Origin of the sequence: Candidatus Syntrophocurvum alkaliphilum (genome assembly GCF_009734445.1) — a bacterium.
Lineage (GTDB): Bacteria > Bacillota > Syntrophomonadia > Syntrophomonadales > Syntrophomonadaceae > Syntrophocurvum > Syntrophocurvum alkaliphilum.
In genome coordinates, this window is sequence record NZ_CP046457.1 from 346,029 (window position 1) to 461,371 (window position 115,343).

At 31.8% G+C, this 115,343-nt stretch carries 118 protein-coding genes, 1 other RNA gene, 1 riboswitch and 1 other annotated feature (1 of these 121 only partly in view); of the genes, 111 read left to right on the top strand and 8 right to left on the bottom strand.

Features of this window, described 5'->3' with window-relative positions; translation table 11 throughout:
- Positions 1-13 precede the first annotated feature (13 nt).
- The 40 genes from SYNTR_RS01675 to SYNTR_RS01870 all read left to right on the top strand — a co-directional run bounded on the left by SYNTR_RS01675 (position 14) and on the right by SYNTR_RS01870 (position 35,932).
- A complete protein-coding gene (locus SYNTR_RS01675) occupies positions 14-1,414 on the top strand; it encodes a TldD/PmbA family protein (RefSeq protein ID WP_156202887.1) in 1,401 nt (466 codons plus the stop codon).
- Positions 1,415-1,438: 24 nt separating this feature from the next.
- Positions 1,439-2,779 carry a TldD/PmbA family protein gene (locus SYNTR_RS01680; RefSeq protein ID WP_156202888.1) on the top strand — a complete coding sequence of 447 codons (1,341 nt, stop codon included), beginning with the start codon at positions 1,439-1,441 and terminating at the stop codon, positions 2,777-2,779.
- 12 nt (positions 2,780-2,791) lie between these two features.
- Complete coding sequence (locus tag SYNTR_RS01685) at positions 2,792-2,989, top strand: hypothetical protein (protein ID WP_156202889.1); 198 nt, start codon at positions 2,792-2,794, stop codon at positions 2,987-2,989.
- A 142-nt stretch (positions 2,990-3,131) separates the two neighbouring features.
- On the top strand, positions 3,132-3,530 hold the full coding sequence (gene aroQ / locus SYNTR_RS01690) for a type II 3-dehydroquinate dehydratase (RefSeq protein ID WP_243140249.1): 399 nt from the start codon (positions 3,132-3,134) through the stop codon (positions 3,528-3,530).
- Positions 3,531-3,584: 54 nt separating this feature from the next.
- Positions 3,585-4,613, top strand: a complete 1,029-nt coding sequence (locus tag SYNTR_RS01695) for a M24 family metallopeptidase (RefSeq protein ID WP_243140216.1) — start codon at positions 3,585-3,587, stop codon at positions 4,611-4,613.
- A gap of 13 nt (positions 4,614-4,626) precedes the next feature.
- On the top strand, positions 4,627-5,184 hold the full coding sequence (efp, locus tag SYNTR_RS01700; RefSeq protein ID WP_156202891.1) for an elongation factor P: 558 nt from the start codon (positions 4,627-4,629) through the stop codon (positions 5,182-5,184).
- 91 nt (positions 5,185-5,275) lie between these two features.
- Positions 5,276-5,734: a CD1247 N-terminal domain-containing protein gene (locus SYNTR_RS01705; RefSeq protein ID WP_156202892.1), complete on the top strand. Its 459-nt coding sequence runs from the start codon at positions 5,276-5,278 to the stop codon at positions 5,732-5,734.
- 173 nt (positions 5,735-5,907) lie between these two features.
- On the top strand, positions 5,908-6,861 hold the full coding sequence (gene spoIIIAA, locus SYNTR_RS01710; RefSeq protein WP_156202893.1) for a stage III sporulation protein AA: 954 nt from the start codon (positions 5,908-5,910) through the stop codon (positions 6,859-6,861).
- Between the two features lies 1 nt (position 6,862).
- Positions 6,863-7,387 carry a hypothetical protein gene (locus tag SYNTR_RS01715; RefSeq protein ID WP_156202894.1) on the top strand — a complete coding sequence of 175 codons (525 nt, stop codon included), beginning with the start codon at positions 6,863-6,865 and terminating at the stop codon, positions 7,385-7,387.
- A 65-nt stretch (positions 7,388-7,452) separates the two neighbouring features.
- A complete protein-coding gene (gene spoIIIAC / locus SYNTR_RS01720) occupies positions 7,453-7,647 on the top strand; it encodes a stage III sporulation protein AC (RefSeq protein WP_156202895.1) in 195 nt (64 codons plus the stop codon).
- 61 nt (positions 7,648-7,708) lie between these two features.
- The gene (gene spoIIIAD, locus SYNTR_RS01725; protein ID WP_156202896.1) at positions 7,709-8,098 is read left to right on the top strand and encodes a stage III sporulation protein AD; all 390 of its coding nucleotides are present in this window, start codon (positions 7,709-7,711) and stop codon (positions 8,096-8,098) included.
- A gap of 23 nt (positions 8,099-8,121) precedes the next feature.
- Positions 8,122-9,303 (top strand): stage III sporulation protein AE, encoded by a 1,182-nt coding sequence (gene spoIIIAE, locus SYNTR_RS01730; RefSeq protein WP_156202897.1) that lies wholly within the window; start codon positions 8,122-8,124, stop codon positions 9,301-9,303.
- 12 nt (positions 9,304-9,315) lie between these two features.
- Positions 9,316-9,900: a stage III sporulation protein AF gene (locus tag SYNTR_RS01735; protein WP_156202898.1), complete on the top strand. Its 585-nt coding sequence runs from the start codon at positions 9,316-9,318 to the stop codon at positions 9,898-9,900.
- 4 nt (positions 9,901-9,904) lie between these two features.
- On the top strand, positions 9,905-10,498 hold the full coding sequence (locus tag SYNTR_RS01740) for a hypothetical protein (RefSeq protein WP_156202899.1): 594 nt from the start codon (positions 9,905-9,907) through the stop codon (positions 10,496-10,498).
- A 2-nt stretch (positions 10,499-10,500) separates the two neighbouring features.
- Positions 10,501-11,034: a SpoIIIAH-like family protein gene (locus SYNTR_RS01745; RefSeq protein ID WP_156202900.1), complete on the top strand. Its 534-nt coding sequence runs from the start codon at positions 10,501-10,503 to the stop codon at positions 11,032-11,034.
- 418 nt (positions 11,035-11,452) lie between these two features.
- Positions 11,453-13,363, top strand: coding sequence for an acetyl-CoA carboxylase biotin carboxyl carrier protein (gene accB, locus SYNTR_RS01750; RefSeq protein ID WP_156202901.1), 1,911 nt, complete (start codon positions 11,453-11,455; stop codon positions 13,361-13,363).
- A gap of 11 nt (positions 13,364-13,374) precedes the next feature.
- Positions 13,375-14,721, top strand: coding sequence for an acetyl-CoA carboxylase biotin carboxylase subunit (accC, locus tag SYNTR_RS01755; protein ID WP_156202902.1), 1,347 nt, complete (start codon positions 13,375-13,377; stop codon positions 14,719-14,721).
- A gap of 60 nt (positions 14,722-14,781) precedes the next feature.
- On the top strand, positions 14,782-15,186 hold the full coding sequence (locus SYNTR_RS01760; protein ID WP_156202903.1) for an Asp23/Gls24 family envelope stress response protein: 405 nt from the start codon (positions 14,782-14,784) through the stop codon (positions 15,184-15,186).
- 84 nt (positions 15,187-15,270) lie between these two features.
- Positions 15,271-15,810, top strand: coding sequence for an alkaline shock response membrane anchor protein AmaP (amaP, locus tag SYNTR_RS01765; RefSeq protein ID WP_156202904.1), 540 nt, complete (start codon positions 15,271-15,273; stop codon positions 15,808-15,810).
- A 16-nt stretch (positions 15,811-15,826) separates the two neighbouring features.
- The gene (locus SYNTR_RS01770) at positions 15,827-16,045 is read left to right on the top strand and encodes a DUF2273 domain-containing protein (RefSeq protein ID WP_156202905.1); all 219 of its coding nucleotides are present in this window, start codon (positions 15,827-15,829) and stop codon (positions 16,043-16,045) included.
- A gap of 21 nt (positions 16,046-16,066) precedes the next feature.
- A complete protein-coding gene (gene nusB, locus SYNTR_RS01775) occupies positions 16,067-16,468 on the top strand; it encodes a transcription antitermination factor NusB (protein WP_156202906.1) in 402 nt (133 codons plus the stop codon).
- On the top strand, positions 16,465-17,442 hold the full coding sequence (locus tag SYNTR_RS01780; RefSeq protein WP_156202907.1) for a Kae1-like domain-containing protein: 978 nt from the start codon (positions 16,465-16,467) through the stop codon (positions 17,440-17,442). The genes nusB and SYNTR_RS01780 overlap by 4 nt, the downstream gene beginning before the upstream one ends.
- Position 17,443: 1 nt before the next feature.
- On the top strand, positions 17,444-18,667 hold the full coding sequence (xseA, locus tag SYNTR_RS01785) for an exodeoxyribonuclease VII large subunit (protein WP_197079153.1): 1,224 nt from the start codon (positions 17,444-17,446) through the stop codon (positions 18,665-18,667).
- The gene (gene xseB / locus SYNTR_RS01790; RefSeq protein ID WP_156202909.1) at positions 18,648-18,869 is read left to right on the top strand and encodes an exodeoxyribonuclease VII small subunit; all 222 of its coding nucleotides are present in this window, start codon (positions 18,648-18,650) and stop codon (positions 18,867-18,869) included. The genes xseA and xseB overlap by 20 nt, the downstream gene beginning before the upstream one ends.
- Positions 18,870-18,892: 23 nt before the next feature.
- A complete protein-coding gene (locus tag SYNTR_RS01795) occupies positions 18,893-19,798 on the top strand; it encodes a polyprenyl synthetase family protein (RefSeq protein ID WP_156202910.1) in 906 nt (301 codons plus the stop codon).
- 735 nt (positions 19,799-20,533) lie between these two features.
- Positions 20,534-21,094, top strand: coding sequence for a CNNM metal transporter family protein (locus SYNTR_RS01800; RefSeq protein WP_156202911.1), 561 nt, complete (start codon positions 20,534-20,536; stop codon positions 21,092-21,094).
- A gap of 10 nt (positions 21,095-21,104) precedes the next feature.
- Positions 21,105-23,021 carry a 1-deoxy-D-xylulose-5-phosphate synthase gene (dxs, locus tag SYNTR_RS01805; protein WP_156202912.1) on the top strand — a complete coding sequence of 639 codons (1,917 nt, stop codon included), beginning with the start codon at positions 21,105-21,107 and terminating at the stop codon, positions 23,019-23,021.
- On the top strand, positions 23,008-23,820 hold the full coding sequence (locus SYNTR_RS01810) for a TlyA family RNA methyltransferase (protein ID WP_156202913.1): 813 nt from the start codon (positions 23,008-23,010) through the stop codon (positions 23,818-23,820). Before dxs ends, SYNTR_RS01810 begins: the two co-directional genes overlap by 14 nt.
- Positions 23,817-24,650: an NAD(+)/NADH kinase gene (locus tag SYNTR_RS01815; protein WP_156202914.1), complete on the top strand. Its 834-nt coding sequence runs from the start codon at positions 23,817-23,819 to the stop codon at positions 24,648-24,650. Before SYNTR_RS01810 ends, SYNTR_RS01815 begins: the two co-directional genes overlap by 4 nt.
- Positions 24,631-25,203 carry a tRNA 5-(aminomethyl)-2-thiouridylate-methyltransferase MnmM gene (gene mnmM / locus SYNTR_RS01820; protein WP_197079154.1) on the top strand — a complete coding sequence of 191 codons (573 nt, stop codon included), beginning with the start codon at positions 24,631-24,633 and terminating at the stop codon, positions 25,201-25,203. Before SYNTR_RS01815 ends, mnmM begins: the two co-directional genes overlap by 20 nt.
- A gap of 10 nt (positions 25,204-25,213) precedes the next feature.
- On the top strand, positions 25,214-25,666 hold the full coding sequence (argR, locus tag SYNTR_RS01825) for an arginine repressor (RefSeq protein ID WP_156202915.1): 453 nt from the start codon (positions 25,214-25,216) through the stop codon (positions 25,664-25,666).
- 135 nt (positions 25,667-25,801) lie between these two features.
- Entirely contained in the window at positions 25,802-27,487 is a 1,686-nt protein-coding gene (recN, locus tag SYNTR_RS01830) for a DNA repair protein RecN (RefSeq protein WP_156202916.1), read from the top strand.
- A gap of 107 nt (positions 27,488-27,594) precedes the next feature.
- Positions 27,595-28,929, top strand: a complete 1,335-nt coding sequence (gene spoIVB / locus SYNTR_RS01835) for a SpoIVB peptidase (RefSeq protein WP_243140217.1) — start codon at positions 27,595-27,597, stop codon at positions 28,927-28,929.
- 229 nt (positions 28,930-29,158) lie between these two features.
- Positions 29,159-29,974 carry a sporulation transcription factor Spo0A gene (gene spo0A, locus SYNTR_RS01840; protein WP_156202917.1) on the top strand — a complete coding sequence of 272 codons (816 nt, stop codon included), beginning with the start codon at positions 29,159-29,161 and terminating at the stop codon, positions 29,972-29,974.
- A gap of 196 nt (positions 29,975-30,170) precedes the next feature.
- Positions 30,171-31,292 carry a putative cytokinetic ring protein SteA gene (gene steA / locus SYNTR_RS01845; protein WP_156202918.1) on the top strand — a complete coding sequence of 374 codons (1,122 nt, stop codon included), beginning with the start codon at positions 30,171-30,173 and terminating at the stop codon, positions 31,290-31,292.
- Positions 31,293-31,321: 29 nt separating this feature from the next.
- Positions 31,322-32,212 carry a copper transporter gene (locus SYNTR_RS01850; protein ID WP_156202919.1) on the top strand — a complete coding sequence of 297 codons (891 nt, stop codon included), beginning with the start codon at positions 31,322-31,324 and terminating at the stop codon, positions 32,210-32,212.
- A 2-nt stretch (positions 32,213-32,214) separates the two neighbouring features.
- Entirely contained in the window at positions 32,215-32,892 is a 678-nt protein-coding gene (locus SYNTR_RS01855; RefSeq protein WP_156202920.1) for a glycosyltransferase family 2 protein, read from the top strand.
- Entirely contained in the window at positions 32,889-33,710 is an 822-nt protein-coding gene (locus SYNTR_RS01860; protein WP_243140218.1) for a hypothetical protein, read from the top strand. The genes SYNTR_RS01855 and SYNTR_RS01860 overlap by 4 nt, the downstream gene beginning before the upstream one ends.
- Position 33,711: 1 nt before the next feature.
- Positions 33,712-34,833, top strand: a complete 1,122-nt coding sequence (locus tag SYNTR_RS01865) for a M20/M25/M40 family metallo-hydrolase (protein WP_156202921.1) — start codon at positions 33,712-33,714, stop codon at positions 34,831-34,833.
- A gap of 19 nt (positions 34,834-34,852) precedes the next feature.
- Positions 34,853-35,932 carry a DUF3866 family protein gene (locus SYNTR_RS01870; protein ID WP_156202922.1) on the top strand — a complete coding sequence of 360 codons (1,080 nt, stop codon included), beginning with the start codon at positions 34,853-34,855 and terminating at the stop codon, positions 35,930-35,932.
- A gap of 222 nt (positions 35,933-36,154) precedes the next feature.
- Here the strand turns inward: SYNTR_RS01870 and SYNTR_RS11690 are convergent, their stop codons facing one another.
- Positions 36,155-36,280 carry a hypothetical protein gene (locus SYNTR_RS11690; protein ID WP_279285956.1) on the bottom strand — a complete coding sequence of 42 codons (126 nt, stop codon included), beginning with the start codon at positions 36,278-36,280 and terminating at the stop codon, positions 36,155-36,157.
- 61 nt (positions 36,281-36,341) lie between these two features.
- On the opposite strand from SYNTR_RS11690, the gene SYNTR_RS01875 reads away from it, so the two are divergent.
- From SYNTR_RS01875 to SYNTR_RS02000, 26 genes are all read left to right on the top strand, one after another.
- Positions 36,342-36,881 carry an NUDIX domain-containing protein gene (locus SYNTR_RS01875; RefSeq protein WP_156202923.1) on the top strand — a complete coding sequence of 180 codons (540 nt, stop codon included), beginning with the start codon at positions 36,342-36,344 and terminating at the stop codon, positions 36,879-36,881.
- Positions 36,882-36,883: 2 nt separating this feature from the next.
- Positions 36,884-38,056 carry an endonuclease Q family protein gene (locus SYNTR_RS01880; protein ID WP_156202924.1) on the top strand — a complete coding sequence of 391 codons (1,173 nt, stop codon included), beginning with the start codon at positions 36,884-36,886 and terminating at the stop codon, positions 38,054-38,056.
- Positions 38,028-38,690 carry a hypothetical protein gene (locus tag SYNTR_RS01885; protein WP_156202925.1) on the top strand — a complete coding sequence of 221 codons (663 nt, stop codon included), beginning with the start codon at positions 38,028-38,030 and terminating at the stop codon, positions 38,688-38,690. The genes SYNTR_RS01880 and SYNTR_RS01885 overlap by 29 nt, the downstream gene beginning before the upstream one ends.
- A gap of 79 nt (positions 38,691-38,769) precedes the next feature.
- The gene (locus SYNTR_RS01890) at positions 38,770-40,062 is read left to right on the top strand and encodes a putative manganese-dependent inorganic diphosphatase (RefSeq protein WP_243140250.1); all 1,293 of its coding nucleotides are present in this window, start codon (positions 38,770-38,772) and stop codon (positions 40,060-40,062) included.
- 144 nt (positions 40,063-40,206) lie between these two features.
- Positions 40,207-40,827: a stage II sporulation protein M gene (gene spoIIM / locus SYNTR_RS01895; protein WP_156202927.1), complete on the top strand. Its 621-nt coding sequence runs from the start codon at positions 40,207-40,209 to the stop codon at positions 40,825-40,827.
- A 13-nt stretch (positions 40,828-40,840) separates the two neighbouring features.
- Positions 40,841-41,098, top strand: a complete 258-nt coding sequence (locus tag SYNTR_RS01900) for a hypothetical protein (protein ID WP_156202928.1) — start codon at positions 40,841-40,843, stop codon at positions 41,096-41,098.
- 66 nt (positions 41,099-41,164) lie between these two features.
- Complete coding sequence (gene xerD, locus SYNTR_RS01905) at positions 41,165-42,061, top strand: site-specific tyrosine recombinase XerD (protein WP_156202929.1); 897 nt, start codon at positions 41,165-41,167, stop codon at positions 42,059-42,061.
- 16 nt (positions 42,062-42,077) lie between these two features.
- Entirely contained in the window at positions 42,078-43,250 is a 1,173-nt protein-coding gene (locus SYNTR_RS01910; protein ID WP_156202930.1) for a phosphopentomutase, read from the top strand.
- Between the two features lie 151 nt (positions 43,251-43,401).
- Entirely contained in the window at positions 43,402-44,703 is a 1,302-nt protein-coding gene (locus SYNTR_RS01915) for a pyrimidine-nucleoside phosphorylase (protein ID WP_156202931.1), read from the top strand.
- Positions 44,704-44,989: 286 nt separating this feature from the next.
- Positions 44,990-46,138, top strand: a complete 1,149-nt coding sequence (locus SYNTR_RS01920) for a D-alanyl-D-alanine carboxypeptidase family protein (protein ID WP_156202932.1) — start codon at positions 44,990-44,992, stop codon at positions 46,136-46,138.
- A gap of 78 nt (positions 46,139-46,216) precedes the next feature.
- On the top strand, positions 46,217-46,552 hold the full coding sequence (gene spoIIAA / locus SYNTR_RS01925; RefSeq protein WP_156202933.1) for an anti-sigma F factor antagonist: 336 nt from the start codon (positions 46,217-46,219) through the stop codon (positions 46,550-46,552).
- Between the two features lie 34 nt (positions 46,553-46,586).
- A complete protein-coding gene (gene spoIIAB, locus SYNTR_RS01930; protein WP_156202934.1) occupies positions 46,587-47,033 on the top strand; it encodes an anti-sigma F factor in 447 nt (148 codons plus the stop codon).
- A gap of 13 nt (positions 47,034-47,046) precedes the next feature.
- A complete protein-coding gene (locus SYNTR_RS01935) occupies positions 47,047-47,778 on the top strand; it encodes a SigB/SigF/SigG family RNA polymerase sigma factor (protein ID WP_156202935.1) in 732 nt (243 codons plus the stop codon).
- 54 nt (positions 47,779-47,832) lie between these two features.
- Positions 47,833-48,027, top strand: a complete 195-nt coding sequence (locus SYNTR_RS01940) for a dodecin family protein (RefSeq protein WP_156202936.1) — start codon at positions 47,833-47,835, stop codon at positions 48,025-48,027.
- A gap of 107 nt (positions 48,028-48,134) precedes the next feature.
- The gene (locus SYNTR_RS01945; protein WP_156202937.1) at positions 48,135-48,596 is read left to right on the top strand and encodes a SpoVA/SpoVAEb family sporulation membrane protein; all 462 of its coding nucleotides are present in this window, start codon (positions 48,135-48,137) and stop codon (positions 48,594-48,596) included.
- A 90-nt stretch (positions 48,597-48,686) separates the two neighbouring features.
- Entirely contained in the window at positions 48,687-49,715 is a 1,029-nt protein-coding gene (locus SYNTR_RS01950) for a stage V sporulation protein AD (protein ID WP_156202938.1), read from the top strand.
- A gap of 257 nt (positions 49,716-49,972) precedes the next feature.
- On the top strand, positions 49,973-50,335 hold the full coding sequence (locus SYNTR_RS01955) for a SpoVA/SpoVAEb family sporulation membrane protein (RefSeq protein ID WP_243140219.1): 363 nt from the start codon (positions 49,973-49,975) through the stop codon (positions 50,333-50,335).
- A 2-nt stretch (positions 50,336-50,337) separates the two neighbouring features.
- Positions 50,338-50,910, top strand: a complete 573-nt coding sequence (locus tag SYNTR_RS01960) for a stage V sporulation protein AE (protein WP_156202939.1) — start codon at positions 50,338-50,340, stop codon at positions 50,908-50,910.
- On the top strand, positions 50,903-52,378 hold the full coding sequence (locus tag SYNTR_RS01965; RefSeq protein WP_156202940.1) for a spore germination protein: 1,476 nt from the start codon (positions 50,903-50,905) through the stop codon (positions 52,376-52,378). The genes SYNTR_RS01960 and SYNTR_RS01965 overlap by 8 nt, the downstream gene beginning before the upstream one ends.
- Before the next feature lie 10 nt (positions 52,379-52,388).
- Positions 52,389-53,378, top strand: a complete 990-nt coding sequence (locus SYNTR_RS01970; RefSeq protein WP_156202941.1) for an acyl-CoA dehydratase activase-related protein — start codon at positions 52,389-52,391, stop codon at positions 53,376-53,378.
- Entirely contained in the window at positions 53,350-54,468 is a 1,119-nt protein-coding gene (locus SYNTR_RS01975; RefSeq protein ID WP_156202942.1) for an acyl-CoA dehydratase activase-related protein, read from the top strand. Before SYNTR_RS01970 ends, SYNTR_RS01975 begins: the two co-directional genes overlap by 29 nt.
- Positions 54,446-55,438: an acyl-CoA dehydratase activase gene (locus SYNTR_RS01980; RefSeq protein WP_156202943.1), complete on the top strand. Its 993-nt coding sequence runs from the start codon at positions 54,446-54,448 to the stop codon at positions 55,436-55,438. The genes SYNTR_RS01975 and SYNTR_RS01980 overlap by 23 nt, the downstream gene beginning before the upstream one ends.
- 434 nt (positions 55,439-55,872) lie before the next feature.
- Positions 55,873-57,234, top strand: coding sequence for a TrpB-like pyridoxal phosphate-dependent enzyme (locus tag SYNTR_RS01985; RefSeq protein WP_156202944.1), 1,362 nt, complete (start codon positions 55,873-55,875; stop codon positions 57,232-57,234).
- A 133-nt stretch (positions 57,235-57,367) separates the two neighbouring features.
- The gene (locus SYNTR_RS01990; RefSeq protein WP_156202945.1) at positions 57,368-58,060 is read left to right on the top strand and encodes a tRNA (adenine(22)-N(1))-methyltransferase; all 693 of its coding nucleotides are present in this window, start codon (positions 57,368-57,370) and stop codon (positions 58,058-58,060) included.
- Positions 58,044-59,159, top strand: a complete 1,116-nt coding sequence (locus tag SYNTR_RS01995; RefSeq protein WP_156202946.1) for a Nif3-like dinuclear metal center hexameric protein — start codon at positions 58,044-58,046, stop codon at positions 59,157-59,159. Before SYNTR_RS01990 ends, SYNTR_RS01995 begins: the two co-directional genes overlap by 17 nt.
- Before the next feature lie 266 nt (positions 59,160-59,425).
- Positions 59,426-59,746: an HU family DNA-binding protein gene (locus SYNTR_RS02000; RefSeq protein WP_156202947.1), complete on the top strand. Its 321-nt coding sequence runs from the start codon at positions 59,426-59,428 to the stop codon at positions 59,744-59,746.
- A 200-nt stretch (positions 59,747-59,946) separates the two neighbouring features.
- On the opposite strand, the gene rnpB is transcribed toward SYNTR_RS02000, so the two are convergent.
- Positions 59,947-60,286: RNase P RNA component class A (gene rnpB, locus SYNTR_RS02005), an RNA gene on the bottom strand.
- Positions 60,287-60,539: 253 nt separating this feature from the next.
- Here rnpB and SYNTR_RS02010 point away from each other — a divergent pair.
- From SYNTR_RS02010 to SYNTR_RS02030, 5 genes are all read left to right on the top strand, one after another.
- On the top strand, positions 60,540-60,860 hold the full coding sequence (locus SYNTR_RS02010) for a hypothetical protein (protein WP_156202948.1): 321 nt from the start codon (positions 60,540-60,542) through the stop codon (positions 60,858-60,860).
- Positions 60,861-60,973: 113 nt separating this feature from the next.
- Positions 60,974-62,800 (top strand): ASKHA domain-containing protein, encoded by a 1,827-nt coding sequence (locus tag SYNTR_RS02015; protein WP_156202949.1) that lies wholly within the window; start codon positions 60,974-60,976, stop codon positions 62,798-62,800.
- 150 nt (positions 62,801-62,950) lie between these two features.
- Complete coding sequence (locus tag SYNTR_RS02020) at positions 62,951-63,715, top strand: histidinol-phosphatase HisJ family protein (protein ID WP_156202950.1); 765 nt, start codon at positions 62,951-62,953, stop codon at positions 63,713-63,715.
- Positions 63,716-63,736: 21 nt separating this feature from the next.
- Entirely contained in the window at positions 63,737-64,750 is a 1,014-nt protein-coding gene (locus SYNTR_RS02025) for a sodium:calcium antiporter (RefSeq protein ID WP_156202951.1), read from the top strand.
- A gap of 4 nt (positions 64,751-64,754) precedes the next feature.
- The gene (locus SYNTR_RS02030; protein ID WP_156202952.1) at positions 64,755-65,210 is read left to right on the top strand and encodes a RidA family protein; all 456 of its coding nucleotides are present in this window, start codon (positions 64,755-64,757) and stop codon (positions 65,208-65,210) included.
- A gap of 40 nt (positions 65,211-65,250) precedes the next feature.
- Here SYNTR_RS02030 and SYNTR_RS02035 read toward each other — a convergent pair whose 3' ends face one another.
- Positions 65,251-65,478, bottom strand: a complete 228-nt coding sequence (locus tag SYNTR_RS02035; protein WP_156202953.1) for a hypothetical protein — start codon at positions 65,476-65,478, stop codon at positions 65,251-65,253.
- A 417-nt stretch (positions 65,479-65,895) separates the two neighbouring features.
- On the bottom strand, positions 65,896-66,084 hold the full coding sequence (locus tag SYNTR_RS02040) for a ribbon-helix-helix domain-containing protein (RefSeq protein WP_156202954.1): 189 nt from the start codon (positions 66,082-66,084) through the stop codon (positions 65,896-65,898).
- 642 nt (positions 66,085-66,726) lie between these two features.
- Here SYNTR_RS02040 and nuoE point away from each other — a divergent pair.
- From nuoE to speB, 13 genes are all read left to right on the top strand, one after another.
- Positions 66,727-67,266 carry an NADH-quinone oxidoreductase subunit NuoE gene (gene nuoE, locus SYNTR_RS02045; RefSeq protein WP_156202955.1) on the top strand — a complete coding sequence of 180 codons (540 nt, stop codon included), beginning with the start codon at positions 66,727-66,729 and terminating at the stop codon, positions 67,264-67,266.
- The gene (locus SYNTR_RS02050) at positions 67,263-69,023 is read left to right on the top strand and encodes an NADH-quinone oxidoreductase subunit NuoF (protein ID WP_156202956.1); all 1,761 of its coding nucleotides are present in this window, start codon (positions 67,263-67,265) and stop codon (positions 69,021-69,023) included. Before nuoE ends, SYNTR_RS02050 begins: the two co-directional genes overlap by 4 nt.
- Before the next feature lie 13 nt (positions 69,024-69,036).
- Positions 69,037-72,267 (top strand): FAD-dependent oxidoreductase, encoded by a 3,231-nt coding sequence (locus SYNTR_RS02055; protein ID WP_156202957.1) that lies wholly within the window; start codon positions 69,037-69,039, stop codon positions 72,265-72,267.
- Positions 72,268-72,449: 182 nt separating this feature from the next.
- A complete protein-coding gene (locus SYNTR_RS02060) occupies positions 72,450-73,352 on the top strand; it encodes a SurA N-terminal domain-containing protein (protein ID WP_156202958.1) in 903 nt (300 codons plus the stop codon).
- Between the two features lie 255 nt (positions 73,353-73,607).
- Positions 73,608-74,753 carry a YibE/F family protein gene (locus SYNTR_RS02065; protein WP_156202959.1) on the top strand — a complete coding sequence of 382 codons (1,146 nt, stop codon included), beginning with the start codon at positions 73,608-73,610 and terminating at the stop codon, positions 74,751-74,753.
- 503 nt (positions 74,754-75,256) lie between these two features.
- Positions 75,257-76,561 (top strand): Na+/H+ antiporter NhaA, encoded by a 1,305-nt coding sequence (gene nhaA / locus SYNTR_RS02070; protein WP_156202960.1) that lies wholly within the window; start codon positions 75,257-75,259, stop codon positions 76,559-76,561.
- Positions 76,562-76,751: 190 nt separating this feature from the next.
- Positions 76,752-77,180 (top strand): Fur family transcriptional regulator, encoded by a 429-nt coding sequence (locus tag SYNTR_RS02075; protein ID WP_156202961.1) that lies wholly within the window; start codon positions 76,752-76,754, stop codon positions 77,178-77,180.
- 262 nt (positions 77,181-77,442) lie between these two features.
- Positions 77,443-78,192, top strand: coding sequence for an ABC transporter ATP-binding protein (locus tag SYNTR_RS02080; protein ID WP_156202962.1), 750 nt, complete (start codon positions 77,443-77,445; stop codon positions 78,190-78,192).
- A complete protein-coding gene (locus tag SYNTR_RS02085) occupies positions 78,179-79,102 on the top strand; it encodes a SufB/SufD family protein (protein WP_156202963.1) in 924 nt (307 codons plus the stop codon). The genes SYNTR_RS02080 and SYNTR_RS02085 overlap by 14 nt, the downstream gene beginning before the upstream one ends.
- A gap of 21 nt (positions 79,103-79,123) precedes the next feature.
- Complete coding sequence (locus SYNTR_RS02090; RefSeq protein ID WP_156202964.1) at positions 79,124-80,026, top strand: selenium metabolism-associated LysR family transcriptional regulator; 903 nt, start codon at positions 79,124-79,126, stop codon at positions 80,024-80,026.
- A 129-nt stretch (positions 80,027-80,155) separates the two neighbouring features.
- Positions 80,156-80,614: a pyruvoyl-dependent arginine decarboxylase gene (locus SYNTR_RS02095; protein WP_156202965.1), complete on the top strand. Its 459-nt coding sequence runs from the start codon at positions 80,156-80,158 to the stop codon at positions 80,612-80,614.
- A gap of 19 nt (positions 80,615-80,633) precedes the next feature.
- A complete protein-coding gene (speE, locus tag SYNTR_RS02100) occupies positions 80,634-81,455 on the top strand; it encodes a polyamine aminopropyltransferase (RefSeq protein WP_156202966.1) in 822 nt (273 codons plus the stop codon).
- Positions 81,456-81,465: 10 nt separating this feature from the next.
- Entirely contained in the window at positions 81,466-82,326 is an 861-nt protein-coding gene (gene speB, locus SYNTR_RS02105) for an agmatinase (RefSeq protein ID WP_197079155.1), read from the top strand.
- 118 nt (positions 82,327-82,444) lie between these two features.
- Here the strand turns inward: speB and SYNTR_RS02110 are convergent, their stop codons facing one another.
- Positions 82,445-82,873, bottom strand: coding sequence for a hypothetical protein (locus tag SYNTR_RS02110; protein WP_156202967.1), 429 nt, complete (start codon positions 82,871-82,873; stop codon positions 82,445-82,447).
- A 430-nt stretch (positions 82,874-83,303) separates the two neighbouring features.
- A riboswitch (cyclic di-AMP (ydaO/yuaA leader) is annotated at positions 83,304-83,430 on the top strand.
- A 186-nt stretch (positions 83,431-83,616) separates the two neighbouring features.
- On the opposite strand from SYNTR_RS02110, the gene SYNTR_RS02115 reads away from it, so the two are divergent.
- The 4 genes from SYNTR_RS02115 to SYNTR_RS02130 all read left to right on the top strand — a co-directional run bounded on the left by SYNTR_RS02115 (position 83,617) and on the right by SYNTR_RS02130 (position 87,818).
- Complete coding sequence (locus SYNTR_RS02115) at positions 83,617-84,813, top strand: quaternary amine ABC transporter ATP-binding protein (RefSeq protein ID WP_197079156.1); 1,197 nt, start codon at positions 83,617-83,619, stop codon at positions 84,811-84,813.
- A complete protein-coding gene (locus SYNTR_RS02120) occupies positions 84,806-85,672 on the top strand; it encodes an ABC transporter permease (RefSeq protein WP_156202968.1) in 867 nt (288 codons plus the stop codon). Before SYNTR_RS02115 ends, SYNTR_RS02120 begins: the two co-directional genes overlap by 8 nt.
- Before the next feature lie 17 nt (positions 85,673-85,689).
- Positions 85,690-86,580 (top strand): glycine betaine ABC transporter substrate-binding protein, encoded by an 891-nt coding sequence (locus SYNTR_RS02125; protein ID WP_197079157.1) that lies wholly within the window; start codon positions 85,690-85,692, stop codon positions 86,578-86,580.
- A 314-nt stretch (positions 86,581-86,894) separates the two neighbouring features.
- Positions 86,895-87,818, top strand: a complete 924-nt coding sequence (locus SYNTR_RS02130) for a glycine betaine ABC transporter substrate-binding protein (protein ID WP_156202969.1) — start codon at positions 86,895-86,897, stop codon at positions 87,816-87,818.
- Between the two features lie 48 nt (positions 87,819-87,866).
- Here SYNTR_RS02130 and trpS read toward each other — a convergent pair whose 3' ends face one another.
- Positions 87,867-88,868 carry a tryptophan--tRNA ligase gene (trpS, locus tag SYNTR_RS02135; RefSeq protein ID WP_156202970.1) on the bottom strand — a complete coding sequence of 334 codons (1,002 nt, stop codon included), beginning with the start codon at positions 88,866-88,868 and terminating at the stop codon, positions 87,867-87,869.
- Positions 88,869-88,918: 50 nt separating this feature from the next.
- Positions 88,919-89,143 (bottom strand) — a binding site (T-box leader).
- Between the two features lie 169 nt (positions 89,144-89,312).
- Here trpS and SYNTR_RS02140 point away from each other — a divergent pair.
- Positions 89,313-89,735 (top strand): MarR family winged helix-turn-helix transcriptional regulator, encoded by a 423-nt coding sequence (locus tag SYNTR_RS02140; RefSeq protein WP_156202971.1) that lies wholly within the window; start codon positions 89,313-89,315, stop codon positions 89,733-89,735.
- 79 nt (positions 89,736-89,814) lie between these two features.
- Here the strand turns inward: SYNTR_RS02140 and SYNTR_RS02145 are convergent, their stop codons facing one another.
- Together SYNTR_RS02145 and SYNTR_RS02150 are read right to left on the bottom strand one after the other, a co-directional pair.
- Positions 89,815-91,971, bottom strand: coding sequence for a hypothetical protein (locus SYNTR_RS02145; RefSeq protein ID WP_156202972.1), 2,157 nt, complete (start codon positions 91,969-91,971; stop codon positions 89,815-89,817).
- Positions 91,972-91,976: 5 nt separating this feature from the next.
- Entirely contained in the window at positions 91,977-94,202 is a 2,226-nt protein-coding gene (locus tag SYNTR_RS02150; RefSeq protein ID WP_156202973.1) for an alkaline phosphatase family protein, read from the bottom strand.
- A 646-nt stretch (positions 94,203-94,848) separates the two neighbouring features.
- Between SYNTR_RS02150 and speD the strand changes: the two genes are divergently transcribed.
- The 22 genes from speD to SYNTR_RS02260 all read left to right on the top strand — a co-directional run.
- Positions 94,849-95,229: an adenosylmethionine decarboxylase gene (speD, locus tag SYNTR_RS02155; protein ID WP_156202974.1), complete on the top strand. Its 381-nt coding sequence runs from the start codon at positions 94,849-94,851 to the stop codon at positions 95,227-95,229.
- Positions 95,230-95,596: 367 nt separating this feature from the next.
- Positions 95,597-96,343, top strand: coding sequence for a hypothetical protein (locus SYNTR_RS02160; RefSeq protein ID WP_156202975.1), 747 nt, complete (start codon positions 95,597-95,599; stop codon positions 96,341-96,343).
- 28 nt (positions 96,344-96,371) lie between these two features.
- Positions 96,372-97,820 (top strand): menaquinone biosynthesis decarboxylase, encoded by a 1,449-nt coding sequence (locus SYNTR_RS02165; protein WP_156202976.1) that lies wholly within the window; start codon positions 96,372-96,374, stop codon positions 97,818-97,820.
- Entirely contained in the window at positions 97,807-98,658 is an 852-nt protein-coding gene (locus SYNTR_RS02170) for a 4-hydroxybenzoate octaprenyltransferase (RefSeq protein ID WP_156202977.1), read from the top strand. The genes SYNTR_RS02165 and SYNTR_RS02170 overlap by 14 nt, the downstream gene beginning before the upstream one ends.
- A 139-nt stretch (positions 98,659-98,797) precedes the next feature.
- Positions 98,798-99,385 carry a UbiX family flavin prenyltransferase gene (locus SYNTR_RS02175; RefSeq protein WP_156202978.1) on the top strand — a complete coding sequence of 196 codons (588 nt, stop codon included), beginning with the start codon at positions 98,798-98,800 and terminating at the stop codon, positions 99,383-99,385.
- Positions 99,386-99,403: 18 nt separating this feature from the next.
- On the top strand, positions 99,404-100,372 hold the full coding sequence (locus tag SYNTR_RS02180) for a polyprenyl synthetase family protein (RefSeq protein ID WP_156202979.1): 969 nt from the start codon (positions 99,404-99,406) through the stop codon (positions 100,370-100,372).
- A 27-nt stretch (positions 100,373-100,399) separates the two neighbouring features.
- Entirely contained in the window at positions 100,400-101,191 is a 792-nt protein-coding gene (gene tatC, locus SYNTR_RS02185) for a twin-arginine translocase subunit TatC (RefSeq protein ID WP_156204667.1), read from the top strand.
- Between the two features lie 185 nt (positions 101,192-101,376).
- A complete protein-coding gene (locus SYNTR_RS02190) occupies positions 101,377-101,562 on the top strand; it encodes a Sec-independent protein translocase subunit TatA/TatB (RefSeq protein ID WP_156202980.1) in 186 nt (61 codons plus the stop codon).
- 142 nt (positions 101,563-101,704) lie between these two features.
- Complete coding sequence (locus SYNTR_RS02195) at positions 101,705-102,346, top strand: precorrin-2 dehydrogenase/sirohydrochlorin ferrochelatase family protein (RefSeq protein WP_156202981.1); 642 nt, start codon at positions 101,705-101,707, stop codon at positions 102,344-102,346.
- Positions 102,322-103,635, top strand: a complete 1,314-nt coding sequence (hemA, locus tag SYNTR_RS02200) for a glutamyl-tRNA reductase (protein ID WP_156202982.1) — start codon at positions 102,322-102,324, stop codon at positions 103,633-103,635. Before SYNTR_RS02195 ends, hemA begins: the two co-directional genes overlap by 25 nt.
- A complete protein-coding gene (gene hemC, locus SYNTR_RS02205) occupies positions 103,604-104,536 on the top strand; it encodes a hydroxymethylbilane synthase (RefSeq protein WP_156202983.1) in 933 nt (310 codons plus the stop codon). Before hemA ends, hemC begins: the two co-directional genes overlap by 32 nt.
- Before the next feature lie 4 nt (positions 104,537-104,540).
- Positions 104,541-106,061, top strand: coding sequence for a uroporphyrinogen-III C-methyltransferase (cobA, locus tag SYNTR_RS02210; protein ID WP_156202984.1), 1,521 nt, complete (start codon positions 104,541-104,543; stop codon positions 106,059-106,061).
- A 16-nt stretch (positions 106,062-106,077) separates the two neighbouring features.
- Positions 106,078-107,253 carry a radical SAM/SPASM domain-containing protein gene (locus SYNTR_RS02215; RefSeq protein WP_156202985.1) on the top strand — a complete coding sequence of 392 codons (1,176 nt, stop codon included), beginning with the start codon at positions 106,078-106,080 and terminating at the stop codon, positions 107,251-107,253.
- An 8-nt stretch (positions 107,254-107,261) separates the two neighbouring features.
- Positions 107,262-108,233 (top strand): porphobilinogen synthase, encoded by a 972-nt coding sequence (gene hemB / locus SYNTR_RS02220; RefSeq protein ID WP_156202986.1) that lies wholly within the window; start codon positions 107,262-107,264, stop codon positions 108,231-108,233.
- A 22-nt stretch (positions 108,234-108,255) separates the two neighbouring features.
- Complete coding sequence (nirJ2, locus tag SYNTR_RS02225) at positions 108,256-109,263, top strand: putative heme d1 biosynthesis radical SAM protein NirJ2 (protein ID WP_156202987.1); 1,008 nt, start codon at positions 108,256-108,258, stop codon at positions 109,261-109,263.
- On the top strand, positions 109,253-109,720 hold the full coding sequence (gene ahbA, locus SYNTR_RS02230) for a siroheme decarboxylase subunit alpha (RefSeq protein ID WP_156202988.1): 468 nt from the start codon (positions 109,253-109,255) through the stop codon (positions 109,718-109,720). Before nirJ2 ends, ahbA begins: the two co-directional genes overlap by 11 nt.
- Positions 109,707-110,186: a siroheme decarboxylase subunit beta gene (ahbB, locus tag SYNTR_RS02235; RefSeq protein ID WP_156202989.1), complete on the top strand. Its 480-nt coding sequence runs from the start codon at positions 109,707-109,709 to the stop codon at positions 110,184-110,186. The genes ahbA and ahbB overlap by 14 nt, the downstream gene beginning before the upstream one ends.
- A 49-nt stretch (positions 110,187-110,235) precedes the next feature.
- Complete coding sequence (gene hemL, locus SYNTR_RS02240; protein WP_156202990.1) at positions 110,236-111,525, top strand: glutamate-1-semialdehyde 2,1-aminomutase; 1,290 nt, start codon at positions 110,236-110,238, stop codon at positions 111,523-111,525.
- Between the two features lie 23 nt (positions 111,526-111,548).
- Positions 111,549-112,328 (top strand): CheR family methyltransferase, encoded by a 780-nt coding sequence (locus SYNTR_RS02245; protein WP_156202991.1) that lies wholly within the window; start codon positions 111,549-111,551, stop codon positions 112,326-112,328.
- A 257-nt stretch (positions 112,329-112,585) separates the two neighbouring features.
- Positions 112,586-113,347 (top strand): electron transfer flavoprotein subunit beta/FixA family protein, encoded by a 762-nt coding sequence (locus tag SYNTR_RS02250; protein WP_156202992.1) that lies wholly within the window; start codon positions 112,586-112,588, stop codon positions 113,345-113,347.
- Between the two features lie 31 nt (positions 113,348-113,378).
- Positions 113,379-114,332, top strand: a complete 954-nt coding sequence (locus tag SYNTR_RS02255; RefSeq protein ID WP_156202993.1) for an electron transfer flavoprotein subunit alpha/FixB family protein — start codon at positions 113,379-113,381, stop codon at positions 114,330-114,332.
- An 89-nt stretch (positions 114,333-114,421) separates the two neighbouring features.
- Positions 114,422-115,343, top strand: partial view of a (Fe-S)-binding protein gene (locus SYNTR_RS02260; RefSeq protein ID WP_156202994.1) — the beginning only. Its footprint extends 1,220 nt past the window's final position; 922 of the gene's 2,142 nt are visible here — the first part of the coding sequence; its start codon is at positions 114,422-114,424; the stop codon falls past the right edge of the window.

The window sequence follows — 115,343 nt, forward strand, 5'->3', positions numbered from 1 at the left end:
AGGAGGTTTTTTTATGATTTTAGACAAAATAGTGCTATCAAAGGTTTTAACTGAAGCTATGTCAAAAGGTGGCGATTTTGCAGAAATTTATATAGAAGAAAAAAAAGTAAATAGTATATTTTGTGAAGATGATAAAATCGAAAAAATTAATAATGGTAGAGAAAAAGGCGCAGGAATAAGGGTAATTAAAGATGGTCATACAGCGTATGCTTACACCAATGATTTGTCTGAAGAGGGACTACTAAAGACTGCAACAGTGGCTGCAAAGGCAACTGAATTTAAAGAAAAAGTTGATACTGCTATCAACTTAGAAACTAGGCAACCTTCTTTTGAAATAGACTATAAAGTTATGCCGGAATCAGTAGATTTTAAGGACAAAATAGATTTAGTTTTAAGAGCTAATAATAAAGCACGAAGTCTAGGTGAAGAGGTGAAACAGGTTACAGTTTCTGTGGGAGATGTTCACAAAAAAAAACAAATAGCCAATTCTAATGGGGTATTAGTAGAAGATGAGCTTGCAAGAGTAAGATTTATGATTAATGTTGTTGCTGCAAGGGATGGCATTATTCAGACAGGTTATGAATCAGTAGCTGGAGTACGAGGCTGGGAGATTTTTGGTGAGTTTTCTGTAGAAGATTTAGCAGAAAAAGCAGGTTTAAGAGCAATAAAAATGCTTTCTGCTAAACAGGCTCCTGCTGGTAGAATGCCTGTTGTAATGTCGGCAGAAGCAGGAGGGACTATGGTGCATGAAGCATGTGGGCATGGTTTAGAATTAGATTTAGTTCAAAAGGGGTTATCAGTATATAAAGGTAAATTAGGACAAAAAGTTGCTGCAGAATGTGTAACAGTTATAGATGATGGAACTATGCTGGGTGAATATGGCACATTAAGGTTTGATGATGAAGGAAACCCAACTCAAAAAAACGTTTTGATTGAAAATGGTGTATTAAAAAATTATATGAATGATTATATTACAGCAGAGAAAGAAGGGGTTTCTTTTACTGGGAATGGTAGACGAGAGTCTTATCAACATAAACCTATACCTAGGATGACTAATACCTATATAGCATCAGGGAAAGATGATCCCGAGGAAATAATAAAAAGTACAGCTAAAGGCTTATTGGTTAAGAAGATGGGCGGTGGACAGGTTAATACCACCAATGGTGATTTTGTATTTGACGTACAAGAGGGATATATAATAGAAAACGGAGAAATCAAATACCCAGTGCGAGGGGCTACCTTAAGTGGAAATGGACCAAAAGCATTAGCTGATATTGATAAAGTAGGCAATGATTTAGGTTTTGCTATAGGTGTATGTGGGAAAGATGGCCAAGGAGTGCCAGTCTCAGATGCACAACCTACTATAAGAATAAAGGAAATGACAGTAGGTGGAACAGCAATGGGTGATGAGTAGAAAAATTTGAAAGTAGGTGACATTATGGAAAAATATTTACTTAATACAGGAGAAAAAGCCTTAGATTTATCTAAAAAAAAGGGAGTAGATGCAGAAGTATTTCTGCTTTATGATAAAGAGTTAAGTATTGAGGTATCAGGAGGAAAAGTAGAAACTTTAAAAGAAGCTGAAGAAATTGGCATGGGTCTTAGAGTTATAAATAATGGGAGAGTAGGTTTTTCCTTTACAAGTGATTTAACAGATTATGCAATTAAGGAAGCCGTCGAGAATGCTATAACCATATCTGCTTTTTCGGCTGCTGATGAAAATAATATCTTACCTAAAGGATCTTTTTCTTATGAGGCAATGGATACATTTGATTCAAATATAGCAAAAGTTTCTTTAGAAGATAAGGTAAGCATGTCTAAAGAAATTGAGGAGGTTGCACGCTCACAAGATAAAAGGATAAGTTTGGTGGAGCGTTCAGGTTATGAAGATACTGAGTTTATATCAGTTGTAATGAATACTAATGGGTTAGTTGCTGCTGGAAATGGTAACTTTAGTGGTTTATATATTTTTTTAGTGGCTGAAGAAAATGATAGTGCTGAAAATGGATTTTCAGTGATGGTGAAGAGCAAAATAAACGATTTAGAGCCAAAGAAAGTGGGGGAAGAAGCTGCTAAAAATGCATTAAGAAGCTTAAATGCTAAAAGCATGAAATCTGCAAAACTTCCTTGCATTTTAGATCCATATGTTGCTACAAAGTTTATGGGAGTATTAGCTCATTCTGTTTTAGCAGATTCTGTGCAAAAAGGCAAATCAATGTTTATTGGCAAAGAAGGGGAGCAGATAGGTTCAAAAGTGTTAAACATTGTAGATGATGCTACCTTTAAGGATGGTATTGCTACATTTCCTTTTGACAGTGAGGGAGTCCCATCACAAAATAATGTATTAATTGAAAATGGGATTTTAAAAGGATTTTTATATGATACTTATACTGCAAATAAAGCAGGAGTAACTTCGACAGGAAATGGACAAAGGGGTTCTTTTAGAACACTTCCGTCTGTTGGGACGAGTAATTTTATGATATCTCCCGGTGAAGCTAGTCCTGAGAATTTAATTGGAGATATAGAAAAAGGGTTGTATATAACAGAGGTTTTAGGTATGCATACAGCAAATCCCATATCAGGAGATTACTCAGTGGGAGCAGCTGGTATTTTAATAGAAAATGGGAAATTGACAATTCCCGTTAGGGGCATAACTATTGCGGGAAATTTAATTGATTTTTTACAAGACATAGATTCTGTTGGGAATGATTTGCGATTTTTTGGAAGTAAAGCAGCTTCAACAATAAGATTAAAAAGTATTAGTGTTGGTGGAGAATAAATCAGAAAAAATGTGTACGCGAAGGTCGCCTTCCTTTATCTTTATGGTTATGATCCGCTAAATACATATATACGAATGTTTAATGGGGCTTTTGGTAGTACCTATGCTTTATCAGAAACTTTGGTAAAAGCCATCCCTTTAATGTTAGCTGGTTTAGCTCAGCCGATTCCATACTCTAAGTTTAGCTTTTGGCAGTGGAATCAGAATTAAGAATAGATTCCACTGCCAAAATATATTTGCAAAGCAAATGATGAATAATTATAAATTATTTTGTATTAATAGCATTGGAGTGATTATATTGAATTCTGACAGTGAAAAAAATGTTTTAGTTATAAATGGTCCTAATCTAAATATGTTAGGTAAGAGGGAAAAAGAAGTATATGGAGATATCAGCTTAGAGATAATAAATGAACAACTAAAAAAACAAGCTTATGAACTAGGGCTTAATATAGAATTTTTCCAGTCAAATCATGAGGGTAATTTAATAGATAAAATACATAAATCTAATAATGTTATAGATTTTATTATAATAAATCCAGGGGCACTAACTCACTATAGTATTGCTTTATTAGATGCACTAAAAAGTGTTGAAATACCATATATAGAAGTACACATATCTAACATATATTCTCGTGAATCATTTAGACATAACTCAATAACTGCTACTGCTGCATTAGGAGGAATATATGGCCTCGGTGTTGATAGCTATTTTTTAGCTTTAAAAGCAGCATATTCTTATTTAATCAATTAATAATGATTGAGGTGGATGGTAATTATTAATCGTATTGAAAAATTTAGGACTTTAATGAATAATGAAAACATAGAGGGTTTTTTAATAACTAAGCCAGAAAATATAAGGTATATATCTAATTTTAGTGCAGGAGCAGATGCTAAGCTATTAGTTACTAATGATGAGCTTTATATTATTACAGATTCTAGATATTATGAACAAGTTGAAAAAGAGTGCTCAAATGATTGGGAACTAGTTAAAAACACACAACCTGGCTTTAATTTTTTAACAAACCTAGATTTGAAAATAAATAAAATAGGATTTGAAGCTGAGGCAATGTCTTATGCAGATTATACTAACTTAAAAAAATATTATAACTCGATAGAAGGATATACTAATATTATAGAACAGCTTAGAGTGAAAAAAGAAGAATCAGAACTAGAACTGTTGCGGTTTGCTGCTAGTATAGGAGATAAAGTTTTTAGTGAAATAAAAAAATATATAAAACCAGGAGTAAAAGAAAAGGTAATTGCTAATAGAATAGAGTTACTTTTAAAAGAATACGGAGCTGAAAAACACGCATTTGATACTATTGTAGTTTCAGGAAAGAAAGCTTCATTGCCTCATGGGAAGCCGGATGACAAATTGCTTGAAGAAAAAGATATGGTTACAATGGATTTTGGCGGTTTTTACAAAGGTTATGCTTCTGATATGACTAGAACAGTTATAGTAAAGGAAAGTTATTCTAAGTTTTATGATTTATATAAAAGACTATTAGAAGCTCAAAAAATAGGTTTATCTTCAGTAAGAGCTGGAGTGGTTTGTTCTGAAGTTGATGATAAAGTACGAACATATTTAAAAAAGTATGATTTAGATTCTTATTTTGCACATAGTACAGGACATGGGGTAGGATTAGAGGTGCATGAAAACCCGAGATTATCATCAACTAGCAAAATGTTATTAGAAGAAAATATGGTAGTGACTGTTGAGCCAGGTATTTATATCCCCGGATGGGGAGGAATAAGGATAGAAGATACCGTAATAGTTAAAAATGGGGACTGCGAGGTTATAACCCAATCTGATAAAAAATTACTAATTATATAGTGGAGGGATAGTAATGATTTCTGTAAATGATTTTAAAACGGGATTAACAATTGAATTAGATGATCAAGCTTATCAAGTTGTTGATTTTCAGCATGTAAAGCCAGGTAAAGGAGCAGCATTTGTTCGTTCAAAATTGAAAAACATTAAAACTGGTGGAATAATCGAAAAAACATTTCGTGGTGGAGAGAAGGTAAATAAAGCACATTTAGAAAGAAAAGAAATGCAATATTTATACAATGATGGCGATGGTTTTGTATTCATGGACAATCAAGATTTTGAACAAATATCTATTTCTGATGAAATACTAGGTGAAGGTTCTAAATGGTTACTTGAAAATATGAACATACATGTACTGTTTTTCCAGAACAATATTATAGGTGTTGAACTACCTAATTTTGTTGAATTAGAGGTTGTTGAAACAGAACCAGGTATTAAAGGTGATACTGCAACAGGTGCAACAAAAGGTGCTACAGTTGAAACAGGAGTTACAGTCCAAGTACCTTTATTTATAGAAACAGGTGATAAATTACGTATTGATACCCGCACAGGGCAATATATGGAAAGAGCATAAAGAAAAAATAAAATTCTAGTGTAAATCTCCTTTTTTGGACAAATACTATTATTAAATTAATGATGGTTCATAAAAAGAAGGAGGTTTAAACGTGAGAGATATTTGTGAAAAAGTCAGTTATTTGCAAGGCTTAAGTGAAGGGCTTAATATAGCAGATAATTCTCCTCAAGGCAAAATTTTATCTGGTATGCTAGAGGTTTTAAATGAAATAGCCGATAGGATAACAGATATAGAAGAAGATTTTGAGGATATGAAAGAATATGTTGAAAGTATTGATGAGGATCTTTGTGTATTAGAAGAAGATATATATGATGAAATGGATTTTGATAATGACTACTTATATTCAGAAGATACTGATTATGTAGAATTAAGTTGTGATGATTGTGGAGAACCGATATATTTTGAAAGTGATGTCTTAGATGTTGATGATGTAGTGGAAATAATTTGTCCAAAATGCAATGAAGTTGTTTTCATTAATGATGGTTCATTTGATTATGTTTATGAAGAAGGAGATGGTACATTAGATTTTTCTAATCCTTCACCATCTTAAAAAATATTAAAAAGAACGCGTTTGCGTTCTTTTTTTTTTGGTTAATTAGTGGTCATGCTTTTTAAAAAGCATGACTTTTTAAGTTTATTGAGCTATTTATTAACTAATTTACAATAAGATGGCATATTTTTTTGGACAGTCCAATATCTATTTAAAGCAAGGGTGGTGGTAAGATGTTCTGTCGAGATGAAAATAACATAAAAAAGGATATTATCCCTTACCTATCGCCTAAAATAAAAGATTTAATTCTTAATTTAAGAAGCCAAGATTATACTTTATTAGAAGAAATAAGACTTCGTTGTGGTAAACCTTTGATAATAAAACTAGGCGATAAGGATTATACAGTTAATAATAAAGGGATATTTACTGATGAACTAGATGAAGGTTATATAGCCGACGAAGTAGACTTGTATCGCACAATAGCTTCAATAAGTGATAATTCACTTTATGCATTTGAAGAAGAAATAAAAAGAGGTTTTATTACTATACCAGGTGGTCATAGAGTAGGGCTTGCCGGTCAGGTGGTTTTAAACGGAGGAGATATTAAAACAATAAAAGATTTTTCCGGTATAGCTATTAGGGTAGCTCGGGAAATAAACAACTGCAGTGTACATATTTTACCATTAATTTACCCACAACGATCTCTTCCTAAAAATACCTTGATTATATCACCTCCTAGGTGTGGTAAAACAACAATTTTACGGGATATTGCTCGTGCTATTTCTAAAGGTTATAGAAATAATAAAGGTCTTAATGTAGCCCTTATTGATGAACGTTCGGAATTAGCTGGATCTTTTAAAGGAATACCACAGCTTGATGTTGGACCTAGGACTGATGTACTTGATTCTTGTCCTAAAGCAATGGGGATGATAATGGCGACCAGGTCGTTATCTCCTCAAGTCGTAGTAACTGATGAAATTGGCAGAAAAAAAGATGTTGAAGCTATTGAAGAATGTATAAATGCTGGTGTGACTGTAATTACTACAGTTCATGCTAAAAATATTGAAGAAGTAAAAAAGCGACCTATTTTAAAAGGTTTAATTTCAAGTGGAGCTTTTAAAATTGGGATTATACTGTCTAGGCGTAATGGACCCGGTTCCATCGAAGAAGTAGTAAGGTGGGATTAATATGTTTTTAATTAAAACTATTGGAATAGCATTAGTCATAGGAGGTTGTGGTGTTTTTGGTCTTCTAGGTGCTAAAAAAATTCAAAATAGAGTAGAAGAAATAAAATCTCTGCGTTTAGCTATTGGTTTTTTGGAAAAGGAAATAAGTTATATGCATACCCCTTTATCGCGAGCATTAGAAAGAACAGCAAATTTTTCCCCATTTCCAGTAAATGGTTTATTCAAAGAGAGCTCAAAGGCACTAAGCAATAAAGAAGGGGTTACAGCTGCAGAAGCGTGGGAAAAAGGTCTAGAAAAATTGTACAAAAATTCTGATTTAAAACCCGAGGATATCGAGTTACTACGTTCTATAGCACTTCAAATTGGCATGTCTGATGCTTTTGAGCAAAGAAAATTTTTTAATTTAATTCAAGAAGAGTTAGTTATTCAAGAAGAAAAAGCCAGAGCAGAAGTAAATTCAGGTCAAAAACTATGGACTTATGGCGGATTTATTTTAGGAGCCATGATTGTTCTTTTACTTATTTAGATAAATGTTAAAACACTTATGAAAACATTTTATTACTTTTTATTTTGAGAAATGGGGGTAAATTTATGGATATTGATATTCTGTTTCGAATTGCTGGTATAGGAATACTTATTTCCGTTTTAACCATAGTTTTAAAACAAGCTAAGAAAGAAGAACAGGCCGAACTACTAACGCTAGCAGGAGTAGTAGTTGTATTTATTATCGTAGTTCAATTAATGAGCCAATTATTCACGGTTGTACGCTCAGTATTTAAATTATAGTTCATAATTAATACTGTTATTTATACCCCAAATACATATAGTTTGAAAAGGAGCGAGTTTAGTGGAAATTGCTCAAATTGTGGGGATGGCATTAATCACTACGATGCTTTTAATGATACTACGACAGCAAAAACCAGTCATGGCAATAATGCTAAGCTTGGTGTTTGGTGTAATGATTTTTATGTTTCTAATGGACAAAATGGCAGCTATTGTTAATGTAATGCAGGAATTAGCTAGGCGTGCTGAGATGAATTACTTTTTCTTAACTACAATACTAAAAATCCTGGGTGTAGCTTACTTAGGAGAATTTGCTGCAGCGATTTGTCAGGATGCTGGAGAACATGCAGTAGCAAAAAAAGTAGAGTTTGCTGCAAAAATTATAATTGCTGTTCTTGCTCTACCAATAATGATAGCTATATTAGATTCTCTAATGGAATTAATGCCAAGATAATTTAATTAAAGTGAGTGTTGATTATGAAAAAGATATTAGCAATATCTATTCTAATAACAATTTTTATACTGGTACCATCAGCTATTGCATATAGTTTTGATGATCACGAGAGTGCACAATCAGTTGTTTCTATACACGAGGCTTTACATAGTTTAGACATGAGCACATTAGAAGAGTATAAAAACCAAATTGATGATGAAATAAGTCCATTTTTTGAAAATAAAACGGTCAAGGATTGGATAATTGGCTTTGTTAGAGGTGAATGGTCATTTGATTTTGCTGAAGTATGTGAAAATATACTCCAAGGTTTATTTAAAGAGATTTTAGCTAACTCAAGTTTATTGGGAAAAATATTATTATTATCTGTTTTGTCAGCTTTATTAGTTAATTTGCAAAATTCATTTTCATCTAGTATTGCTAAAGTTTCATATTTAGCTTGTTTTCTTGCTCTTAGTGCTATTGCACTAAATTCATTCCAAATTGTATTAAATATAGGTCATCAAACTATTGATAATATGGTCGCTTTTATGATGGCAATGCTTCCTCAGATGGTAATACTTATAGCTGGATTAGGGAATATAAATACTTCATTAATGGTTTTTCCTGTACTAATGTCAGCAGCTACAGTCTTTGCTAATTTAATTAAATCAGTAGTTTTTCCTCTAATTATTATGTCAGCTTTATTACACATAATAAATCAAATGTCAGATACGGTTAAAGTTGCTCGTATGGCTAAGTTTGTTAGTCAGCTTGCACAATTATCATTAGGTTTCTTTTTAACTATATTTGTTGGGATTGTTACTTTAAGAGCTGTTTATGCTTCTGTTTTAGATAAGGTTACTCTCCGTACTACTAAATTTGTTACTGATAATGCAATACCCGTTGTAGGTAAAATGTTTTCCGATACTATAGAGGTAGCTGCGGGATATGTAATATTACTTAAGCAAGCTGTTAGTATATACGGAGTTTTAATAATATTTGGTATTATTCTTTTTCCTTTATTAAAAATTGCAGCTATAGCTTTAATTTATAAAATAGCAGCCGCAATAGTTGAGCCGATTGGTGATTCTAGAACAGCTTCTGTATTAGAAATAATGAGTACTCATCTCTTTCTAATGTTATCTGCTGTAGCTTCTGTGGGTTTAATGTTTTTAATAATGCTAGCAATGTTAGCTGGAATGACTAATCATATGATGACTCGTTAATGGGGGGTTGATATGGAAGTACTAATAACTATAGTCCAAAGCCTCTTAGTAATAATTATTATTGCAAGTTTTTTAGAATTATTGTTACCTGATGGCAGTATAAAACCATTTGTTCGATTCGCAGTAGGATTATTTGTATTAATAGCAATATTAAATCCTGCCTTAAGCTTTATTTTTAGCAATCATGATTTAAAATTAGATTTTTGGGATTATACAGTTGATGAGTCTATTGAGGAAAAAATAATGGTTGATGCTCAAGAGCTTAATGAAAGAATAGTGAATGTTAGTAGTAATACTGTACTTGAAAAAATGCAGGGTCAAATAAGCTCAATGGCATTACTTGTTCCTGGTGTTGAAGAAGTCCAAACAGAGTTGAAAACAGATCAAGATGGGATTATTGAAAAAATATATTTAGAAGTTACACCTGAAAACAATAGCGACATTGAAGAAATTGAATCAGTAGATATATTAAATACTGAAAGCTCAACTGATGAATATGTCGATTATACTAATCTAGAAAATAGAATTATAACGGTAATTAACAATGTCTTTGGATTAAAAGATGTTGATATACAAATAGAATTTCAAGGGGGTTAAAATTATGATAGAGGAATGGATTAGGGGGTCAGATGACAAAGAAAAAACGGAGAAACTACCCAATATGGGAAAAAAGAGCAAATATTTGTTGGTTTTAATAATTAGTTTAGGGATATTAGCACTAATTTGGCCTATGGGCAAAACACCTGAGGAAGAGACTACCAAAATTATAGATTCAACAAATATTAAACAGTCAAGCGTTGAAACGGGCAATGTTAAAAATGAACTTTCTAGAGAATTAGAGGCAATTCTTAGTCAAATAAACGGAGCTGGTATAGTAAATGTTAGTCTAAATCTTTCGTCAGAGGGTGTAAAAACATATGCCACGAACAAGAGAGATGAAAGAAGAGAAACTTATGAAACAGATAACACTGGCGGAGATAGAAAGATTATAGAGGAAAATCAAACTAGAGATTTAGCAGTTTCTACTGGAGAGGCCTTATTACTAGAAAAAAAATCACCAGAGGTAGTTGGAGTATTAGTAGTTGCAGAAGGAGCAAGAAGCTCAGTTATAAAAGAAAAACTAACTGATGTTACATCAACCCTTTTGAACATATCTCCCCACCAAGTAAGGGTAGTGCCTAGGAAGGGGGATTGAAAATGGTGTTAAATCGTAAAAAAACAATTATAGGTATAGTTAGTATACTAATACTTATAGTAGGGATAAGTTTAGTAAATCTAACCTTACAAGAACCAGTCAGTGAAAACGAGGAACAAAATGAATCAGTTATTACTGGGGAGATTGAAAAACAAATAAAAGAAAATAAAGACGAAAAAAAGACTACATTTTTTGCTCAGTATAGAATAGAGCGTGAAAGGGTAAGGGGAAAACAGATAGAATTATTACGTGATATTATTAATGATCAGTCACAAGAGCCACGTGCAAAAGAAGTAGCTTCAGAAAGATTAGTTGCAATAACTGAAGATATTGAAAAAGAACTAAAAGCAGAAAGTTTTATCAAATCTAAAGGCTTTAAAGAATGTGTTGTTATAATTATGCCAGAAACTACTACTGTAGTAGTAGAATCAACAGCATTAAGGGTTGATAAGGAAGAAGAAATAAAAAAATTAGTTAGTAGTGCAACTGGTTGTAGTGAAGATAAAGTAAGTATAATAATACATGAACCTGAATAAATTTTCTTTACTTTTTTAGTATAAATATAGTAACCTTAAGGCAAAGATTAATTTTTTAGATGTTTTGTTTTTAGTATACATGACTTATTTCATTGAAATATAATCTATTTATAATTATAATGTTTACAGTTTATAATACTCAGACCTATGGTCTGAGTATATTTGTATACATATAAAACTTCATATATAAAAATTGGTTCTGCTACAAAAAGCAATTAAAAAAACTTAACGCTTAGCTAACTTGTTTGTTAAAACCCCGAATAGTAAGGGTTGTATAGATTAAGGTGAAAAACCTAGATGATAAGTGTTAAGCTAAAACCGAAATAAAGGACAATGAGTGGCTTTTTACAGTGGAATTAAAATTACGAACTAATAAATATAATAATGATAATTGGCTTTAACAGGGAGGTAAACAAAAATGGGTAAGATAAAAATTACAGATACTAGCTTACGGGATGGTCACCAAAGTTTATGGGCAACAAGAATGACAACTGATGACATGCTTCCCGTTCTTGAAACCTTAGATAATATTGGATATCATTCGCTTGAGGTTTGGGGTGGAGCTACATATGATGTGTGTTTGCGTTATCTGAATGAAGATCCTTGGGAAAGATTGCGTACAATTAGAAAATATGTGAAAAATACTGAACTTCAAATGTTGTTAAGAGGTCAGTCATTAGTAGGGTATATGCATTATTCAGATGATATAGTAGAAAGATTTGTTCAAAAATCAGCAGAAAATGGCATAGATATCTTTCGTGTTTTTGATGCATTGAATGATATTAGAAATTTAGAAACTAGTATAAAAGCAACTAAGAAAACAGGTAAACATGTTCAAGCATGTGTTGTTTATACTATTAGTCCAGTTCATTCAATGGATCATTTTGTTGATACTGCTTTAAAGCTTCAGGATATGGGCGCCGATTCGATATGTATTAAGGATATGGCTGGTCTTTTAGCACCATATGTATCCTATGATTTAGTATCAGCTTTAAAGGAAAAACTAAATATACCAGTACAATTACATACACATTACATTGGAGGGTTAGCTATTGCAGCATGTTTAAAAGCCGCAGAAGCAGGTGTTGATGTTATTGATACTGCAAGTGTACCAATGGCATTTGGCTCATCCCAACCTCCTGTTGAAACAATTGTTAGAGCACTACAATATACTGATTGGGATACAGGTCTTGATTTGAGCAAACTATTTAATGTAGCTACTCATTTTGAGCAGATACGCAAACATAAAGGTTTTGAGCGCGGGGTTACAAGGATTACAGACATGAAGGTGTTCGAACATCAGGTTCCTGGTGGTATGATTACCAATTTAGTATCACAATTAGAAGAACAAAATGCTTCTGATAAAATGGAAGATGTATTGGAAGAAATACCTAGAGTAAGAGAAGATTTAGGATATCCACCTTTAGTTACCCCTACAAGCCAAATAATTGGAATACAGGCTGTTTTAAATGTACTGACGGGCGAAAGATATAAGCTTTGTCCAGGTGAAGTGAAAGATTATGTTCGTGGCTTGTATGGTAAGCCACCTGAAACTATTAATAATGAAATAAAAGAAAAGATAATTGGTGATGAAGTGGTTGTAACTGAACGCCCTGCAAACTTATTAGAACCTGCTTGGGACAAAGGTAAACAAGAAATACAGCATTTAGCTGAAACTGAAGAAGATATACTATCTTATCTTTTATTTCCTCAAGTAGCACTTAAATATCTGGAATTCCGTCAAAACAGAGGCGATGAAGATAAACCCCAAATATTATCAGCAGATGAAGTGAGTGAGGAATTAGAACAGGAAAGTAACATTTCTAAGAAGCAAAAGCTTACTAAATCCAAAAAAAGACCATTGAACAGGGGAGATGAAGACATGAATATAGATGATATTAGAGAACTTATTTTGCTAATTGACCAAACTTCTGTTGCAGAGCTTGACGTACAGAAGGATGATTATCGCTTAAGTTTAAGAAAATCAGTAAGTGATAAAAATGAGATATCTTCCAATGAAGTGACTAATAAACCAGTAAAGGAAAAAATAGAGGAAGAAGAAGTAGAGGTAGAGGTTTCTAGTGATGATTTAGAGGAAGTTAGTTCGCCAATGGTAGGCACTTTCTATGCTGCACCATCACCAGACTCTGATCCTTATGTTCAGGTGGGAGATATAGTAGAAAAGGGGCAAACACTTTGTATTGTTGAAGCCATGAAATTAATGAATGAAATAAAAGCAGAGTTTGATGGTACTATTGCACAAATATGTGTAGAAAATGCTGAACCGGTAGAATATGGACAAACACTATTTTTAATAGATAAAAAATAGGAGTTGATCAATTGTTTTCTAAAATACTAATTGCAAATCGTGGTGAAATAGCTGTAAGAATAATACGTGCATGTAATGAATTAAATATACCAACAATAGCAGTTTATTCTAAAGCAGATAAAGATGCACTTCATGTGCAAATGGCTGATGAAGCTATTTGTATCGGGAATGCTCCTGCAAATCAAAGCTATTTGAATATTTCTAATATAATAGCAGCAGCTAAAAACATGAAAGTAGATGCCATTCATCCGGGATATGGTTTTTTGGCTGAAAATGCTTACTTCGCAGAAATGTGTCAAACATATAATATAAAGTTTATCGGACCTAATCCTAATGTTATTAATGCAATGGGAGATAAGGTGAAAGCAAGAGAAGTAGTTCAAGCAGCAAATGTACCGCTAGTTCCTGGTAGTGATGGAGCTATAACAGAATATGAAGAAGCAAAAAAATTAGCAGAACAAATAGGTTACCCAGTAATGATAAAAGCCTCAGCTGGTGGTGGAGGTCGGGGTATGCGACTTGCACATAATAGTGAATCTTTAAAGGAAGCCATTAATATGGCAAAAATGGAAGCAGAATCAGCTTTCGGTAATGGTGAGGTTTATATAGAAAAATATATTGAAGAACCTAGACATATTGAAATTCAAATACTTGGAGATGAGCATGGTAATATAGTACATTTAGGTGAAAGAGACTGTTCAATTCAAAGAAGAAATCAAAAGCTTTTGGAAGAAGCACCTTCTCCGTTTGCAGATGAAGAATTACGTAACAAAATGGGAAATGCAGCAGTAAAGGCGGCAAAAGCGGCAAATTATTTTAGTGCAGGTACAGTTGAGTTTTTAGTAGATAAAAATAAAAACTTTTATTTTATAGAGATGAATACAAGGATTCAAGTTGAACATCCTGTGACTGAAATGATAACAGGTATAGATATTATAAAAGAACAAATAAGAATAGCAGCCGGAGAGTCATTAGGTTATTCTCAAAATGATATTAAACTTACAGGTTGGGCTATTGAGTGTAGAGTAAATGCTGAAGATCCCAATGATGATTTTATTCCTTCACCTGGTAATGTGCATAAATACTTACTACCAGGAGGGCCTGGTGTAAGGATAGATTCTTCGGTTTATACAGGTTATACTATACCTCCATATTATGATTCCATGGTAGCTAAGTTGATTGTATGGGGGCATGATAGAACTGAAGCGATTGCAAGGATGAAAAGAGCATTAAATGAATTTAAAGTAGATGGAGTAAAAACAACTATTCCATTTCATTTACAAGTACTAAATAATGCATTTTTTCAAAAAGGTGAAGTTTATACCAACTTTATTCAGCGAAGAATGACTGAGTACTAAGGAATTTGCTTATTAAAACAAATACTGGTAAAATGTCATCTAATAAACGGAGGTGAAATAATGGAAAATGAAAAATCCAAAATGGATAATGAATTAGGGGCTATTCGTATAGCAGATGAAGTCGTAGCGACTGTAGCCGGACTTGCAGCAGCTGAGATTGAAGGTGTTGCTTCAATGAGTGGAGGCTGGAGTACTGACTTAGTTGAAAGGTTAGGAAAAAAGAACTTTGGTAAAGGTATAAAAGTTGAGGTTAATGAAAATGAAACCTCTATAGATATTTACATTGTTGTTGAATATGGTTACGCTATTCGTGAAGTAGCTGAAAATGTACAAAAAGAAGTCAGTGTAGCAGTAGAAACTATGACTGGACTTAATGTGGCATCAGTTAATGTACATATAGTTTCTGTTATTATGAAAAGAGATAATCAAGAAGAAGAAGAAGAAATAACACCTGAGGCATTCTAGCGATATTTTAATTAACGAATAATAGAACCCCCTGTTTAGCAGGGGGTTATCTGTGTCATTCCTAATTGGAAAGGAGAGGTAGTTATGCCAATGATATGGAGAACAGTATTGATTTTATATAGCTTATTGCTAATTTTTATTTCAGGTGTAGCTCTAAGCACAGCTTTAGGTGGGTTACAACTGTCATACTATATAGAATTAGCATTAGCTACTACTCAAAATCAGATCATATTAATTGCTGTTGCTGTATTGTTGATTGGTTTTGCTCTATGGGTTATTGTTGTATCCCTAAAGAAGAAACCAAAGCCCCAATCAGTTACTGTAACAGACGGTGTTTTGGGACAAGTCTTAATAACTATTCCAGCAATAAAAGTTATTATTATGAAAGCAGTTAAACAGGTTGAAGGATTAAAAGAAATAAAAACAGATGTGAAAAATACTACAAATGGATTAACAGTGCAAATGCGGGTTTTAATTAATCCAGATTATAATGTTCCTGAACTTAGCCAAAATATTCAAAAAACTGTTAAAGAACATTTGCATGACATAGGCGGCCTTAGTGCTACTGATATAAATGTGTTAATAGATGACTTTTATGCACATTCCAAGCCTGCTAATGATTAAGGGGGCATGTTGATTTATGTGGGAAAAAATTTTATTATCAATGTTCCAAGAACACCGAGGAAAAGTAGTTGGTGTTCTTCTTGGACTAGTTGCAAGTATTTTATTTATAACATATGGTTTTTTAAAGGCTATATTTATAATCTTTTGCATAGTTTTGGGGTACCTTATTGGAAAGAGATTAGATGAAAACAAGGGGTTTGAACAGTGGTTACACAAGATGTTTAAAGAAAAGTGATTTTTGGAAGGAAGATAAACATTGAGTAGAAGAAAAGCTCGAGAAATAGCATTTAAAGTGTTATTTCAAGTTGACCAAGTAGAAGCAGATCCCAAACAAGCTTTTGAATACTTACTTAGAGAAAAAAAATTAAAAGACAATGATTATTCTTTTTCTTGGGAGTTAGTTGATGGATGTTTAAAAAATTTGGATGTAATTGATAAAAAAATTATGGTCTATGCAAGAGACTGGAGTATAGAAAGAATGCTAAGTGTTGATCGCAATATTATGCGATTAGCAAGCTATGAGATTTTATATATAGATAGTACTGAGGACGTAATAGCAATTGATGAAGCTATAGAAATATCGAAAAAATATGGTGATGAGAATTCGGGGAAATTTGTAAATGCAATATTAGATAAAATTAGTGGTGAGAAAAAATGAGTTTATATTTAGGTATTGATACTAGTGCTTATACAACTTCTATTGCATTACTCGATTCTAATAATAATATTATAGCTGATAAACGAATTACATTGGAAGTTAGTAAGGGGAAAAGAGGGTTAAGACAGTCAGAAGCCCTCTTTCTACATATAAAAAACCTCCCTGTTTTATTTCAAGAAATAAAATCTATAATAAGAGATAAATACATTAAAGCAATAGCAGTTAGCTCCCAACCTAGAGATACCCAAGAAAGCTATATGCCAGTTTTTCTAGCCGGACTATCTCATGCTCAGGTTGCAAGTATTTCTGCTAATGTGCCTTTATATGAAATTAGTCATCAACAAGGGCACATTGCCGCTGGAATTTTAGACAACATGAGCTTAATTGATAAAAATTTTATTACAGCCCATTTATCAGGAGGTACTTCTGAAATAATAACTGTTAAACCTAGTGATAGTACAGTATTTGAAGTTCAAATTGTACAAGAGACTAGTGATATTCATGCAGGTCAATTTATTGATAGAATAGGAGTTGCAATGGGCTTATTTTTTCCTTCTGGGAAACCTATGGAACAGTTAGCACTATTTAAAAACGAGGACATAACAATACCTTCAAGTGTAGCAGATAAGACTTTTTCATTTTCTGGGGCAGAGACTAGGGCATTAAAACTTCTAAAAGAAGGTTACTCACATGAAGATGTTTCATATGCTGTGTTTAGGTGTATAGCAAACACATTAGAAAAAAGTCTAATAAAACAAGCGGAAAATACAGGATATAATTATATGCTTTTAGTCGGTGGAGTAATGGCCAATTCAATTATAAAAAATCGTTTAAAAGAGCGATTAGAGCATCCTGCAGTTGGTTTAAAACTTTTTTTTGCTAAACCTAATCTTAGCACAGATAATGCAGTGGGAGTAGCTTTATTAGCAAAAATCTTGCATGAATGTAAAGTGCAGGGTGGGAGTGTTTATTAAAGTGAACGATTATTTTTCTGTTAGTGATTTAAATAAACATATTAATAAACTTTTAGAAAATGACTTAATCCTATCTGATTTTTGGATAAAAGGAGAACTTTCAGGAGTTAAGCTATATCAACAATCTGGCCATCTTTACTTTACCTTAAAAGATAAATATTCTTCAGTAAGTTCAGTGATGTTTAAAAGTAGAGTTAGAAATTTAAAATTTGAACCAGAAAATGGAATGGAAGTTTTAATTCGTGGTTATGTATCAGTTTATAATAAACAAGGTAGGTACCAGATTTATGTAGAGGAAATGCAACCTTATGGTAAAGGTGGCTTATTTTTATATCTAGAGCAATTAAAAGAAGATTTAAGACAAAAAGGATATTTTAATGAAAAAGCAAAAAAACAAATACCGAAATTTGCCAAAACAATAGGTGTAGTAACATCCCAAGATTCTGCTGCTTTAAGAGATATTTTAAAAGTTTTAAAGGAGAGAAACTATTTAGTACATATTATAATTGCACATAGTTCAGTACAAGGTGAGGAAGCACCTTACGAATTAGCATGTGCAATTAAAAATCTTAATAAATATCAGAATTTAGATGTGATAATTATAGGTCGCGGAGGAGGGTCTTTAGAAGATTTAATGGCTTTTAATAGTGAAAAAGTTGTAAAAGCTATATATTATTCAAAGATTCCAGTAATATCAGCGGTTGGACACGAAACCGATTTTAGCTTGTGTGATTTTGCTGCTGATTTAAGAGCTGCAACTCCTACGCAAGCAGCACAGCTTGCAGTGCCAGATTTAAATATAATTAAATCAGAACTAGAAAATATTAATAAAAGAATAGTAAGGTCTATAGAAAGAAAAATTTCAAACAATATTGAATTTTTTGATAGAATAATGTTAAAAAGAGTATGGACGACACCAGAAGTAATGATAAATCAATACAATAAAAATTTAATTGACTTACAAAGAAGATTAATCAAAAGTTTTTCAGATTTAACAAAGGATAAGCATCATAAACTCGTTAATTTAAGTACTAGTTTAGATAATTTAAGTCCTCTTAAAATTTTGAATAGAGGTTATTCGATTACTGTTAAGGATGAAGAAATTGTCAAAAGTATAGAATTTATAAATGAAAAAGATAATCTTAATATAAAGGTCCAAGATGGTATTATCGAAGCTATAGTAACAGGTAAGGAGTATGGATTAAATGGAAAAAATAAGCTTTGAAGAAGCTTTACAAAAACTAGAAGCTATTGTTGACAAACTTGAATCAGGTGAATTAGAGCTTCAAGAAGCACTAAAGCTGTTTGAAGAGGGTGTTAGACTTTCAGTTTACTGCCAAAGTGAATTAAAGGCTACTGATTACAAGATAAGTAAATTAATAGAGACTTTACAAGGTGAAGTAGAACTTATTTCATTTGAGGATTAATATATCTAAAGGAATGACAGATTATGAATTTAAACATTAAAGATTTTGAAGATCAAATCAATACGAGAAGAAACTATGTTAACGAATGTCTCGAACAAAATTTACCTCCTTTGAATTCTTATCCTCCCATAATTCATGAGGCAATGCATTATGCTGTATTTAATGGTGGCAAAAGATTAAGACCAATTATGGTGTTTGAGGGAGCTCTAATAGCTGGAATAGAAAAAGAAAAAGTAATACCTACTGCTTGTGCCTTGGAACTTATACACTCGTATTCTTTAGTACATGATGACTTACCTTCAATGGATAATGATGATTTTAGGCGAGGAAAGCCCACTTGTCACAAAGTTTATGGTGAGGCTAATGCGATACTTACAGGAGATGCTTTACTAACTTATGCTTTTCAACTAATAGCTAATAATATAGCTATTAATGGTATTCAACCATTAAATGTTGTTAGAGTAATTAAAGAAATTTCTAGTGCTGCTGGTAGTGAAGGTATGATAGGAGGTCAAGTAATTGATCTTGATTCTGAAGGAAAAAATATAAACTATGATACACTTAAGACTTTACATAGCTTAAAAACAGGAGAACTTTTCAGAGCTTCATTACGAGCCGGTGCTATACTTGGTGGATTAGATAATGAAAAATTAGATTATTTAACTACTTATGCCAACTATTTTGGATTAGCTTTTCAAATTACTGATGATTTATTAGATGTTACGGGAGATCAAAAAACCTTAGGAAAGCCAGTAGGCAGTGATGATAAAAATAATAAAACTACTTATGTAAGCTTATTTGGAATAGACAAAGCTAAAATGCTTGCTGAGGAAAGTGTAAATACTAGTATCGATAATTTGAAAGAATTTGGAAAAGAAGCTGATTTTTTACGTAATTTGGCGTACTTTACTCTTGATAGAACAAAATAAAGTTTTATATTTTTATAAACATATTTGAAAAATTACCTTATATTATGATAAAAATAAAATATAAAGAGAATGTAAATAAATACAAGTAGAATATGTGAATTTTAGTGTGATATACTATTTGTCTGATAGTTTGGCGAAAGGTTGCAGTATTCTAGTCAATCCTATCAATTTTGAAGACGGGCCTAAAAATCCGTCAAGGGCACATCGATGAAGCTTTTGGTGATGGCTTCTGACGCCCCGTTGGGGGTCATTGCTGGGAGTTAAGGGTGTTGGGGCACTCCGCAAGGGCATGCGGAAGATGACCCCTCCATCTGTGGAGGCTCAATATCTTTTTGATATTGAGAAAACCTACATTCTGGTGAAAGCTGGGTGTAGTGTAGCCTGCCTTGAGTGGTGCCGGCGGATAAGCGTTAATGAATTATAATTACTTTGGCCGGGACATTATAATTCTGCTTTGAAACCGTTTGCTGCAAAAGAGGCTAGAAATTGATTTGGGTTGTTGAGGAAAACTCCTAGACTGAATGTAATCACACATGGTTTATCGGGGATTAAAGTGCGTACTTAGTGGTAATCCAGCTCCATATTCGGTGACGATATGGAGTAGGCATAAAGGGAAACCGCCCATTTGGCAACAATTGGGTGTCCTACTGGGAAAACCTGCTGGACCTATGTCGCAGCGTTTACTCGATAAACAACCTTTCGCCACCACCCTTTTTTATGGGGGAATAGCAAAGTATGAATTACATAACTAAAGGCAATATAATATCGGCCATAATAGTAACGTTTCTAACTTTTTTTATAGCACTATTGTTAAGCATAGGGTCAGAAACCTTTATGCAGTCAATTGATAATCTTGGGGTAGCTTTTGCTTTCCTATTACTTATTATTTTTCTAGGCGTGTTTTTTGATACCATAGGTACAGCTGCAACTGCGTCTGACTTGCCGCCTTTTAATGCGAAGGCGGCTAAAAAAGTATTTGGAGCAAAACAAGCCGTAAAAATTGCAAGAAATGCGGACAAGGTTGCTAATTACTTTAATGATGTTATGGGCGATATTGCTGGAACTTTAAGTGGAGCTATTGGTGCTGGAATAGTATTTAGCTTAATAAACACCTTTACCTTATTGGACAGTGTGTTAATGGGTGCTGTAATGACAAGTTTTATAGCTTCTTTAACAGTTGGTGGTAAGGCAATAGGAAAGACGATTGCAGTAAACTATTCTAATGCTATTATTTTTAAAGTGGCTATTGTAATGGGATGGTTTGAAAAATTAACGGGGATAGAATTACTTAATTAGAAGGTGGATTATGTATAAAATTTTAGACAAAGTAAACACACCCTCAGATATTAAAAAACTAAATATAACTCAAATGAATTTGTTAGCTGATGATATTAGACAATTATTAGTGAAATCGGTATCTGAATGTGGTGGTCATTTGGCTCCAAATTTAGGTGTAGTTGAATTAACTATAGCACTTCATTATGTGTTTAATACTCCAGAGGATAAAATTATTTGGGATGTCGGACATCAAAGTTATGTTCATAAAATCTTAACAGGAAGAAAAGAAAAAATGTCATCCCTAAGGCAATATGGAGGTTTAAGTGGTTTTCCAAAGTTTGAAGAATCTATACATGATTGTTTTAATACTGGTCACAGTAGTACATCGGTATCTGCAGCTGTTGGTATGGCTTTAGCAAGGGATATTCAAAGAAAAAAGCATTCCATAATTGCAGTATTAGGTGATGGGGCATTTACTGGTGGTATGGTTTATGAAGCCTTAAATCATGCAGGTCACGAAGCCAAAGATCTGATAGTAATTCTAAATGATAATGAAATGTCTATATCAAAAAATGTTGGGGCAATGTCAGGTTATCTAAATCGATTAAGAACTGATCCTTCCTATGCAAGAACAAAAGAAGAAATTGAATCTGTTTTAAACCGGATACCGGCAATAGGGCAAAATATTGCTAAAGCAGCTGGAAGATTTAAAGATACTGTCAAGTATCTTATGGTTCCAGGAGTTTTATTTGAAGAATTAGGTTTTTCTTATATAGGTCCTATAAATGGGCATAATCTTGATGAATTATGTAATGTATTTTTAAATGCAAAAAAAATGAAGGGACCAATATTAATACATGCAATGACTCAAAAAGGAAAAGGTTATGGTCCGGCATTAAAAAATCCTGATATTTTCCACGGTGTAGGTCCTTTTGATATACAGACTGGAAGTCAAGTTAATAAATCTATAAAAACTTATACCGAAGTATTTGGGGAATATATTGCAAACAAGGCAGATCATAACAAGGATATAGTAGCAATAACAGCAGCTATGACATCGGGGACAGGTTTAAAGGAATTTGCACAAAAACATCCTGAAAGATTTTTTGACGTAGGAATCTGTGAGCAGCATGCAGTAACGATGGCAGCAGGCTTAGCGAGATCAGGACTAAAACCTGTAGTAAGTATTTATTCTACATTTTTACAAAGATCTTATGATCAAATAATGCATGATGTTGCTTTACAGAACTTGCCTGTAATTTTTGCTATTGATCGAGCAGGATTGGTAGGAGAAGATGGTGCAACTCATCATGGTGTATTTGACTTATCTTATTTAACTCATATACCAAACATGACAATTATGGCACCTTCAAATGAAAACGAACTAGTTAAGATGTTTAACAGTGCATTTGAATTAGATGGTCCTGTAGCTATTAGATATCCAAGGGGAGCAGGAGAAGGTGTTGATTTTGAACCAACAACTAATGAAGCTGTAGAGTTTGGTAAATCTAAAACTATATCTCAAGGGAAAGATTTAGCAATAATTGCTGTAGGTAGAGGGGTTAACTTAGGTAAAGAGGTATGTAGATTATTAAAAGAAAAAAATATTAAAGCTGAATTAGTTGATGCTCGATTTGTCAAACCTCTTGATGAGGAGAAAATCTTACAATTAGCCATAGAGTATCCGCATATAGTGACTATAGAAGAAAATAGCATAATTGGTGGTTTTGGAAGTAGGGTATTAGATTTATTAGCGAGAGAGAAAATTAATAGTGATGTATTAACAATAGGTGTGCCAGATGATTTTACTGAACATGGAAATTTAAAAGTACTATTACAATATTTAAATATGGATCCGGAATCAATAACTGAAAAAATATTATATAGGTGGAATAAGCTTTTGAAAAATGATGCTTGGGAGTTGCTAAAATTTGGCAAAAATTAGGTTAGATATATTAGTACAAAAACATCAATCTATAAGCAGGGAAAAAGCCCAGGCATTAATTTTGGCTGGATTAGTAGAAATAGATGGTAAGCTCATAGATAAACCCGGAACTAAAATTGATGAAACTTCTGATATTAAACTAAAAGACAAAGGTTTAAAATATGTAAGTCGAGGTGGTCTTAAGTTAGAGAAAGCAATTAATGACTTTAATATAGATTTTACAAACAAAATAGTACTTGATGTGGGAGCTTCTACAGGTGGTTATACTGATTGTGCATTACAAAATGGAGCGGCTAAAGTAATTGCTGTTGATGTAGGTTATGGACAGTTAGATTGGAAATTAAGACAAAACCCCAAAGTAGTTAATCTAGAGCGTACCAATATACGATATCTTACAATTAAGGATATAAGAGAAAAAGTAGACATAGCAACTATGGATGTTTCGTTTATATCAACAATTAAAGTTTATCCTGTCTTAAAAGAACTTTTATTAGAAAATGGTGAAATAGTTTCCCTTATAAAACCACAATTTGAAGCAGGCAAAGATAAAGTGGGGAAAAATGGGGTAGTAAGAAACTCAAATGTACATATAGAGGTTTTAGAAAACTGCATCAAGGCAGCCGAAGATGAGGGTTTATACTGTAATGGAGTTTCTTATTCTCCTATAACAGGTCCAAAAGGTAATATAGAATATTTTATATATTTAAAAAAAAGTAGCGTATTTCACCAAGATATTAAAAATGCAATAAAAGAAGCTGTTGATAAAGCACATGAAACTGTGGAGGGTAAGCATAATTGAGAATTTTAATTGTAAATAATCCAGCAATCGAGAGTACATTGCCAGTTACAGTTAAAATCATGCAGAAGTTGCAACAACTTAATGTTGAAGCAGAGGTTGATAGTAATGCGCAAAACTACAAGGCAAAAAAGTTTGATATAATAATCGTTTTAGGTGGCGATGGTACTATATTAAGAACTGCTAGAAGGTTTTTGCCAATGGAACCTCATATTTTAGGTGTTAATATGGGTACAGTAGGATTTTTAACAAATATAGTAGAAAGTGAATTAGAAAAAGAGATATCAAGGTTAATTACAGGTGATTATAAGGTAGAAGAAAGAATGATGCTAGAAATTCTTATATATAGTGGGCAAAAGTTAATAAACCAATATTTTTGCTTGAATGAAATGGCATTAAAATCTATAACTTCTAGAATGTTAAGTTTGGAAATAAGTGTTGGTGATCAAAAACTAAAACCTTATAGAGGAGATGGGTTAATTTTAGCTACACCAACAGGATCAACTGCTTATTCCCTATCTTCAGGTGGTCCTGTTACTGATCCTGATATGGAAGCCATAATAATGACACCTATAGCTCCTTATGTTTTAAGTAAAAGACCTATAGTAATAGCACCATATAAAGAAATTGAAATATCGCCACTAATATGTGATGATTCTGTTATATCGATTGATGGACAGATCAATTTTAATTTTGATCCTAATTATACAATATACATAAGGAAAGCTGATAAAAAACTTAAGTTTATTGATTTAAAAGATGTTGCGTTTTTATCTAAGATAGAGAGTAGGCTAAGAAAAGCTGAGGTTACTTATGATGATATTAGGACGTAATGCTGTACAGCTATCACATGAAATAATTAAACAAACTGTAAAAGTTGGAGACATAGTAGTAGATGCTACATGTGGTAATGGTAATGACACTTTGTTATTAGCCAAATTAGTTGGCAATGAAGGCAAGGTCTTTGCATTTGATATTCAAAACGCAGCTATAGAAAATACAAACTTATTATTGCAAAAAAATAATATAGCAAATAGAGTGGAATTAATTAATGACAGTCATTGCTCCATAACTAAGTATTTGTTGGGTGATATAGATATAAAGGTATGTATGTTTAATTTAGGTTATTTACCTGGTTCTGATAAAAATATTATTACTAAACCTGATACTACTATTAAAGCAATCAATAATATACTCCCATTAATGAAAAAAACCAGCGTAATTCCAGTTGTTGCCTATTTAGGTCATGAAGGTGGATATGCTGAATATATAGAATTAAAAAATTACTTTACTAATCTTGAACAAACTAATTACAGAGTTGTAGAAACAGCTTTTATTAATCAAAAAAACAACCCCCCAAGATTAATAATAGTAGAGAAACTTTAATGGAGGTACTATGAAAGCACGTAGACAATTTGCTATTATTAATGCTATTTCTAATAAAAGGATAGGCACTCAGGAAGAATTACTAGAAGAATTAAAGCAAGCTGGGTTTAACGTTACACAAGCAACTATATCAAGAGATATAAAGGAATTGCAGTTAATTAAAATAGCGGATAACTATGGCTATAGATATGCACCACCAGAAACACAAGTGCAAACAAATCGTAATGAACGCATGCACAGGAGGTTTAAGGATTCGGTTGTAAATATTGATTATAGTGAAAATATTATTGTAGTTAAAACTTTACCGGGAGCAGCACAATCGATTGCTCTTTTAATAGATTCTTCTGAAATCAAAAATATAATGGGTACAGTTGCTGGAGATGATACCATATTTATTGCAGTTAAACCCAAACAAACAGTTAAAGAAGTAGCAAATTATTTTAATAATCTAACTATTGATTAAATTGTATCTTTAAAAACTTGCAATATCCTTTATGTTTTATAAGGTACGACATAAATTATTTTCAAAACCTTGTTGACATCTTACATTAAATAAGTTATTCATAATTTATTTATAAAAAATGGGGAAGGTAGAAGTATGCTACAGGAAATATATATTAAGAATTTTGTGCTTATAGATGAGCTTAAAATTTCATTTACAAAAGGTCTTAATATTTTAACCGGTGAAACAGGTGCTGGTAAATCTATAATAATAGATGCATTAGGATTAATATTAGGTGAGAGAATAAAAAGTGATCTAATAAAAGATGAGAGCCAAAAAGCCTTAATTGATGCAGTAATAGATATTAATAATAACAAAGAGGCTCACACATATCTTATAGACCTAGGACTTATTGATAGAGAAGATGATATAATAGTTCTTACTAGGGAAATACATAATAATGGGAAAAGCACAGCTAGGATAAACCGAAGAAGTGTTAATATTAAAACTTTAAAGGATTTATCATTTTATTTAATCGATATGCACTTACAACACGATAACTTAAGAATCTTAAAACCTGAAAAATATCTTGAATTTGTTGATTCCTTTGCAGATAATAGTAATTTATTAAAAGAAATTAAACAAATATATCAAGAATTAAATACAAAGAAAAAAGAGTTAGCAAACCTAGTAGAAAGTGAAAAAGATAGATTACAAAAAATAGACTTTTTAACATATCAAATAAATGAAATAGAAAATTTAAACTTAGAACCAAAAGAAGAAGAAGAACTAATCAAATTAAGAGATAGAATACAAAATAGTCAGCTTCTATTAGAAAGTTCAGAAAAAATATTAAGTTTAATATATAGTGGAAACAATAACAATTCAGCCTATGATTTAATATCAGAAGGTGTTAATATATGTATGAATCTTGAAAAAGAGCCTTTTTTCAAGGAATTAGCAAATGAAATGGAAGAAATCACCTACATTATACAGGATATGTCTACACGTATTGCTTCATTTAGAGATTCCCTAGATTTTGAACCTGATTCAATAGATCACATTGAAAATAGATTATATGAAATAAATAAGGTTAAAAGAAAATATGGGGAAGATATAAAAGGAGTTTTATTACATTTGCAACAAGCAAAAGAAGAAAGGGAACAACTTTATAAAAGTAAGGAAACACAAGTTAATTTACAAGAAATAATAGAAAATTTAGAGGATAAATATAAAGAAATAGCACATAGTTTAACTCATAAAAGAAAAGAAGCGGCAGAAAATTTTGAAAAACAAGTATATAAAGAGCTCTATCAATTAAACATGCCTCATACTCAATTTAAGGTGGAAGTGATGCAAAAAGAATTTAGCTATACTGGTTGGGATGAAATTGAATTCCTTTTTTCAGCTAATCCTGGTGAAGCTTTGCAGCCAATATCTAGAGTAGCTTCGGGTGGAGAAATATCTAGATTCATTTTAGGATTGAAAAAAGCGGTAGCTGAATTTTATAATGTACCAACCTTAATTTTTGATGAGATTGATGTTGGCTTAGGTGGTGAAACGCTTAATATAATTGCGCAAAAATTAGCTGAATTTTCATCCACACATCAAGTCATATTAGTTACTCATTCACCACAAATAGCAAGCTATTCAGATAATCATTATTTAATTCAAAAAGAAATTGTAAATAATACAACTAATACTACAGTTAAATTATTAAATGAAAAAGCAAAAGAATTAGAAATAAGCCGAATGTTAGGCGGAACAAAATCAAATACTACTTTAAAACACGCTCAAGAATTATTAAAAAAAGCAACAACTTTTAAAGAATCTCTCTTATAATTAGGGAGATTCTTTAATTTATGTAAAAATCAACTCCCATAATTACGGTATATTCTCTTAATTTGAAGGGGAAAATAAAGCTAGTAATTATTTGGGAGTGACTAATATTGAATAATAATAATAATAATATTCGTTCTGCTATAGGAATCTTACTAGCTTTTTTATTTTTATCTTTATGTTTTACACCTCAAATGCAAACTCTTTTTACAATCCCTGGACATCAAAAATTGGTAGTGGGCGAAACTAGTTCAATTGACATTAGCCTGCCAAATACATTAGATGATAAATTGGAATTAGTAGTTGCTGGTTTACCATCAACTAGTGTTTTTGCAGCCCCCGAAGATCCTCCAGTAAAGGTTAACCGAAATGAATTTGGATATGAAATAGTTGCATTAAGACCTGGTACTGTTGATGTTAAATTAAAATTATTAGGACATATTCCAATAAGATCAATAAAAGTAGAATCCGTACCAACTAGAAGAGTTGTTCCTGGTGGCCACTCTATAGGCGTAGCATTACAATCAAAAGGTATTATGGTTGTTGGTTATGCTCCTATTGATGAAAGAGATAAATTCTATCCAGCTAAGGATCAGGGAGTACAAATTGGAGATTTAATAATGGAAGTAAATGGTCAAAGCGTTTATACAGAAACTGATTTGGCTAAAATCATTGATAAAAGTTCAAATAAAAAATTAACATTAAGTGTAAAGCGGAAAGATAAAATTATAGAAGTACCAATAGAACCAATATTCTGTTCCGAAACTCAAAGAAATAGAATAGGGTTATTTGTAAGAGATGGTGTTGTAGGCGTGGGTACGCTTTCTTTTTGGGATCCACAAACTCACGGCTTTGCAGCTTTAGGCCATGTGATTATTGATGCAGATACTAGGCAGGGTATTGATGTATTACAAGGTAAAATTATGAGTGCGTCAGTTCAAACAATTAAACCTGCTAGGCCTGGTAGACCTGGAGAAAAAATAGGTGTATTTAATGAAGACGGACCAATAGAAGGTAATATTATAAAAAATTCTTATTTTGGTTTATATGGTACAACTGATAACGATGTTAAAAACTCTATTAGTGAATATACTATGGAAGTTGGATATGCCCATCAAATAGAAGAAGGTAAAGCTGAAATATTAACAGTAGTTAATGGAGATGATATAGAGCGGTTTGAAATAGAGATAGAAAGAGTTTATCCACAAAGACAAAATGGAAAGGGTATGATTATAAAGGTTACTGATCCAAGGCTTTTAAGTTTAACAGGTGGTATAGTTCAAGGTATGAGTGGTAGTCCTATAATACAAAATTCAAGAATTGTAGGTGCTGTTACTCATGTATTTTTAAATGACCCTGAAAGAGGGTATGGTGTTTTTATGGACAATATGTTGTCAGAGATAGAAGATATTGGTCAAGCTGAACAAAAGATTTCGACAAATTGATAAATTCTATTAAAACTGCTTAATACTATGTTATCCTTTAATTAGTAAGTAAAAATGGTATAATAAAATAAAAGAAAAACGACATTATAGTGTATCATCCTGACATAGTCTGCAATATATTGGGGTAATTTCAGTAAAAAAAAAGGAGGAAATAATTAGGCTACCGTCGAATCCGGTTAATTAATAACAGAAATAGTATTAAGAGAGGGAAGAGGGGGTCTAACCAAATATGTTTGATGAAAACAATCAAATTAAAGTTCTAATAGCCGATGATAATAAGGAATTTTGCGGCATATTAAAAGATTATTTTACGAATGACTCAAGTTTCGATTTAGTAGAAGTTTGCAGTAATGGAATGGAGGTTTTAGATACATTAAGCAAGAGAGATGTTGAAGTTTTAATACTTGACCTTATAATGCCATATATGGATGGAATAGGAGTACTAGAACAAATAAATGAGCTTGATATTGAAAAACCACCAAAAATTATTATATTAACTGCATTTGGTCAAGAAAATATTACACAAAAAGCTGTTCAATTAGGTGCAGATTATTATATACTAAAACCTTTTAATTTGCAGGTTTTAGGTGATAGAGTTAAACAGGTAGCTAGAGACATAAAACCAAAAACTTCTAAATCTTCTTCAACATCATCAGCAGATAATACAGTTCAACAAAACACACCAACACCAAAGAATTTAGAAGTTGAGGTTACAAAGGTTATTCACGAGATAGGTGTACCTGCTCATGTAAAAGGTTACCAATATTTAAGAGATGCGATAATGTTAGTAATAGAGGAAATAAACTATTTAGGTGCAGTAACAAAAGAACTTTATCCTACAATAGCACAAAAATATGATACAACTCCTAGCAGAGTTGAAAGAGCAATTAGACATGCTATAGAGCTTGCTTGGGACAGGGGTGACCTTGAAAAGATAAATAAATTTTTTGGTTATACTATAAGTGGTGAAAAAGGAAAACCTACAAATTCTGAATTTATAGCTATAATAGCTGATAAGCTAAGATTAGAAAATAAAGTTAGCTAAAAATTAATAAACAATGAAGAAAATACCTCTTATTGGAATTTTTAATAAGGGGTATTTTTTAATGTAGTATATTGTATCTATCCTATAGTATTAGGGTTATTATAGAGTTTTAAATTCATACTACTATGTGTTATTATAAATTGAATTATAGAAATCATTAAATATGTTGTTTTAGTTAATTAATCGGGGTGTTCTAATGTATGTTAAAGGTAAAGCTAGGTTAGATAAAAGAACCAAAAATATAGTTACAAGATTACGAAAAAACGAAATAGCTATTATCAGTCATGATGATATTGATGAAGTAGCGGCTAATTCTTTAATAGATATAAGACCTTCAGCAATAGTAAACACAGAACCTTCTATTACTGGACGATATCCAGCTAAGGGTGTATATAAAATTTTGAAAGCAGGAATCCCTGTTTTAGATGAGGTAGGGGAAGAAATTTTTGAGAATGTTAAAGAAGGCAATCACATTGAGATTAGGATGGATAAGGTATTTCTTGGATCTAATTGCATTGCCAAAGGGCAAGAATTAATATTAGATGATGTAGAAAAAAAATTAAAAATAGCAAGCGAAAATATAAAAGAAGAGTTAGATAACTTTGTGGATAATACATTAGAGTATGCAAAAAAAGAAAAAGAAATATTGCTTGGTAATATTAATGTTCCATATTTGGAAACAAATATGTTAAATAGGCATGTTTTAGTAATCGTTAGAGGAAGTAGTTATAAAGAAGATTTAAAAGCAATTAATTCTTATATAAAGGAAGAAGATCCTGCAATTATTGCTGTTGATGGTGGAGCAGATGCGGCTTTAGAATTTGGGATAAAGCCTGATGTAATAGTGGGGGATATGGATAGTGTTTCTGATGAAGCATTAAAAAGTGGAGCTGAACTAATTGTACATGCTTACTCTGATGGTAATGCTCCTGGATTAGAACGTTTACAAGAATTGGGTGTAGATTCTAAAGTGTTTTCAATGCCTGGTACAAGTGAAGATATGGCTATGATATTAGCTTGGGAACATGGAGCTAGTCTTATTGTTGCTGTAGGAACTCATTCTAATATGATAGATTTTTTAGAAAAAGGCAGAAAAGGTATGGCAAGCACTTTTCTTGTCAGATTAAAGGTTGGATCTATATTAGTTGATGCTCGTGGTGTTAGCCAATTATACAAACAGAGTTTACATACCAAGTACCTTATACAGCTTTTAGTTGCTGCATTAATACCTATTGCAATAATTTTATGGATTTCACCTTCTACCCAACCTTTTTTCAGATTAATTGCTTTACAGATAAAACTTTTGTTTAATATATAAATATTTTTAATATGGTGGTGTAGCAAATTATGATTGATCTAAGATACCATATTGCTTCATTAATAGGCATATTTTTAGCTTTAGGTTTAGGTATTTTAATAGGTAGTACAATCGTAAGTGATGATTTAATGGTAGATCAACAGTCTAAAATAATAGATAGACTAGAAGAACAGTTTTATTTACTAAGAGAGCGTGAAAAAGAATTGATTGCAGAAAATGAAATAAATAATAATATGATAAATCATTATGAAGGATTCAGTAAAACAATATTACCTGCAATAGTAAAAGAGCGATTAAGTGGAAAAGAGGTAGCAATAGTTGTTACTGGAGGAAAAGAAATACCAGCTGATATGCTTAATACTTTGAATACTGCTGGTGTAGAAATTGTTTCTGAAACAATAATTTTACCTAACATAAATATGAATGATACTAATATACGTAAGAATATTACTGAATACTATGAATTAAGTGGAATTAAAACAGCAGATGAACTACAAACAATTATAGCAGATAATATAGCTAGGATAATTGCTAGTGATGAATCTTGTACCAAAGTTATGCAAACGAATAAATTAGCAAAATTTACTGAAACAAATAATAGGCCGATAAATAATGTGATTGTTTTAGGTGGTGCGGATGAAAATAGTAATTTTTTCCCACAGTCTATTGATCAAACTATAATAAATATCCTTATATCAAAAGGGGTTAATGTATATGGTGTAGAGAGTTCTTGTGCAGAATATAGTTATATTAACGAATATCAAAAGTTAAATATCAGTACAATTGATAATATAGATTTAAGTATAGGACAAATATCACTTATATTAGCAATGGAAGGTAAACCAGGTCACTATGGTATTAAGTCTACTGCTGATAAATTCATGCCTACTCTACCAATAGATAATATTGGGGGTCAGTAAGGATGAAAACTATAACTGTTGTAATACCAGCATATAATGAACAAGATAAAATAATAGATACAATAAGAACAATTAAACAGATAAATTATATAAACAAAATAATTGTGGTTAATGATGGATCTACTGATAAGACATCAGAACTAGCTAAAAATGAAAATGTAGAAGTTATTGACTTATATCCCAATAGAGGCAAAGGAGGAGCATTAAATGCTGTAATGCCACTAATAGATTCTGATATTGTAGTATTTTTAGATGCGGATTTAGGGAAAACAGCTTACGAAGCACATAAAATAATAGAACCAGTTAATAAGGGTATTGCTGATTTATGTATAGCAGCATTTCCACCTCCTACTAAAAAAGGTGGCTTTGGTCTTGTTAAAGGAACTGCTGCGTGGATTATAAAAAAGGTTGGAGATATTGAAGTAAAAGCACCATTAAGCGGGCAACGTGCTATGACTATAGATGTATTTAATAGTGTAGTGCCATTTAATGAAGGATATGGTGTTGAGTTAGGTATGAGTATAAGAGCTCTTTTAAATGGATATAAATTAATAGAAGTCCCCACATTAATGAAACATAATGAGACTGGAAGAGATTTAAACGGTTTTAGGCATCGAGGAAGGCAATTTATTGATGTAATTAAAGTTATAAACCATGAAATAAGGAGGAAAAGGCTGTGAATTTTCCGCTTATAGTCATTTTGGCTATAGTGTTTGGAATAGTACTAGAAGCAGTTTTGCTTTATTTTTTTATAAATATGCTTAAAGATACAGGCTGTGTGCGTAAAAATTATAAGGGTAAAGATATACCTGTAAGCTTAGGTATAACCTTTCCGATAATTTTTGTGTTAGCCTTTTTTATTTACGCTCTTTTAAATTGGTACAATGATTTGTACCATTTATTTATCTTTGCAGTAATGTCTATTTGTTTTTTAGGCTTTATAGACGATATGTTAGGTCAAAGGGATACATTAGGATTTAAAGGTCATTTTGGCTCGTTGTTTAGAGGCAAGCTTACTACAGGTGGTTTGAAAGCTTTAGGTGGTGGTATGATTGCTTTATTTACAGCTTGGTTTATATCACCCACATTTATTGATCTTATAATAAATACTATAATAATTGCTTTATTTACTAACTTACTGAATTTATTTGACTTACGACCTGGTAGAGCAGTTAAGGCTTTTATTTTTTTCTTTATTATTATAGCATTGACAACGGCTGGAAACATTGAATGGCTAATTATAGCTCCATTAATTGGAGCAGTACTTATGTATTTTAATACTGATTTAAAAGCACATGCAATGATGGGTGATTCTGGTTCAAATGTATTAGGTTTTTCTTTAGGCTTTATTGTAGCAACTGGTGCTATATTACAAGTAAAAATAATTTTTTTAGTCTTTTTAATTGCTATACATATATATACGGAAAAATATTCACTAACTAAAACAATAGAAAAATATTCTATACTAAGATCTATAGATAATATGGGGAGGGGATAGTTTGCTAAACAAAGATAGGTTAATAAAAACTTTTTTAGACTTAGTACAAATAGACTCAGTTTCTGGTAATGAAGCACAAGTAAAAGAATATATAAAAAACATTTTTGAAAAATTAGATGCACAAGTAATTGAAGATAATGCTGGTGAATTAACAGGTGGTAATTGTGGTAACTTACTAATTCGAATACCAGGCAATTTAGATTTATCACCACTATTATTCTGTGCTCATATGGATACAGTAGAGCCAGGCAATGGTATTAAAGCAGTAATAGAAAATGAAGTAATAAAAAGTAAAGGTGAAACTATTCTTGGTTCTGATGATAAAGCTGCAATAGCTGCTTTAATTGAAGCTGTATATACATTAAAAGAAAACAATGTAAAACATCCTCCTTTGGAATACTTGTTAACTGTTAGTGAAGAACAAGGATTATTAGGGGTTAAGGTTTTCGACTTTAGTAATATCAAGGCAAAAATTGGATATACTTTAGATGCTGCTGGTAGACCAGGAACAATAATAGTGCAATCACCTTGTCAAAATGAAATAGAATACACTGTTTATGGAAAGACAGCCCATGCAGGAATAGCTCCAGAGGAAGGGATTAATGCTATTAAACTGGCTTCTATGGCTCTAGCTAAGATGCCCTCAGGTCGCATAGACGATGAAACAACTACTAACTTAGGAATAATAGAAGGTGGAAGAGCACGAAATATTGTTGCAGACCATTGTAAAATAAAAGGTGAAGCTAGAAGTTTAAACAAGAAAAAGTTAGATGAAATAACTAATACCTTAGAAAAGACCTTTAAAGATGAGGTTACTAAATATGGTGGAAAAGCTGAAGTAGATGTAAAATATCTTTACTCACCTGTATCACTAGATAAAGATGAAACTGTTGTTAAATTAGCAATAAAAGCTTTTCAACAAATCGGAATAGATTATAAGCTAGAAAGCACAGGTGGAGGAAGTGATGCAAGTATTATTAATGGCAATAATATTCGTTGTGCTAACCTAGGAATAGGCATGAATGCTGTTCATACTACAGATGAATATATAACAATTGAAGATCTTATTAAAGATGCCCAAATGACAATCTCAATAATTAAAGAATCAGTGAACTATTTATAAAACTAAAGGGGTAACACTTATGATAGAAATAAAAAGGGGTGTTTTGTTAAAAAAGCTCTTTGAAAGAGAAAACATAAAGGGTTTTCTTGTTAACATTAATGAAAAAACCGAAAAATGCATTGTTTATGAAAGCTTAGTAGGAAATTTAAATGAAGGTGATGAGGTGCTTTTAAATACAACAGCGGTATCTCTTAGGTTAGGTACCGGTGGATATCATTATGTAATAGCTAGTATAAATATTAAAAACAAAGATTTCAGTCTAGGTGGACATCTTATGAAGTTGAGATATACTCCAATGCAGATAAAAGTCTTAAGCGTAGAAGAAGAAGAGAGTATACATAGAGAAACTATGTTAAATGCAGATAGCCTTGAAAAAACCCCTGTTTTAGTAGGAACCCTTCATTCAATGTTAGCTCCTTTAGCAATTTACCTACATTCTTTAAATATTAAAACAGCTTTTGTAATGACAGACGGTGCTGCATTGCCTATTGATTTTAGTCAAACAGTGGATAGATTAAAAGAAGAAGGTATTATAACAGGATCTGTTACAACGGGTCACTCTTTTGGTGGTGACTTAGAAGCTGTTAATATATACTCAGGTATGCTAGCAGCTAAAAAAGTTTTAAATGCAGATGTAATTATAGTTGCCATGGGACCTGGGATAGTAGGAACAGGAACAAAATGGGGATTTACTGGTGTAGAGCAGGGAGAAATACTTAATGCTGTTGAAACTCTTGAAGGTATACCTATAGCAGTACCGCGAATTAGCTTTGCAGATAAAAGAGAAAGACATCAAGGTATAAGTCATCATACATTAACAGTACTTGCTAGAGTATGTAAAGTTGAAACACTAGTTCCATTACCTGAGCTCGAAAAAGAAAAAAAAGATCATATACAACAACAAATAAAAAATCATAATTTAGAACATAAACATCAATTTTTTGAATACAACGGTAACAAAATAATTAATTTACTAAATGATTATGGATATAATGTAACTACTATGGGTAGAGGGATTAATGAAGACTTAGAGTTTTTCCTAACCTTAGGTGCAGCAGCACAAATTGCTGTAGATACTTTGAACAATTTTGAATTTTAAATTTTTAATTCTTAATTAATGATGAAAAGCAAAGCTTTTCTATATATTTATCTAATATCAATAATTAAGGGAAACTTTGTTTCCCAACCTCAATTAAAAATTAAGAATTAAGAATTAAGAATTAAGAATTGATTCTACTGTGGAAAGTAATATTTATGTAAACCTATTTATGTTTATTCATTATTTGCTTAGCAAAGAGGGTTTTTGAAGTAGAATCAAGGTTTAATTTAGTTTATTATTAATGAACTCACGCAAAGTCATATTACTTGGGTAACTAGATAAAATATCTTTTAAATCCTTTATATTACCGGTAAAAACAAACCCATTATTTACTACCAATAATTTCATATTAACACCTCCATCCCAAGTTTATGCAGTGAAATAAAATAATATGCAGGAGGTTTATTAAGTGAGTCTAGAGGAAAAAACAATAAGTACTAAAGAAATATTTAATGGCAGAATTGTAAGTTTGCGAATTGATGAAGTATCTCTACCTGATGGCAATAAATCATATAGAGAAATAGTTGAACATCCTGGAGCCGTTGGAGTTGTTGCAATAGATGATGAAAATTGTATTTGGATGGTTAAACAATTTCGCAAGCCTGTAGAAAAAGAAATGCTAGAAATACCTGCAGGTAAACTTGATGCAGGAGAGGACACTGTAGAATGTGCTAAACGAGAATTAGAAGAAGAAACGGGTCTAACTGCAAACAATTGGGATGAAATATTATATTATTATACTACTCCTGGATTTAGCAGTGAAATATTATACTTATATATGGCTACCGAGTTAACCCAAGGTGAATATAATCCAGATAAAGATGAATTCCTTGAGGTATTAAAAATACCTTTGGAAGAAGCTTATAGTGCCATATTCGAAGGTAAAATTACAGATGGGAAAAGTATTATAGGTATTCAGTATGCTTACAAAAAGCTAGAGAGGGGATAATTTTGCGCAATGTTTACGCTGATCTTCACATTCATATTGGAAGATCAAAGGGGAGACCAGTAAAAATTACTGCTTCAAGAAACTTAGAAGTAAAACCACTTATTTATAATGATGCTCCTAGAAAAGGCTTAGATATGATTGGGGTTGTAGATGCGGGGAGCCCTCTTGTTTCACAAGAAATACAAGAAATGATTAATAGTGGTGAATTAAATGAACACCCTCAAGGGGGTTTAAGAGCAAAGAATGGTGTATTATTAATTTTAGGCTGTGAAATAGAAACCAAAGAAGGGGTTCACTTAATTAGTTATTTACCATTTTTTAAAAATCTAATTGAATGGCAAAAATATATGCAAACTCGGGTTCGCAATTTAACTCTTTCTACTCAAAAAGCAAATATTACTTTTAAAGAATTAATAAATCTAGCCTTTATATGTGATGGGTTTGTATGTCCTGCACATGCTTTTACTCCTCACAAAGGAGTATATGGATTTTACACTGAAAATCTAACTAAAGAATTAGGCAAGGATATTAGTCAGATAAAAGCTCTTGAATTAGGCTTAAGTGCAGATACTAACATGGCTGATTTAATAACAGAAACTAGAAATTTTACCTTTTTATCTAATTCAGATGCCCACTCTTCTATTAACGTAGGAAGAGAATACAATTTGCTTAGAATTCGTGATATGAATTTTAATGAACTAAGGCTTTGTTTAGAAAATATAGATGGAAGAAAAATCATAGCGAATTATGGTATTGACCCGCAAATGGGTAAATACAATAGGTCTTATTGCTCTTCATGTGAGAAGATTACAGAAGATGATGCTCCAGTTATTGTTTGTTCTTCATGTGGAAGTAGAGATATTATTATGGGAGTTTATGATAGAATTGTTCAAATTAAAGATAGAGACGAGTTGGTTCACCCTATAGGTAGACCTCCTTATTTATATAGAGTTCCATTAAAGGATATACCAGGTGTGGGGGCTAAAATGTATGATAAGTTAATAAAATTCTTTTTTAATGAAATAGAAGTACTAGAAAAAGCTACTATAGAAGATATTGAAAAAATAGCAGGGGATAACATAGCCCAAATAATAAGCAAGATGCGCATTAACCGCCTTGATATTACTCCTGGAGGTGGAGGTAAATATGGCAAAGTTAAAAAGAATAACTATTAGCAATGATGCAAGTGGAGCTTATTATGCTGCACGGGAAAATATGTTAGTAATGATTGTAGATGTTATAGATATGTCTACTACTTTAGAAAGCGCACTAGATGGTCAAGCCTATGCTGTACTAGGGTCTAGTCCTGACTATACCAGAGCTCCAGTACAGGTTTCCCCTGAAAATATAGGCAAAGAAGCTGTTAGACTTTCCAAAGAAATAGGTGAAGATATAATAATAATTGCTGAACCTAGGGTAGGTGATAAAAGCGATAGGCTTAAAAGATGTAAAAAGCTAATAACAGCAATAGAAAAAGAAAAAGGCAATATAAGTGATGTGTTGCCCAATATAGGTGCAGAGGTTGCCAAAATGACAGATTTTAAAGATAAAGTTGTAGTTGCAGTAACTGATACAGGTGGTGTAGCTTTCGATGCTGCTTATTTGCAAAGAAAAAGAGTGATAACAGGTACAGTGGCACGTACTTTTAAGCAAAAAGGAGTACAACCTGCAGTGACTGCTGTAAATAGAGCTTTGTCTACAATAAATGAAGAGGATAATGGTGTAGCCATAATAGCTGCTAGTCGTAACTCCATGGAAGATGTATTAGCGGCCCAATTTATATATAACTTACTACTAAAGGAGAATTAAGAGTATTGGAGGGTTCTATCTGAAGCCAATATACGTAATAGGTCATAAAAATCCAGATACAGATTCAATAGCTGCAGCGATTAGCTATAAGGTCTATAAGCAAAGTATAGATGAAGGTTTTTATTTTGCGGCAGCAGCAGGTAAACCAAATGAAGAAACAAAATACATACTAGAATATCTAGGAATAGATGCACCAACATTAATTACTAATGTTGGCACAACAGTAGACGACCTAGTTGATACTAATGAATTAATTTATGTTACTACTGATATGACTTTAATTGAGTTAGGTAACCTAATGAAGCGACATAATCTAAAAACTGTACCTGTTTTAGATGAGCACAAACGTTTTTTAGGATTAATTACCATTGGTGATGTTGCTATGATTTATATGGATTCAGTAGGTAGTGGTAAAAGCATAGAAAAAGCTCCTGAAATATTAAAAAATACTTTAAACCAAAAAGTAGCTAATATAATGAAAACTAGAGACTTAATTTTATTTGAGAAGCATGAAACGGTAGAAGAGGCTAAAAAACAAATGCTATCTACTCGTTTTAGAAATTATCCAGTTGTAAATGAAGATAATCGTTTTATGGGAATGATTTCACGATATGATTTATTAAAAATGAATCGAAAAAAAGTTATTTTAGTTGATCATAATGAGAAAAAACAAGCAGTAGATGGTATAGAAGAAGCAGAAATTATTGAAATTATAGATCACCACAGAGTAGGTGACTTGCAAACCATGTCACCAATACTTTTTAAAAACGAGCCAGTTGGATCATGTTGTACACTAATTGCAGAAATGTTTTTGAAAGAGGATATATATATAAACTCAAGTATAGCTGGACTTATGCTATCAGGCATTATATCTGATACCATGTTATTCAAATCACCAACAACTACTAATCGTGACACAGAGATAGCTAAAGTACTTGAAAAAGCCTCAGGATTAAATGCTACTGAATGGGGAAAACAAATCTTAGAAAAAACAAATAGAATTGATAAGCAATTAGATTTTGAAATAATAACTGAAGATTCCAAGGAATATAGTAGTAACAATATTTTATTTGCAATTTCACAAGTAGAGACAATTGATAGAAGTAATTTAGATGAGCGAAAAGAGTCTTTAATAAAAACAATGGAAGATACATGTTATAAAAATAATTATGCCTTTATGATTTTAATGGTTACAGATATATTCGAGGAAGGGACAGAGCTATTACTTGCTGGAGAAGAGAGTTCAATAGCAGAAGAAGCCTTTGGTCCAAAAACTAGTGAAGGCAAACTTTTTTTAAAGGGAGTTATGTCGAGAAAAAAACAAGTTGTACCAGTAATTTATGAGCTATTAAGAAAGCAAAGTATAATGTAAAAAGTAAAACATAAAAATAATACACTAATTTTATTAATCGATCTAGATAAAAATCTAGGTCGATTTCTTTTTTGCATAATTATTTAATTGCTAAAATATTATTTTATACAGGTGATATTTATTAAGTAGTTTTAGGAGTATAATATGAGATTTAAATTAATGCTTAAAGATTATGTAAAAACTCATCTAAAAGATAATAAATGGCAGTATTTATTAATTGGATCTGTCCTTTTATTAGGAATAATTATTGGAAATTTTAAAGTAGAAAGTTTAGAAGGTGGAGTAAAAGAATATTTAGTTAACTTAATAGATAATTACCTTAAAGTGGGTTTAGCAGAACATTCAGGTTTTAATATATTACCTTCCGCTTTTATGAATCAAGCAAAAACCATTTTATTAATATGGTTTCTTGGTTTAACTGTTATTGGATTTCCATTAATACTTGCTGTAGTTTTTTTAAAAGGTTTTTCATTAGGATTTACTATCAGTTTTTTAATCCAAGAGAAAGCGGCAGCAGGTATCATAATAGCATTAGTTTCAATAGCTCCACAAAATATTATTTATATACCCATATTATTGGTTTGGGCAGTCATGGCTATAAATTTTTCTATAAATATTGTTAAAGGTAAAGAGAACAATAAAGTTTCTTTTGGTGCAAGATTGATAACATATAGCATTTTGTTATTCATATTTTTAATACTAATATTTATTGGTGCTTTTATAGAATCATATCTTTCTCCTTGGCTTTTAAGTCTTTTAATTTAGGGGGTGAGAAATAATGATAATAATAATCAAAAACATGAAAAAAAAAGTTTTATGGGTTTTAAGTGTTTTATTATTAATATTTGCGTTAACACTAACAATTCCAATTGTAGCTAATAAAAATTTTGAAAGATTACCTGTATTTACTGATTGGTTTGAGGATGAACAACCAACAGGAAACCCAATGAGGGTTGAAGAAACTGAATCTGAATCAAAATTTGAACATGCAATGGAACTTTTTGTTATTAAGCTTCAAGATTTTTATTATGAATAAATTAATTATGCAGGAAATCACCTTTTTATTGTCAAAACAAAAAGAAAAGCTATTGGAGAACAAATTATGGAAAAAACAATTTTATCATCTTTTATAGACTATTTAAATTATGAAAAAGGACTTTCGGTTAACACACAACAATCATACCAAAGAGATTTAGAAAAGTTTATCAATTATTTAAAAAATAAATATGGTAAATATTTATTGTTTCAGGATGTTAACAGTAATCATGTTATGGAATTTTTAACCTATCAATTAAATGAGGGAGTAGCTCACACTACTATAGCTAGAAACCTATCTACTATTAAAACGTTTTATAAGTTTTTATTATTGGAAAATTATATTACTGAAAATCCAGTAATAGATTTAAATGCTCCCAAAATACAACGAAAACTCCCGCAAATTTTATCAATAGAAGATGTGGACAAGCTATTAAATCAACCAAATGTTATGAAACCTTTAGGATTAAGGGATAAGGCAATGCTCGAATTAATGTATGGAACAGGGGTAAGAGTCTCGGAGCTATTATCTATAAAAATAGATGATATAAACATGACTGCAGGATTTTTGCGTTGTTTAGGTAAAGGGAAAAAAGAGAGAATTGTTCCGGTTAATAGTACCTCTATAGAATGGATTAATAGGTATTTATCTAGATCAAGATCAACATTGGTAAAATCACATTTAGAAAGAACACTTTTTGTAAATGCTAATGGTAGACCTTTAAGCAGACAAGGTTTTTTTAAAATATTAAATAATTATGCTTTAAAGTCAGAAATTAATATAAACATAACTCCCCACACACTTAGACATTCATTTGCAACTCACTTACTAGAAAATGGTGCTGATTTAAGGGTGGTGCAAGAAATGCTAGGACATGCAGATATTTCAACAACACAAATATATACTCATCTTACTAAAACCAGGCTTAGAGAAGTATATCAACAATATCATCCGCGTGCATAAAGGAGGAGGAAGCAATTTGGCTACAAGAATAGTATTAATTATATTAGATAGTGTTGGCATAGGGGAAGTAGAGGATAGTCATCTGTATGGGGATGAAGGCAGTAATACATTAAAAAACACTGCCCAAGCAGTAGGTGGACTTTCATTACCTAATTTAGAGAATTTAGGTTTGGGAAATATTGAAGATGTTATGGGAGTAAATCCAAACTATAATGCAATAGGGTCATATGGAAAAATGAAACCTAAATCTAGTGGTAAGGATACGACAACAGGTCATTGGGAACTGATGGATATTGTATTAGAAAAACCTTTCCCAACCTATCCGAATGGTTTTCCTAGTGAAATTATTGATAAATTTGAAAAAAGGATAAAAAGAAAAACATTAGGAAACGTAGTAGCATCAGGTACAGTAATAATAGAAGAACTAGGTGAAGAACATATCAAAACTGGATTTCCCATAGTATATACTTCTGCAGATAGTGTTTTTCAAATAGCTGCCCATGAAGAAATAATACCCATTGAGCAACTATATTCAATGTGCCAAACAGCACGGGAAATTTTACAAGGAGAACATGGGGTAGGTAGGGTAATTGCTAGACCGTTTTTAGGAAGTCCTGGTAGTTTTTTTCGAACAGATAACAGACAAGATTATTCATTAAAACCTACTGAAAGTGTTTTAAATAAACTCAAAGAAGCAAATATAAAAGTTATTGGGGTTGGAAAAATAGAAGATATTTTTGTAGGTAGGGGTATAGATCAATCATATCCTATAAAAAATAATGCTGATGGTATAGAAAAAATAATTGATTTAGTTAAAGCAAATACCAACAATGAACTTATATTTGCTAACTTAATTGATTTCGATCAATTATACGGTCATAGAAATGATCCTAAGGGATATGCCCAAGCGTTAGAGGAGTTTGATAAAAGTTTAGAAGATATACTAAACCGATTAAAGTCTGATGACATCCTAATAATAACAGCTGATCATGGATGTGACCCCACAACCCCTAGCACTGACCATTCTAGAGAATATGTACCTTTATTAATTTATGGCGAAAAATTAAAAGCAAATATTAATATAGGTACAAGAGATACCTTTGGAGACTTAGGTGTAACAATAGCAGATATATTTAATGTTAATTATAACAGCAATAACGGTAAGAGCTTCTACTCTTTAATTAAATAGTAAGATGAATAACATCTTGCGTATATAAAGATAAGGAGCACTTGACAGAGCAAGGTAGTATTACCCGGTGAAAGCGGAGGGTCAGCGTTAATCCGCGTCTAAACTTCTCAACTAATTCATTTATATAGAGAAAGCAGGGGTGTTAAGTGGTATGAGAATGTCAGATATTATAGAGAAAAAAAGAAATGGTGGACAACTTCAAACTAGTGAGATTGATTTTTTTATAAAAGGATATACAAATGATAAAATTCCCGATTATCAAGTTTCAGCATTATTAATGGTTATTTACTATCAGGGAATGAACAAACAGGAAGTAGCGGATTTAACTAATGCCATGGTTGAATCAGGAGATACGATTGACTTAACACCTATAAAAGGTAAAAAAGTGGATAAGCATAGTACTGGAGGAGTTGGAGATAAAACAAGTTTCATAGTTGCTCCATTAGTTGCTTATATGGGAATTCCAGTAGCTAAAATGTCGGGTAGAGGATTAGGTCATACTGGAGGTACAATTGATAAATTAGAATCTATTGAAGGATTTAATGCAGAACTAAACAGAGAACAGTTTTTACATAATGTAAATAAATATAAAATTGCTATTATAAGTCAATCAGGAAACTTAACACCGGCTGATAAAAAACTATATGCATTAAGAGATGTGACTGCAACTGTTGACAGTATTCCATTAATTGCTAGCTCAATAATGAGTAAAAAAATAGCCTCTGGAGCAGATGCTATAGTATTAGATGTAAAAACCGGTTCAGGTGCATTTATGAAATCAATTGAAGAAGCGAAAGAATTAGCTAAAACTATGGTAGATATAGGAAAATCACTTAATAAAAAAACGGTAGCTATTATAAGTGATATGAATCAGCCACTAGGATATGAAATTGGGAATGCTAATGAGGTGAAGGAGGCTATTGAAGTTCTTAAAGGAAAAAAAGTTGATGATTTAAGAAAAGTATCTTTAGCTATAGCATCACATATGACTATACTTGGTGGTATTTTTAAAGATTATAGCACTGCCTATAAGGAGTTAGAAAAGGTATTAGATTCTGGCTTGGCATTAGAAACCTTTAAGAGCTTTATACAGGCTCAAGGAGGCAATCCTGATATAGTTGACAACCCATCAAAATTACCACAATCTAAATATAAATATGAAATTAAATCACCTAAAAAAGGTTTTATAAGTGAAATAGAGGCTCAAACAATTGGGAGATCAGCAATGTTGCTTGGAGCAGGAAGAAAAACTAAAGATGAACCGATTGACCATTCAGCAGGAATAACTCTTACTAAGAAGATTGGAGATAAAGTTGATGCTGGTGAAATAATCGCACTTTTACAAAGCAATATTCAAGATGTACATGATAGTATAGAAATCTTATCAAAAGCAATAAATATTAGTGATAAGCCTGTTAAGGAAATATCAATGGTTTATGATATTATAGATTAATTTATAAGGAGTTTAAACGTATAGAATTAGTACTTACTAACTAAAATATACTTTGGAGTTAAATTGTATAATTTAAGACTATAATACATTTAAAGGGATAGGAAAAAGCATTAATAGTTTAAGGCAAAGGTGGCTTTGTAAAACGTAAAAACACCGGATAAAATCGGTGTTTTTTTAAAGGTAAATTTTTAATAGATTATAAATAGATTTCCAAACTTTTAGCATATAAACGACATTTTACAAATATAAATTTATTAAGAAAAGTATGAATAACAGGAGGTAAAAAATGAATAAAAGAAGGAACTTAGCTCTAATGGTGCTTTTAATATTTTTGTTTTCAATTTTGGCACCATCTGCATTAGTAGCTAATGATAACCTTAATGTAGAGGCAGAGTCTTATATACTTATGGACGCCGATTCTGGAAAAGTACTTCTTGCAAAGAATGAACATCAAAAGTTAGCACCAGCAAGTATGACTAAGTTAATGACTTTAGTCTTAGCTTTAGAAGCAGTTGTTGAGGGAAAGGTTACCTTGCAAGAAAAAGTAGTTACAAGTGAAAATGCTTGGAGAATGGGTGGTTCACAAATATATCTTGAGCCAGGGGAAGAAATGACTTTTGAAGATATGGTAATAGCTATATCTGCGGGATCTGCTAATGATGCATGTGTTGCAGTTGCTGAACATTTAGAAGGTACACACCAAGACTTTGTGGATAAAATGAATGAACGTGCTAAAGATTTAGGAATGAAAAATACTCATTTTGTAAATTCCTATGGACTTCCTGGCGATAACCATCTTACTACATCTTATGATATGGCTATTTTAGCTAGGTATGCTATAACAGTTCCTCGAATGTTATCATACACTTCAATAAAGGAGTATAACTTAAGACAGGGTGATTTTAAGTTATTTAATACCAACAAGCTTTTATGGTGGTATGATGGAGCAGATGGTTTTAAGACTGGTTGGACTAATGAGGCTAAATATTGTTTAGTATCAACGGCTAAACGAGATGGATTAAGGTTAATTGCAGTGGTTATGGCATCACCGGAGCCACGTGGTAACTTTAGAGACTCAATGCAATTATTTAACTATGGTTTTGCTAAATATTCATATAAAACATTTTTTTCAAAGGGTAGTATATGTGGTGTAGTTAACGTGGGTAAAGGATTAGAAGATAGAATTGAAGTAATTGCAGATCAAGATGTTGGATCTATATATCAAAAAGGTGAGGACGAAAAAATAACATATCAAAAGGATTTAATTGATTATATTGATGCACCTGTTCGAGAGGGGCAAAAATTAGGAGAAATTTCGATTTTTAAAGATGGAAAACTACAAAAGAAAGTAGACCTCAATGCATATAAGAGTGTCGAAAGATCAGGTGTTATTAAGCAAATAATTAAAATGCTTGGCGAAACTTTTCTTTTATAAATGGAATTTTGTGGAAGGAATTACCCCCTTTTTAGTAGAACCTTTAAATTCAAGGTTTTACAAGGAGGGGGCTTTTTCATGGATGCAGTAGAATATAAACTTGTCAGAAATACTTTAGTTGTTAAAGTAAAAGGCGATTTAGATATGCTGATTGCAGAAAAATTGAGACAAGAAATAGATGAAAGGTTACAAGATGATAGGATAAAAAATTTGATTTTAAACTTAGAAAGTGTTCAATTTATTGATAGTTCAGGCCTAGGTGTAATTATAGGACGTTATAAGCAGGTTAAATCGAAAAATGGACGTATGTATATAATAGGAGCAAAAAAACCAGTTGAAAAAATTTTATTCTTTAGTGGTATTAATAAATTAGTGCCAATCTATAACAATGAACAAGATATAATGGATATATAAAAGGAGGTGAATCCCAGCTAAAAGCTGGAGTTATATGAACGTAAAAAATTATGTTAATTTTGAAATATTAAGTCTACCAGAAAATGTATCTTTTGCTAGGTCTAGTGTAGGGGCATTTGTTTCTCAAATTGATTGCACATTAGAAGATGTAGATGAAATAAAATTAGTAGTTTCAGAAGCTGTCTCGAATAGCATTATTCATGGATATAATAATCAAAAAAATGGAAAAATATTCATTTCTGTAATTATTTATGATAATAGAACAGTTGAAATAATTATCGAAGATAATGGAATAGGAATTGAAGATATTGAAAAAGCATTAGAGCCAGCATATTCTAGTGACCCTCAGCGCATGGGATTAGGCTTTACATTTATGCAATCATTTATGGATGATTTTGAAGTTCTTAGTAAGCCAAATGAAGGGACAAGTATTAGATTAAAGCGAAATTTCCTGGCTAAGGGTAAGGAAGCATATGCTTAAAGGGAGTGGTTAAATGTCTTCTATTTCTCCTTACCAGGATAACGAAGCATTATTACTCAAAGCAAAAAATGGGGATCTAGATGCTCGTTCTAAAATATATGAAGCTAATTTAGGTTTAGTTTATATGGTTTTAGAGCGTTTTAAAAATACTAACTATGAATATGAAGATTTATTTCAAGTAGGATCTATAGGTCTGCTAAAAGCAATTGACAAATTTGATTTTAGTTATAATGTGAAGTTTTCAACTTATGCGGTTCCAATGATTATCGGAGAAATAAAAAAGTTTTTAAGAGATGATGGGATTGTTAAGGTTCAAAGAGGTGTTAAGGAAGTTTATACAAAGGTTAGATGGGCACAGGAAAAACTTCGAGGCGAACTTGGCAGGGAGCCAAGTGTTAACGAAATTGCTGAATTTTTAAAAATTGATAAAGAAGAAATAATACTAGCCTTAGAAGCATGTCAAGCACCAGCTTATATGCATGATGTAATACCTGGAGATGAAAAAGAGCAACTATCATTAATAGATAAACTTACTAATGATGAAACAAATGTTGTAATGTTAGAAAAGATGGCATTACGTGAGGCTTTAAATAAATTAGACTCGCGTGAACAAGAAGTTATTCTTAGGCGATATTTTAAAGATGAAACTCAATCTGTAATTGCAAAAGACCTTGGTGTTTCACAGGTTCAAATCTCTCGTATTGAAAAAGCAGCATTGCATAAACTTAAAGATATTCTTGAATAAATATTCTAGAAAACTATCACAATAGTATTAGATAATTTGAAAGGGGGATTAAATTTGCAAATCAGAATTGAAGAATTTGTAGGTGAATCCAATAAAAGTTGGGATGATGCAGTTAAGCAGGCAGTAAAAGAAGCATCAAATACTATTAGCAACATTAGCGGTGTAGAAGTTTATAACTGGACAGCTGATTGTCAAGATAACAACATAATAGAATACAAAGCTAATGTTAAAATTGCTTACACAAAGTAATTAATGATTAAAAACACCCTAGGCTATTTAATTTAGCCTAGGGTGTTTTGTTTGTGTGCATAAACTTGTTTATTAATGCCAATAATATGCTATTGAGGAGGAAAAAAATGAATGATATTAATACTAGATTAAAAAAAATAGAAGTTCAGGAATATGAAGATTTAATAGAAAAAGTTAAACCTAAACCCCCAATTTTAAAGAACTTTGTTCAAGCTTTTATAATAGGTGGTTTAATTTGTATAATAGCACAGTTAATTTTAAATTTTTATCTTGGAAGTTTAACAAGACTAGAAGCTATATCAGCAATGTTTATTACAATGATTTTTTTAGGAGCCTTACTTACTAGCATTGGTAAATATAAGATGATTAGCAAAATTGGAGAAGCTGGAGCAATTATACCTATTACAGGTTTTGCAAATTTAACTGTAGCTTCAGCAATGGATTTTAAAAAAGATGGGTATATCTTAGGATTGGCTAGTAAAATGTTTGACTTAGTTGGACCTATATTTGTATATGGATTTGTCATTTCTGTATTAATAGGCTTAATTAACTTTGTTTTCATAAGTTAAATAATTCACTTAAACTATAAAAAAATTTTTTGATGAAGTAATACATGTAGTGAATTGCAATTAGCTTTAGGAAAGGTTAGGAGCGTAAAGATGGCTACAAACAAAAAAAGAGGATTGCAAACTGTTAGTTTTATAAATCCACCAGTAATATCATCATGGGCTTCAATTGTTGGTCCTAAAGAGGGAGAGGGTCCATGGGTAAACGATTTTGATTGGGTTTTAGAAAATATTAATTTTGGGGAAAATACTTTTGAAAAAGCAGAAAGCAAAATGATTAGGGAAGTAGTAAAATTAGCTCTTTCTAAAATAGAACTAAAACCAGTAGATGCTGAATTGCTTTTAGCGGGTGATTTATTAAACGGGTTACCTTCTTCTAATTATGCAGCACGGGAGCTACAAGTTCCATTTTTCGGTTTATATGGTAGCAGTTCTACAATGGCTGAAGCAATAATTAATGGATCTATGCTTGTTGATGGAGGTTTTTATGAGCGCATCATTTCTGCTACAGGTAGTCATCACTACAGTGTTGAAAAACAATTTGGTCATTCAGCTGAACAAAGTAGAAAAACTCTCAGTACTTCGCAATGGTTAACTACCGGAGCCGGTGCTGTAGTTTTAGAAAGTAGTGGAATTGGTCCTAGAATAACATGTGCAACAATTGGAAAAGTTGTAGATATGGAACAATACGATATTAATGATCTTGGAAGTGCAATTTCACCAGCTGCAGCAGATACAATAAGAATGCATTTCTCTGATACTAACAGATCACCTAATTATTATGACTTAATTTTAACTGGTGATCTGGGGAAATTTGGGACAGTATTAATAAAAGAATTCTTTATTAAATATGGCATAACTCCTGAACCTAATTTTAGTGATTGTGGAGTATTGATGTATAGAGATAAACAGGATATAGAAGCGGGGGGAACAGGATGTGGCTGCTCTGCTGCCATGTTTTGTGGACCAATAATGCGGAAAGTTTCTGGTGGAGAAATAAATAAACTTTTATTTGTTGGAACAGGAGCTTTAATAAGTAAAGAAGCATATATGCAAGGTGAGACTATACCGGGAATAGCTCATGCTATTGCTATTGAAAATGATCTTTTTACAACCGTTTAGAAAAAAACAACAAAAAACTTAAGGCTGAGCTAACTTGTTTATCTAAGACCCGAATAGCAAGATGTGGTGAATAGATCACAGCAAAGCAATAAAAATTCATCTTAGAAAATAGGTGCTAAATCAAAATGGAAATAAAGCCCGATGAGTGGTTTGATAAACATGTTAGCTCAGCCCATTCCATAGTTTGAATTTAGCTTTTGGCAGTGAAACAAAATTTACTTTTTTGTAAATATTAATCTTATAAAGGAGGCAAATGATTGATAACAATACTAATGGCTTTTGTTATAGGTGGTCTACTATGTGGTTTAGGCCAGTTGATTATTGATTTTACTAAACATGATATAACTATTGTTCATGTATTAGTAGGATATGTAATAGTCGGTTCGATTTTAAGTGGAATTGGTGTTTACCAACATTTAGTGGATATTGCAGGAGCTGGTGCACTAATACCCATATCTGGATTTGGTCATTTGCTAACTCAAGGTGCAATTCAAGGGTCTAATAATCTAGGTTTAATCGGTGCATTTTCAGGTGGAGTTGAGGCGGTGGCAGCTATAATAACTTCGGCTGTAGTGTTTGGATATATGTTTGCTGTTTTATTTGATTCTAGAGGTGATTAAATATGGAAAATAAAACTAAGGTAATTATAGTTACAGATGGTGATCATACTGCACAAGAAGCTGTTAAGCGAGCTGCTACTAATTTAAATTTATATCCTTTAATGATTACCGGAGGTAATCCAACAAATTTAAGTGGTGAACAAGTAGTTCGTTATATTCAAGATGCTCCATTTGACCCAGTAGTAATTATGACAGATGACAAAGGGAAAACTGGTATGGGAAAAGGTGAAAAAATTATAGATACCCTCTTAGATTGTAATGATATAACAATATTAGGAGTTGTTGCAGTAGCTTCTAATACTAATGTTAGGGGAGTTGAGGTGGATTTATCAGTCAATATTGAGGGTAAAATTGTAAATGGTCCAGTAGATAAAGATGGTTTTGAGGAAAAGTATAAACATAAGCGTTTAGAAGGAGATACTGTAGAAATTTTAAAATACCATCCAGAGCTTTTAGTTATAGGTTGTGGTGATTTAGGAAAAATGTATGGCATGGATGAAGTAGATTATGGTGCTATGATTACAACAAAATGCTTCAAAGAAATTTTAGAAAGGAGCGGTACTATCATTGTTTAAAAAAAACAGTGACCATATCTATTTATCAAATAATTATAATGATAACTTAGAGCTTTTTAGTAATGAATTAGGAGCCGAGGATAACTTTGACGTTATTATTCGTGAATTAAAAGTTGCTGGTAGAAAAGGTGCATTAATTGGTATTGATGGACTTATAAAAGATGAAGATTTATTGAGGATTATTCAATCTTTAAGTGCCTTTAAAAAAGAATCGCTTTTTTCTAATACTTATCAACAGCTACTTGAAAATATACCATATATAGAAATGGAAACTGAAAACCAGATTGATGAACTTTTATATGCCGTTTTATCTGGATCTGTTTTATTAATAATTGATGGATTAGAAGAAGCATTTGTTATAGATGCAAGAACATATCCAGCTCGAGATCCTGATGAACCAGATATTGAAAGAGTAGTGAGAGGCTCTAGAGATGGATTTACAGAAACCTTAGTATATAATACTGCTTTATTAAGAAGGAGAGTACGCGATCCCAAGCTTAGAATAGAATTAATAAATGTAGGGAAAAGGTCAAAATCTGATATTGCCATTTGTTATATAAATGATATTGCAGATCAAGCTTTAATAGAAAAAGTAAAAGATCGTATTGAACAAATACAAATTGATGGTATACCTATGGCAGAAAAATCAGTTGAAGAACTTATAGTTCCGGGTAATATATGGAATCCTTTTCCTAAAGTAAGGTATACTGAACGTCCTGATGTAGGAGCATTTCATCTTTTTGAGGGACATATTTTAATTATGGTAGATACTTCCCCAAGTGTAATGATTGCTCCTGTTACATATTTTCATCATGTTCAGCATGCTGAAGAATATCGCCAAAATCCATCAGTTGGATTATATATACGCTGGATAAGATTTTTAGCTGTATTAGCTTCAGTGTTTGTAACACCTTTATGGTTGCTAATGGCATTAGCACCAGAGCTTCTTCCTGATTACTTAAGTTTCATAGGCCCAGAAGAAGTAGGTAATGTACCGATTTTTATTCAATTTCTTATAGCTGAATTAGCATTAGATTTATTAAGAATGTCAGCTATACATACTCCGTCGCCATTAGCTACTGCACTAGGCATAATTGCTGCCATTCTCATAGGAGAGATAGCTATAGATATGGGCTTATTAGTGCCTGAAGTTATCCTCTATACTGCCATTGTTGCTGTAGGCAGTTACTGTACACCAAGCTATGAAATGGCAATGGCTAATAGATTAATGAGATTATTTATTCTAATAGGAACTGGTCTTTTCTTATTACCAGGATTTATTGTAACTACAATAATAGCTATAGGAGTATTATTGTTTACAAAATCCTTTAATGTGCCATATTTATGGCCATTAATACCATTTAACTATAGAGCTATTAAAAGTATTTTAGTACGCTCACCAGTCCCTGTTCAAAACCTAAGGCCAGAAATATTAAATACTAAAGATAAGAGTCGTCAACCGAAATAGGAGGGTTATTATGATCAAAGTAGGTATCCCAAGGGGTCTGTTCTATTTTTACTATTATCCTTTATGGAAAACATTTTTTGAAAACTTAGGGGCAGAAGTTGTAACATCTAGTGAAACAAACAATAAGATTGTTTCACAGGGAATAGATATAGCAGTTGATGAAACCTGTTTTCCTGTTAAGGTTTACTATGGTCATGTAAATCAATTGTGTAATGAAAATATAGATTATATATTTATTCCTAGAATTGTAAGTGTTGAGCTCAGAAGCTATATATGTCCTAAGTTTATGGGGATACCAGATATGATTAGAGCCTCTTTTAACAACTTACCGTACGTAATAGATATAACTATAGATTTGAGTAGAAATAATAAGGAATTAAAAAAAGAAATAATAAAAGTAGGTCAACTATTTACATCTAATAAAAAAGCTATAAATAATGCTTATCAAAATGCAATAATAGAACAAAAACGCTTTAATCAAATAAGTAAAGAAGGTTATACATTAGATGAAGCTATTAAGTTATGGGAAGGTTTAAAAATTAAACTTAATACAAAAAATGATCTTAAAATAGGAGTTTTTGGACATGGTTATTCGATATATGACCAAGCTATAAGCATGAATATTATAAATAAGTTAAGAGAAATGGAATGTCAGGCTTACATACCTGAAATGTTAGATAAAAAAATAATTGAAAAAGAGGCATCGACACTTCCTAAAAGAGTTTTTTGGACTATTGGAAGAAAAATGGTAGGTGGTGCTTTACATATGGATAAGCGCACAGATATTGATGGTATTATCTATGTTTCATGTTTTGGTTGTGGACCAGATTCTATAGTTGGTGAAGTAATAGAGCGTAAAGTTAAAAACAAGCCATTTATGCTAATAACTGTTGACGAACATACGGGAGAAGCAGGCTTGGTTACTAGATTAGAAGCATTTTGTGATATGCTTCGAAGGAGGAAGAGTAATAATGAAAGTAACATTTCCGCACATGGGTAATTCATATATAGCCATAAAAGCCTTACTTAAAGGATTAAAACTAGAAGTAGTAGTACCTCCACCAATAAGCAATAAAACATATGAATTAGGAGTTAAAAACTCTCCTGAATTTGCATGTTTACCACTAAAATTAAATATGGGCAACTTCATAGAAGCTTTAGATCAAGGAGCTGATACAATTGTTATGGCTGGTGGATGGGGACCTTGTAGATTTGGGTATTATGCACAAGTTGAAAGGGATATATTAAGAGATTTAGGATATGATTTTGATATTTATATATTAGAATCCCCTGATTCGAAGCTTACAGAATTAATACTTCAGTTAAAGGACTTAGGTCAAAATGTATCTTTGGCTGAGGCATTAAAAGCGTTAAGGTTTGCTTGGATTAAGTTAAAGGCTGTAGAGCAAATGGAAAAAAAATTAGAATACTATTTACCTAGAAGTTTAGATAAAGATAAAACGGAGAAAATATATGAAAAATCACTAAAAGATATTGATGATGCTAATAATAAAAGGGAAATAAACCAAATTCTTAAATCAAGTATAAAACAGATAGAAAGCATTGAATGTACTAATGACAAAATTTTAAAAGTAGGATTGATAGGTGAGATATATACAATTCTTGAGCCAGCCTCAAATGTTAATATTGTAAAAACACTAGGGAGACTAGGTGTTGAAATTACTAGATCGACCTATTTAACTGACTGGATTAATGATCACATTTTAGGTGGCTATATTAAAAAGTCAAATCACAAAAATATAATAAAATGCGCTAAACCTTATGTAAATTATTGGGTTGGTGGTCATGGTAGAGAAACAATAGGTTATGCTGTTCATTTTGCTAAACAAAAATATGATGGACTTATTCAAATAGGTCCACTAACTTGTATGCCAGAGATAGTTGCACAGTCAATATTGGGTAAAGTTGGAGAAGAGAAAGAAATTCCACATATGACAATTTATTTTGATGAGCAATCAGGAAGCGCTGGGATAAACACAAGGTTAGAAGCATTTGTAGATATGATACAAAGAAATGATTCTTTTGTATTAAAGGAGGACGCAAAGAGTGAAATATTATCTTGGAGTTGATATTGGCTCTGTAAGTAGTAACTTTGTTTTAATAGATGAAGATAACAAAATAAGAAAGAATATATATTTAAGAACACAGGGGAATCCAGTACGTGCTATTAAAGAAGGGTTTAACAAATTAAAGGAAAATACAGATGAGTTAAAAATAAAAGGTGTAGGAACGACAGGAAGCGGTAGAAACCTAGCTGCTGTCCTGTTGGGTGCTGATGTTGTTAAAAATGAAATAACAACACATTCAACAGCCGCATGTTATTTGTATCCTGATGTAAGGACTATTATTGAAATAGGTGGACAAGACTCCAAAATTATAATACTTAAAAATGGTATTGTTAATGATTTTGCTATGAATACAGTTTGTGCCGCTGGCACTGGCTCATTTTTAGACCAACAGGCATCTAGATTGAGTATACCTATTGAAAACTTTGGAAGAAAAGCCGTAACCTCAAAGCAACCTGTTCGTATAGCTGGAAGATGTGGAGTTTTTGCAGAATCCGATATGATTCATAAACAACAAATGGGTTACCCTATCAATGATATTATTATGGGACTAAGTGAAGCACTAGTTAGAAATTATTTAAATAATGTAGGCAAGGGTAAGAAGATAGAGGCTCCAATCGTTTTTCAGGGTGGAGTAGCCGCAAATAGTGGTATAAAAAAAGCATTTGAAAAAATATTAAAATTAGAAGTGAATGTACCAGAACATTTTGATGTAATGGGAGCAATCGGTTCAGCTATACTAGCTAAAGAAACTATAGCTAAAAATAAAATCAAAACAGCATTTAAAGGAGACTCCTTTATCTTAGAGGGAGATTTTAAAACTCTAAGCAAGGAATGTAAGGGATGTCCCAATATGTGTGAAGTAGTATGCATAAAGAGAAACAAAACTACTCTAGCTTACTGGGGAGATCGCTGCAAAAAATGGGAAACTTCCTTAACTAGAACTCCAAAGGTGAAGTTTAAAGTAGTGTAATTAATTCTTAATTTTGATTCTGCTGCAAAAAGTAAATACAACAAACTTAAGGCTGAGCAAACATGTTTATCTAAGTCCCGAATAGCAAGGTGTGGTGCATAGATCACGGCTAAGTATAAATAAAAAATCATTTTAGATAATAAGTGCTAAGCTAAAATGAAGGTAAAGACCGATGAGTGGCGTGATAAACATGTTTGCTCAGCCGATTCCATACTCTAAGTTTAGCTTTTTGCAGTGGAATCAATTCTAAATTCTTAATTTTTAATTATGGTTGGGAAACTAAACGTTTCCCTTTTTTTATTAAGGAAAGCTTTGCTTTCCTACATTAATTAAGAAATTAAAATTTAAAATTATTAGGGTTCTTGTTTATCATATTTTAGTGTGATAATATAAAATTCGTATTCAATTAAATAAGATGAGAGGAGAGATACTAGATGAGCAGAGAAGAGCTCACCAAAATAATTCTTCCAGAGGAGAAACTGCCTAAGTATTGGTATAATGTACAGGCAGACATGCCAAATCCACTTGAACCAGGATTAAACCCTAAGACGAAAGAGCCTCTTACACCGGCAGATTTAGAACCTATTTTTGCTAAAGACTTAATCGAACAAGAGGTTTCAACAGAGCGGTATATTGAAATTCCCGATGAAATTAGAGAACTTTATAAAAAATGGAGACCTGCGCCTTTATTTAGAGCACATGGACTAGAAAAAGCTTTAGATACTAATTGTCGTATTTATTATAAATACGAAGGAGTAAGTCCTGTAGGTAGTCATAAACTAAATTCAGCATTAGCGCAGGTATATTATAATAAAAAACAAGGAATAAAAAGAATAACTACAGAAACTGGTGCTGGCCAGTGGGGTACAGCGTTATCATTAGCATGTCAAATATTTGATGTTGAATGTATGGTATATATGGTAAAGGTTAGTTTTAACCAAAAACCTTATAGAAAATCGTTTATGCAAATGTATGGTGGAAAATGTGTGGCTAGTCCAAGTGAACTAACTGAAAGTGGACGATCTATTTTAGCTAATAATCCAGATTCTCCTGGCACTTTAGCAATAGCTATAAGTGAAGCAGTAGAGGATGCGGCTAGTAGAGAGGATACTAATTATTCACTTGGTAGTGTTTTGAACCATGTTTGTTTACACCAGACAATAATTGGTCAAGAAGTTAAATTGCAAATGGAAATGATAGATGAGTATCCAGATGTAGTAATTGGTGCAGTTGGTGGAGGTAGCAACTTTGCAGGAATAGCCTTTCCTTTTATTCCAGATAAACTAGCTGGAAAGAATGTACGCTTAGTTGGAGTTGAACCATCAGCTTGTCCCACTTTAACTAAAGGAGTATTTGCTTATGATTATGGTGATGTAGTAGGTCATACTCCAATGTTAAAAATGTATACATTAGGTCATAATTACATACCTCCTGGTATTCATGCAGGTGGACTAAGGTATCATGGTCAATCACCGTTAATAAGTCAACTTTATTATGACGAACTTTTAGAAGCAGTAGCTGTAAGACAAAATGCAGTATTTGAAGCAGCAATGCTATTTTCTCAGACAGAGGGCATATTGCCTGCACCAGAATCATCTCATGCTATTCGTGCAACTATTGATGAAGCTTTAAGAGCACAAGAAGAAGGGGTGTCTAAGGCTATAGTGTTTAATGTAGGCGGTCATGGACACTTAGATTTATCTGCTTATGATAATTACTTAACTGGTAAAACAGAAGATGTTGAGTTTACTGATGAAATACTGCAAAAGAGCTTAGATTCTTTGCCAAAAGTATAAACTTCAAACTATTTTAACCCGGATATTATAAATTAATATCCGGGTTTTGCATTTTAATGGTGATTAAGTTATTATAATTTAAATTTGGTTAAAGATTAACGTTCATTAGTTATATATAAAAGGAGTACTAGAAGTGACAGATCGCTTAAAGACAATTGCAAACATGATTACAGTAGGTTCTTCTGTAGCTGATATAGGTGCAGATCATGGATTTTTATCAATAAATCTTATAGAAAATGGAATATCCTCTAAAGTAATAATTGGAGAAGTAAATGAAGGGCCTTATCAAAAGTCTTTATATAATGTGCAAAATAGCAAATTAGCTAATAAGATTGATATAAGAAAAGGTGATGGATTACAGATTTTAAAACCTTTAGAAGTTGAAACTGTAGTTATTGCGGGTATGGGTGGGGATACAATAGTTGAAATACTAAATTATGATATAGAAAAATCAAAAAGTTATAATGAATTCATATTTCAACCAATGACCAAAGCTAATGTATTACGTCAATTTCTAGCTTATAAAGGTTGGATAATAATAGATGAAAAAATTATTAGAGAAACTGATGTTTTCTATACGATTATAAAAGTAAAACCAGAAAATATTCCTTATACATTAAATGATCTTGAATTACAAATTGGACCATTGATATTAAAAGCTGATACTCAATTAAAAAAAGAATACATAGAGTTATTTAAAATTAAATATAAAAAAGTTTATGATAATTTACATAACTCAAATAGGCAAGATAGAGAATTACTAATTAATGAATATAGACAAAAATTTTTAATCTTGGAGGCGATTCTAAATGGTAGTAATGACTAAAAATATTATAAGCATATTAGAAAAACACTTTCCGCTTTACTTAGCAGAGGAATGGGATAATTCAGGATTACAGATAGGTTCTTTTAATCAAAATGTTAACAATATATTGATAGCTTTAGATATGGATAATACAACTCTAGAAAAAGCTATAACAGAACAAGCAGATATGATAATCACTCACCACCCTTTCTTTTTCAAAGGAATTAAATCAATAAATGTTGAAAATACACAAGGCAAAATAATAAAAGAGCTTATTAATAGAAATATATCACTCTATACTGCCCATACAAACTTAGATTTAGCGGATCAAGGCTTAAATCAAGCTTTAGCTGAGCTTTTAGAACTAGAGGAGATAAAACCATTAAACAAAGCATATATTGAAAATTTATATAAATTAGTTGTATTTGTTCCTCAGACCCATATTAATAAAGTTAGAAAAGCTGTTAGTGAAGCAGGTGCCGGTCATATAGGTAATTATTCAGATTGTACTTTTCGTACTGCTGGTACGGGGACGTTTTTACCTAGGGAAGGAACTAATCCATTTATAGGAGAAAAGGATAAACTTGAAGAAGTAAATGAATTTAAAATGGAAACAATATTACCTGAAAAACACATTCGAAATGTTTTAGAAAATATGAACAAAGCGCATCCTTATGAAGAAGTTGCTTATGACTTATATCCTCTAAAAAATGAAGGTAAAATATATAGTCCAGGGCGTAAAGGAATATTAGCCAATGAAATAAAGCTAGAAGAGTTTGCAAATATGGTTAAAAACAAATTAAATGCCGACCATATAAGAATAATAGGTGATTTTGAAAAGGTTATTAAAAAAGTAGCAGTGGTAAGTGGTTCAGGAGCAAGTTTTATAAATATGGCTAAATCGCAGAGGGTAGATTTATTAGTTACATCTGATGTCAAATACCATGAAGCTAAAAATGCTCAAGAAGCCGGCTTAGCAATAATTGATGCTGGTCACCAGTATACTGAGGATATTATGGTTAATTATTTAAAGGATTTACTAAGCAAAGAATTCTTAAAAAATATGTTTAATGTTAATATATCGACTTCTTTTTCAGCTAGGGTTTTTAAATATTTATAATTGTATTCATTAGTATTTATAGCGTTTATAGGAAAAAACACCAAAAAGTTTTTTAGAAGCAATATATTAAAACATTTAAATCAAAAACTCCTAAATTTAGGCTTTTTTTATATGATATATGAATAATTCTTTAAAAATAATGGTAAAATGTAATTAAGTATAAAAATAATGCACAAATATTCCAAAAAAAATAGTTTCTTAGAAGGAATTGCTGTTTTTTTGAGGAATGTAGAATATGGTAATTAAATAAAAGGGAGGATTCTGGTGTGAACAAATCTGAGCTAGTTAAATCTTTAGCTGAAAAAGCAGAAATTACCCAGAAGGATGCTACGAAAGCATTAGATGCAATGGTAGAAACTATCCAACAAGCTTTAGCCGATGGGGATAAGGTGCAAATTATTGGCTTTGGCAGTTTTGAGGTGCGTGACCGTAAGGAAAGAAAGGTCATTAGTCCAGCAACAGGTGAAGAAATCGTAGTGCCAGCAACTAAAGTACCTGCGTTTAAACCTGGGAAATCTCTTAAAGAAGCTGTTTCAGTTACAGAAGAAAAGAAAGCAGCTCCAAAAAGAAAAGCAAAGAAAAAATAACATCTACTAAGATAGGAAAAGAGGTGTTTCAACACCTCTTTTAGTAACCCTATAAAGTTAAATTTAAAATTAATAATGAGCTAGGTTAGTTTTAATAGACCTAGCTTCATAGTTTGTAATAAAACGTAACTGTGTATTATTGTTTATAAAAAGAAAACCTATGCTAGCAAAAATAGCATAGGCTTTCTTTTTAGTATTATATAGTAAGTAAATCTATAAGCGGAGTTCTGTATTAGATAGTCATCTATCTTGGATATCAGTTGCCTGATACCTCTAGCGACCTTACCCGGGAACGAAGCGGGCTACTTCATAGTTCCTCTATTTGGTCTTGCTCCAGGTGGGGTTTACCTAGCCAACTAGTCACCTAGTTGCTGGTGAGCTCTTACCTCACCGTTCCATCCTTACCTCACGTAAGTGAGGCGGTTTATTTCTGTGGCACTTTCCTTAGGGTCGCCCCCACTGGATGTTATCCAGCACCTTGCCCTATGGAGCTCCGACTTTCCTCAGGTATTTAATACCCGCGACTATCTGATTTACTTACTTAATGTTATAATACTTAGAGATTTATTATAACTAATCATGTGCCAAATGTAAACTTGTAATAATTTGTAGTTGTTTTTTAAAAAGTTTTTTTACATGCAGGAATAAGATGATTTTTAGCGAATAGAGAATATTATAAGTTAATGTAACAATAACACGGAGTAAAGCTAATTATTAGCTATAAATTTACTTGTATTAATTTATTTAAAGTAATACAATTATTAAAAGAAGCTTGAATAAGGGGGGTGAACAAGTGTTAACTATTTTTGGTGCAACTGGTGGCGGATTACTATCAAATCCCTTAATTGTATTTTTGAGCGTTTTAGTTATAACTTATGTGTTTGTTAAATTTTGCAGCTGGGCTAAAAGCTTTGAATTATCTAGTAAGGTGAAACTTGCTATTTATATTTTAACAGGATTAGGTTTAGTAGGCTTTAACGTTATGTATTACCAAGGAAATGCTGCAATACAGGCAACCGGAGACTGGGGAGCAGCAACTACAGCATTATTAGTTACATTTGCATGGGTATTTGTATTTGCTTTTGCTCTTATGTCTGAAAAGAAAGCAGAATAGAATAGAATAAATAATATTAAAATAAGCGGGTTACCTCGCTTATTTTTTTGCGTAAATTTACATTTTAAGTTACTGTATAATAATATATACATTTAAAAGTAGTAGGTGACAAAATGTCTGAGCAAGTAAAGTTAACAATTGTTTTTCCCGATGGTTCAGAGGAGAACTATTTTTCTGAAAAGGGAGATACTTTATGGAAAACTTTAGAGATAATAGGTGTTGATACTGGCGGTATATGTGGTGGAACTGGTATTTGCGGTAAATGCAAAACAAAAGTTGAAGGTGCTGTTAGTCCTGTAAGCCAAGAAGAAAAACAGCATCTCCTACCTGATGAAATTAAAATGGGTGAAAGACTAGCTTGTTATTATAGGGTAGATAAACCATTAACAGTAGTATTAAATAAAAATGATAATTTAGCCAAATCTAATTTGAAGCTTAAATTTTATAACGAAAAAAAAACCCACGAGAATAATATTAAAGTTAAAAAAATATTTATAAATGGTCTAGATGCAAATTCGCCAGTTACACTTCAAGAGCGTTTACTAGAGGGAGTTAACCCTTATTTTTTAATGTTAAATCCAGATAATTATAACGAATTAGTAAAATTAGACCGTGCTGGTAGGCCAACACTAGAGTTATATGCAGTAATTTTAGATGATAAGGTAATTCCTAATATATCAAAAGAAAAAGAAAATATTTATGGGTTAGCAATTGATATAGGTAGTACTACAATAAGTGGTGCACTCATAAATTTAGAGAATGGCGAGTTAGTAGGGCTAAAAAATGTTACTAATATGCAAAGAGTATATGGAGAGGATATTCTTAGTCGAGTAGCTTACTCCACGATAGATCAAAGTAATAAAGATAGATTACAAAAGTTATTGATTAATAATATTAATTCTTTAATTGATAGCTTTCAAAAAAATGTTTGTGCACAAAACATTTATAAAGTTGTGGTGGTTGGGAATCCTGTAATGCTTCATTTTTTAAGTGGATTAGATGTAAGTGGTTTTGGTAGTTCACCTTTTGTTGGAGTTATTGCAGATGAATTTGTACTGAAAGCAAACTCCATAGGGCTAAATGTAAATGAAATGGCCAATATGATTTTATTACCACAATTAGGGGGATTTGTAGGAGCTGATACAACTGCATGTATGCTTAATTTACCCTATAATTCTAATTCAAATTTTTTACTAATCGATATAGGAACTAATGGAGAAATTGTTTTATGTAAAAATCGTGAATTATGGGCTACATCTGCAGCTGCTGGTCCTGCTTTTGAGGGTGGTTCTCTAAAATGTGGAACAAGAGCCATACAAGGTTCAATAGATAGAGTTTTTTTACAGGATAGAAAATTTAGGTTTAATGTAATAGGAAATACACTAGCAAAAGGCATATGTGGTTCAGGAGTAATAGACTTGATAGCCTGTTTAAGACAAGTAGATTGTTTAGATGAAAATGGAGTTATTAAAAATAATATAAAAACATATTTTGATGTATTAGACGAAAATAATTATAATGAAATAGTTATAATAAATGGTGAATCAACTTATAATGGATATCCAATAATATTTACTCAAGAGGATATAAGACAAGTACAATTAGCAAAAGCTGCAATAAGGTCAGCAGTCGAAGTGTTGATGACAGTTGCTAAACTTGATTATAAGGATTTAGACAATATTTATTTAGCTGGAGCATTTGGTAGCTTTATTGATCCTGAAAATGCTATTAAAATAGGCTTATTACCTAATGTAGCCAAAAATAAAATTAAAAACATAGGTAATGCAGCGTTAGACGGTGCAATTTTAGCTTTAATAAATAAGGGTATTAAGGAAAAGGCTAAGGACTTAAAAAATATAACTAAGATAATAGATTTAGCCAACACAGATAACTTTAATGATATTTATATAAAAAATATTGGTTTCACTGCGAAAAGCTAAACTTAAACTTTGGAATTGGCTGAGCAAACATGCAAAGAATTTATTTTTTGCCTAAACTAAGTGTATTTAATTAAGCACTTAGTTTTTTATATTAATAGGGATATAATAGATTTTGTATATCAAGTCAAATTAAAAAGGGGGAAGCTATTTATGTTAATTGATTATCATATACATGCAGTAGCTCATGGTGAATACGATTTTACTAGTGAGTGGATTAAACAATTTATGATACAGGCTACAAAAAAAAATATAAAAGAAATTGGATTTAGTGAACATGATGAGTTTGTTAATAAAATAGACTTAAGTGTAGTTAATAATACGAAAGAAAAAATAAAAGATATAGATGTCAAACTTGGGCTTGAAGTTGATTACATACCTGATAGAGAAGAGTATATTAAACAGCTTACTATAAATAAGAATTATGATTATATAATAGGTTCATTGCATTTTATTAATGGTTGGGGATTTGACCATCCAGATAACAAACATACATTTGATACTAAACCAATAGACAATATTTATGAAAATTATTTTGATCTATTAATTAGTTTGGTAGAATCTAACTTATTTGATATAGTAGGACATTTGGATTTAATAAAAATTTGGGGGCATAGACCAAAAAATAAATCTGTTATTGATTATGTAATGCCAGTATTAACCAGAATTAAAAAACAAGATTTAGTAATAGAGATTAATAGTGGGGGGCTTAGAAAACCTGTTAGTGAAATTTATCCATCAGCAGATATAGTCAATGCTATGTTTGAATCTAATATAGGTATAACATTTGGCTCGGATGCACATCATCCGGACCAAGTTGGAGAGGGACTAAATAAAGCATATGACCTAGCTTTAAAAGCTGGTTATAGATATGGAGTTAACTTTAAGAATCGCAAAAAGGAGTTATTCTATATCTAATAAATGCAAGGGAGATAAGAGATGAGTAGTATAGCAATACTCTTAATAAGCCTTGGTGTAATACTTATTGGTGCTGAGATATTTGTTAATGGTATAGAATGGTTGGGGAAGAAATTAAACCTTTCACAAGGAGCAGTAGGGAGTGTTTTGGCTGCTGTTGGTACAGCTCTTCCCGAGTCAATGATTCCTATTATTGCCTTTCTAACTTATGGGGAAGCTGGCCATGAAATTGGAACTGGAGCAATTATAGGTGCACCCTTAATGTTATCAACACTTGCTATGTTTGTTGCAGGTATAGCAGTTTACATTTTTAGGAATAGAAGATTTGCGGGTACAGATGTAGTAGGAGATTACTCAACTATGAGTCGAGATTTAGGTTTTTTTATTTTTGTCTTTACTGTAGCAGTGCTAGCTGGTTTGATACCTCCCGAATTAAGAACATGGCAACTTATTATAGGTGGTTTTTTAGTAGTTTGTTATTTCTGGTATGTTTATATATTAGTAAGTGAGAAACGTAATCTTATGACAAATGAGAATGTTTCACCAATGTATTTTGCTAGAAAACAAGAATCACCTTCATTTAAAATTATTTTAATTCAAGTACTTGTAGCATTAACTTTTATTATATTAGGTGCTCATATGTTTGTTGGTGCAATTAAGGAAATTGCAGTTATTATAGGAGTACCAGCTTTTGTAATTGCAATAATTATTGCTCCTGTAGCTACAGAATTACCAGAAAAGTTTAATAGTTTAATTTGGATTTCACGAGAAAAGGATACATTAGCTTTAGGCAATTTAACCGGAGCTATGGTATTTCAAAGTTCTTTAATACCAGCAGTTGGTATTTTCTTAACTCCATGGCAATTAGGTTTAGGTCCAATATTAGCAGCTCTTATAGCCTTAGTCTCTGGAATTGTACTATATTTCGAATTGCGTTTTAAGAGATATATAAGCTTAAAAATGTTACTAATATGTGGTATATTTTATGCAATATTTTTAATTGGTGTATTTACAGGATTAATAACATGGGGGTAAGATTATGAATGTTAATCAGAGATTAATTGACTTAGAGATTGAAATACCGGAAATGAGTAAACCACTCGCAGATTATGTTCCAGCAGTTAAAACAGGAGAATATATATTTATTTCAGGTCAGTTGCCTATAGTAGATGGAGACCTAATTTATAGTGGTAAAATAGGTAAGAATTTATCTTTAGGTGAGGGCAAAGATGCAGCAAGAATAGCTTGTATAAACTGTTTAGCGGCTTTAAAAAGCAAGGTAAGTTTAGAGGACGTTGAACAAATAGTGAAAGTTACAGGTTATGTTCAATGTGGTGAAGATTTTATAGAACATCCTCAAGTAATAAATGGGGCGTCAGAATTGTTAGGGCAAATTTTTGGTGATAAAGGCACCCATTCACGTGCAGCCGTAGGAGTCAATAGTTTGCCCTTAAATGCACCTTGTGAGGTCGAAATGATTGTAAAAATAAAATAAAAAACAAAAAACCGGTATTACCGGTTTTTTTTATTTGCAATTAAGCTGTTGATTGTTTTTGCTTTTTATCATAAAGTGAATAAGCGACTTTCCATCGTTCTTCTTCTTTAGTTCGTTTTTTGTTTAAGTATTCTTGAAGCAATTTTCGTTTTTCACGAGCATGTTTTTCAATTATTATAGTAGCAATATATATACAAACAAATATTGCACCTTTAATTACAAAATAGATGATTGTATAAAATAAAAAAAGTTGTTGTAATTCCGTCATGTTCCAAGCCCCCCTTCAAATAATTAAAATACTCTAGGGGATATTTTAAGTATCTAAATATATTCTTTGAAAAATATATACATTACTTACAGTGGCACTTACTAAAGAAAGGCAAATAGCTATAGCAGCAACGATTCCAGCCATTTGTAAACCCCCTTTCACAACATAACAAAAAAATATCTTAACAACCTATTAGGTTAGTGACATAATAACATGTTATCATATCATATGCAATATTTATTGGGAACAGCTATACTAGTTTTTGTATCGAATACGAAAAATATTAAGCAATATAGAAATAATTATAGACAAAATAAAAAAACCTGGATTAAAATCCAGGTTTAAGCCGTTGTTATATAACTAAGCTAACTATGTTATATAACCAAAATATAAATATATGTTTTTATTATAATACTATTAGTCCGCTCCAGAATCATCTGAACTGATTTGATTTCCTTGATTTTCAAACTCAGTTCTCCATTCATCTAAGTATTTTTCAATAAGTTTTCTAACTAATCGTGATTTAGTTGTAGCTTGATCTGCACAAGCGAATCTGAGTTCGCGATCAATTTCTTCGGGAACAACAACTGAAATATACTTTAACATGTATAGCCCTCCCTTCTTAATAAAAAAACCGCAACATTATATCTTAATAACATTGTATCCTTATTTTTTGATGTATACAATTAATAAGTTTTAATTGGTGCCATAAATAGATTGCTTGGCATAAAAGAAGGTGTGGTTATTCCTTTTTTGCAATTGTTATCACAATTACAATCAAAAAAATGGTGGAAAAAGCCGGAGTAAAGATGTTTGAAATAATTAACATTTATAATAATTTCTTTAAAAAATCTATTTTGTTTAAATAAGTATAAAAAATGCAAGAATGTCACATATAAAAGAACAACTTGCGAAAAATTGAGCAAGGTGCCAACATGGCATCATAATAGGTACTTAAAACAATTTGAAGGGTTTACATTTAAATTATAAACAATATTAGATAAGATACAAAGTAAATAAACATCATATGTTACATATTCTGAAACAAAGCTATTTAATTACCAGCAATGACATGGTACTCAAATATGCTTGTTATATGTTAACATACATTTGAAAATTGGTTATATTTGATGGCTAATTTTTTTATGATAAATACTAGTTATGCTGTAAAAAGTATCTACAGAAAATTTCAGGCTGAGCTAACGGGCTTATTTAAAATAAGATAGTAAAGTAAGAGGAGTGTTTATAATGAATTGTAGTTGCGGGGAAGAAAGGAATAACATAGATACTGAAAAAATTGATTTATCCCTAATTGATACTATTATTAATCAGTATAAAGGAGATAAAGGTAATTTAATAACAGTTTTACAAAAAACGCAAGATATATATGGATATTTACCAGTTTCTAGCTTGAACTATATTGCCAAAGGATTAGGAATTAAGCGTTCTAAAGTTTTTGGAGTTGCAACTTTTTATACTCAATTTAGACTGACCCCTATGGGGAAGTATGTTATATTACTATGCCAGGGAACTGCTTGTCATGTTAATGGGTCAGAACAAATAGAAACTGCTTTATGCCAAGAGCTTAAAATAAAAACCGAGGAAACAACAGAAGATGGTTTGTTTACACTTAGCAATGCAGCATGTTTAGGGTGTTGTAGCTTAGCACCAGTAATGATGATAAATGGTCAAGCTTATGGACCTTTAACGCCAGATAAAGCTGTAAGTGTTGTTAGAGAGATTTATGCAAAAGAAAAGGTTAGTACTGGGGAAGGTGAAAAATCATGATTATACGTGTAGGTATGGGAAGTTGTGGTATTGCTGCAGGTGCTAATAATGTTTGGAATGCTATAAGTGAGAAAATATCTTCAAATAACCTTAATATTACATTACAAAAAACTGGGTGTAATGGGATGTGCTTTAGGGAGCCATTAGTAGATGTTATTGTTCCTAAAGGAGATATATATACTTATGGGAATGTAGAATTGGAGAAAATTGATGAGATTATTGATTCCCATATTTATGATGATAAACCTATAACTAATTATCTTATTTCATCAGAAGCAATAAAAAATTTTATAGATAAACAACAAAGGATAGCTCTTAGAAATACAGGAATTATTAATCCTGAAAAAATTGATGATTATATTCAGTATGGTGGTTATGATGCATTAAAAATGTGTTTAGAGGAATTAACACCTTCTGATATCATTGAAGAAATAAAAACATCTGGATTAAGAGGTAGAGGTGGAGCTGGTTTTCCTACTTGGTTTAAATGGGAATCTACTCGAAATGAAAAAAGTGCTGAAAAATATATAGTTTGTAATGCAGATGAAGGTGATCCAGGTGCTTTTATGGATAGAAGTATTTTAGAAAGTGATCCCCATACACTTTTAGAAGGTATGGCTATTGCTGGATATGCTACTGGAGCAACTATTGGAATAATATATGTAAGGGCAGAATATCCACTAGCTATAGAAAGGCTAGAAACAGCTATTGAACAGGCAAGAGAAAAAGGGTTATTAGGCAAAATCATTTTTAATAAAGATTTTAATTTTGATATTTGGATAAAACAAGGTGCAGGTGCATTTGTTTGTGGAGAAGAAACTGCCCTTATTGCTTCTTTAGAAGGGGAAAGGGGAATGCCTAAGCTCAAACCTCCATTTCCATCACAAAAGGGCTATTGGAATCAACCTACTTCAATTAACAATGTAGAAACTTTAGCTAATGTACCTTGGATTATTAACAATAGAGGTAGTTCATTTTCTGCAATGGGCACTGAAGATAGTAAAGGAACTAAAGTCTTTGCATTAGCTGGGAAAGTAAAGCATGGTGGACTTGTGGAAGTTCCAATGGGGATAAGCCTACGTGAAGTTATATTTACTGTTGGTGGTGGAATAAAAGGAAATAAAAAATTCAAGGCAGTACAACTAGGAGGACCATCTGGTGGATGTATACCATTAGATTTATTAGATATTCCGGTTGATTACGAATCAATAAATAATACAGGAGCTATAATGGGCTCAGGTGGAATGATAGTAGTTGATGATTCTACTTGCATGGTAGATATAGCCAGATTCTTTTTAGATTTTACCCAAAAAGAATCATGTGGAAAGTGTGTTCAATGCAGAATTGGAACTAAGCGAATGCTAGAAGTACTTGAACGCATTTCCGAAGGCGATGGAAAACAAGGGGATATAGAATTACTTGAGCATTTATCTAGTCAAATTAAAGAAGGTTCACTTTGTGGTTTAGGTCAAAGTGCACCCAACCCAGTTTTAACAACCATAAAATATTTCAGAGATGAATATGAAGCTCATATAAATGACCGAGTATGTCCTGCAAAGCATTGCAAAAGCCTTATCACATATAAAATTGACCAAGAAAAATGTAAGGGCTGCGGCTTATGCAAAAAGAAATGTCCTACCGACTGTATTATCGGGGAGAAAAAAGAAGTACATGTAATAGAACAAGAACATTGTATTAAATGTGGTTCATGTTTAACTGCTTGTCCTGATAAATTTGCAGCAGTAGAGATAGTTTAGGGAGGTTTAAGCTATGATTAGATTAAATATAGATGGACTAGAAGTTAAGGGTTTTGCAGGTCAAACAATATTAGAAATAGCTAAAGAAAATGCTATAACCATTCCCACTCTTTGCCATGATGAAAGAGTGAAAACTTATGGAGCATGTGGGATATGTGTTGTTGAAATAGAAGGTAGTAATAAATTAATACGATCATGTGCTACTGAAGCTGAAGATGACATGATTATATATACAAACACAGATAGAATCAAACAATCTCGAAAAACAACTTTAGAATTACTAATATCTGACCATACAGGCGATTGTCGTCCGCCTTGTTTAACGGCATGTCCTGCCAATACTGATTGCCAAGGTTATGTGGGTTTAATAGCTAATGGACAGCACAAAGAGGCGGTAGAGTTAGTAAAAGAAAAAATACCCTTACCTACAAGTATAGGCCTAGTTTGTCCACACCCATGTGAAGATGCTTGTAGAAGAAAGTTAGTAGAAGAACCTGTAGCTATCGCTGCACTTAAAGCATTTGTAGGTTATGAAAGTCTATACAGCCAAGATAATAATTTTTCTGAAGTGAAAGGTAATACTGGAAAAACTGTTGCAATAGTAGGTTCAGGTCCTGCTGGCTTAACTGCCGCATATTTTTTAGCTAAAGAGGGACACTCTGTAACAATTTATGAAGCAATGCCTAAACCAGGTGGTATGCTTAGATATGGAATACCAGAATATAGACTACCAAAGGAATTACTAGACAAAGAGATTAAAGTAATAGAGCAATTAGGTGTTACTATTATTACTGATACCAAGATAGGAACAGATATAACTCTTGACTATATAAAAGCTAATTGTGATGCCGTATTTTTGGCAATTGGAGCATGGGAGTCTTCTAAAATAGGTTGTACTGGTGAAGATAATGAGGGTGTACTTGGTGGAATTGATTTTTTAAGACAAGTAGCTATGAATACACCAGTTCATATTGGTAATAAAGTTGCAGTTGTTGGCGGTGGTAATACAGCTATGGATGCCGCCCGTACAGCAGTTCGACTAGGTGCAAACGAGGTTTATGTTATGTATCGTCGTACACGAGCTGAAATGCCAGCAGAAGATATAGAAATAATAGAAGCGGAAGAAGAAGGGGTTATTTTTAAGTTCTTAGTTGCACCTGAAGAAATAATAGCAGAAGAAGGTGCAGTTAGTTCTATAAAAGTTCAAAAAATGGAACTAGGTGAACCAGATTCTTCAGGGAGAAGGCGTCCAGTACCTATTGAAGGTGAAGTTGAATTAATTGCAGTTGATACTGTAATTGCAGCTATAGGTCAAAAAGTAAATGCTAAAAATATTGACAATGTTGGCTTAAGCAAATGGGGTTCTATTGATATTGATGAATCTAACTTTATGACTAATATAGAAGGAGTATTTGCTGGTGGGGACGGTGTTACTGGTCCTGGAATAGCTATAGAAGCTATTGCTCAGGGTAAAGGTGCATTCGAAGCTATGAATGCATATTTAAATGGGCAAAAGTACAGTTTTAATAAACCATTTTTAGTTGAAAAAGAAATAACACAAGAGATGTTTAAGGACTATATAAAAGAAAAGAGAGTAGAACTAGATCACCTAAATCCTAATTACAGAAAAACAAACTTTAAACAGGTAAGTTCTATATTTACAGAGGATGAAGCAATTAAAGAAGCTAATAGATGTCTAGAATGTGGGTGTTTAGACTTTTTTGAATGCAAATTAATAGATTATGCTAATGACTATAGTATTAATCCAGAAGTACTATATGGTGAAAAGCATAAATATTTAGAAATAAAAAAACACGACTATATTATTAGGGAAACAGATAAATGTATTCTTTGTGGGTTGTGTGTTCGTGTTTGTGATGAAGTAATGGGTATAGCGGCACTTGGACTCGTTCATAGAGGTTTTGATACCGTAGTACAACCAGAATTTGGTGTACCTCTTAATGAAACTGATTGTATTACCTGTGGGCAATGCATAAGTGTATGTCCTACTGGTGCATTAACGGAGAATAATATAGCAGCAAAAAATGTACCACTAAAACTAGAACAAAATGAAACTACTTGTTCAGTGTGTACTATGGGTTGTACCCAAGAATTTCATTATAAAGGGGATACTATTTACAAAGTATTACCATCTGCAAATGGATTACTATGTTTTAATGGACGATTTAAACCTCTAGATTTTTCTGAAAAACGAATTACCCAACCATTAATTCAAAGTAATGGAGAGTTTAGAGAAGTTTCTTGGAAAGAAGCTTATGATTATATAACTAAACAAACCCAAGTTATTAGAGGGAATAATAATCAAGATTCAGCTGCTATCTTTATTAGTCCACAATATACTTGTGAAGAAGCTGATGTAGTAAAAGCACTAGCAAATGATTGTTTGCAAACAAATTATTTAAGCAGTTTTAATCCTAGCTTTAATAATAAGTTTATAAATATAGTAGACGATATTAATAATAATAATTTAGAAGACATGTTACAAACAGATGTAATATTAATGGTAGGAGAGTTTAAAAATAGTCCAATAGCTCCTGTGAAAGCAAGAGAAGCGGCAAACAATGGGGCAAAAGTAATTGTTATTAGTGAAAATAGTACTTTAGCAGATGATTTAGCTAGTATTAGGACTGATATATCACTAAGTACATCTCACCTGATACAAGAACTGTTATATGCTATAAATAATGAAGAGAACAATATTTCTAAAGTAGTAGAACAAATTGCACAGATTTATACCAATGCACAAAATGCCATGATATTAGCAGATGGCAACGAAATTAACAGTGATTTAATTACTGCTTTATACGAAATAGCTAAAACTACTAATCATATCAATAGACCACGTAATGGAATTTTATATATAAATTCAGGAGGTAATATTAAGGGTATTATAAAGGCTGGATTTAAACATGATTATTTTGAGTTAGTAGAAAAAATAAATATGAATGAAATAAAAATAGCTTTTATATTAGACCAAAATCCAATAAGTGATAAAGTAAATGTAAATATAAACAATTTAGACTTGTTAGTTGTTAGTGCGTCAACTTTCAATGAAACTGCCAAAAAAGCAGATGTAATACTTCCAAGCTCTTATCCTTTTGAAACAAAGGGGACATATATAGGAATAGGAGATAAAAAGCTACAACTAAACAAAATATATGAAACACCTACTGGTAAAGATAATACTAAAGTTATTAGAGAAATTTGTTTTAGCTTTTTGTAGCAAATCAACTGACTGCTATTAATTATTTGATAAAAAGAAGCAAAAATGCTTCTTTTTTTTTCTCAAATTCTATTTTAATAAAATAGAAATCTTTGAGAATCAATACTATATTTTTAAGATAGTTATAAGTATTTATATGATATAATTATCATTATTTGTATATATAGATTAGGAGTGGTGTTATGAAACAAATAACAGTTATTATAATATTTATAGTATTAACTTTTGGTTTTATAGGTTGTTCTAATCAAGCATCTGAAATTGTAGCAAAAGTAAATGGAAATGAAATAACTAATGAGCAACATGAAGCTAGATATCAATTTATTAAAAATAATTATGAAATCATGACCGGTACTATTATAAATGAGAGAAATGATAAGGAAATAGTAAATAGCTTAAAAGATATGGCTTTAGAAGACTTAATTATGCAAAATTTATTAGAACAGAAAACAAGAAATTATGATTTACAAGTAACAGAAGAAGAAGTAGATAAAAGTTTGCAATATATAAAAGATTCTAGAAATGCTACAAAAGAAAATGGATACCAAAAAATGCTAAGCAATTATAATTTGACAGAAGAAGACTTAAGAGAAGAATTAAGATTTGAAGAACTTTCAATGAAACTTTTTGATACTATAACTGCTGATGTGATCATTGAGGATAATGATGTTAAAGATTATTACGGCATAAAAATCTTTCATATTGTTGTAGATCAAGAGCAAGAAGCTAATATAATTTTGACTAAACTAAATGAAGGACAAGAATTTGCTGAACTTGCTAAAACTTATTCATTATGCCCTAGTAAGGAAGATGGTGGGGATTTAGGTTATGTTAATGAAAATTCCAACTTTGATGCGATTTTTAAAGAAGCTGCATTAAGTTTAAATACGAATGAGATTACTAGTGAACCTGTAAAAACTGATTTTGGTTATCACATTATTTTAGCTGGTAATATGGTGTCAACACTTGATGATCTTACTGAGGAGAAGGCTGCATATATTTTAAGAGATAAACAAGATCAATTATTTAATAAAGTTCTTATGGAGACGCGTGAAACTGCTGATATTATAGATTTTCGTCGATAATAAAAATTATTCAAGAGATTGACTAAAAGTTAAATTAAGATTACAGAAATTAGCAAGCAAATGTGTTCTCTATTCTACTCAATCATCGGCACTTTAGCTCGATATAATTTATTTAAGAATATTTTTTTTAGCACTAATCTAATAATATACCTTTTATTGAAGATATAAGGTGTTATTTAAAGTGCCAAAATATTTCAACATTATAAGTGTTGTGGCTATGCTAAAATTTTATTATTACTTAATGGGGGTGGAGTTTTGCAGTTTCGTAAATTGATTTTAGTATTTGTGCTTTTATTAGTATTTATTTTTATAAACGTAGGAACTGTTGCAAGTGCTTATAGTGTAGATAGTGATTTTACAGATGAATTATGGGAAAAAGCTCTAGTATTAGAGGTTAAAGACCTAGATTCTAGTGAACCTTCATCTGGTTATTTTAGTGAACAAACTGTAACAATAGAAATACTTTCTGGTGATTTTAAAGGGCAGGTATTACAAGCTCAAAATACATTATCAGGTAGTCCGGGTTGGGATATAGCAGTTACAGAGGGAGATAAGGTAATTGTTTACATTACTACCCATGAGGGTGAAATAGTAGAACTTAATATAGCTGATTATGCACGAGCAGATTATATTAATTACTTATTAATAGGTTTTATGGGTGTTTTGATTGTTGTAGGAGGTATAAAGGGTATTAAAGCTTTAGTTGCTTTAGGCTTTACTGCATTAGCAATTTATAAGTTTTTACTTCCTGCACTTCTTGCTGGTTATGCACCTTTGCCAATAACAATAGCAATCCTTACTGGAGTTACTATTGTTACAATGACAATAATAGGGGGCTTAACAAAAAAGGCCTTTTCAGCCACCATTGGTACTATTGGAGGTGTAATATTTGCTGGTTTACTAGCTTATTTTATAGGAACTTTAGCTAGCTTAACAGGTTTAGCTACTGAAGAAAGCAGAATGCTACTTTATGTAGACAATTTAAATATTGATATAAGAGGTTTGTTATTTTCAGGAATTATTATAGGTGCTCTTGGTGCTACAATGGATGTGGCAATGTCTGTAGCGTCATCAGTTGATGAGATTAAGAAGGCTAACCCAAATCTTACTACTATAGATTTGATTAAAGCTGGTATGAATGTAGGTAGAGATATAATGGGAACTATGGTAAACACGCTAGTTTTAGCTTATGCTGGTGGTGCCTTACCCATGTTATTATTGTACATGACTTATGCAACACCGGGTGCTGTTATTTTTAATTCTGAATTTATTGCAACAGAGATACTAAGAGCAGTTGCCGGTAGTATAGGTTTAATTTTATCAGTCCCCATAACGGCAGTTGTTTCAGGAATAATTTATGAACAGACTAGTGATCATAAAGGGATTGAATATAATTCTTAACATAGTAGTATAAAAAATTGCTTATTTAACTGTGTAGTTTGAAAATAACTTACTATGCAAAAGAATTTTCCTCTGCACATTAATAGACTATGTTCAAATTTTCATAATTGGTTGTTGCTTATGTATGAAGAGCTTTAAATAAAGCTTTTTCAAGAAAATTCTATATTTTATAAATAATAAGTTGATTCTGCTGCAAAAAGTAACTACAACAAACTTAAGGCTGAGCAAACATGTTTATCTAAGTCCTTAAGTAGCAAGGCGTGGTGCATAGATCACGGTTAAGTATAAATAAAAAAACATTTTAGATAATAAGTGCTAAGCTAAAATGAAGGTGAAGACCGATGAGTGGCGTGATAAACATGTTTGCTCAGCCGATTCCATACTCTAAGTTTAGCTTTTTGCAGTGGAATCTAAGTTTAATTAGCAAAAATTTATTATCCATTTTACTATATTAAGCAGAATTTATATTAACTTAGATGCAGCAATTATGAAAGGAAGATATAATGGAAAACAACAAGAAACTAATGCAACTAATTAAAAAAATTTTTGATACAAAAATACTAAGTAGTCAATTACTTCTATTGGCTACAATTATAGCTTTAGTTTGGGCTAACACTACATATGCCAGTACTTATTTTGCTTTATGGCAAACAGAGGTATCATTTCAATTTGGTAATTTTGTTCTTACTGATACTTTAGGTCACTGGATTAATGATGGCCTAATGGTAATTTTCTTTTTTGTAATAGGTCTTGAGATTAAAAGAGAGATAATGATTGGTGAGCTTTCAACAGTTAAAAAAGCAGGCTTTCCAATAGCAGCAGCTATAGGAGGAATGGTAGTACCTGCATTAATATTTGTAGTATTAAACATAGGCACAGAAGGACTTAGAGGTTGGGGTATACCCATGGCAACAGATATAGCTTTTGCCCTAGGTATTTTAATGGCTTTAGGCACAAGAATTCCTTTAGCTTTGAAAGTATTTCTCCTAGCTTTGGCAATTGTGGATGATATGGGAGCTATTTTAGTTATAGCATTTTTCTATACAGAGCAAATAAGCATTAACAGTTTACTATTTTGCTCTGTTGTTTTATTTATGTCATTATTATTAAATCGTTTACAAGTTAGAAAAACTTATCCATATGTAATATTGGGCATAATTTTGTGGCTAGCATTTTTGCAATCAGGAGTTCATGCTACCTTGGCAGGTGTTTTGTTAGCTTTTACAATCCCTGCAAAAGCTAGATTTAGTGTTAATGAGTTTAAGTGTGAGACGGAAAAAATAATTAATAACTTTAGTGATAAAGAATTCATAATAATGTGTGATGAATCGCAAACAAAAGCACTTCATAAACTTCAAAATACTGTAGATAATACTGAAGCTCCACTTCAAAGAATGGAACATATTCTCCATCCAATAGCAGTATTTTTCATTGTACCACTTTTTGCATTAGCAAATGCGGGTGTTACTTTTATAGGTGTAGAGGGAGTAACTATATTTAATAATATTTCACTGGGTATAATATTAGGTTTATTCTTTGGTAAACAAATAGGTGTTACTCTATTTTCATGGATAGCAGTAAAACTTGGATGGGCTAACCTACCTTCTGATGTTACCTGGACACAAGTTTGGGGAGTAAGTTGTCTAGCGGGTGTAGGGTTTACAATGTCTTTATTTATAACTAACCTAGCATATACAACTCCTTTATATTTAGAACAGGCAAAAATAGGGATACTAACTGGATCACTTATGTCAGCAATTCTAGGTATAGTCTTACTATTGATTAGAAGTAAGCATGATGACAAATAAATTAAAATGAAAATTAAAAAATTAAAAGCTTTTATAGATTAGAGAAGCTTTTAATTTTTTTGTTATGTGACTAAGATAAATAATGATTTCTATACTAACTATAGATTAAGTAAAAACTTGTAAACTAGTCAAATAAAGATTATAATGTTTTTAATAGTGATTATTATTATCAAGACTTTGGAGTGTTTAAATGACTAAGGAAGATGTAATAAGCAAAAAATTGGAAAACAATAACTATAAATTAACTCAACAAAGAGCCACTGTGTTAGATGTAATGTATGAAAATAAAGGAAAACATTTAAGCGCAGAAGATGTATTACTTAAATCAAAGCAAAAAATGCCTAATATCGGAATAGCCACTGTTTATAGAACACTAGAACGTTTAGCGAGTTTAGAGGTTGTATATAAAACTATGTTTGATGAAGGAAAATATAGATATGAGTTGTGTGAGGATGAAAATCATCAACATCACCATATTATTTGCATGGACTGTGGAAATATCTCAGAGGTAGAAGAAGATTTATTAAACAATTTAGAATCTCATCTAGAAAAAAAAGGTTATAAAATAGTAGATCATGACTTAAAGTTTTATGGCTACTGCCCAGATTGCAATAAGTAAAAACAATTTTATATATAACCAAGAGGATGGGGGAACTACAAGAAGGTTAATTTTGTGGTAGGTGAAAATATATAATTAATTAAGAGTCAAAAGACTCTTATTTTGATGTATAAATATATTTATTATTTAATTACATAATAACATAATAATACCAACAAACAATTATACATATAAAACTACTACATATTAGTAGACTTTGTTAGACTTTAGTAATAGCTATGTGATAGAATTAATTCGTCTATCAATAGTGGAGGTGAAAATAATGCTAAAGCTTGAAAATTTAAGTTTACAATTAGTTGATGACAATGGAGACGATAAAGAAATTATTAAGGGTGTTAATATAGAATTTCAAAAAGGAAAAGTTTATGCAATTACAGGTCCTAACGGAGGAGGGAAAACCTCCTTAGCTAAATTGATAATGGGAATTTATAAGCAAAATAATGGAAAGATCTACTTAGATGGTAATGATATCAGTAATTTAAACGTAAGTGAAAGAGCAGATTTAGGCATTGCTTATGCATTTCAACAACCACCTAGATTTAAAGGTTTAGGTATTCAAGATATTTTAAAAATAGCCTCACCTAATATTGATACCGTACAAACCAGAATTCGGCTTAGAGATGTAGGTTTATGCCCAGAAGAGTTCCTGGAAAGAGACTTGGGGGCTGGTTTAAGTGGTGGAGAAATAAAAAGAATTGAGATAGCACAGATACTTGCAAGAGATGCTAAAATTAGTATATTTGATGAACCTGAAGCAGGTGTAGACTTATGGACTATTAGAAAGTTAATAGAGATTATTGTAAATGAATATAAAGGAAATCCCGAGAAAACAGCAATAATCATTACTCATAACCAAAACGTATTACCAATTTGTGATGAAATAATAGTTGTAGATGAAGGTATAATAAAAGGAAAAGGTAACTCTGAAGAAATTTGGCCACTAATTAAAGATGATATTGAATGTAAGATGATAGAACAGTGTCGAGGAGAAATGATACATGAAATTAAATAATATTGAAACAAACTTACTAGATGCTATAGCTAATATAAAAGACATTCCAGAAGGTGCTTTAAACATAAGAAAAGACGGACAAGCCCTTGCTAGAAGTTCATCATCAAATATATCAATAACATCTATGTCGGATAAACCCGGCATGGTTGTAGAGGTGAAATCAGATACAGTAAACGAATCTGTTCATGTACCAGTTATACTTACTCAACCTGGTTTTCAAGATAAAGTATATAATACATTTATTATAGGAGAAAGAGCAGATGTTAACATAATTGCTGGTTGTGGTATACATAATCCTAGTCATATGTCATCTAGACATGATGGCATTCATGAAATAATAGTAAAAAAAGATGCCAAAATGAGATATGTGGAAAAGCACTATGGTGAAGGTAATGAAAAAGGTAAAAATGTATTAAATCCAACTACAGTTATTACTTTAGAAGAAGGTGCATTTGCCGAGTTAGAAATGGTACAAATTCAAGGAGTTGATGATACAGTAAGGTCAACAAAAGCTTACGTAAAAGCTAATGCCAGTTTAAAAATAGTTGAAAGACTACTTACTGATGGAACTCAATCTGCTGAATCAACTATTAATATTTATATTGATGGAAAAAATGGTTCAGCACAAATTATATCAAGGTCGGTTGCTCAAGATGATTCTTATCAAGGTTTTCATGCTTCACTAATAGGAAAAACTGAGTGTTTAGGACATGTAGAATGCGATGCTATAATAATGGATAATGCAAAAATAAAAGCTGTACCTGAGTTATGGGCAGAAAATTCAAATGCAGTTTTAACCCATGAAGCAGCAATTGGAAAAATAGCAGGTGAACAGTTAATTAAGTTAATGTCTCTAGGTTTAACTGAACAAGAGGCAATTGATACTATAATAAATAGTTTTCTTAAATAATTATAAGCAAGGTGTAGGTGGATGAATTTAAATCTTTTTAAAACTTATGTAAAAGTTGTTGAAGTTCAAAACTTATCAAAAACAGCAGAAGAACTTTCGATTTCGCAGCCTGCAATTACCAAACAAATACAGGCATTAGAAGAGATATATGGTTCTTTATTGTTGGAAAGGTCGGGAAGAAGGTTAAAAACCACAGAAGCTGGTGAAACACTATATCATTATGCTAGAGAAATAATTAAACTAATAGAAAAAACAGAACTAGCAATGGAAGATGTTGCTGAAAGCAGGAAAGGTACTTTGTTTTTAGGAGCTAGTACAATACCTGGTCAATATATCTTGCCTCAATTTATAAAAAAATTTAAGGATCAACATCCTAATACTAGTTTAGCTATGGACATTGCAGATACAGAACAAGTTTTTGCTAAAGTTGCAGAACGTGAGCTAGATATAGGAGTAGTAGGAGGTTATATTAATAATCGCAAAGTAGATGGCTTTAAATGGATTGAAGATGAATTAGTAGTTATTGTTCCTAATAATCATTATCTAAACCAATTCAAAGAGGTTTCGATTAAAGATTTGTTAAATGAAAAATGGATATTTCGTGAAAAAGGTTCTGGTACTAGAAAGGCTATTGAGGAATCACTATCAAAATTTGCGATTAAAAAAGATAATTTACAAATACTTATGGAAGCTGGGAGCACAGAGGCTGTACTCGCAATGGTGGAATCAGAAATGGGGATTTCAATAATTTCTAAGTGGGCAATAAACAAAAAAGAGTCTCACAGTAAAATTAAAAGCATAAAACTTACAGAGCCTCAATTTAAAAGATTTTTTTATGTTATATATCCCAAACAAAAAAGCCGACGAAAATCAGTTGCTAACTTTATTGAATTTATTAAAAAACATAAAGTAAAAAAGGCTTAGTTTGCTACTAAGCTTTTTTTTATTTATTAAAAAAAATTAGCAATAATAGTTTTTTTTAATAAATTATTTGTATATAATTAATCTGTTATTTAAAAATAATAATTAATGATGTCTGGGGGTGCAATTAATATGTTACCTTTACCCAAAAAGTATTTTATTACTGCAGCGGCTGCAGAGGGAGAAACTGAACTTACGGCATTTGACGGAGCATTACTCAAAGCTAGGGTTGGAAACACTAATTTACTTAGAGTAAGTAGTATCCTTCCTCCAGGATGTGAATATGAACCTGATTTAGTGGTTCCTCCGGGATCGTTACTTCCTGTTGCATATGGGGAGATTACAAGCAGTACCAAAGATGAAATAATTTCTGCTGCAGTTGCTGTCGGAATTAAGCATGGAAGTTTTGGTGTAATTATGGAGTTTTCAGGTAGATGCAGTAAAGAAGAATCAGAAAAAGAAGTCACTAAAATGGTGGAAGAAGCCTTCAAAATCAGAGAAATGGAATTAGACGAAATAAAAATTGCTTCAGTTGAACATAAAGTTAAAAACATTGCCTGTGCATTTGCAGCAGTTCCACTATGGTATTAATTAAAAGGAGGACTAAAAGATGGATTTGTGGGTAACTGAGTATCAAACCCCTTCATTAGGTTTCTCCTGTAAAATTAGTGAAACTTTAAGGGTTGAACAAACAAAATATCAACATTTAGCAGTAGTTAATACAGATCAATTTGGTAAAATGCTATTATTAGATGGCATGATACAAACAACTGAAGTAGATGAATTTGTTTATCATGAAATGATAACAATGGTTGCTATTAATTCCCATCCTAATCCTAAAAATGTATTAATAATTGGTGGAGGGGATGGAGGTACATTAAGAGAGGTTGTTCATCATCCTTTAGTTGAAAATGGAACATTAGTTGAAATAGATGATCGAGTAATACAAGCTTCAAAAGATTTTTTTCCACAACTAAGTTTATCTTTTAATAATCCAAAAGCTAATGTTATTGTTGATGATGGAATAAAATTTGTAAAACAGCATAAGGATAAATTTGATGTTGTTATTATAGATTCTACTGAACCAGTTGGTCCTGCTATTCAACTTTTTTCAAAAGAATTTTATACAGATGTTTATAATTGCTTAAAAGCAGATGGTATAATAATTGCACAAAGTGAATCACCATTTTTTAATAAAGACGTTATTAAAATGGCTTATTCAGGTATTAATAATGTCTTTAATACAACCAAACTATACTTAGCGAGTATTCCAACTTATCCAAGTGGTTTATGGTCATTTACTATTGGATCTAAAAAACATGATCCTGAAAAAGTTGTGTTTTCTGGTGATTTAGACTTAAAATACTACACGTCAGCTATACATCAAGCTGCATTTATGCTACCTAATTTTGTTAAAAATATTATTACTTAAGAGTGGTTATATGAATAAAATTATAAATTTAATAGAACAAAAAGCTCTTTTTTTAGGGGCAAGCAAAGAATTTGAAAAATGTGAAAAAGTTATCGTAGGTTTACCTATGGATGCTACAACTAGCTTTAGGCCCGGTACTAGGTTGGCTCCTTACAGAGTTAGAGAGGTATCAGAAGGTATTGAAGAATATAGTGTATACTTAGATAAATCTCTAGAAGAAATTAATTACTACGATGTAGGAGATTTAATTATACCTTTTGGTAATATTGCTGAATCATTAAACAGAATGGAACTAGTTACAGAGGAATTACTTAATTTAGGTAAAAAAGTTTATGCTATTGGTGGAGAACATCTTGTAACACTAGCACTTATTAAAGCTTATACACAATTTTATAATAATCTTGTGGTTATACAATTTGATGCTCATGCTGATTTGCGAGAAGATTACCTGGGGGAAAGTATGTCCCATGCTACAGTTATGCGAAAAATAGTTGATTTAATACCAGAAAAAAACTTATACCAGTTAGGAATTCGATCTGGAACTAAAGAAGAATTTGAATATGCTAGGGAAAATACTAATTTATACTTAGATACTCTACCTAACGTGGATGAACTTAAGGCAAAGATAGGGAATAAGCCTGTATATATAACTGTTGATATTGATTTTTTAGATCCTGCTTTTGCTCCAGGTACTGGTACTCCAGAAGCGGCAGGATTTACTTCACGAGAACTTTTACAAATATTACGCGATCTAAATTGTTTAAATATAGTAGGTTTTGATTTAGTTGAAATTTCACCACCATTCGAAAAAGGTGATAATACCTCAATATTAGGTGCAAAAATATTAAGGGAGGCATTACTAGCTTATTAAAAACGAATTAAATGTTAAACACATAGAAATAACAGGAGTAAAGATAGTAAGGATTGAATAATCCATACTATCTTTTTTAATTGCAGCTTTTTGCCTTGGAAATACAATTAGTTATTATCTAATAACTAATTAAACTATAAGGGTATAATAATATTCTATTATCTGAAATTTTTTTATATTTAACATAATCAGATAATGAAGAAAAAACATTTTCATAATATTCTAAACTAGCATCAACATCTGTGTCTGGGATTATTTCTGCAATCCATACCGAAACCTCCATCCAGTTTAAAAGCTTTAGTTCTTCTAATCCATCTTCTAGGAAAGATATTTCTGATATAGGTATTGAGAAAGGTCCATCTGCTTTGCTTTTAATATGACTTTCTAGTAATGCAATAAACTCTTGAAGTTTACTTTCTTTTTCTTCATTAATTACATATTGAAATAGAATATCATATAAATTTTGAGCAAGTCTAATAGATGTAACTGTAGGTAAAGCTAAATGAGTTTCCTTTCTAATAAATTTAATGCCAAAGTTTTCTACCAAGGCTAATCACTCCTCTTAAAAAAGTTATTATTTAAGCATATATGATTAGAATTTTATAGACAAGCTTCTTATGGTTAATATAGAAATAATTTTAATTTTTTTACCCTAGAAAAAGCAAGTCCTAGTGTAAAGGTCCTTAACAAAAATGTTGTTTTGTAAATTACATTTAATAACTACAAAAACTTAAGGATGCAGTAAAATTATTTAAATAATTTAGTTTATTTATGTAGCTTTAACTTTATTTTAATTATTTAGAAGAAATTAAGACTATTTTGGAGATTATTTACTATGAGCAACTTATTAAGGTTCAAAATTGGATTTAAAGGTTAATATTGCTTTTAAATCTTTTTGTGTTCCTTTTAAAATTAAAGCTATAATTAAGATTATAATTAAGATTATAATTAAATAGCCTCCTATGATGTCTATAATAACATTCTTTATGCTTAATCCTAGTATAGGAACGGGGGATCCAAATTTTTTGGGGTGAATCCAAATATTGGTAGGGCTCCCTAGCCCGAACCCGACAGCTAACCTCGTAAGCAATTAAGGGGGAATGGATTAATAGAGTTTTTTATATGCATTTCAAATATTACATATAATGCCTATTTTGAAGGATAGTACAAACATCCTAAATCCCCACTTAAAGTAACCTCAAAATATAACATTTTTTTTATAATTTTTAAAAAAATTATATGCTATATGGGCATGCTATATAGTATCAATATTTGTTAAGGATGATGATAATGGATAAAATTATAGTTAATAATTTAACAAAAGTTTATGGCAATAATCCAGAAAAAGCTTTGAAACTCGTAGATAAAGGTGTAGATAGTGAGGAAATAAAAAAACAAACAAAACAAGTAGTTGGTGCAAGAGATATTAATATATCTGTAGCCCCTGGCGAGTGTTTTGTGATAATGGGACTTTCGGGTAGCGGAAAATCAACTCTAATAAGATGTATAAATTGTATTATAAGGCCAACAGCAGGAGATATTATTATTGATGGTGATGATATTACCAAGGTTGATTCCAAGAAACTAACTGAAATACGTAGGACGAAAATGTCCATGGTATTTCAAAGATTTGCATTATTGCCTCATCGAACAATATTGGATAACGTTGTTTATGGACTTGAAGTTCAGGATGCTCCAAAAGATGAAAGAATTAAACAAGCATTAAGATCAATTGAAATGGTAGGATTAAAAGGATGGGAAGATTATTATCCACATAATCTAAGTGGTGGTATGCAACAAAGAGTTGGTATAGCTCGAGCATTAGCCACAGATCCTGATATTTTGTTAATGGACGAGCCTTTCAGTGCACTTGATCCATTAATTAGACAAGAAATGCAGGATGAATTAATAGAAATTCAAAAAAAATTACAAAAAACAATAGTATTTATAACGCATGATTTAGATGAAGCTCTAAAACTTGGTGATCGTATAGCTTTAATGAAAGATGGAAAAATTGTGCAAATGGGTCTTCCCGAAGATATATTACTTTCACCGGCAACTGAATATGTTGCTAGATTCGTTGAAAATGTTAATCGTTCTAAAGCATTAAATGCTTCATCTGTAATGGTTAAACCTCGTAGTGTGATTGGATCAAAAGATGGCCCTAGAACGGCATTGCGAGTAATGGAGAAAAACGGAATATCATCTGTTTTTGTTACCGATCGCAAAGGAAAATTAGAAGGTTTTATTACAGCAGACGCAGCTTATGAAGCTGCTGAACAGGGAGCTAAAACCCTTGATTCATTTATTGAAAAGGATGTCCCTGTTACAGACTTGGAAACTCCTTTATCCGAATTACTAGACGTTTTAGCACATACTAAAATACCTGTGGCAGTAGTGGATGAAGAAAAAAATTTAAAAGGAATCTTAGTAAGAGGTTCGGTAATAGCTGGAATAGCTGGTGAAAGGAGTGATGAAGATGAGTAGAGGTTGGTGGGAAACATTTCAAACAGAAGGAATACCTAGAGTACCAGTAGGTGATTGGATAGATGATGGTATTAACTATCTTCAAACAGAATTCGGTACAGCTTTTGATGCTATAGCTGATGGACTAGAATTTATTTTATTATATTTACAACATGGTTTATCAGCTATACCACCGATATTGTTTATAATTATTTTTGTACTTATTGCTTGGTATATTGTGGATAAGAAGGTAGCATTGTTTACTGCTTTAGGTCTATATTTAATTTATAATATGGGACTTTGGGGTCCGACTATGCAAACTCTAGCAATGGTCGGAACAGCAGTACTTTTATGTATTATTATTGGTGTACCACTGGGAATATTGGCAGCAAAAAATCAAACTGCTGAACGTATAATCACACCCATACTTGATTTTATGCAGACATTACCAGCTTTTGTATATCTTTTACCTGCTATATTCTTTTTTGGACTTGGTGTTGTACCTGCGGTTATAGCTACTCTTATATTTGCTATGCCACCAATAATAAGATTAACTAAATTAGGAATACAACAGGTGCCAGAAGAACTTAGAGAGTTAGGTAAATCGTTTGGGTCAACATTTTCTCAGATGTTGATTAAAATAGAACTACCGCTGGCAAGGTCAACAATAATGGCCGGAATAAATCAATGTATTATGCTATCGTTGTCAATGGTTGTTATAGCTAGTATGATAGGAGCCAGAGGCTTAGGAGGGGAGGTATGGCGAGGAATACAGAGATTAGACATAGGAACAGGGTTTGAAGCTGGGTTAGCAATTGTTATTGTTGCCATAATTTTAGACAGAATAACTCAAAACTTAGGAAATTCTCAAGAAGAATAAAGGAGGAATGTTAAATTATGATGTTAAAAAAACAAAGTAAATTATTAGCTTTAATAGCCTTAATAATGTTTGCAACTGTAAGTGTTATGGGGTGTGGACCTGCCGATGATCCGGATGTACCAGATGTGCAAGATGTAACACTTTTATATGTTGAGTGGGATTGTGCAAATGCTACAACTCATATAATGGCTCATATTTTAGAAAATGAAATAGGTGGATACAATGTTGAGACAATGCCGCTAGCAGCTAGTGCTATGTATACAGGTCTAGCAACTGGTGATGGAGATGCAATGGTAACAGCTTGGTTACCAGTAACTCATGCTGAATATATGGATCAATATGGTGATCAAATCGAAGACCTTGGACCAGCGATGGAAGGTGCTGTACTAGGCTTAGTAGCTCCTGAGTATGCAGAGTTTAACTCTATTGAAGAATTACCTGACTATGTTGATGAACTAAATGGTGAAATTGTTGGTATAGATCCTGGTGCTGGAGTAATGGGTCTAACAGAAGATTTAATAGTTGAATATGGATTAGATGAAGCAGGCTTTGAATTAGTTGAAGGTAGTGATGCTACTATGACAGCTGCATTAGATCGTGCTATCTCCAATGAAGAACCTGTTGTAGTTACAGGATGGGCACCACACTGGAAGTTTGGTTCATATGACTTAAAAATCTTAGAAGATCCAAAGCTTATATTAGGTGAAGAAGAAACAATTAACAACCTTGTTAGACAAGGATTACAAGAAGATTTACCAGAAGTATATGAATTATTAAGTAATCATTATTGGACTCCAGATGATTTAGGAGATGCTATGGTAATGGTTGAGGAAATGGGTGATACCCAAGCAGCTGCAGAACAATGGGTAGCTGAAAATCAAGACTTAGTAAACCAGTGGTTACCATAAGTTTGCAAATATAATAATATTTATAAAACCCTACCACTATGAGGTAGGGTTTTTATTTAATTGTAAGTTGAAATTAATTAGTTTATTTTACTATATTTTGCGTGTGTGTTCAGTTAGGGTATATTTTTATTAAGTGATTATTTTATATGTTATACATTCAATTAAATTTCTACGACAAATTATTTAGTTTATTTCTATTACCCTCTGTATTAAATATTATTACTATACAAAAATTTATGTTTGTTATAGTGTTATAACTTATATAAGTATGTAAAAAAGAGGATTTCTAAAAAAATAAAGAGGGAGGGTTTCTAATGAAATATGGAAAGCAAGGTAAATTATTTATATTATTTGCCTTAATAATATTTGTCAATTTAATTATTATAGGATGTGGACCATCAGATGATCCAGAATCAGTTGGAGAGGTTAGTGTAGTAGATCTATTTAATGGACAAATAATTGGCATAGATCCTGGTGCTGGAGTTATGGATATGGCTGAAACTGCACTTGATAAGTATGGTTTAACAGATGCTGGTTATGAACTAGTTGAGGGTAGTGATGCTACAATGGCAGCCGAATTAGATCGTGCTATAACTAATAATGAATGGGTAGTAGTAACAGGTTGGGCACCACACTGGAAATTTGGTAAATATGATTTGAAAATATTAGATGATCCATTAGGAGTATTTGGTGAAGAAGAAACTATAAACAATATAGTTAGATTAGGTTTACAAGATGATATGCCAGAAGTATATGAACTCTTAGATAACCATTTTTGGACAGGTGAAGACTTAAGCGCGGCTATGGCAATTGCTGAAGAAAGTGAATCAGCAGAAGCAGCTGCAGCTCAGTGGATATCTGAAAATCAAGTATTAGTAGAGACATGGTTACCTATAAACTTTGATGCTGAAGCAAATGCCGGTCAAGAGGTAACATTGCTTTATGTTGAGTGGGCATGTGCTAGTGCTACAACACATATTATAGCTGATATTCTAGAAAATATAATGGGATATAGTGTGGAAATAATGCCAGTATCTGCAAGTGCTATGTACACTGGATTAGCAACTGGTGTTGGTGATGCAATGGTTGCAGCTTGGTTACCATCAACACATAGTGATTATATGAAGCAATATAATTATCAAGTAGAAGATCTTGGTCCATCTATGGAAGGTGCAGTTCTAGGGTTAGTAGTTCCGGAATATGTAAAAATAGATTCAATTGAAGAGATGATTAACTAAATAAATAAAAAATTAAAAAACACCCATTAGGGGGTGTTTTTTAATTTTTTATTTATTAAAATAATTTATTCCTAGAGCATCTTTAACTTCCAGAATTGTTTCTTTTGCAACATTACTTGCTTTTTTAGTACCTTCCATTAAAATATCTTTTACTAATTGTGGATTATTTTCATATTTTATTCGTCTTTCGCGCATTGGTTCAATTAATTCATCAATTCTATTAGTTAGGTTTTTCTTACAAGCTACACAGCCAATTGCACCACCACGGCAATCTTTTTCAATTTGTTCAATACCCTCATTATTGAATACTTTACTATAAGCATAAACTGTACACACATCAGGATTTCCTGGATCAGTTTTTCTTATCCTACCTGGGTCTGTAACTGCTTTTCGTACTTTAGTTGAAATATCCTTGGAATGATCAGAAAGGTATATACAGTTATTTAAGCTTTTACTCATTTTTGCCTTTGCATCTAACCCCATTAGTCGTGGAACTTCACCAATTAAAGCTTCTGGTTCAATAAGTACAGGACTATAAAGATCATTAAAACGCCTAACAATTTTACGGGTTAATTCAATATGAGGGATTTGATCTTCTCCTACTGGTACAAGGTTTGCTTTAAATATAGCTATATCAGCTGCTTGATTAACTGGATAACCTAAAAAACCATAAGTAATATCTTTAATTCCATGTTGTTGTGCCTCGCTTTTTATAGTGGGATTATGGCGTAGAACATTAACTGACGTATACATAGAAAAATACATAGTTAGTTCATGAATTTCAGGGATTAAACTTTGTATAACTATAGTTGATATTTCTGGGTCAATCCCAGCAGCTAGATAATCAGTAGCAATGTTAAGGACATCGCTTTGCAGGTATTCTGGTCTTTCATAATGAGTAGTTAATGCTTGTACATCTGCTATTAATATATAGCTATCATAATCATATTGAAGTTTTACCCTATTTGCTAGACTGCCTACATAATGACCGAGATGAAGGTTGCCTGTGGGTCTATCGCCGGTTAATATTCTTTTTTTATTTTCTGACATAGAGCTTCCTCCCTTAAGTTATAATTTTCTATAACAAAAACCTCCGCCCTAGAAGGGACGGAGGTTATATCCGCGGTACCACCCTTTTTGACCTAATAGGTCCTCTTAAAAAGAATTTTATTCCTTATCTTATAACGGAGATTAGCCGGCTTAGCTTACTTGGTTCAGCAGCGACTCTAGAGTCCATTCGGTAATAGATTAATATCGGTTCTCAGCTTAATCCGACTCTCTGTTATTAGTTCCGCTTACCTACTATTCTCTATCATTGTCTTTTAATATTTTATTATAAGAAAGAATAGCACTAATAAAGGGTATTTTCAAGTACAAAGTAATTTGAATAGAAGTTATTTTGACGAAGTATGTTTACAAAACAAATAATTTTATATATATTTTTATTAAGTTAATTTTATCACAAACTAAAAATATAAAAAGGAGCAATTTTAAATGAGCACTTTATTTAATTATTTATCTTTTACTATACGGGTTGCAGTTAAAAAGATTGATAAGCAATTAAACTATAAGCTAGAAAAGCATGGAATTAGTATTCCCCAATCTTTTATTTTGTATTGTTTACAGGTAGAAGATGGTCTGACTCTAAAAGAAATAGGTAATAGAGCATTAATTGATAGTTCTACTATGACAGTATTAATTGATAAACTTGAAAAAAGTAATTTAGTTGAAAGAAAGCTTGATTCACAGGATAGAAGAGCAATAAGAGTTTATATTACTGAAGAAGGAGAGAAATTAGCAGAAACAATATCTGATATTGCAATAGAATTTAACTCGTTATTATATGATGTTTTGGGAGAAGGTAATCAAAAAGAATTTATACATGGTATTAACAATATTATTAATAAATTAGATTAGTATAAGATTAATTGAATCATAAAAACGTATTTTTTATCAAGTTGCTCCTTTTGTTTATATACTCAAAAATGTAGTATTATCAAGTTTTGTTGCAGTGAAACCATTTTATAAACAATAAATAAAAATAAATGAACATTATTGATGCTGTAATTATCCCAGAGTCGTTAAATATAACTGCTAATACTGAAGCTAATATGATTCCTTCAAGCCCTTTGTAAATAAAAGGGCTTGTTTTTTTTATGTTTAAAAGTGTTTGGGGTTGGTTTTTAAAGATATAAACAGTAAAAGCTAGAACTCCTAAAAATAACCATCCTAATTTGGAATAATTAATTATATCTATGTGCATAGAAAGCTTACTATTAATTATTTTCAAAAGCTCATTTACCCCATTTAATTTGATTGCATTTATGCTATTTGCTAAGTGTGATTGTAACATAGTTGGTTGACTCAAATCGATTAATGCTATTATAGCTACTATTGAACCAGTAAAAAGAAATAGTAAAAAAATCTTTAGTAGATTTATTTTTTTATTAGTGATTCGCAGAAAATAAAACGCAAGTGCTAGTGTAGCTGTTATAGTTCCACCTACATTTATTCCCCAGAAAGGATAAGCAATAGATCCAATTACAAGTAGTATTAATAAAGCAATAAAAGTTTTGGTGTATTTATTTAAATATTTTCTATTTAGTAATAAGGAGCATAATACAATTGTGGAACCTAATAAAAATCCTAGGTATTCATTGCCAATACCGTAGTATCTAAACCCACTAATAACTTGATAACTAAGTAATGAGTTATTAATTAAATCTAAAGCGAAGATGAGGTCTATTATAATTATTAAAATTGTTAATCCTAAAATTAAAATAAATGACTTTATATTAGTAATCTTTTGTATAAATATAAAGAATAAAGTTATGGTTAAATTTAAAATAAAAATCAATATTAAGAATATTAACATTTTTATAGGAGGTAGTTTAGTTAAAATCAGAAAAGTTAAAGGTGTAGATAAAATAAAGCAAATCAAAAAGTTTATATATGATGCTTTAAATCTTTTAATAACTAAATTAATAGTTAATATTATTAAACAAATTAATATTATAAAACCCCAAAACAGTAGAGCTTGTCTTTGGTTGTTGTAGTTAAATTCGACTTGATTTTTTATGGTAAATATTTTATCCAGTGTTTGTTCTGTAGGTTTATATAGTAATGGATCTTTTATATTTGCATCTAATGAATTAATAATTGAATTAGCTATGTTGGTAGCTAATACTATTCCGTCCCTTTGAGTAGAATAACTACCTAAAACACCAGTGAAATTTGATTTATTAACAATAATTGGTGTTAAAATAGAACCGTTTAATTGCGTATTTCTTGAGGTGCTTGTACTAATTACATATATATCAGTTTTATCATTTAAATATTGTTCTTTAATTTCTCCTATTATGGAGTCTATATGAGAAAGTAATTTAAGCCTAAGGATATTGTATTCTTCATTTGAAAACATATGAGCCACTGTATCTAATCTTGATAAATCACCAAGTTCAATTAACAAAACATTATTCTCAATATTAGATTTAACAGCATTAACTAAATAATTCTGATTAGTTTTAAATAAATTATTCTTTTGTAAGATCTTTTTGGATATAGCACCATCATCTACTATTCCCATTGAACTCATTAAAATTAATACACCATTCCTAGACGAGTAGCCTGGCAGATCTGAGTTGCCAACAACAGCAGTAGTAAAATCTCTTGCTTGAATTGAATCTCCTAAATAACCTGGCATACTTAAATTTCGAGTATGGTTGTTTCTATTAATTACCTCAATGCTTGAAACCACTAAATTTTGATCATCAGGTCTAATACCAGTATTTCTAAAAAATAGATTTCCTGCTTTTTCACCATTATATATTTCAGTTGATTCGAAATTTAAGTGTGCAAAAGTGCTAGCAACTGCTAGACCACTAGCAGAAATTGTAGCACATATATTTTTAACAGTTCTATCTGATGCAGTTTTGGTATTCAATAGTCCCAAACTACTGTTTTGTGAAAGATTATATAGGTTAGGGGTAGTTTGGTAGTTTAAGTCTTCTAAATCAAACTTATCTATTAAAAAAACAACAACTTGGTTATTGTATTTATTATCATCATTATTAAAAATAGTTTCAGCATTTACGTAGCTGGGAAGAAAAAAAACAAAACAAATTACCAAGAAAGAGAAAAAAATTTTCTTCATACATATCACCTATACTCATACTCAGTTAAAAATAATGCAAGCCACAAACATGAAATTAGATATAACATTATAAGTGCTGAAGCAATAACGCCGGTATCGTTAACAATAAAAACAGTTATTGCTGCAGCCATTAAAATCTTAATAGTTTGATATATAGCTGGTTGTTCAATACTTAATGTAAAAAACTTATTTTTAGAGCTTATTCCAGATACAATAAGTATTACTATTATTAGTAATAGCACCAAACTCCAGTTAGAGTTGATAACTGTGTTAAATAAGATTCCAACTTTGGTTTGAATAATGTCAACAAATACTGTAAAGCCACCTTCAAATAAATTATTTATTGCTTTACCGGCATGAGATGGATTAGCACTATATAGTGAATCTAATCTTGCTATTGTTATAACAGCGACTATTGCAGCAATACTGAGGGTTATTAATTTTTTAATATTTAATTTTTTTCCTAGAATAATTATTATTGCTATTCCAATGGTTATGAGAAAGCTTATTAAGCCCCCTACATTTGCTCCGAAACGTGGGTGACCTGCTGCCATACCAGCAATAAATAAAAGTAGAACAATTATAAAAATTTTAAAGTAAGGTTTAAAGCTTATTTTATTGGATAGTAAAGTAGAAAATATTATAGTTGATGCTAAAATTACTCCCATATAATCGTTTCCTACACCATAAAACCGTCCCCCTGCTATTGCATCAGAGCCTAAAGGTGATAACAACATCATAGGTGACCCATTAAAAGCATCAATAATTAATATAAATGATGTAATTCCTGCAATAAACATAAGTCTTTTAATAGGATCAGAGAAAACATAATTAAGTATTACTCCTAAAGTTATAGACATTGTAAGTAATATTAATAAGGTTATAATAAGTGATTGATACTGGGTATAAGCTAAAACTAAAAATACTATTGGAATAGTTATAGTTGCATTAATAATAATACTTAATAAATTTGGAGCTAAGGTTTTAAAATTCTTTATATGATATAAAAATCCCCACAATGTTATTAAGAGTGCAAAGGTAATAAAAGTGTTATGTAATGCGTTTCTATTTTCTCTCAAATTAATGTAGAGGTTTACCTGTTTATCTAAGTACTCTATAGAGTTATAACTATTTGGAATGATTGAAATTCCTTCACCGTTTGTTGAGGATTTGGTCTCAAAAAAATTAATTATAGAAGGTAGTAAATTATGATTACTTACTAATCCTGTTCTTCTTGTAGTATCCGATGTAACAAATCCTTGGTGGGAAGAGGGTTCATAAAAGATAAATGGAGTTAGTCCAAAATTACCTTTTGCAACCATTTCACGATAAGGATTAGGTGTAACTATTGTAATTAATGTATTGTTCAAATCTAATTGGGACAACAACATACCGACTAACAAATCATTTCGTTCTATTGCATTTATTCTATGAATATTTGCTAATTTATCTGAAACATTTCTCCTGCTATTTTCAACTCTTGTAGTATCACCTAAGTCCAAAATTAAAATATCACATGTTTTTAATAGGGAATTAAATGATTCTTTAAAAACTGAATGGTTAGTTTTTACTCCGCCTAGAGCATATGGATCAAGCTCTAGTAAAGATTTTCCAACATCTCCATATGAAATCATACCAGTTTTATCCATGCCTAATAGAGCTACATTTCTATTGATAGTATTATAGGAGTCTGCATTTCCTAATACTCCAATAGCTAAACCATTTTCTAAAGCTTTAGTTGCTAAATTTCCTGGAGTGTAGGAGGGGCTTATACTAGAAGCATGTCTATTAATAGCAGATATATATAAGTTAACAACTCCGTTATCAGGAGCTTTATTTCCTGTAAAGGTGGTAAATAAATCATTAGCTTTGAAATTTGAATTATTTGTTTTAAAGATAGAAGGTAATTCAGTAACTATTTCATTAGAATTAAAAGAATATTCTGAATTAGTTGGAGCTGAAACCCTTTTACCTGTTGCAATAGATATATACGAGCTAGAATGATAACGATTTCTAGCTCGTATATTCATTAATCCAGTTCCACCTTTTTCTGTTAATTTATCTATATTAGGTGTAGATGCTTCAATTAAATCTGAAGTATTAACATAATCCATAACAATAAGAACTGCTTTTTTTTCAATATTATCACCAGCAATCACAGTTGAGTTGCCACATAATGTAAAGCCAATCAAAGCTAAAAAACATATAACACAAATTTTAAAATGTTTCATAACAGTCTCCTATGTAAATTAGAGGATTTAAAAATATTTCTGCATAATTATAATTGATTATACTCTTAATTTACAATAAAACTCCATCGGATTTTGTGGTATATAGAACGAATTTTTTGTTACGATTAAAAAATAACTTTTGCAGTGAACCCAAATTTTGGTTTTGCTACAAAAAGTACTACAAAAAACTTAAGGCTGAGCAAACATGTTTATCTAAATAGCAAGGCGTGGTGCATAGATCACGGTAAAATATAAATTAAATTTCATTTTAAATAATAAGTACTAAGCCAAAATAGAGATAAAGATCGATGAGCGGCGTGATAAACATGTTGGCTAAGCCAATTTCATAGTCTAAGTTTAGCTTAGCGAAACCAACTTTTAAATTTAATGTAGAATCAAAAAAGAAAAATGCATAACATATAGCAGAGTTTAATTGAGTGTATATATGCTATAAGTTTGTAACAGTAATAAATGACGATTAATATAACTATATCCTAAACAAGGGAAAATAAAATTCTTACTCAAAAAACAATACTATTTATTGACAGTGATTACAAGTGTGCTAAAATTCTACATGTATCTTTTTTTATACAAAAAAGGAGGTTTGGGATTATACCAAATAAAAAACTAAAGGGAGGCGACATTATTGCAGACTTTAGGGCGACACATTTTGGCTGAGGTGTATGGATGTAATTTTGACGTGTTAAATGATATCAAAAAGGTAGAGGATATCATGGTTAATTCGGCTTTAGAGGCTGGAGCAGAAGTGAGGGAGTTTGTCTTTCACAAATTTAGTCCTCAAGGAGTAAGTGGAGTTGTTGTTATATCAGAATCTCACCTGGCGATTCATACCTGGCCTGAATTAGGATATGCAGCAGTTGATGTATTTACATGCGGAGATAAAGTTAATCCTTGGGATGCATGTAATTATCTAGCAGAATTATTTGGTGCTGATTATATTAATGCATCAGAAGTTCCAAGAGGGATCTTTCAAGATCAGGAAGAATCCAAGGTGGTAAATATTTAGGAGGGATACTATTTTAGTAGACCGATGTAGCTTAGATAAAATTATTAATGGCGATTATATTTAAGAGACCTTACTTGTTGATAAAGAGGCAGGTAAGGTCTAATTTTTTGGAGTGATAAATACATTTGCTCAGCGAGTGTGTAGACTAATTAAATTTTTTATAGTGCAATCAAAAAATACTATAACATTGGAATAAATTTATATCGGATATATATTAATTTTTTATTATAATGATATATGATGAAAAACAACAAACTATTATTAACGAAAAAAAGAATAAGAGCAGGAACTAAAGAGATTCTGTAGAATGATAGTTAATGTGAAACAAGATTTGACAAATTAGTTCTTTGAAGGAGGATTTATGTCGATGAAATTATTATTAACAAATGAAGTCAATTCGGATTTAATTAAAGTAGACAGGCTATTTCAGTATCATCTTAAACCTTGGTGGGCTGATATTTCTAAATATATAAGTGAATTTGAAAAGGATAATACTTGGATGAATCTTCCTTCAATAGTTCTTGTGGCCTATAAATATTTAAACCTCGATAAAGATTTAACATTATCAATGACCAACATGTTTAAGACTGCTTATTTAGCTAATAGAATACATTCCTTGATTAAAGACGAAGAAGAAGGACAACAGTATAATCAAGAACTACAATTTAATATTTTAATCGGAGATTATATATGTGGAAAAGTATTAAAGCTTTTATTAGATGCCAAGGCAGATCATTTTTTGCAAGATTTTTCGGTTATGATGTGTGAGTTAAGTGAAGGTATGGTGATTGAGCATAAATTAATGGGTGAAGAGATAGATGTTTTGAAAAAAACAAAAGCCGTTTTTTACTCTACAGCTTTTTTTACTGCTGCTAACTTTGCAGAGCTAAATAATCATGAACAAGAAATCTTCAGCAAAATTGGTTTGAATATAGGGTTTTGCTTAGAATTATTAAACAGAAAATCGGCTTCAGAAGCAATTTTCTATGCGCATGAAGCACATAAATTGTTAAAATACTTTGAACAACGTGTCCAGTCAAAGAGCTCTTTGCTTGAAAAAACTTTAAATGATATGACCAAACATGTTGAAGTTGCAAACAAAGCTGTTGTGTAGTGGATATGTTTAATAAGGAGGAACTAAATTGGCGTTTAAAGATTTGCGAGAGTTTGTTGAGTTTCTAGAAAAAAGAGGAGAACTTATAAGGGTAACAGAAGAAGTTGACCCAGAATTAGAGATAACTGAAATAACTGATAGGGTAAGTAAGGCTTATGGTCCTGCCCTGTTATTCGAAAATGTAAAAGGATCAAATTTTCCCCTTTTAATTAATGGTTTTGGTAGTGAAGAGAGGATGGCACTAAGTTTAAGAGTCGATAGTCTTGATGATATAGCACAAGAAATAATAGATCTTTTAGATATAGCTGATAATGTGCCAAGCTCTATGCTTGATAAAGTAAAAATACTTCCTAAACTAGCGCAATTAGCTTCTTATATACCAAAAACTATTAAAACTGGTCCTTGCCAGGAAGTAGTTGATTATGAGCCAGCCTTATCTAAGTTTCCTATTCTTAAATGTTGGCCTGAAGATGCAGGAAAATTTATAACATTACCACATATATATACAAAAAATCCTACTAATGGTAAAAGAAATGCAGGTATGTATCGTTTACAAGTTTTTGATGATAAAACAACAGGTATGCACTGGCATACCCATCATGATGGTGCTGAAAACTATAGAATGCATTGTGAAATGGGTAAACCAACTGAAGTTGCAGTTGTTTTAGGAGGAGATCCTGCCATTACCTATGCTGCTACTGCCCCACTTCCTAAGGATATAGATGAATTAATGTTTGCTGGATTTTTGCGCAAAAAACCGGTAGAGTTAGTTAAATGTAAGACTATTGATATGGAAGTTCCTGCTGATGCAGAAATAGTTATAGAAGGTTATGTTGATCCAGAAGAGAGGAGGATTGAAGGACCTTTTGGTGATCATACAGGTTATTATTCATTAGCTGGAGAATATCCGGTATTTCATGTAACCTGTATTACACACCGAAAAGAACCTATTTATCCAACAACAATAGTAGGTCAACCTCCTCAAGAAGATTGCTATATGGCCTTAGCTACAGAAAGGATATTTTTGCCATTATTAAAATTTCAGTTTCCTGAAATAATTGATATGCACTTACCCATGGAAGGAGTATTTCATAATTGTGTTTTTGTATCAATTAAGAAAACATTCCCGGGACATGCACGCAAAATTATGTCCTCCCTTTGGGGTATGGGTCAAATGATGTTTGCAAAATTTATTATTGTTGTTGATGAAGATGTTAATGTTCACAACACATCAGAAGTCTTATGGAAGGTATTTAATAATGTAGATCCTAGAAGAGACACTATGATTATTGATGGTCCGTTAGATGTACTTGACCATTCAGCACCTAGGGCACTTTTAGGTTCTAAAATGGGAATTGACGCTACGAAAAAATGGAAAAGTGAAGGACATGATAGAGAGTGGCCAAAGGATATTGTAATGTCTGATGATATCAAAAATTTAGTAGACCAAAAGTGGAGCAAATATGGTATTGACTAAAATTAATAAGTTTGTGCAAATGATAGATTTAGGACATACTTTATTTGGACTTCCTTTTGCTTATTTAGGTGCATTTTTGGCAATTCAAGGAATGCCAACAGCACATCAATTGATATGGATTACAGTTGCTATGGTAAGTGCTAGAACAGCTGCTTTATGTTTAAATAGACTGATTGATCGGAGAATAGATAGACTCAATCCTAGAACTTCAAATTGGGTATTAGCAAAAGAAGAACTCAATCCCCAAATTATTTGGGGATTGGTCTTCGTGTTTTTTGCTATACTACTTTATTCGGCATGGCAATTAAATATGCTATGTGTAAAACTAGCACCATTAGCTGTTATAGTACTATGGGTATATTCTTATACTAAGAGATTTACATGGTGGTGCCACTTATTTTTAGGTATAGCAATTGGAATTGGTCCTGCAGGTGCATGGATAGCAGTTACAGGCACATTAGATTGGCAACCTTTTATTTTATCTTTAGCTGTTGCTTGTTGGATAGCAGGTTTTGATACAATGTATGCTTGTCAAGATATAGAATTTGACCGCAAACATAATTTGCATTCCATTCCAGCTCGTTTTGGTGAAAAGGGTGCACTTATATTTTCATCTGTATTTCATGTATTTACGGTAATATTTTTAGTTTTAACAGGACTTGTATTAAACTTGGGATTTACTTATTATTTAGGTGTTGCTTTTGCCACAGTTATATTACTTTATCAACATATTATTGTTACTCCAGGTAATTTGGATAGGGTGAATTTTGCATCCTTTAAAGTTAATAGATATGTAGGTTTAATAATATTTATTCTAACTATAATAGATATTTTTTAAAGTATTATGGCAAAATAAATAATAATGAATTATGATTACATAGGAGAGTCAAAGGGGACGGTTCCTTTTGACTCAACTGATTGAGTCAAAAAGAACCGTCCCCTTTGACTTACATTCATCCTTCAAGGAGGATTTATTAGTGTCTAAATATATTGTAGCAATAACAGGCGCAAGTGGAGTTATTTATGGAATAAATCTAGTGAAAGAGCTTCTTGATAAAGAACATGAAATTCATTTTGTTGCAAGTGAGCCAGCTATTTTAGTAATACAACACGAATTAAATTGGGATTTTGAAGAATCTATAGAAAAAACCTTTAACAGTTTTTTTTCTAGTGATAATTTTTACTTATATAAAAATAGTGACATTTCAGCTAAAATAGCTAGTGGTTCATTTATTACAGATGGTATGATCATAATACCTAGTAGTATGTCTACTATATCTTCAGTAGCTATGGGAATGTCTAATAACCTCATAGAACGAGCAGCAGATGTTATGTTAAAAGAAAAACGTGATTTAATAGTGGTTCCTAGAGAGACTCCATTTAGTGCTATTCATTTAAAAAACTTATTAGCTTTATCAGAACTGGGTGTTCAGATAATACCGGCTATGCCGGCGTTTTATAATCAACCTACTAGCATTGAAGATATGGTAAACTTCATAGTAGGTAAAGTACTAGATGTATTAAAAGAACCAAATGATATATTTGCTAGATATGAAGGTATATAATTTTCAAGGAGTAGTATTATGGTAGAATTTGATTTTTTTTATCCAATAAGTCGGGAATTAGATATTATTGAGGAGGATTTATCAAAACATATAGATACTAATGTTTCGTTATTAATGAATGCTTCTACACATTTAGTTAAGGCGGGTGGCAAAAGACTAAGACCAGCATTTACCTTACTTACCGCCAAGCTATACTCGAATGATTTAGAAGATGTTATTCCTATGGCAGTCGCATTAGAACTTATACATATGGCTACATTAGTACACGATGATGTAATAGATAACTCAGATACTCGACGTGGGGCAGATACGGTAAAAAAGAACTGGGGAAACAGGCTTTCACTTTATTCCGGTAACTTTGTTTTTGCTAGGTCATTATCTTTAATTGCTTCTTATAACCGAAGTGATTTAGTTGATGTCTTAGCTGATGCTAGTATGCGTATTTGTGAAGGTGAAATATACCAGATGTTAAGCAGTTATAACACTGAACAAAGCCTTAAAGATTATTTAAGAAGAATTGAAAGAAAAACTGCATTACTTATATCTGTAAGTTGTCAGTTAGGGGCAATGATTAAAAATGCTAAAAAAGAAGAGGTTCTTGCTATTCAAAGGTATGGATATTACTTAGGTATGGCATTTCAAATAACTGATGACATATTAGATTTTATAGCTGATGAACAAACTCTTGGTAAACCGACAGGTAGTGATATAAGACAGGGTGTTATAACTTTACCTGCACTTTTTGCTCTAAAACATGATAGTAGAAAAAAAGAGTTAAAATACTTGCTTACATCTCCTGAGTTATGTCAAAGGCAGGCTGATAGAATTATAGATATTGTTACAAATTCACATGGTATAGACTATGCATATAACGTAACGAATAAATACTCAATTAAAGCCAAAGAACAACTAAGGCTCTTACCTAATTGTGAGTTAAAAGATACTTTGGCTAGCTTAACAGATTTTATTTCAGCAAGAGATTTTTAGATAGGAGGATCACTCGCTGTGGGTTTTATGGATTTAAGTGCAGGAGAAAAACAGACAATTATACAGCATCTTGAAGAGCTTAGAAACTCACTTCTTATTTCTGTAGTTGCAATAATAATAGGAGCAGTAGCATCTTTCGCATATAGTGAGCAGATATTAGCTTTCTTAATCAAGCCTCTTATGCTTTTGAATGAAACTCCAATTGCAACTGGAGTAACTGAAGCATTTTTTGTAAAACTTAAAATTTCTTTTATTTCTGGTTTTATTTTAGCTTTTCCAATAGTTGTTTGGGCAGTTTGGCGTTTTTTTAGGCCAGCTTTGTATCCTACTGAAAGAAAATATTTTTACATATTATTTCCTATAAGCATTATACTTTTTTCTTCAGGAATTTTGTTTTCATATTTTGTTGTTTTAAGAGTTATTTTAGAATTCTTTATATTAATAGCAGGACAAAACATTGAAACAATGTTTAAAATCGACCAATATATATCATTCATACTTACATTCACCATACCATTTGGACTGATATTTCAATTACCCGTGGTAGTCTTCTTTTTAACTAAAATTGGTGTTATAAAATATCAAATGCTAGCTAAAAATCGTAAATATGCATTGCTGATTATAGTTGTTTTAGCAGCGGCTATAACTCCAGCTGATCCATTATCAAATTTATTAATGAGTGTTCCCACTTTCTTCCTTTATGAAGTTAGTATATGGGTTTCGAAGTGGTCTAGTCCTAATAAAGAAAGAAAAGAAAAGGGCAGTAAATTTTTTGGTAAAAAGAAAGAAAAAGAAGATGAAGCTGATGAAGAAAAATAATCTATGCGGAAGATGAATTTAGCTTATTGGACAAATAAAAACTAAAAATTTGAGCTATGAGCATATACTTTACAAAATACAAGCTTTTTGTCATAATGACATTGGTAATGGGCGTGAGAAGAATCTTTAAAATTAAATAACACTAGTAAACATCTATTTTAAAGTTCTATTAAGGAGGAGAGTTTATGTTTGGTTTTATTGGGAATTTAGGTCCTTGGGAATTAATATTAGTTTTAGCAATAGTACTAATAATAATTGGACCAGGAAAGCTACCTCAGATAGGTGAATCAATGGGGAAAGCTATACAAAACTTTAGAAGTGCCAAAATAGAAGAATATGATGATTTAGAAGAAAAAAGCCAGAAAGACTAGGTCTGAATTCAGACCTTTTTTTTCATATTTTATTATGTGAATAAAATGCAGTCTAAGTTAAGTCTTTGCTGTGAAACCAAATTGACTATATACTTACTTACAGCAAACAATTTTTACAAGTGTGGAAAGATAAGGAGAAATTATGGGTCATTTATTTCCGATTTTTTTAGATCTTACTAATAAAAAATGTGTAATTATTGGCGGGGGAAAAGTTGCCGAAAGAAAAGTTAATAACTTGTTAGCTTATGGTGCTAAAATAACAATTGTAAGTCCAGAAATAGAACACGGAATAAAAGAGAAAGTTGATATAGGATTACTAACTTGGCACAAAAGACAGTTTAAAGATAAAGATATTAAACAAGCTTATATGGTCTACTCCGCAACAAATGATCCAGTTATAAATAAAAGAGTTGCTGATTTATGTCTTGCAGCTGGAATACTAGTAAATGCAGTTGATGACCCACCTAATTGTAATTTTTATGTTCCCTCTATTGTAAGAAGAAATTCATTGGTGGTAGCTATATCTACTGAAGGAAAAAGTCCACTATTAGCTAAAAAACTAAGAGAGGAATTTGAACAAATAATTACTGCAGAACATGGAGAGTTTGTAGATATATTAGGAAATTTAAGAGAAATTATTAAAAAAGAGGTAAAAGACATTGAAGAACGAAAGAAGTTATTTGAGAGTCTTGTAAATTCAGATATTTTAGAACTTCTCCAAAAAGGTGAAAAAGAAAAGGTGAGGGAGAGAGTTGAACAATGTATATCCTCCTTGCAGGACTAAACCATAAAACCGCTCCTATTGAAATACGAGAAACTTTAGCTTTAAATGGAGTAAAGCTTGATAATGCATATGAATATTTAACTAATTATAATGAGCTTGAGGGAGTAGTTATTCTTACAACCTGTAACCGAACTGAAATTTATGCAACAACACGAGATATTGAAAAGGGTGTAGCAGTTTTACAGGATTTTTTACGTAATTATTCTGGATTGTCGGTTGATGATATTGAAAAACATACTTATCAGCCCACCTGTTATGATGCAATAAGTCATATTTTCAGAGTTTCAAGTGGATTAGATTCGATGGTTTTAGGTGAAACCCAAATACTAGGACAGGTTAAAGAAGCTCATTTTAAAGCTATGGAACTTGATGCTTCTGATGGAGTATTAAATACTCTTTTTCAAAAAGCAGTTCATGTGGGTAAAAAAGTTAGAAATGAAACAGAAATTGATAAACATCCAGTGTCTGTAAGTTATACAGCTGTTGAGCTAGCGAAAAACATATTAGGTACACTTACAGATAAAACAGTTTTAGTAGTAGGTGCTGGAGAAATGAGTGAACTTACTACCCAGTATTTACTTTCTAATGGGGTTAGTTCAGTTATAGTTTCAAACAGATCTTATGAAAAAGCTGTAGAAATGGCTTCGAAATTTAATGGCAAAGCAATATACTTTGATGCATTAGAGAAAGAACTGCCAAATGCTGATATAGTAATAAGCTGTACTTCTGCGAATCATTATGTAATCAAGGGTGGTAGTTGTAGTAAAGCTTTAGTTGCAAGAAAAGGCAAAAAAATATTAATGATTGATATAGCAGTACCTAGAGATATTGATCCGTCTTTACAAGAAATAGATGGGGTTTATATATATGATATTGACGATTTACAAAATGTAATAGATAAAAACTATTTTCAAAGGCAGAAGGCTGGACAGTTAGCAGAAACAATAATTTATGATGAATTAGAAAAATTTAATGAATGGCTAAGTATGCTTTATGTAATACCAGTTATTAGTGCCCTAAAAAAGCAGGGTGAAACCATAAAACAAGAAGAATTAAAAAGAGCCTTTAATCGTTTAGGAAAAGTAAGTGATAGAGAGCAAAAGGTAATTGTATCAATGGCTAATGCTATTGTTAATCAATTGCTTCGTAATCCAGTTATTAAATTAAAAGAGATGGCTCTTAGTAATTCAGGACATCTTTATGCAGAGGTTTTAAAAACATTATTCGAACTTCAAGTAGATGAGGAGCATGGACAAGATGTACAAATTAAGGGTAGGAACAAGGGGTAGTAAGTTAGCCCTATGGCAAGCACAATATGTTGCTGAAAAACTAAATGAGGCAATACCTGAATTAAAAGTAGAAGTTAAAGTAATAAGCACTAAAGGAGACAAAATTTTAGATGTGGCCTTATCTAAAATAGGTGATAAGGGATTATTTACAAAAGAAATAGAAAACGAATTATTAAATAATGAAATAGACATTGCAGTACATAGCATGAAAGATTTACCTACAACATTATCTCCTGGATTATGTATAGGAGCTGTTCTTGAGCGGGAAAAACCTAATGATGTACTAATTTCTCATAAAGGGTACACGTTTAAAGAACTTCCACTAAATGCAATACTTGGCACCTCAAGCCTTAGAAGAATTGCCCAAATAAAAGCAAAACGACCAGATGTAATATGTAGGGAAATAAGAGGTAATGTTGATACAAGAATAAGAAAAATGAAAGAACAAAATTTAGATGGGATAGTGCTTGCGTATGCAGGAGTAAAAAGGTTAGGTCTTGAAGATATTATAAGCGATTTTCTAGCAGAAGATATAATTATGCCTGCTGTTGGTCAGGGTGCTGTAGCAATAGAAATCAGAGAAAATGATGAAGCAACTAAAAATGTCATTGAGTGTATTTCAGATACTAAAACAGTTGTTGAAACTCAAGCAGAACGAGCCTTGCTAAAAGAATTAGAGGGAGGTTGCCAAATACCTATTGCAGCATATGCCAAAGTGATTAATGAAAAATTAATACTTAGAGGCAAAGTTTTATCTCTTGATGGAGAACATTTTTTTGACAAAGAGATTAATGGAAATATTGAAAATTCAGAAGAAATAGGTAGAACATTAGCTCAAAAGCTTGTTAATGATGGTGCGGACAAAATATTAACAGAAATAAAAAAGCAGCTAGGAGATTAAAGATATGAATAAGAAAGGATATGTATATCTTGTTGGAGCAGGGCCTGGTGACCCTGGTTTATTTACTCTTAAAGGTAAATCCTTACTTAGTAAAGCAGAGGTAGTAGTTTATGACAGACTTGTAAGTAAAACTATCCTATCATATATAAATCCAGATGCAGAAGTATATTATGTTGGAAAAGCTTCAGGCAATCATGCTTTATCTCAAGACGAGATAAATGAACTGTTACTTAGTAAAGCCCAGCAAGGTAAAATGGTAGTACGTTTAAAGGGTGGAGATCCTTATTTATTTGGCCGTGGTGGTGAAGAAGCCCTATATTTAAAAGATCATGGAATTAATTCTGAAGTAGTGCCCGGTATAACTTCAGCTATAGCTGTACCAGCTTATGCTGGAATTCCTGTTACTCATAGAGAATTAACCTCAAGTTTTGCTGTTATTACCGGACATGAGAAACCTGGTAAAACCGAAAGCTCTATTCAGTGGGAAAAAATATCAACTGGAATAGGCACCTTAGTATTTTTAATGGGTATTGAAAACCTATCTTTTATAGTAAAGAACTTATTAGAAAATGGGCGTGAGAAAACAACACCGGTAGCTTTAATAAGATGGGGAACTAACCCTGAACAAGAAGTTATTATATCTACTCTTGAAAAAGTAGAAAAGGATGTTTATGAAACAAATTTTAAATCTCCAGCAATAATTGTTGTTGGAGAAGTTGTAAATCTTAGAGATAAATTAAAATGGATAGAGGATAAACCATTATGGGGAACAAAAATTGTAGTTACTAGAGCCAGGGCACAGGCTAGTCTTTTAACCGAAAAAATACAAATGCTTGGTGGTCAGCCAATAGAATTTCCTTCTATTGAAATAAAGAAAGAAGAAAACTTATATCCTTTATATAATGCATTTCAAACAATGGAAAATTATGATTGGCTTATTTTCACTAGTGTAAATGCTGTTAAAATTTTCTTTGAAGAATTAATGGAGCAAAACTATGATATTCGTTCCTTAAATAATATAAATATTTGTGCAATAGGACCTGTGACAAGAGATAGCTTAAGAGACAAAGGCTTAAAAGTAGATGTAGTGCCTGATGAATACAAAGCAGAAGGAATTATTGAAGAACTTCGCACAAAAATTAAGCCAGGACAGTCAGTACTATTACCTAGAGCAAGAGGTGCTAGAAGTATACTTCCAGAAACAATACGTGAATGGGATGTTTATGTAAACGAAGTTTATCTTTATGAAGCTGTTACCACTTCTAATATTTCTGAAGAACAGATTAAAGATATTTTAGAAGGCAATGTTGATTATATTACTTTTACTAGCTCTTCTACAGTAACTAACTTTGTTAATATTATCGGTAAAGACAATATTGATAAAATCAATTCTAGTATAAAAATAGCTTGTATAGGACCTATTACTGCAGGGACAGCAAAGGAGAACAATTTCTCTGTTGATACTGTAGCTGATAGATATACTATTGATGGTTTAATTGAGGCAATTTTAATAGATCGCGGTTAAAAGGGGAGGTAACAACATGATAGGATGTACAAAGCTTTTATGTGGTACGGCTACAGTTTCAGACGTTATTAAACATAATGCTCAAGGAGGAACAAGGGCTGAGTTGCTCCAGTTTTCTTCATCTAATAGACCTTTAGTAGTTTGGAATATGACTAACAGGTGTAATTTGCAATGCAAACACTGTTATATAGATGCCTATGATCGATCATATGATAATGAGTTTACAACTGATGAAGCTAAGCATTTTATAGATGATTTAGCAGCAATGCAAGTGCCTGTTTTACTTTTTTCAGGTGGAGAGCCACTTATTAGGACAGATATCTTTGAATTAGGAAAATATGCTGCAAATAAAGGTCTTAGACCAGTAATATCTTCTAATGGTACTTTGATTGATGATGAAGTTGCTTTAAAAATTAAAGAAAGTGGATTTCAATATGTAGGAATAAGCATAGATGGAGCTCCTGCAACTCATGATGAATTTCGCAACCAAAAAGGTGCTTTTGAAAAGGCTTTAAAAGGTGCTCGGGCTTGTCTTAATAATGATGTTAAAACAGGAGTAAGATTTACGGTAAATAAATTAAATCAAAATGATTTAGCAGAAATATTAGATATTGTGGAACTTGAGAAAATTCCGCGTTTTTGCATGTATCATCTCGTTTATGCAGGAAGAGGGCAAAGTATGATTGAAATGGATACTACTACTGATGAAAAACGTTCAATCTTAGAATATATATCTCAAAGAACAATAGAGCTTCACAACAAGGGGGTAGAAGTTGAAATCCTAACTACCGATAATCATGCTGATGGTATTTATTTATATAATAAAATATCAACAGAAGATCCTTCACGTGCAGAAGAAATTAAACAGCTTTTAACAATGCATGGTGGATGTTCTGCTGGAACCAAATTTGCCAATGTGGATTCCAAAGGCAATGTGCATCCATGCCAATTTTGGCAAGACTATACAATTGGCAATGTGAGAGAAACTCCTTTTAGTGAATTATGGAATTCAGATGAAGAACTATTAGTAAAACTAAGAGAAAAACATCTTTATTTAAAAGGTAAGTGTGCAAAATGTGATTATAAAACCTTATGTGCAGGATGTCGTATAAGAGCAAAAGCTGTTAGTGGTGATTTATGGGATGAAGATCCTGCATGTTATTTAAACGAAGAAGAAATAAAGAGCAGGTGATATAAAAAATGGCTTTTCCGACTCAAAGAATGAGAAGATTACGAGTAAATCCTACCATGCGAAATATGGTAAGAGAAACCTCCTTATCTGTAAATAATTTAGTTTATCCTCTATTCATTACCTATGGTAAGGACAAAAAAATACCAGTAAACTCCATGCCGGGTGTATATCAATACTCAGTGGATAAAGTAAAGGAAGAGATTCATGAGTTGGGTGCTTTAGAAATACCAGCTGTATTATTATTTGGTATACCAGAGTATAAAGATAATATGGGAACATCGGGTTGTCAGGAAAATGGTGTTGTTCAAGAAGCAATAAAGACAATTAAAGACATTAATCCCAATATACTTGTAATAACCGATGTGTGTTTATGTGAGTATACAGATCATGGACACTGTGGCATTGTTGAACAAGACGGGACAATTAATAATGATAAGACATTAGAACTATTAGCACAACAAGCAGCATCTCATGCAAAAGCAGGAAGTGATATAATTGCACCTTCTGACATGATGGATGGTAGGGTAGGATATATTAGAAATATATTAGATAAAGATGGTTATTCTGATATTTCAATAATGTCTTATGCTGCAAAATACTCATCTGCTTTTTATGGGCCATTTAGAGAAGCCGCAGAATCAGCACCTCAATTTGGTGATCGAAAAACCTATCAAATGGATAGTGCGAATATTAAAGAGGCCCTTAGAGAGGTGAAACTAGATATAGCAGAAGGGGCAGATATTGTAATGGTAAAACCCGCCCTTTCTTATTTAGATGTTATAAAAGCAGTAAAGGATAAATTCGAATATCCAACAGCAGCTTATAATGTTAGTGGTGAATATTCTATGATTAAAGCTGCAGCTGAAAAAGGATGGCTTGATGGGGAGTCTGTAATGTATGAAGTTTTAACAAGCATCAAAAGAGCAGGAGCTGATATTATAATTAGTTATGCTGCAAAAGATGTAGCCAAGGTACTGTAATAAAATTGGGGAGGAGCTTATAATGCTTGTATCATGGAATACAACCAACCAGTGTAACATGTATTGTGACCACTGTTATAGAGATGCTGGAGATAGACTTTCAGAAGAATTATCTACTGATGAAGCAAAAAAGTTAATACTAGAAATAAAAAAAGCGGGTTTTAAACTATTAATATTTAGTGGTGGAGAATCACTAATGAGACCTGATATTTATGAATTAGCTTCGTTTGCAACTCAAAATGGACTAAGAGTTGTTTTAGGTACTAATGGGACTCTTATCACATATGAAGTTGCAACAAAGATGAAAGCAGCTGGTTTCATGGCAGTTGGAGTTAGCTTAGATAGTTTGGACGCCAAACAAAATGATGAGTTTCGCAAATTAGATAATGCCTTTAATCTAACAGTTCAAGGATTAAAAAATCTCAAGGATGTAGGTATACCTTTTCAACTACACACAACAGTTATGGATTGGAATGTGGATGAGTTAGAAAAAATAACAGATTATGCCATTGAGATGGGGGCTATGGCTCATCATTTCTTTTTTTTGGTACCTACAGGTAGAGGGAAAAATATTGAAGAAGAAGCATTAAGAGTTAAAACCTATGAAAAAACTATAAATAGACTTATGAATAAACAAAAACAAATTGAAATAGAGATTAAACCTACTTGTGCTCCACAGTTTATACGAATTGCGGATAAAAAAGGTTTGCCTCACCGATTTACTAAAGGATGCTTAGCGGGAATAAGCTATTGCATAATTAGTCCAAAAGGTGATGTACAACCATGTGCATATCTTGATATTCCTCTTGGCAATGTAAAAGAAAAAGCTTTTGATGAAATATGGAATAATAATAAAGTTTTAAAAGAGTTAAGAACAATGCAGTATAAGGGTAAATGTGGTTATTGTGACTATAAAGAAAAATGCGGTGGCTGCAGAGCGCGTGCATATTATTATAGTGAAGGTGATTACTTAGCAGAAGATACATGGTGCTTATATAAACCAATTGAGGCGATTAAAAATGAAAGATAAAATAGATATTAAGATTTTAAATCTACTGCAAAATGAATTTGAAATTAGTCTAAATCCATATAAAGATATGGCAGATAAACTTAAAATATCAGAAGAAGAATTATTGCAAAGAGTTAATAACCTAAAGGAAAAAGGAATAATTAGAAGAATTGGAGCTGTTTTTGATTCAAAAAGTCTGGGATATTACTCTACATTATGTGCAGTTAAAGTTCCTGATGCTAAAATAGATGAAGCTGCTTCCTTGATAAATTCAGAACGAGGTGTTACACACAATTATATTAGAGATCATGAATATAATATCTGGTTTACATTAACAGCACCTTCTATTGAAAAAGCAATGCATATACTAACAATTATTGAGGAAAAATTAGGATTAAAAATAGTTAATATGCCTTCTAAAAAGGTATATAAAATAAGAGTCTCATTTGATTTGGAGGAAGAGGATGAACTATTATAATATTAGTGATAATATAGATAGTGTAATAATTAATATGATACAAGGGGATATTCCATTAGAATCGAGACCTTTTAAAAATTTAGCAGATTCATTACAGATTACAGAACAAGAAGTTATTGATCGTATAAAAAAAATGCAACATGAAGGAACAATTCGTAGATTTGGAGCAGTTTTAAGACATCAAAAAGCTGGATTTAATGTGAACGCTATGGTAGTTTGGAATGTTGAAGAATCAAAAACGGATGAAGTTGGGAATAATATGGCTAAATTTAAACATGTAAGTCATTGTTATCTAAGAGATGTAGAAAAAGATTTTGGATATAATATTTTTACAATGATTCATGCAAAAACTGAGAGTGAATTAGATAAAATAATTAAAGATATATCAAAAGTTACAGGAATAGTTGATTTTAAAATAATTAGAAGCCTTAAAGAACTAAAAAAAGTTAGCATGACATATATATAACAATAATATTTTAAGGCTATTATGAATATAATTTGGGAGGGAGTAAACTTTGCTAAAAAAAACCAAATCTAAAGAACTGTATGAAATAGCCCAGCAATATATACCTGGTGGTGTTAATAGTCCAGTAAGAGCGTTTAAAGCAGTAGGTACAGATCCACTATTTATAAATAGGGCTAAGGGGGCAAAAGTTTACGACATTGATGGTAATGAATATATAGACTATGTTTGTTCATGGGGACCATTAATTTTAGGTCATAGTGATGATGATGTAGTAAAAGCAATTTGTGATACTGCAGTAAACGGTACTAGTTATGGAGCACCATGTGAAGCAGAACTAGAACTAGCAAAATTAATATGTGATGCATTCCCATCAATGGATAAGGTACGCATGGTTAATTCAGGAACCGAAGCAACTATGAGTGCTGTACGAGTAGCTAGAGCTTATACAGGCAGAAATAAAATTGTTAAATTTGAAGGTTGTTTTCATGGACATGCAGATACCTTCCTAATAAAGGCTGGGTCAGGGCTTCTTACAGCAGGGAAACCAACAAGCCCTGGTGTTCCTGATGTATTTGCGGAGCATACTCTAAATGCTAAATATAATGATTTGGAATCAGTTAAAGATATTTTTAAACAATGGGGTAATGAAATAGCAGCAGTTATAGTTGAGCCAGTAGCAGGAAATATGGGACTAGTTTTACCAGATGCTGAATTTTTAAAAGGATTACGCAATATTACTGAGCTTAATGGTAGTATGTTAATTTTTGATGAAGTTATAACTGGGTTTAGGACATGTTATGGAGGATTTCAGAATATAGTAGAAATTGAGCCCGATTTAACAACCTTAGGAAAAATAATAGGTGGTGGTTTACCTGTTGGTGCATATGGAGGTAGGAAAGAGCTTATGGATATGGTAGCACCAGTAGGAGATGTTTACCAAGCAGGAACATTATCTGGCAACCCGTTAGCAATGGTAGCTGGAGCAACTACACTTAAAAAACTAAAAAATAATGATTATTATGATAGAATAGAAGTATTAGGCTACTTATTAACTGGAAAATTAAAAACTATATTTGAGGAGCATGACTTATATTGTACTATTAATAGGTTAGGCTCAATGTTTTCAGTTTTCTTTACAGAACAAGAAGTTAACAACTATGAAGCTGTACAAACTTGTGATACAGATAAATATGCAAAGTTTCATAGGGAATTAATAAATAAAGGTATTTATTTTCCTCCAGCACAGTTTGAAGTATGTTTTATTTCCTGTGCTCATGAAGTTGAAGATATTGAAAAAACAGCTGAAGCTATTAATGATGTACTAAATACAATTAAATAGAATAGAACAGGGGAGGAACAAAGTTGGCAACCTCTTATGGGTGGGAGTGGTTTATAGAGAATTTTGAGGCTATAAGTCAAATTAATTTAACATCTTATAAAAGACCTCAAATGGAGCGACGTATAAATAGTTTTATGCGTTCAGTTAATTCTTCTAATTATAAAGACTTTTTAGATATTTTATCTAAAGATAAGATTCTCTATAAAAAGTTTATTGAGCACTTAACGATTAATGTTTCAGAATTTTTTAGAAATCCAGCACATTGGGAAGTGTTAGAAAAAAAGATTATTCCTATGTTGCTTGAGAACAAAAAAAAGCTTAAAGTATGGAGTGCTGGATGTTCAACAGGAGAAGAACCATATTCTCTAGCGATGTTATTTAAAGAAAAATTTCCTGATACTGTAGATGAAATTTATGCTACAGACCTTGATATAGAAGTATTAGATAAAGCACAAATTGGAATATATTCAGAAAAAGCAATACAATCTTTAGAATATAATTATCAAAAAAAATATTTTATTCAGAATAAAAATTTCTTTAAGATTAAAGAAGATATAAAAAGCATGGTGAAATTTCAACGTCAAGATTTACTAAAAGAAGCATTTACAAAAAATAATGATTTAATTTTATGTCGAAATGTTGTAATATACTTTACCGAAGAAACTAAACAAAAACTATATAAAAAATTTACAAACTCACTAAATGCAAATGGAGTATTATTTATTGGCAGTACAGAACAAATTTTTCAAGCAAAAGATTTAGGCTTAAAACCAATAGCAACATTTTTTTATCAAAAAGCATAGGAAAATTTCTATTGTGACAATTTATATTGTAAAACAATTTATATTGTAAAAAAATTTATTGATTGATATGAAAAAGAAGGATATTAGAAAGAACTATAGAAATTATTAACTTGTATATTTTTTTGTTGCTGTAGACCTAGCGGTAATTATGCCGTAGGCAGTAGTATATAAAAAACCTGTAAAGGTGGTGGTTAATACTAAGTACCTTTACTGCTTTAATTAGTGTAAAGTTTTAAAAATGAAAATGTAAAGGAGGAATGAACTTGAAGGTTCTAGTATGTGTTAAGCAAACATTTGACACAGAAGCCAAAATTGACTTGAAAGATGGCAAAATAGTAGATGCGGGTATCAATTTAATTATCAATCCTTATGATGAAGTTGCTGTAGAAGGTGCAATTCAACTAAAAGAAAAAAAGATAGCTAGTGAAGTAGTTATAGTTTCCGCAGGAGCAGACAAAGCTATGGATGCCATCCGTACAGCGTTAGCTATGGGTGCTGACAGAGGAATATTAGTAAAACAAGATACTTCTGCTGATGAATATGCAAGAGCAGTTGCATTAGCAGCAGCTATTAAAGAAGAGAATCCAGATTTAGTATTAGCGGGTCACGTTGCTGCTGATGATGGGTCATCTCAGGTTCCAACTCGTATGGCTGAAATTTTAGGCTTACCACATGTTAATGTTATTACTGATGTAGAAATAGCAGATGGAAAAGCTGTATGTACTAGTGAAGCTGATGGTGGAACACAGGTAACTGAAGTAGCAATTCCAGCAGTTATTTCAAGTCAGGTAAGTTGGAATGAGCCACGCTACCCATCTATGAAAGGTATAATGCAGGCTAAGAAAAAGCCAGTTGCTACAGTAGATGCTGTAGAAACTGAAAATAAAACTACAATAGTTGAGTATAGCATGCCACCTGAAAAAGCTGCAGGTGTTAAGATAGAAGAAGAGCCAGAAGTAGCTGCTCAACAATTAGCAGATTGGATGTTAAATACTGCTAAAGTAGAAATTAAAAAATAAATATTTTATAAAATATAAAGGAGGGTAATTAATGGCAGGAACATGGGTATTTGTTGAACAAAGAGACGGAAATATCCGTAAAGTTACCTTTGAAATGCTCTCAGAAGCCAAAAAATTTGGTGATGAAGTAAGTGCTGTTGTTTTTGGAAAAGGCGTAGAAGGATTAGCTCCTGAGTTTGCTAAATATGGAGCGGACAAGGTATATGTTGCGGATGATGACATTTTTGCTAACTATAACACAGGTGCATATGTTGCACAGTTAGTTGCAATGATAAATGAAAATAATCCAAATGCTATATTATTTGCTCATACATTTAATGGCAGAGATTTAGCATCTAGATTAGCTCAAAAGTTAGAAATAGGACTTGCAACTGATGTTGTCGGTGTAGAATTAAGTGCTGGAAAAGGTTTATTTACCAGACCAATCTATGCTGGTAAAGCATTATCAAAAGTAGAAATTACAACTGGTCCAATATTAGGAACAATTCGTCCTGGTGTATTTGATGTTGCTGAAGCTGCTGGAGCTGGTGAAGTTGTAAAACCTGCTGTAGCTGCATCAGATGCTGATGTATATCAGACTGTTAAAGAATTTGTGCCAACTGTATCAGCTAGACCTGAACTTACAGAAGCTGAAGCTGTTGTATCAGGTGGACGTGGTCTAAAAGGTCCAGATGGTGTTAAGCTTATTGAAGACTTAGCTGACCTTCTAGATGCTGCAATAGGTGGTTCACGTGCATCAATCGACTCTGGTTGGTTAGGACATGAATTACAAGTAGGACAAACAGGTAAGGTAGTTAATCCCAATATTTATGTAGCTGCGGGAATTTCAGGTGCTATTCAGCATCTAGCCGGTATGTCCTCTTCTAAAAACATTGTTTCAATTAACACAGATCCAGAAGCTCCAATATTCAACATTACAGATTTTGGAGTAGTAGGTGATCTATTCAAGGTAATACCACCATTATTAGATGAGCTTAAGAAGTAGCTTGCCGGGGATGTGGCAAATACTGGATATGCATTAGAGTGCATGTCCAGTGTTTAGTCATGTTTAAGTTTAAAGGGAGGGTAATTTGAATGATAGAATTTCTCAGTAAATACACAGAATTTCAAGTTTATGATATCCCTCAGCGTGTTGTTGGAGCCAATATTCCTTTTGAAAAGCTTATCTATGTAATTATGCTTATTCCTTTGGCTGTTTTAGCATTTGGTATTTATCGTTGGGTTAGTGTATGGATGATAGCTAAAGGAGAAATAAACAGATTTGATAATATTGGTCAACGTGTTGTATCGCTTGTAGCAAATGCCGCAGGTCAATTGAGGGTAATTAAAAATCCTGTAGCTGGAGCCATGCACTTTATACTATTCTGGGGCTTTATTATATTATTTTTAGCTGCAGGTCTTGATGCACAACATTATTGGCTTGGATGGCCTCCATTATATGACAATATTTATATTGGATTCCAAGCTATTGTTGATATAGCAGGGTTATTAGCTATTATAGGTATAATAGGTTTAGCAATTGTTAGATATGTAATTAAACCTGATAGATTAAATGATACTAATCCACTAGATGGTATATTACTAGCATTATTATTAGTTATACTTGCATCTGGTTATCTAATTGAAGGACTAAGAGTAGCTGCTCAAATTCAATTAGCTACACAAATTGAGTATATTGCTTATGAACAACTTGCTTCTCCTGTTGGATGGTATGTTGCACTATTATTTACTGGATTAACACAAGAAACATTATTATTATGGCATCGTATTATTTGGTGGGCTCATATGATACTTGCATTTGGTGTAGTATGTATGATTCCATTTACTAAGTTAAGACACATGGGAGTAGCACTTGTACAATATTTCGCACGTAATATGGAAGCTTCAGAAATTCGTATGTTGCATAATATCGAAGAAGCAGAAACATTTGGTGTAGAAAATATTGAAGAGTTCACATGGAAAGACTTAGTTGATTTAGATGCTTGTATTCGTTGTG

Bases quoted from the DNA above. Each gene is read 5' to 3' on its own strand.
- SYNTR_RS01675 (WP_156202887.1), top strand. From the start codon at position 14: ATGATTTTAGACAAAATAGTGCTATCAAAGGTTTTAACTGAAGCTATG.
- SYNTR_RS01680 (WP_156202888.1), top strand. From the start codon at position 1,439: ATGGAAAAATATTTACTTAATACAGGAGAAAAAGCCTTAGATTTATCT.
- aroQ (WP_243140249.1), top strand. From the start codon at position 3,132: ATGTTAGGTAAGAGGGAAAAAGAAGTATATGGAGATATCAGCTTAGAG.
- SYNTR_RS01695 (WP_243140216.1), top strand. From the start codon at position 3,585: ATGAATAATGAAAACATAGAGGGTTTTTTAATAACTAAGCCAGAAAAT.
- efp (WP_156202891.1), top strand. From the start codon at position 4,627: ATGATTTCTGTAAATGATTTTAAAACGGGATTAACAATTGAATTAGAT.
- spoIIIAA (WP_156202893.1), top strand. From the start codon at position 5,908: ATGTTCTGTCGAGATGAAAATAACATAAAAAAGGATATTATCCCTTAC.
- SYNTR_RS01715 (WP_156202894.1), top strand. From the start codon at position 6,863: ATGTTTTTAATTAAAACTATTGGAATAGCATTAGTCATAGGAGGTTGT.
- spoIIIAC (WP_156202895.1), top strand. From the start codon at position 7,453: ATGGATATTGATATTCTGTTTCGAATTGCTGGTATAGGAATACTTATT.
- spoIIIAE (WP_156202897.1), top strand. From the start codon at position 8,122: ATGAAAAAGATATTAGCAATATCTATTCTAATAACAATTTTTATACTG.
- SYNTR_RS01735 (WP_156202898.1), top strand. From the start codon at position 9,316: ATGGAAGTACTAATAACTATAGTCCAAAGCCTCTTAGTAATAATTATT.
- SYNTR_RS01740 (WP_156202899.1), top strand. From the start codon at position 9,905: ATGATAGAGGAATGGATTAGGGGGTCAGATGACAAAGAAAAAACGGAG.
- SYNTR_RS01745 (WP_156202900.1), top strand. From the start codon at position 10,501: ATGGTGTTAAATCGTAAAAAAACAATTATAGGTATAGTTAGTATACTA.
- accB (WP_156202901.1), top strand. From the start codon at position 11,453: ATGGGTAAGATAAAAATTACAGATACTAGCTTACGGGATGGTCACCAA.
- SYNTR_RS01760 (WP_156202903.1), top strand. From the start codon at position 14,782: ATGGAAAATGAAAAATCCAAAATGGATAATGAATTAGGGGCTATTCGT.
- amaP (WP_156202904.1), top strand. From the start codon at position 15,271: ATGCCAATGATATGGAGAACAGTATTGATTTTATATAGCTTATTGCTA.
- SYNTR_RS01770 (WP_156202905.1), top strand. From the start codon at position 15,827: ATGTGGGAAAAAATTTTATTATCAATGTTCCAAGAACACCGAGGAAAA.
- SYNTR_RS01780 (WP_156202907.1), top strand. From the start codon at position 16,465: ATGAGTTTATATTTAGGTATTGATACTAGTGCTTATACAACTTCTATT.
- xseB (WP_156202909.1), top strand. From the start codon at position 18,648: ATGGAAAAAATAAGCTTTGAAGAAGCTTTACAAAAACTAGAAGCTATT.
- SYNTR_RS01795 (WP_156202910.1), top strand. From the start codon at position 18,893: ATGAATTTAAACATTAAAGATTTTGAAGATCAAATCAATACGAGAAGA.
- SYNTR_RS01800 (WP_156202911.1), top strand. From the start codon at position 20,534: ATGAATTACATAACTAAAGGCAATATAATATCGGCCATAATAGTAACG.
- dxs (WP_156202912.1), top strand. From the start codon at position 21,105: ATGTATAAAATTTTAGACAAAGTAAACACACCCTCAGATATTAAAAAA.
- mnmM (WP_197079154.1), top strand. From the start codon at position 24,631: ATGATGATATTAGGACGTAATGCTGTACAGCTATCACATGAAATAATT.
- argR (WP_156202915.1), top strand. From the start codon at position 25,214: ATGAAAGCACGTAGACAATTTGCTATTATTAATGCTATTTCTAATAAA.
- recN (WP_156202916.1), top strand. From the start codon at position 25,802: ATGCTACAGGAAATATATATTAAGAATTTTGTGCTTATAGATGAGCTT.
- spo0A (WP_156202917.1), top strand. From the start codon at position 29,159: ATGTTTGATGAAAACAATCAAATTAAAGTTCTAATAGCCGATGATAAT.
- steA (WP_156202918.1), top strand. From the start codon at position 30,171: ATGTATGTTAAAGGTAAAGCTAGGTTAGATAAAAGAACCAAAAATATA.
- SYNTR_RS01850 (WP_156202919.1), top strand. From the start codon at position 31,322: ATGATTGATCTAAGATACCATATTGCTTCATTAATAGGCATATTTTTA.
- SYNTR_RS01855 (WP_156202920.1), top strand. From the start codon at position 32,215: ATGAAAACTATAACTGTTGTAATACCAGCATATAATGAACAAGATAAA.
- SYNTR_RS01870 (WP_156202922.1), top strand. From the start codon at position 34,853: ATGATAGAAATAAAAAGGGGTGTTTTGTTAAAAAAGCTCTTTGAAAGA.
- SYNTR_RS11690 (WP_279285956.1), bottom strand. From the start codon at position 36,280: ATGAAATTATTGGTAGTAAATAATGGGTTTGTTTTTACCGGTAATATA.
- SYNTR_RS01885 (WP_156202925.1), top strand. From the start codon at position 38,028: ATGGCAAAGTTAAAAAGAATAACTATTAGCAATGATGCAAGTGGAGCT.
- spoIIM (WP_156202927.1), top strand. From the start codon at position 40,207: ATGAGATTTAAATTAATGCTTAAAGATTATGTAAAAACTCATCTAAAA.
- SYNTR_RS01900 (WP_156202928.1), top strand. From the start codon at position 40,841: ATGATAATAATAATCAAAAACATGAAAAAAAAAGTTTTATGGGTTTTA.
- xerD (WP_156202929.1), top strand. From the start codon at position 41,165: ATGGAAAAAACAATTTTATCATCTTTTATAGACTATTTAAATTATGAA.
- SYNTR_RS01915 (WP_156202931.1), top strand. From the start codon at position 43,402: ATGAGAATGTCAGATATTATAGAGAAAAAAAGAAATGGTGGACAACTT.
- SYNTR_RS01920 (WP_156202932.1), top strand. From the start codon at position 44,990: ATGAATAAAAGAAGGAACTTAGCTCTAATGGTGCTTTTAATATTTTTG.
- spoIIAA (WP_156202933.1), top strand. From the start codon at position 46,217: ATGGATGCAGTAGAATATAAACTTGTCAGAAATACTTTAGTTGTTAAA.
- spoIIAB (WP_156202934.1), top strand. From the start codon at position 46,587: ATGAACGTAAAAAATTATGTTAATTTTGAAATATTAAGTCTACCAGAA.
- SYNTR_RS01935 (WP_156202935.1), top strand. From the start codon at position 47,047: ATGTCTTCTATTTCTCCTTACCAGGATAACGAAGCATTATTACTCAAA.
- SYNTR_RS01945 (WP_156202937.1), top strand. From the start codon at position 48,135: ATGAATGATATTAATACTAGATTAAAAAAAATAGAAGTTCAGGAATAT.
- SYNTR_RS01950 (WP_156202938.1), top strand. From the start codon at position 48,687: ATGGCTACAAACAAAAAAAGAGGATTGCAAACTGTTAGTTTTATAAAT.
- SYNTR_RS01960 (WP_156202939.1), top strand. From the start codon at position 50,338: ATGGAAAATAAAACTAAGGTAATTATAGTTACAGATGGTGATCATACT.
- SYNTR_RS01970 (WP_156202941.1), top strand. From the start codon at position 52,389: ATGATCAAAGTAGGTATCCCAAGGGGTCTGTTCTATTTTTACTATTAT.
- SYNTR_RS01975 (WP_156202942.1), top strand. From the start codon at position 53,350: ATGAAAGTAACATTTCCGCACATGGGTAATTCATATATAGCCATAAAA.
- SYNTR_RS01985 (WP_156202944.1), top strand. From the start codon at position 55,873: ATGAGCAGAGAAGAGCTCACCAAAATAATTCTTCCAGAGGAGAAACTG.
- SYNTR_RS01995 (WP_156202946.1), top strand. From the start codon at position 58,044: ATGGTAGTAATGACTAAAAATATTATAAGCATATTAGAAAAACACTTT.
- SYNTR_RS02015 (WP_156202949.1), top strand. From the start codon at position 60,974: ATGTCTGAGCAAGTAAAGTTAACAATTGTTTTTCCCGATGGTTCAGAG.
- SYNTR_RS02020 (WP_156202950.1), top strand. From the start codon at position 62,951: ATGTTAATTGATTATCATATACATGCAGTAGCTCATGGTGAATACGAT.
- SYNTR_RS02025 (WP_156202951.1), top strand. From the start codon at position 63,737: ATGAGTAGTATAGCAATACTCTTAATAAGCCTTGGTGTAATACTTATT.
- SYNTR_RS02030 (WP_156202952.1), top strand. From the start codon at position 64,755: ATGAATGTTAATCAGAGATTAATTGACTTAGAGATTGAAATACCGGAA.
- SYNTR_RS02035 (WP_156202953.1), bottom strand. From the start codon at position 65,478: ATGACGGAATTACAACAACTTTTTTTATTTTATACAATCATCTATTTT.
- SYNTR_RS02040 (WP_156202954.1), bottom strand. From the start codon at position 66,084: ATGTTAAAGTATATTTCAGTTGTTGTTCCCGAAGAAATTGATCGCGAA.
- nuoE (WP_156202955.1), top strand. From the start codon at position 66,727: ATGAATTGTAGTTGCGGGGAAGAAAGGAATAACATAGATACTGAAAAA.
- SYNTR_RS02050 (WP_156202956.1), top strand. From the start codon at position 67,263: ATGATTATACGTGTAGGTATGGGAAGTTGTGGTATTGCTGCAGGTGCT.
- SYNTR_RS02055 (WP_156202957.1), top strand. From the start codon at position 69,037: ATGATTAGATTAAATATAGATGGACTAGAAGTTAAGGGTTTTGCAGGT.
- SYNTR_RS02060 (WP_156202958.1), top strand. From the start codon at position 72,450: ATGAAACAAATAACAGTTATTATAATATTTATAGTATTAACTTTTGGT.
- nhaA (WP_156202960.1), top strand. From the start codon at position 75,257: ATGGAAAACAACAAGAAACTAATGCAACTAATTAAAAAAATTTTTGAT.
- SYNTR_RS02075 (WP_156202961.1), top strand. From the start codon at position 76,752: ATGACTAAGGAAGATGTAATAAGCAAAAAATTGGAAAACAATAACTAT.
- SYNTR_RS02080 (WP_156202962.1), top strand. From the start codon at position 77,443: ATGCTAAAGCTTGAAAATTTAAGTTTACAATTAGTTGATGACAATGGA.
- SYNTR_RS02085 (WP_156202963.1), top strand. From the start codon at position 78,179: ATGAAATTAAATAATATTGAAACAAACTTACTAGATGCTATAGCTAAT.
- SYNTR_RS02090 (WP_156202964.1), top strand. From the start codon at position 79,124: ATGAATTTAAATCTTTTTAAAACTTATGTAAAAGTTGTTGAAGTTCAA.
- SYNTR_RS02095 (WP_156202965.1), top strand. From the start codon at position 80,156: ATGTTACCTTTACCCAAAAAGTATTTTATTACTGCAGCGGCTGCAGAG.
- speE (WP_156202966.1), top strand. From the start codon at position 80,634: ATGGATTTGTGGGTAACTGAGTATCAAACCCCTTCATTAGGTTTCTCC.
- speB (WP_197079155.1), top strand. From the start codon at position 81,466: ATGAATAAAATTATAAATTTAATAGAACAAAAAGCTCTTTTTTTAGGG.
- SYNTR_RS02115 (WP_197079156.1), top strand. From the start codon at position 83,617: ATGGATAAAATTATAGTTAATAATTTAACAAAAGTTTATGGCAATAAT.
- SYNTR_RS02120 (WP_156202968.1), top strand. From the start codon at position 84,806: ATGAGTAGAGGTTGGTGGGAAACATTTCAAACAGAAGGAATACCTAGA.
- SYNTR_RS02125 (WP_197079157.1), top strand. From the start codon at position 85,690: ATGATGTTAAAAAAACAAAGTAAATTATTAGCTTTAATAGCCTTAATA.
- SYNTR_RS02130 (WP_156202969.1), top strand. From the start codon at position 86,895: ATGAAATATGGAAAGCAAGGTAAATTATTTATATTATTTGCCTTAATA.
- trpS (WP_156202970.1), bottom strand. From the start codon at position 88,868: ATGTCAGAAAATAAAAAAAGAATATTAACCGGCGATAGACCCACAGGC.
- SYNTR_RS02140 (WP_156202971.1), top strand. From the start codon at position 89,313: ATGAGCACTTTATTTAATTATTTATCTTTTACTATACGGGTTGCAGTT.
- SYNTR_RS02145 (WP_156202972.1), bottom strand. From the start codon at position 91,971: ATGAAGAAAATTTTTTTCTCTTTCTTGGTAATTTGTTTTGTTTTTTTT.
- SYNTR_RS02150 (WP_156202973.1), bottom strand. From the start codon at position 94,202: ATGAAACATTTTAAAATTTGTGTTATATGTTTTTTAGCTTTGATTGGC.
- SYNTR_RS02160 (WP_156202975.1), top strand. From the start codon at position 95,597: ATGAAATTATTATTAACAAATGAAGTCAATTCGGATTTAATTAAAGTA.
- SYNTR_RS02170 (WP_156202977.1), top strand. From the start codon at position 97,807: ATGGTATTGACTAAAATTAATAAGTTTGTGCAAATGATAGATTTAGGA.
- SYNTR_RS02180 (WP_156202979.1), top strand. From the start codon at position 99,404: ATGGTAGAATTTGATTTTTTTTATCCAATAAGTCGGGAATTAGATATT.
- tatC (WP_156204667.1), top strand. From the start codon at position 100,400: ATGGATTTAAGTGCAGGAGAAAAACAGACAATTATACAGCATCTTGAA.
- SYNTR_RS02190 (WP_156202980.1), top strand. From the start codon at position 101,377: ATGTTTGGTTTTATTGGGAATTTAGGTCCTTGGGAATTAATATTAGTT.
- SYNTR_RS02195 (WP_156202981.1), top strand. From the start codon at position 101,705: ATGGGTCATTTATTTCCGATTTTTTTAGATCTTACTAATAAAAAATGT.
- hemA (WP_156202982.1), top strand. From the start codon at position 102,322: ATGTATATCCTCCTTGCAGGACTAAACCATAAAACCGCTCCTATTGAA.
- hemC (WP_156202983.1), top strand. From the start codon at position 103,604: ATGTACAAATTAAGGGTAGGAACAAGGGGTAGTAAGTTAGCCCTATGG.
- cobA (WP_156202984.1), top strand. From the start codon at position 104,541: ATGAATAAGAAAGGATATGTATATCTTGTTGGAGCAGGGCCTGGTGAC.
- SYNTR_RS02215 (WP_156202985.1), top strand. From the start codon at position 106,078: ATGATAGGATGTACAAAGCTTTTATGTGGTACGGCTACAGTTTCAGAC.
- hemB (WP_156202986.1), top strand. From the start codon at position 107,262: ATGGCTTTTCCGACTCAAAGAATGAGAAGATTACGAGTAAATCCTACC.
- nirJ2 (WP_156202987.1), top strand. From the start codon at position 108,256: ATGCTTGTATCATGGAATACAACCAACCAGTGTAACATGTATTGTGAC.
- ahbA (WP_156202988.1), top strand. From the start codon at position 109,253: ATGAAAGATAAAATAGATATTAAGATTTTAAATCTACTGCAAAATGAA.
- ahbB (WP_156202989.1), top strand. From the start codon at position 109,707: ATGAACTATTATAATATTAGTGATAATATAGATAGTGTAATAATTAAT.
- SYNTR_RS02250 (WP_156202992.1), top strand. From the start codon at position 112,586: ATGAACTTGAAGGTTCTAGTATGTGTTAAGCAAACATTTGACACAGAA.
- SYNTR_RS02255 (WP_156202993.1), top strand. From the start codon at position 113,379: ATGGCAGGAACATGGGTATTTGTTGAACAAAGAGACGGAAATATCCGT.